Source organism: Caulobacter radicis (assembly GCF_003094615.1).
Classification (GTDB): Bacteria; Pseudomonadota; Alphaproteobacteria; order Caulobacterales; family Caulobacteraceae; genus Caulobacter; species Caulobacter radicis.
Genome location: NZ_QDKO01000010.1, coordinates 1 through 112,694 on the forward strand (window position 1 = coordinate 1; position 112,694 = coordinate 112,694).

Consider the following 112,694-nt stretch of genomic DNA (forward strand, 5'->3'; position numbering starts at 1 on the left):
GAGATCTTGCGCGGATCCTTGTCGATGCACGTCACCACGTGACCGAAGTCCGCAAAGCACGCCCCGGACACCAGGCCCACATAGCCCGTGCCAATCATCGCTACGCGCATGGATGTCCTCTTTCCACGGATGGGGCGGCCGGCGGATCCGAACCTTCCGCCCGCTAATCGGCCAATCGCGGGCGCGAGACAAGACTTCGGGTGCATGCGCCTTGGGCGCCGGCGCGAAAATGCTGGGCGACATCACGCGCGCGACCGATTTCAAACAAACAGTCACGTGCAGGTTGTAGGGTGGTCGCAGCCTGGAGTGGAAGCTTGCTGTTCGCCGCCGCCGTCATCGCCGTCCTGGTCGGTCTTCTGATCTGGCCCAGCCTCGAACGACCCCTGCGGCGAGAATTTCGACGACTGACGCGCCGTCGTCGTTGAATCCGCAAGCTGATCAAATGATCGCTCTAGTATAACCCACGGTTGAATAAACTTGTTTCACTGTCGAGCTTGCTAATGGTGAAGCTTGTCAGGTGATGAAGACGCCCGGTCATCGGCGCCTGAAATATTCGTGCGAGAGGATAGATCGTGCGCCAGGGAGGCGATCGCGGCCTATGTCATGCTCGTGTCGTAAGATTTGATCTGATCCCAAGCAGACGGTCACGAAACTGTGCCGCTTGTGTGCAAAGTCGCAAGTCTGAGCGCTTCGATTAACGCTTATAATAGTTTTAGGGCTGGAATACCCGGGATCGGGGGCTTATAGGGTGCTCGAATTCTTAACAGGGGGTAAGCCATGTCATCGCGTTTCGTAGGCGCAGTCGTCGCGGGCCTGGCCCTCGCCGTCGCGCCCTTCGTGTCGACCGCCGCCGCCGTCCAGGGCGGCGCCACGCCGGCCTCGACCGCGCCGCCCAGCGCGGCCTCGCTGCAGGCCGTGATCGCCGCCGCCGCCCGCTCGGCCGCCGCCGATCCCAGCTTCGCGGCCAAGACCCCGGACGCCAAGCTCGAGGCCGTCCAGGCCTCGGTCGCCGCGGCCCTGGCCGCCAGCGGCGCTTCGCCCGAGGTGATCGCCGCCGCCCTGATCCAGGCCGTGGCCTCCAACGTCATCAGCGCCGGCGTGGCCCTCAAGGTCGCCGCCGCCGTCGCGCCGGGCATGGCCGCCACCGTGGCCAACGCTCCCGCCGTCGTCGCCCAGCTGAAGGCCACCGGCCAAACCGCCACGGTCACCTCCTCGACCGCCGGCGGCTCGGTCAGCGTCCTGGTCAGCCTGTCGGGCTCGACCGGCGGCGGTGGCGACGGCGCCGCGCCGCCGGCGGCCTACGACCCGTGCGCGGGCGTGACCGCCGACTACTGCGGCACCTAAGACTCTACTACGCGTTAGACCTGCGCCGGGATGTCCGGCGCCGGATCCCTTTTTTGTTTGTGTCGGGTTTCCGAGGGCGATCGAAGTCGCCGAACTGGGGATAGACCATGAAGATACTCGCCTCGGCCGCGATCGCGGCTGTTCTCGTCGCGGCTGCGCCGCAGATCGCCTTTGCACAGAGCGACGCGTCCAGCTTCAAGCGCGACAAGCACACCAGCGTGCGTCAGCGGCCGCGCCCCGACTATGAAGCGGCCGGCGTGCGCCTGGGCGCCTTCATCGCCTATCCGCGCCTGACGGTGGACGTCGAGCGCGACGACAACATCTACGCCGTCGCCGCCGACGAGACCTCCGACACCATCTGGCGCGTGAAGCCGGAAATCGCCCTGCGCTCGGACTGGTCGCGCCACTCGCTCAGCGCCTTCGCCTCGAGCTCGATCAACCGCTATTCGGACAAGGGCACGGAAGACAACGAGGAATACACCCTCGGTCTCAACGGCAAGCTCGACGTCGTCCGCGGCGCGTTCATCTCCGGCGGCCTGCAGTACCAGAAGCTGACCGAGCCGCGCTCGGCCCCGACCGCGCCGACCGCCGCCCTGGCGCCGATCCAGTACGAACTGGTCACCGCCGCCCTGACCGGCGTGAAGGAATTCAACCGCCTGCGCCTGACCGGCGACCTCAGCAGCAAGTCCTACGACTACGAGGACGGCCGCAACATCGCCGGCGAGCTCGACCAGGACTTCCGCGACCGCGACCAGTACCGCTACGGCGTCAAGGCCGACTACGCCGTCAGCCCCGACACCGCCTTCTACGTCTCGGTGACCGGCGACTCGCGCCGCTACGACAACGACTCGGCCCGCGACTCCGACGGCTACATCCTGTCGGCGGGCGTCGACTTCGAACTGGCCCAGGCCGTGCGCGGCCAGGTCGACGCCGGCTACATGAAGCAGACCTACGACAACTTCGTCGTCAACGGCCGCCAGGTCAGCGACATCACCGGCTTCAGCACCAAGACCAAGGTCGAGTGGTTCCCCACCGAGCTGACCACGGTGACCTTCAACGCCACCCGCAACATCGACGAATCCGTCGTGGCCGGCTCGCAGGGCTTCGTGGCGACCACCGGTTCGGTGGCCGTCGACCACGAGCTTCTGCGTAATGTCCTGCTGTCGGGTCAAGCCAACCTGGGCAATGACAAGTACAAGGGCATCGATCGCGAAGACAAGCGCACCGGAGCCAAGGCTTCGGTCTCATATCTGATGAACCGTCGCGTCGGCGTCTTCCTGACCTACACCTATCTCAAGCAGAAGTCCGAGGGCATTCCGAGCGATCGTGGCCGCAGCTTCACCGACAATAAGCTGGCCGCTTCGCTCGCCCTGCAATTCTAGTCCAAAAAAGGTCGCGACCCTCCTCTAGCGGAGGGTCATCGACCACTGAGAGTGCGCATCATGGACGGCTCGACCTTCGAGACCCCGATCGCTGCGGCGTCCGACGCCGCGGCGCCCGCGTTTGACCTCAACGTCATCATCGCGATCTTCCGGCGGCGGCTGCGGCTGTTCGCGGCGGTGGCCCTGGCGATCTTCGTGGCCGTGGTGCTGTTCACCTTGCAGGAGACGCCGCGCTACTCGACCTCGGCCCAGGTCATGATCGACGTGCGCCAGGAGCAGGTGACGCCGGACATGAACGCCGTGCTGTCGGGCCTGCCCGCCGACAGCGCCGTGGTCGACACCGAGGTCGAGGTGTTGCGCTCGCGGTCGCTGGCCGGTCGCGTGGTCGACCAGCTCAAGCTCGACCAGGATCCGTACTACAATCCCAGCCTGGCCGGCGCGAAGGGCGTCAAGGCCTGGTTCCCCTTCCTGAAGAAGACGGTGGCCCCCGCCGCCGCCAACGACCCGGTCGTCGCCCAGCGCCTGCGCGAGCGCATCGTCGACCGCGTGCTCAGCGGCCTCAGCGTCCGCCGCGCGGGCGTCACCTACCTGATCACCGTGCAGTATACGCACGAGGACCCGGCCCAGGCAGCCCGCCTGGCCAACGCCTTCGCCGACCTCTACCTGACCGAACAGCTGGAGGCCAAGTTCGAGGCCACCAAGCAGGCCAACAGCTGGCTCGACACCCGCGTCGCCGACCTGCGCGGCCAGCTGCAGCAGGCCGAGGCCGACGTCCAGCAGTACAAGATCGCCAACAACCTGCTCAGCGCCCAGGGCGCGACCCTGACCGAGCAGGAGATCTCGGGCCTGAACCAGCAGCTGGCCACCGCCCGCGCCGAGCAGGCCGAGACCGACGCCCGCCTCAACATCGCCCGCAACCAGCTGGCCCGCGGCAGCAACGGCGAGGACCTGGGCGAGACCATGAGTTCGCCGGTCATCCAGCAACTGCGCAAGCAGCGCGCCGAAAAGAGCGCCCAGGTCAACTCGATGGCCGAGCGCTACGACGAGCGCTGGCCTGACCTGATCAAGGCCCGCCGCGAGCTGTCGGACATCGACGCCCAGATCCAGGCCGAGATCAAGCGCATCATCTCCAACCTCGAGGCCCAGGCCCAGATCTCGCGCCAGCGCACCGGTTCGGTCGCCGGCAGCGTCGGCACGGCCCGCGGGACCCTGGCCGGCAACAACCGCGCCGGCATCCGCCTGGCCGAGCTGGAGCGCAAGGCCGAGTCCGTCCGCACCCTCTATGAATCGCTGCTGGGCCGCTTCAAGCAGACCACGGCCCAGCAAGGCATCGAGCAGCCCGACGCCCGTGTCCTGTCGCGGGCCACGATCCCGAGCAAGCCCAGCGAGCCCAAGCCCTCGATCAACCTGATCCTGGGCCTGGTGGCCGCGCTCGGGGCCGGCGGCGCCGCCGTGGTGCTGGCCGAGATCCTGATGGCGGGCCTGTTCACCGAGGACGAGGTCGAGCGTCGCCTGGGCGTGCCCTATCTGGGCTCGGTGCCGCTGCTCAGCTCCACCCTGGACGACGCCCGCGCCGCTCGCGGCCTGGCCCCGCCCGACTACCTGCTGAACAAGCCGCTCTCCAGCTTCGCCGAGAGCCTGCGCAAGCTTAGGGCGGCGATCCTGTTCTCCAAGGTCGGCGAGACGGTGAAGGTGATCGCCGTCACCTCGTCGCTGCCGGGCGAGGGCAAGACCACCACGACCTTCTCGCTGGGCCGCACCCTGGCCGCCTCGGGCGCCAATGTCGTGGTCGTCGACTGCGACCTGCGCCAGGGCGCGATCAACCGCTTCCTGCCCACCGCGCCCACCGTGGGCCTGATCGAGGTGCTGAACGGCGCGGCCACGCTGGACGAGGCGCTGTACGCCGACGAAAGCGGGGCCCGGGTCCTGCCGCTGACCAAGTCGGCCTACACGCCGCGCGACGTCTTCGGCTCGGCCGCCTTCCAGCGCCTGCTGGCCGAGCTGCGCCAGCGCTTCGACGTGGTGCTGCTCGACACCGCCCCGCTGCTGGCCATCGCCGACACCCGCATCCTGGCGCCGCACGCCGACGCCGTCGTCATGCTGGCCCGCTGGAAGCGCACTCCGGTCAAGGCCATCACCTCGGCGCTGTCGCTGTTGCAGGGCCGTGGCGTGTTCCTGGCCGGCGTGGCCCTGACCCAGATGGATCTCAAGGCCCAGTCCCGCTACGGCTACGGCGACGCCGGCTACTACTACAAGAGCTACCGAAAGTATTATGCGGACTGACGGGCGTCGGACCCGGCGGCTCGCGGGGTCCGAAACCGCCGCCTGCGCGGGCCTGACGGCGCTGGTCTACGGCGCCGTCCTGGCCTTCGGCGCCAGCGACACGGCCGTGGCGGCCGTGTTCGCCGGGCTCTACGCCCTGTCCCTCGTCATCCTGCTGGCCGCCTGCGGCTGGGCCCGCCGCGACCTCGCGCGGCTGGGCGGCTGGACGGTTCCGGCCGTGCTGGCCGGCCTGCTTCTGGCCGCCGTCCTGGTTCCGCTGACGCCGTGGAGCCCCGACGGCCCGCATCCGGTCTGGACCTTCCTGCCCGACGGCCCGGCCGCCTCGACCCTCGACCGCTCGGCGGTGCTGCTCAACGTCCTGAACCTGCTGGGGCTCTTCTGCCTCTATGTCGCCGCCCGGGTGGTCGCCGCCTCGCAGACGCGCGGCCGCCGGTTGCTGGCCTTCATGCTGTGGGGGCTGGGGATCTACGCCGCCGGCGCGCTCGTCCATCATGTCGGCCTGCGCGGCGAGGGCCGCATGGCCGCCACCCTGCTGGGGCCCAACAGCGCCGCCACCGTGTTCGCCGCCGGCGTGGTGATGGCCGCCGCCGCCCTGGCCCAGCGCCTGCGCCGGGGCGGCTCGGCCGCGCTGAAGAAGGGCGATCCGCGCGCCGTCGCCCTGGCCGGGCTGGTGGCCCTGCTGGTCGTCTGCCTGCTGATGACCGCCTCGCGCGGCGGGCTGATCGCGGGCGCGATCGGGGCCGCGATGTTCACGGTCTGGCAGGTCTTCGCCGGCCGCCGGATGACGCGCGGCGGCGTCCTTTTCATCGGCGGCGCGGCCGTATTGCTGGCGGTCGCCCTGGGCCTCAACGGCGCGGGCCTGGTGGTCGAGCGCTTCGACCTGGCCCAGCAGGATCTCGACATCCGTCGACAGATCATCGTGCCGCACTGGCGGGCCTTCCTGTCCTCGCCGTGGTTCGGCTACGGCCTGGGCGCGTTTCCCTCGGTCAACCAGATGCTGATGACCGAGGCGGCCCTGCGCGAGCTGCACAACGTGCGCGCCGTGCACAATCTCTATGTCCAGTGGCTGGAAGAGGCCGGCGTCGTCGGAGCCGCGCTGATGGCCGCCCTGCTGGGCGAGCGCCTGGCCCCGGTGGTCCGCGCCGCGTTCGGTTCCGGCGGCGTCGGGATCTGGGCCCGGGGCGCGGTATGCGCGGCGGCGGTGTTCCTGATCCACGGCCTGTCGGACTTCGCCCTGCAGGTGCCGGCTATCCAGGCCCTCGTCACCCTGGGCCTGGGCGCGCTGGGCGGCCTGGTTTCGCTGCGGGGCGAGACGCGCGGCGCCAGGCCCGATCGCGCGCCCGCCCGGCTGGCCGTGGCCGGCGGCGGCGCCTGCGCGCTCGTCGCCGTGCTGATGGCCGCGCCGCTGCTGGCGGCCAAGGTCGGGGGCGACCTGTCGGCCTGGCCCACCGCGCCGGCCGACGCCCTGGCGGTGAGCATCGAGCGCGGCCTGGCGCGCAAGGATCTTTCGAAGACGGAGTTGGCGCGCCTGGACGGTCTCAGCCGCCGAGAGTTGGCGTCACGTCCAGGATCCGGATCGGCCTGGCTGCGCCTGGCGGCGGTCGACGCCGCGGCGGGTCTCGACGGGCCCTCGGCCCTGGCGCTGGAGCGCTCGTTCACGGTGGCGCCGCTGCAGACCAGCCTGTTCAGCGCCCGCACGCGGTTCGCCTACGAGCGCTGGGACCGGCTGACGCCGGCGGCGCGGGCGCAGACGATCGAGCAGCTCAGCGCCGAATGGCGCCGCGCGAACTGGAAGCGCAAGGAAATGGTGCGACTGGCCAACGACATCCGCAACCCGGCGGGCCGGGTGGGGCTGGCGCTGCAACTGACCGTGCTGCGGCTGCGGCAGCCCTGATCGTGCCGGCCGATCAGATGAGGGCGCGGAAAAGTTCCAGGGCGGCGACCCACAGGCCGGCCGAAACCAGGGCGGCCAGGCCCAGGCCGACGGCGCGCGGCAGGCGGCGCGTGGCGGCCGGAACGGCGTCGGCGACGTTGCTCATCGAGAGGTCGGCGTGCGGCATGAAACTCAAGGCCCCTTCAGCGCAGCTTCGTCATCTGCGCGAATATAAGCTTAGCTTTTCACCCCTAAGCCCTAGTGAAGGAACAGGGTTTACGCAAAATGACTGTATTTTATGGTTAAGTATCAGTTTCCGCGCGACGTCGTCGGAGAGTTGCATTAGGTAGTTAGAGACGAAGTGGGGTGGCTTCGTTCCTTTTTGTGTGTCGTGGGATAGGGGGTTACGCTGTGAGCGGAAGCTCGAACACCGAAACCATGAACGCCGTCGCGGGCGAGATTCTTGCTCGTGTCGCCGTGGATCCCGGCAAGCGCTTCATCGATGTCGTCGTTGCTGCCCTTGCCTTGGTCTTCTTCGCGCCCGTGCTTCTGCTCGCGGCGCTCTGGATCAAATTGGAGTCGCCCGGACCGGTGCTGTTCCGCCAGACGCGGGGCGGCCTGAACGGTCGAACCTTCACCATCTACAAGCTGCGCTCGATGCGATGCGAGGAGAACGGCGACAAGGTCACCCAGGCCCGTCGCGACGACGATCGCATCACCAAGTCGGGCAAGCTGTTGCGCACCACCAGCATCGACGAGCTGCCCCAGCTGCTCAACGTGCTGAAGGGCGACATGTCGCTGGTGGGCCCGCGCCCGCACGCCATGGCGCACGACGCCTATTACGGCGCGCTGATCTCGACCTACAACATGCGCTTCCAGGCCAAGCCCGGCCTTACGGGCCTGGCCCAGATCCGCGGCCTGCGCGGCGGCACGACCGACGTCGAGGACATGGCGGCCCGCATCAAGGCCGACATCGCCTATATCGACGGCTGGTCGCTGATGAGCGACATCCGCATCCTGTTGCTGACGGTGCCGCACCTGCTGATGGCGGAAAACGCTTACTAAGCAGGCAATACTGTCTGAATACGGAAAAGGCCTCGCTTCTGTTCGAAGCGAGGCCTTTTTACTTCCAGGGCGCGTGGTCAGCCGATCGTCACCCAGGCGGCCGAGCCGGGGGCCTGGCGCTCGATCCAGCGATAGTTCAGCTCGCTCCAAGGCGTGGCCCAGGGGGTCAGGTTGTCGAGCACCCAGTCGCCCTGTTCCATGGCCACCACCAGCACGGCGTGGCTTTCGCCGCGGGCGGTCACCGCCACGGCCATCGACAGGGCCGCGGCCGGCACGCCGGCCTCGATCAGCCGGCGGCGCTTCTCCAGCGCGTAGTCCTCGCAGTCGCCGTACATCTTGCCGTCGATGACGCGCGGCAGGCTCCAATACTCGATCATGCCGTACAGATCGAAGTCGTCGGCCTTCTGCACCTCGCGATTTACGCGGCGATTGATGTCGTTGAGCAGCTTCATCTGGTCGCGCGACAGGCGCGGAAGCTCGCCCTCGGCCGAGGCCAGGCCGACCGTCCGGGTCGTGTTCGGCGACAGGGCGGCGGCCATCGCCGCTTCCGGCGAGACCAGGGCGAAGGCGGTGTCCAGGCGCAGGGCTTGAAGGGTTTCCACTGTCAGGGCGGAGACCGCGTCTTCGTCTTCAGCGTCGGTTTCGGCGGCGATCGCCTGGGCCTGGGCGGCGAAGGTCAGGCGGCGACCGCCGGTCCAGGCGGTCGAGGTCGACGAGGTGGCGATGCCGGGAGCCGGTTGCGGCGCCTGGCCGGTCAGGGCGGCGATCTCGTGCGCGGCCGCGCCGCAGCTGTCGAGGTCGCGCTGGCAAAGGTCGGTGAACCCCGGCGGGGCGGCGGCGGGCGCGCCCATCGGCATGAACGCCGGCGCCGGCCCGGCCAGGGCCGGGGCGGCGGCCATCAGGCCAAGACTGGCGATGGCGGTTCCGAGAAAGGCGGTGATCTTCATGACGGGCTCGCGAAGTTCGTGAGCTCATCATCGGGATATCCATTGAATTCGAGGTCAAAATGCTTGGTGTTTTAACGTCTAATCAATCTGGTTTATTTGGAGTTATTGGTAATGGAGGGTGAATATTCAGGGTTAAATCGCTATCGAGAATCTCGGTTTATTTATCGTAAATGGGCGCGGTGCAGGTTGAAGGGGCCTTGCGCGTAAGGCATTTTGGCCATTGGTCCCGTTTCGTCCTCCTCCATCCTGTTCAGGTCCATGGTCTTCGGCTTCCTGCGTCCCAAGTCTCGATCCAAGTCGCAAACCGCCTCCGCCGACGGCCGAGTGGTTTACGGCGTCGGCGACATCCACGGCCGTCTCGACCTGCTCGACCAGCTGCTCGACGCCGTGGCGGCCGACTTCGCCGCGCTCGGCCGAACCGACCGGCCGGTGATCGTGTTCGTCGGCGACTATGTCGACCGTGGTCCGGAGTCGGCGGGGGTGATCGAGCGCATCGCCGCCCTGAAGGCCGCCTCGGGCGGGCCTTCGGGCTTCGAGGTCCGCGCCCTGATGGGCAATCACGAGCAGACCCTGCTGCAATTCCTCGACAGTCCCGAGGGCGGGCCGGTCTGGGCCGAGTTCGGCGGCGGCGAGACCCTGGCTTCCTACGGCGTGGCGCGGCCCGCGGGGCGCGACCCCGAGGCCTGGCGCGCGGCCCAGGAGCAGTTCCAGCGCAACCTGCCCCTGCGCCACCTGAACTTCCTGCGCCAGCTGGAGCTGACCGCCGCCTATGGCGACTACCTGTTCGTCCACGCCGGCGTGCGCCCGGGCCGGTCACTGGTCGAGCAGGACCCGCAGGACCTGCTGTGGATCCGCGGCGATTTCCTGCACCAGCCGCATGGCCTGGGCATGGTCGTCGTCCACGGCCACACCCCCGACGAGGAGCCGTTCCTGGGCCGTGACCGGATCAATGTCGACACCGGAGCCTATGCGACGGGCGTTCTGACCGCCGTCCGGGTGGGCGAGGGCGCGCCGGCCATGCTGCAAGCGCGAAAACGGCGTCCCGTTCCGGGGTGAAGCTTGTGACGCCCGGGTCTCCATGCGATGAGACCAGGGAGGGATGCAGCCGAGAGACGTGACGAGAATGATTACCGTTCGACGCCTTATTCGGGCGGCTTCGATCTGCCTGGCCCTCGCCGCGGCCACGCCGATCGCCCAGGCTCAGGACGCCCTTCCGCCGCCTCCCGCCGCCGCTGCTGCGGCGCCGCAAACCGCGCCCGTCGCGCCGTCGGCGGCCGCGCCCGCCGCCCCGGTCGATCCCGACTACCAGCTGGGTTCGGGCGACAAGGTCCGTGTCACCGTCTTCGGCGAGCCGACCCTGTCGGGCGAGTTCTATGTCACCGGCTCGGGCCTGGTGTCCCTGCCGCTGCTGGGCGAGGTCAAGGCCGCCGGCCTCAGCGTCCGCCAGTTCCAGGAGACGGTCGAGACCGCCCTGCGCAACGGCTATCTCAAGCAGCCGCGCGTCAGCGCCGAGGTGCTGAACTTCCGTCCGTTCTACATCCTGGGCGAGGTCAGCAAGCCGGGCACCTATCCCTATACCTCGGGCCTGACCGTCCAGAACGCCGTGGCCACCGCCGGCGGCTACACCTACCGGGCCGACAAGAACAAGGTCTACATCAAGCGTCTTGGCGAAGAGAAAGAGACCAAGATGAGCCTGACCCCGTCGACCCAGGTCGCGCCGGGCGACACCGTGCGTATCGGCGAGCGCTTCTTTTAAGAGCTCAAATGCAGACGAGGCGCCTTTCGGCGTCTCGCCGGCATTAAGATCCGATTCACCACGGCGCGCGGCGATAGGTCGCGCTTTCGACTACCTGGCCGCGTAATAGAAACCATTTTTTTGTATCTTTCCGCACAGAGTGGCGCCGTACCACTCTGGGGGAACGCCTTTGTTGAAGGTTCTGACCTGCCTGACGGGGCAGCATGACTTCAGGCTCGTGCTCGTCGCCGGCCTCGTCTGCTTCGCCGCCTGCTTCACGGCGTTCCGGCTCTTTTCACGCCTGCGCGGCGCGCGCGGCCTGGTCCGCGGGGCCTGGCTGCTGCTGACCGGCCTGGTCGCCGGCTCGGGCGTCTGGGCCACCCACTTCATCGCCATGGTCGCCTACGACCCGGGCCTGAAGACCGGCTACAGCCCGGCCGGCACCCTGCTGTCGCTGATGATCGCGGTGCTGTTCATGGCCGCCGGCTTCGCCGTGGCCTCGGCCGAGCGCACCCGCACCAACGACTGCGCCGGCGGCCTGCTGCTGGGCCTGGGCATCGGCGCGATGCACTACACCGGCATGTCGGCCTTCGTGACCCAGGGCTACGTGCTGTGGGAGCAGGCCACCGTCGCCGCCTCGGTCGTCATCGGCGTGTCCTTCTCGGCCATCGCCCTGGTCATCGCCGGTCGCGCCCGCTCGCTGACCAAGCAGCTGATCGGCGGCACGGTGCTGACGCTGGGCGTCTGCGGCCTGCACTTCACCGGCATGGGCGCGGTGACCATCATGCCCGACGTCAATGTCGTGGTGCCCGAGCAGCTGCTGTCGGGCGCCATGCTGACCCTGGCGGTGACCGCCATCACCGGCCTGATCATCCTGGGCGGCCTGGGCGCGGTGACCATCGAGTCCTCGACCAGCCGCTCGGCCCTCGACCGCATCCGCCGCCTGGCCAACGCCGCCTACGAAGGCATCGTCGTGGTCCAGGACGGCCGCATCAACGACGCCAACGCCGCCTTCTGCGAACTGGCCGGCGCCTCGCTGGGCGACCTGGTCGGCAAGCCGCTCTACACCGCCATGCTCACCTTCGACGGCAAGGAAGCCGCCCGCGAGGGCGTGCGCCGCGAAGGGCTTCTCCAGCCGCTCGAAGGCGGCCGCGCCATTCCGGTCGAGGTGTTCTCGCGCCTGATGGACGACGGCGCCCGCACCGAGACCTCGGGCCTGACCGTGCTGGCCATCCGCGACCTGCGCGAGCGCCGCTCGGCCGAGGAAAAGATCCGCTATCTGGCCGAGCACGACGGCCTTACCGGCCTGCCCAACCGCAACTCGCTGCAGGCCCGCCTGGCCGCCGCCCTCGAGCGCGTCGAGGCGTCCGGTGAAACGCTGTCGCTGGTCTGCATCGACCTGGATCACTTCAAGGAAGCCAACGACCTGCACGGCCACCTGGCCGGCGACGCCCTGCTGGTCGAGGCCGCCCGCCGCCTGCAGGACTCGGTCGTCGCCCCGTCCTTCGCCGCGCGTCTGGGCGGCGACGAATTCATCCTCGTGCAGATCGCCGCCGGCGACCAGCCCGCCGCCGCCGCCGAACTGGCCGGCCGCGTGCTCGAGCAGCTGTCGGTCCCGGCCGTCTACGAGGGCCAGGACCTGGCCATGGGCGCCAGCCTGGGCGTCTCGCTGTTTCCCGACGACGGCCGCACCGCCGAGGCCCTGCTGGCCAACGCCGACATGGCCCTCTATCGCGCCAAGGAAAGCGGCCGCGGCGTCTATCGCTTCTTCAAGCGCGAGATGGACGAGACCATCCGTGAACGCCGCACCATGGCCCGCGAGCTGCGTCAGGCGATCACCGACGAGGAGTTGGTGGTGTTCTACCAGCCGCTCGCCCGCGCCGCCGACGGCGAGGTCTGCGGCTTCGAGGCCCTGGTCCGCTGGAAGCACCCGGTGCGCGGCATGGTCCCGCCGCTGGAGTTCATCCCGGTGGCCGAGGAGAACGGCCTGATCACCCAGCTGGGCGAATGGGTCCTGCGCCGCGCCTGCGCCGACGCCGCCAGCTGGGACCGCCCGCTGCGCATCGCCGTCAACCTGTCGCCGCTGCAGCTGAACCAGCCCAACCTGCCGACCCTGGTGCACGAGGTGCTGATCGCCACGGGCCTGTCGCCCTCGCGGCTGGAGCTGGAGATCACCGAAAGCGCCCTGTTCAAGGACTACCAGCGCGCGCTCGACAACCTGCGCCGCCTGAAGGCCCTGGGCGTGCGCATCGCCATGGACGACTTCGGCACCGGCTTCTCGTCTCTGTCGACCCTGCAGTCGTTCCCGTTCGACAAGATCAAGATCGACAAGAGCTTCGTCGAGAACATCCACCGTCACGACCGCGCCACCGTCATCGTGCGCGCCGTGCTGGGCCTGGGCCGCAGCCTGGAGATCCCGGTCGTGGCCGAGGGCGTCGAGACCCAGGAGCAGATCGACTTCCTGCGCGGCGAGTCCTGCGCCGAGCTGCAAGGCTACGCCATCGGCCGTCCGGGCCCGATCGACAGTCTGTCGGCCTGGACCCTGGCCCGCGCCGCCGCCGCCAACGTCGAGACCAAGGCCCGCGGCGCGGCCTGATCGCACGCACGCCCAATGTCGCCTCTGTGGAACCTCTGCCGTGCGGCGACGTTTGCAAGGCGTCGCCGGCGGGGGTGCGCCTGGTGACGCGGGGCTAGCGTAATGGGCCAGTTTCTCAGTCGGGCGACGATCCGGTTCGCATCGTCGGTCGACCGCCCGGTTCTTCGGTTCTGCCTGGCCGGCGCGGCCGTGGGCCTGGCTGTCGCCGCCCGTTTCGGCGCGGCCAGCCTGACCGACCATCCCAGCAACTTCCCGCCGTTCTTCGTCGCCGTCATGCTGGCCGCCCTGGTCGGCGGGCTGTGGGCGGGCCTGGTGTCGGTGCTGGCCAGCGCCCTGATCGTCCGCCTGCTGTGGATGAGCGGGCCGCTCGACACCCCCCAGGCCGCGCAGCTGGCCACCTTCGCCCTGAGCAGCGGCCTGATCGTGCTGTTCGTCGCCGCCCTGCGGCTGGCCGTGCGCAGCGGTCTGGCCGCCGAGGAGCGGTTCCGCATCGCCCAGGACGCCTCGCTCGACGCCTTCGTGATCCTCGAGCCCGTGCGGCGCGGCGGCCAGGTCGCCGACTTCCGCTGGACCTACGCCAACCCCGCCGCCCAGGCCCTGCGGCCGCGCGGCGTCTCAACCCTGATCGGCCGCCGGGTGCGCGACGTGTTCCGCGACGAGACCGGCCAGCAGATGATCGAGCGCCTGACGCGGCTGCTCGACGAGGGCGGTCCCGACGACCTGGAGGTGCGGCGGGTGATCGACGACGAGGAGCACTGGGTGCGCTCCAGCGGCGTTCGCATCACCGAGGGCCTGGCGGTGACCTTTCGCGACGTGACCCGCGAGCGCCGCGCCCAGGCCGCCCTGCGCACCAGCGAGGAGCAGTTCCGCGGCGTGGCCAACGCCGCCCCGGTGATGATCTGGATCTCGGGCGTCGACGGGGCCTGCATCTGGTTCAACGACGCCTGGCTGAAGTTCACCGGCCGCAGCATGGACGAGGAGCTGGGGCGCGGCTGGGCCGCCGGCGTCCATCCCGATGACCTCGACGCCGCCGAGGCCGAAGCCGCCGCCGCCATCGCGGCCCGCCGCCCGTTCCGCGCCGCCTTCCGCCTGCGCCGGGCCGACGGCGCCTGGCGCTGGATCAGCAGCGCCGGCGCCCCGCGCCACGACGCCTACGGCCAGTTCCAGGGCTATATCGGCAGCTGCTTCGACAATACCGAGGTCGTGGAGACGACGCTCGAACTCGAAGACCGCGTCGCCGAGCGCACCGCCGCCCTGGAGGCCAGCATCGCCGAGCGGGCCAAGACCGAGGCGGCCCTGGCCCAGTCCCAGCGGCTGGAGACCGTCGGCCGGCTGACCGGCGGCGTCGCCCACGACTTCAACAACCTGCTGACGGTGATGGTCGGCGGGCTCGACATGATCCTCAAGCGGCCCGACGACGTGGCCCGCGTGCGGCGCCTGGGCGAGGCGGCCCTGGCCGCCGGCCAGCGCGGCGAGCGCCTGACCCGCCAGCTCCTGGCCTTCTCGCGCAGCCAGGAACTCAAGCTCGAAGTCGTCGACATCGCCGGCCTGATCCTGCAGGTCGAGCCCCTGGTCCGCCGCGCGGTCGGCGACGCCAAGAGCCTGGAGGTCCGCGCCGACCGCGAGGCCGGCTCCAGCCGCGTCGACGCCGCCCAGTTCGAGGCCGCCCTGCTCAATCTCGTCGTCAACGCCGTCGACGCCACGCCCGACCACGGGACCATCACCGTCGAGGTCACGGCCGAGCGGCTGGAGGACGGCCAGGCGGGCGAGGCCCCGGCCGGCGACTATGTCCGCGTCGCGGTGTCCGACACTGGCCATGGCATGTCGCCCGAGGTCCTGGGGCGGGTGTTCGAGCCGTTCTTCACCACCAAGGAGGTCGGCAAGGGCACGGGTCTTGGCCTGGCCCAGGTCTACGGCTTCGTGCGCCAGTGCGGCGGGGCGGTGACCATCGACAGCCAGGAGGACAGGGGCACGACGGTGTCGCTGCACCTGCCGGCCGCGGTTTCCGACGGCGTCGCGGTGGAACGGTCCGAAGGCGCCCCGATCGCCGACCTTTCCGGCGTGCGGGTGCTGCTGGTCGAGGACGACGCCAGCGTCCGGGCCATCACCGAGGGCGCGCTGACCGAACTGGGCTGCGTCGTCGTCACCGCCGAGCACGGCCGCGCGGCCCTGGTCCGGCTGGAGGCCGAGCCGGACTTCGACGTCCTGCTGTCGGATCTCGTCATGCCCGGCGGCGTCAGCGGCGTCGAGCTGGGCCGCATCGTCGCCGACCGCGCGCCCGGCACCGCCGTCCTGCTGACCACCGGCTACGCCGGCGACCGTCTCGCCGCCGCCCTGGAAGACCTGCCCTGGCCGGTGCTGCGCAAGCCGTTCCGCATCGAGCAACTGCATAGGGCGCTGGCCGAGGCGGTGCGGGGCGGACCAAGATGATCCCTCTCTCTTAGAGAGAGGGAGGGGCCCGCCGCGCAGCGGTGGGAGGGTGAGTGGTTTCGCCCTCCCAGGAAAATCCCGATTCCTCTGATTGAGAACGCAGGAACGCCATGCCCAGCTTTGCTGATGGACAGGACCGCCTACGCCCGCCGCCTACGCCAAAGCCAAACCCTGGCGGAAAAGACGCTTTGGACCCTTGTCCGCAACCGCCGCCTCTCAGGCTTCAAGTTCATGCGGCAGATTGCGATCGACCGCTATTTCGCGGACTTCGTCTGCGAGGCGGGCAAGCTGATCGTGGAGCTCGACGGCGCGGCTCATGACGGTCGCGAGGACTATGACGACCAGCGCACCGAAACCTTGGAGCAGCTTGGATACGTGGTGTTGAGGTTCCGCAACGAGCGGGTCCTGGCCGATCCCGGCGGGACCGCCGACGAGATCCTGTCCGCGCTCCGATCGGCCAGGTCGTAACCACTCACCCTCCCACGCCTTGCGGCGCGGGCCCCTCCCTCTCTCTAAGAGAGAGGGATTCCGGACGCCTACCGCCTCCGGCTCAATCCCCCCAGCAGCCCGCGCATGATCTCCCGCCCCGCCTGGCTGGCCACCGTCCGCAGCAGCGACTTGGCGAAGGTCTCGGCCATGCCCTGGCGGCTGGACGAGGCGCGGGGGCGGGAGGCGCGGGCGTCTTCGCGTTCCTCGCGGGCCCGTTCGCGTTCGCGCACCTTCTCCTCCGCCGCCCGCTGGCGCTCGGCCTCGGCGGCGGATGCGGCGGCGGCCGCGTCCTTCTGGGCCTGGGCGGCGCGGCCTTGCAGGGTCTCGTAGGCCGAGGCGCGGTCCTGGGCGGTGTCGTAGAGGCCGGCCACCGGGCTCCTGGCGATGGCGGCGGCGCGCTCTTCCGGCGTCAGCGGGCCCAGGCGCGAGGCCGGCGGCCGGATCAGGGTCTTCTGCACCACGCAGGGTGCGCCCTTGGCGTCGAGCACCGAGACCAGGGCCTCGCCCACGCCCAGGGCCTGGATCGTCTCGGCGGTGTCGAAGGCCGGATTGACCCGGAACGACTGGGCCGCCGCCTTCAGCCCTTTCTGGTCGGCCGGGGTGTAGGCGCGCAGGGCGTGCTGCACGCGCGCGCCCAGCTGGCCCAGCACCGCGTCGGGAATGTCGGCCGGGTTCTGGGTGACGAAATAGATGCCCACGCCCTTGGAGCGGATCAGGCGCACCACCTGCTCGATCTTCTCCAGCAGCGGTTTCGGCGCGTCGTTGAACAGCAGGTGCGCCTCGTCGAAGAAGAACACCAGCTTGGGCTTTTCCGGATCGCCCACCTCGGGCAGCTCTTCGAACAGCTCCGACAGCAGCCACAGCAGGAAGGTCGAATAGAGCTTGGGCGACTGGATCAGCCTGTCGGCCGCCAGCACGTTGACATAGCCGCGCCCCGCCGTGTCGGTGCGCATGATGTCGGCCAGGTTCAGGGCCGGCTCGCCGAAGAAGTGCTCGGCGCCCTGTGTCTGCAGCGTCAGCAGCTTGCGCTGGATCGTCCCGACGGTGGCGGCCGAGACGTTGCCGTATTGGGTGCCGATCTCGCCCGCGTTGTCGGCCACGTATTTCAGCGCCGCCTGAAGGTCCTTCAGGTCGAGCAGCAGCAGGCCGTCCTTGTCGGCGACGTGGAAGGTGATGGTCAGCACCCCTTCCTGCACGTCGTTCAGCTCAAGCAGGCGCGAGAGCAGCAGCGGGCCCATCTCCGAGATGGTCGTGCGGATCGGGTGGCCCTTCTCGCCGAACAGGTCCCAGAAGATGGTCGGCGGCGCGGCCGGGGTCAGGGTGATGTCCATCGACGCGGCGCGGGCCTGCATCTTCTCGTTCGGCGTCCCCAGCGCGGCGACGCCGGAGAGGTCGCCCTTCACGTCGGCGGCGAACACCGGCACGCCCGCGTCGGCGAAGGCCTGGGCCATGACCTGCAGCGTCACCGTCTTGCCGGTGCCGGTGGCGCCGGCCACCACGCCGTGACGATTGGAGCGGTCCAGCCGCTGGGTGACGGGCCCTTCACCGAGCCCGATCAGGATTTCACCTTCGCCGATCGCCAGGGTCATGCGCAACTTCCCTACATGATTGAGGCTTAAGCCTAGCTCTGGCCTTGTCCTTCGCCAATCGGGCTGAACAATGGTCCCCAAGACTTACGCGAACAGAGATTCCCGTCGATGACGACCTTCACGCCCTCGATCACCAGCCGCAACGCCGTCGTCTTCCTGGCGGTGGTCGCGGCGGGCGCGGCCCTCTACTACATGCGCGGCATCCTCACCCCGCTGGTCCTGGCCATCTTCCTGGCGGTGATGATCGACAGTTTCGCCCGCGTCTTGACGGTGCGGGTGCCCAGGTTCCCCGAGAAGCTGGCCCTGCCGACGGCCATCGTGCTGTCGCTGCTGCTGTTCGGCGGCTCGGTGTGGATCGTGGTCGAGAACGGCGCCGGGTTCGTGGGCCAGGCCAAGGCCTACGCCCCCCGCCTCAACGAGGTGATCGCCAAGATCGCCGGCCTGTTCGGGATCCGCGTCGCCCCCACGCTCGACGACCTGATCGCCCAGCTCAATCCGCAGCAATATGTCGGCGCCATCGCCGGCAGCCTGCAGAACTTCGCCTCCAACGCCGTCCTGGTGCTGATCTATCTGGGCTTCATCATCGCCTCGCGCCGGGGCTTCTCGCGCAAGATCGTCGCCCTGTTCCCGCACCACGCCGAGCGCGACCAGTCGGTGGCCCTGTTCCAGCGCATCCGCAACGGGGTCGAGCAGTACCTGTGGATCCAGACCGTCACCGGCCTGATGATCGCCGTGGCCGCCTGGGCGGTGATGGCCCTGGTCGGGCTCGACAACGCCTTCTTCTGGGCCTTCCTGATCTTCATCGCCGCCTACATCCCGATCATCGGCGGAGCCATCGGCTGCATCCTGCCGCCGCTGTTTGCTCTGGTGCAGTTCCCCCACAGCCTGCTGCCGGCCCTGATCCTGGCCGGCTCGCTGCAGGTGATCTTCTTCGTCGTGGGCAATGTCGTGCTGCCGCGCATGCAGGGCGACAGCCTGAACATGGACCCCACCGTCGTGCTGCTGTCGCTGGCCGTCTGGGGCGCGCTGTGGGGCGGCATCGGCATGTTCCTGTCCACGCCCCTGACCGTCGCCCTGATGCTGATCCTGGCCCAGTTCGACGGCACCCGCTGGATCGCCATCCTGCTGTCGGAAGACGGCGATCCGACCAGCGAGCGGGCCACCGGCCACGGGCCGGCCGGGGTCGCCAAACAGGGATCGGCGAGAAAAAAGCCAAGTTCGAAAAAAGGGACTTAAAATTCCTGGAAGCGCTCCTATCTAGGTCTGGTGCCGGGAGCCCCCCAATCCCGGTCCCGCGCGACGCCGGCCTGCTTTACCTGGCGCGTCGAACGCGGAAAACGCCCGCCGCTCCCCCCAAGGCGGGCCTGCGCCGCCGGTCTCCCCCCACCGGCGGCGCTTCCGTGTCCGGAGCAGCGTTTCCGAACAATCCTCGGCCAGGGCGTCCGGATAGAAATGTGGGTGGCGCTTCCTTCGGAATTCAGCAGTTTAGGCAAAATATTGTTCGGTTCTCGGGCGTGTCGGTTGAACGCGCACGGGAAAGGGCTAGGTTGTCGCCAAAAATTCGCGAGGAAATCCCATGGTCGGCGATAGTGACCGCAAGGCGAACCAACAGACGTCCAGCGCCCAGGGCACGGCTCTGAGCGCGGCTCTGGAAACGGCTTTCGGCGGTGCGCTCACCCCTGCCCAGGCCCAGTTCGCGGCGCTGGCCGCCGAAGACTGGTCGGCCGAAGAACTGCCCGCCGTCGAGGCCGGCGACGTGGCCGCCGAGCTGGCCGCCCTCTACCGTTTCGCCGAAGCTTCGGCCAACGAGGCCCTGGCCCTGCGCGTGCGCACCGCCAAGGGCGGCGACGTCCTCGAGATCGTCCAGCCCGACCGTCCCTTCCTCGTCGATTCGATCATGGGCGCCATCGCCGAGACCGGCTTCTCGGTGCGGGCCATGTTCCACCCGATGGTCGAGCTCGCCGGACAGCGCCGGTCGCTGATCCAGGTGTGGCTCGAGCCCGTCGGCCAGGACCGTGAAGAGGCCCTGCTGACCGCCGTCCGCGACGCCCTGGCCGACGCCCACCGCGCCGTCGACGACTTCGACGCCATGCGCGCCCTGATGCGCCGCACGATCGACGAGCTGCGCGGCGCCCAGGTCGACATCCCCGCCGAAGAGCGCGCCGAGGGCGTCGACTTCCTCGACTGGCTGGAAGGCGACCACTTCGTGTTCCTGGGCGCGCGGGTCTACGACTATCCGCGCACCGCCGACGGCGGCTATGCCGCCGAGGAGCCGCTCTATCAGCCCGAAGGCAGCCTGGGCGTCCTGCGCGACCAGACCCGCACCGTCCTGCGCCGCGAAAGCGAGCCGGCGATCCTGTCGCCGCAGGTGCGCGACCACCTGCTGCTGGGCGCCCCGCTGGTCGTGGCCAAGTCGAACCTGCGCTCCAAGGTCCACCGCCGCGGCTACATGGACTACGTCGGCGTGCGCCGCTACGGCGCCGACGGCAAGCCCTCGGGCGAGGTCCGCTTCGTGGGCCTGTTCACCGCCGAGGCCTATGAGACCCCCGCCCACGAGGTGCCGCTGATCCGCCGCAAGGTCGAGCACGTGCTGGACCGGGCCGGCAAGGATCCCGACAGCCACAACGGCAAGCGTCTGCGCAACATCCTCGAGACCTGGCCGCGCGACGAGCTGTTCCAGATCGAGGAGGGCGACCTGCTCTCCATGGCGCTGGGCGTGCTGCACCTCTACGACCGCCCGCGCGTGCGCCTGTTCACCCGCCGCGACCCGTTCGACCGCTTCATCTCGGCCCTGCTGTTCGTGCCGCGCGAGCGCTATGACTCGGGCGTGCGCCAGCGCGCCGGCGACCTGCTCAGCCAGGCCTTCGACGGCCGCGTCTCGGCCTATTATCCCAGCTTCTCCGACGCGCCCCTGGCCCGGGTGCACTACATCCTCGGCGTCAAGCCGGGCGCCCATCCCGAGCCGGACCTGGCCGCGCTGGAAGCGGCCATCGCCGAGACCACCCGCACCTGGGACGACCGCTTCGAGGCCATCGTCCGCGAGCGCGGCGCCACCCGCCCGGTGGTCGACACCCTGTCGCGCTGGGCCGGCGCCTTCCCGCCCGGCTACCGCGACCAGTACGACGCGCCCGAGGCCCTGGCCGACATCGCCGTCGTCGACGACCTGAAGGCCGGCGAGGCCGTGCGCGTGCGGGCCTTCCGCCGCGACGGCGACGACGCCATGACCTTCCGCTTCAAGCTGTATCGTCCGGGCGCGGCCGCGCCGCTGGCCGACGTGCTGCCGATCCTCGAGCACATGGGCCTGAAGGCCCTGATCGAGGACGGCTTCAAGCTGAAGCCCACCATCGACGCCCTCAAGGCCCCGACCTGGGTGCACGAATTCGTGCTGCGCGACGAGCAGGGCGAGCACCTGTCCTTCGCCGACATCAAGTCGGCCTTCGAGGCCGCCTTCGTCGCCATCTGGACCGGCCGCGCGGAAAGCGACGGCTTCAACCGCCTGGTGCTGGAGCTGGGCGTCGACTGGCGCGAGGCCGCCCTGGTGCGCGCCCTGGCCCGCTATCGCCAGCAGACGGGCCTCGACCCCTCGCAGGCCGTGCAGGAAGCCGCCCTGGCCGACAATCCGGGCGTCGCGCGCCTGATCCTGGATCTCTTCCGCATCAAGTTCGACCCGGCCATCGCCGCCGACCTGGCCGCCCGCAAGGCGCAGGCCGCCGCCGTCGCCGAGAAGATCACCGAGGCCCTGCAGGCGGTCGAAAGCCTGGACGCAGACCGGGCCCTGCGCCGCATCGCCGCCCTGGTCGGCGCCATCCAGCGCACCAACTTCTACCAGGCCGGCGAGGATGGGGCCGCCAAGCCGCACATCAGCTTCAAGATCGCCTCGCGCGAACTGGCCGACCTGCCCGCGCCCAAGCCCTACCGCGAGATCTTCGTCTCGGCCCCGCACGTCGAGGGCGTGCACCTGCGCTTTGGTCCCGTCGCCCGCGGCGGCCTGCGCTGGTCCGACCGCCGCGACGACTTCCGCACCGAAGTGCTCGGCCTGGTCAAAGCCCAGCAGGTCAAGAACGCGGTCATCGTGCCGGTCGGCTCGAAGGGCGGCTTCTATCCCAAGCAACTGCCGCGCGGCGGCGACCGCGACGCCATCCAGGCCGAGGCCATCCGCGCCTACAAGACCTTCCTGTCGGGCCTCTTGGACATCACCGACAATATCGACGCCGACAACCAGGTGATCGCCCCGCCGGCCGTGGTCGCCCACGACGGCGAGGATCCCTACCTGGTCGTCGCCGCCGACAAGGGCACGGCCACCTTCTCCGACATCGCCAACGGCCTGGCCGAGAGCTACGGCTTCTGGCTGGGCGACGCGTTCGCTTCAGGGGGATCGGTGGGCTACGACCACAAGGTCATGGGCATCACCGCCCGCGGCGCCTGGGAAGCGGTCAAGCGCCACTTCCGCGAGCTGGGCAAGGATATCCAGGCCGAGCCGTTCACCGTGGTCGGCGTCGGCGACATGTCGGGCGACGTGTTCGGCAACGGCATGCTGCTGTCCAAGCAGACCAAGCTCCTGGCCGCCTTCGACCACCGTCACATCTTCCTCGATCCCGATCCGGATCCGGCCGTCTCGTGGGCCGAACGCGACCGCATGTTCAAGCTGCCGCGCTCGTCCTGGGCCGACTATGACGCCAGCAAGCTCTCCAAGGGCGGCGCCATCGTGCCGCGGAACCAGAAGGAGATCCCGCTGTCGCCCGAGGTCCAGGCCATGCTCGATCTCAAGGCCGCCAGCGTCTCGCCGGCCGAGCTGATGACCGCGATCCTCAAGTCGCGCGCCGAGCTGCTCTATCTCGGCGGCATCGGCACCTATGTGAAGGCCAAGGGCGAGACCAACGCCGAGGCCGGCGACAAGGCCAACGACGCCATCCGCGTCAACGGCGCCGACCTGCGGGTCAAGGTCGTGGGCGAGGGCGCCAATCTGGGCCTGACCCAGGCCGGCCGCATCGAGTTCGCGCAGGCTGCTGGCCATCTCAACACCGACGCCATCGACAACAGCGCCGGCGTCGACAGCTCCGACCACGAGGTCAACATCAAGATCCTCACGGGCCTGCTGGAACGTTCGGGCGAGCTGACCCGCCCGGACCGCAACACGCTGCTGGCCTCGATGACCGACGACGTCGCCCATCACGTGCTGGAGCACAACTACGACCAGACCCTGGCGCTCACCTTGCTTGAAAGCGACAGCGTCGAGGAGCTGGAGGCCCATGCCCGCTTCATGAGCGAGCTGGAGGCCCGCGGGCGCCTGGACCGCAAGGTCGAGGGCCTGCCCGAGGCCGCCGTCCTGGCCGACCGCGCCCAGGCCAAGAAGGGCCTGACCCGTCCGGAACTGGCCGTGCTGCTGGCCTACGGCAAGCTCGACCTGTTCGACGACATCATCGCCTCGCGCGCGCCGGACGATCCCTGGTTCGAGACCACCCTGCGCGGCTACTTCCCGCAGGCGCTCGGCAAGTATGCCGACGCCATGCAGAAGCACCGCCTCAAGCGCGAGATCATCGCCACGGTGGTCGGCAACCAGATGGTCAACATGTGCGGCCCGACCTTCCCGAGCCGCCTGAAGGCCGCCGCCGGCTGCGACGTCGAGGCCCTGGTGGTCGGCTTCGCCGCCGCCCGCGAGATCCTGGGCGTCGACGCCCTGTGGGACCAGGTCTCGGCGCTGGACAACCAGGCCGAGGCCGAGGGCCAGACCGCCCTCTACAAGGCCCTGGCCTACGCCCTGCGCAGCCTGACCTTCTGGCTGGCCCGGCGGGCCTTCCGCGACAAGTCCAGCGTGCAGCAACTGGTCGAGGCCTATGGCCCGTCGGTGGCGGCTCTCAAGAGCAAGACCCCGGCCATCCTGTCGGCCTTCGAGCAGAAGACCACGGCCAAGCGCGCCAAGGCCTATGTCGCCGACGGCGCCCCGCAGGCCCTGGCCGAAGCGGTCGCGGCCCTGCAGCCGGTGACCACGGCCGCCGACCTCGTCGACCTGGGCAACGCGTCCAGCTGGTCGGTCGAGAATGTCGCGCGCCTCTATCACCAGGTCGGCGCGGCCCTGGGCTTCGACCGCCTGCGCTGGGCGGCCGGCCAGTTCGTCGGCGGCGACAGCTTCGAGCGCCTGGCGGTGCGTCGCCTGATCGAGGACCTGCTGCTCGAACAGGCCGCCATCACCCAGGCGGTGCTGAAGTTCTCGGCCAACGCCCAAGCCGGCGACGACGAGGCTTCGGCCAAGCAGGCTGTGGCCTCCTGGGCCGCCCTGCGCGCCGACCGCGTCAAGGCCGCCAAGCGCACGGTGGAAGACATCGAGCAGGCCGGCGGCGGCTGGACCTTCGCCAAGCTCACCATCGCCAACGCGGCGTTGCGCGAGCTGTCGGTGCAGGGCTGAGGCTCCACCCCTCCCCCTTGATGGGGGAGGGGCAGGGGCGGGGGTGAACACGGCGGCGGACGCCTGCGCCGTGGCCAACTCAGCAACCACCCCCATTCCCGACCCTTCCCCCATCAAGGGGGAAGGGAGAACGGGGACTACCCGCCGCCCGCGACGCAGGCCACCATCCCCCCGCCGAATCCCGGGGGATCCATGGCCGCTGACAAAGACCGCATCATCCTGCTCGACGCCCTGCGGGGGCTGGGCGTGCTGGGCATACTGCTGTGCAATGCGCCGGGCTTCGCCTTCCCGATGGCGCTCAGCGACAGCGTCCGCGCCTGGCCGTTCGGGACGGGACCCGAGACGATGTCGGTGTGGCTGGTCACCCAGTGGCTGTTCCAGCGCAAGTTCGTCACCCTGTTCTCGATGCTGTTCGGGATCTCGATGTTCCTGGTCGGCGGCGAGAAGGGCCCCGTTTCGCAAGGCGGGGCGGGGAAGGGCGGGATGCTCTACCGCCGTCTGGGCTGGCTTCTGGTGTTCGGGATCGTCCACGGCTTCGCCATCTGGTGGGGCGACGTGCTGCTGAGCTACGCCCTGGCCGGCTTCGCCGTGGCCCAGGCCCGCTCGTGGCCGGCCCGCAAGCTGCTGTCCTGGGGGATCGGCCTGTGGGTCGCCTTCTCGGCGATGATCATCCTGAGCCTTGGCCTGCTGGCCTTCGCCCCGTCGACCGTCGCCGCCGCCGAGGCCGCCGGGGGCGCGGCCGCCATCGCCGCCTATCGCGGCGACTTCATGCAGTCGCTGGCTATCAACGCCGGCGAGCGGCTGGAGAACCTGCCCTACGAGCCGATCATCTTCCTGCTGACGACCGCGCTGATGATGATCGGCCTGGGCGCCTACAAGAAGGGCGTGTTCACCGGGGCGGCCTCGGGGCGGACCTACGGCGTGCTGATCGCCGTCGGCCTGGCCGCCCTGGCCCTGGTCGGCTGGCCGCATTTCGCCTTCGTGCTGAACGGCATGCAGGAGCGCGACCTGCGCCTGGCCGAGGGGCTGCAGACGGTCACCGCGCCGCTGACCACCCTGGCCTATGTCGGGCTGATGGCGCTGGCGGCGCGCTCGACGGGTTTCTGGCGCAAGATCCCCGCCGTCCTGGCGCCGGTCGGCCAGATGGCCTTCACCAACTACATCGCCCAGTCGCTGGTGATGACCGCCATCTTCTACGGCGGCCGCGGCCTTGGCCTCTATGCCCGCCTCGACCGCCCGGCCCTGGCCCTGATCGTCGTCGCCCTCTGGATCGCCCAGGTGCTGTGGTCGCGCTGGTGGCTCGCGCGCTTCTCCATGGGACCGCTGGAGTGGGTCTGGCGGCGGCTGTATCGCGGGCCGACGCGGTTGCGGCGCTCATAAACTCCCGTCATTCCCCCCTTGTGGCGGGAACCCCTGGTTCAGCTGACACGTGAGACGTAAGCGGCGCGCCGAATTCCGCTAAGGGAGGGGCCGGACATCAAATCCCTCTCTCTAAGAGAGAGGGATTCTGGACGGCGCCAACTTCCGCATCGGGTCCAAGTCCGCGTCTGCTGGCAGCGGCGCATTCCCCGCCACATGCGCGGGAATGCCGGGGTGATCCTTGAGGCAATAACGCCAGCTTCCCCGAATAACCGCGTGCGTCATATGGTTGTCGCCGGGCGGGACTAACGCGACCACGAGACGTCGCGGGCGTCCAGTCGGGGAGTGCGTTGCATGAAGATCGATCGTCGCGGGCTTCTGGCCCTGCTCGGCTCCGGCGCGGCCACGCCGGTGGCGGCCGCCGCGTCCAAGACCTTCGACGGCGAGGTTCGCTTCGCCCACGGCCTGGCCTCGGGCGATCCGCTGGCCGACCGGGTGATCCTGTGGACCCGCGTCACCGCCGAGGGCGCCGCCGCGCCCGTCGCCCTGCGCTGGGAAGTCGCCACCGACGAAGACTTCAAGACCATCGTCGCCCAGGGCCAGACCCAGACGGACGCCGGCCGCGACTGGACGGTCAAGGTCGACGCCGCGGGCCTGAAGCCGGGCACGGACTATCACTTCCGCTTCCGTCCGCTGAAGGCCGGCAAGCCGGTCGGCGAGGGGATCACCGGCCGCACCCGCACCCTGCCGCAGGGGTCGGTGAAGGACGTGGTCCTGGCCGTGGCCTCGTGCTCGCTCTATCCGAACGGCTACTTCACCGCCTACGACGCCATCGCCAGGCTGCCGCGCGTCGACGCGGTGCTGCACCTGGGCGACTACATCTACGAGTACGGCGGCGGTCCCAAGGACTACGGCATGAACTCGCCGGTCGCCGCCCAGCGCCAGCCGGATCCGCCGCACGAGATCGTCAGCCTGTCGGACTATCGCCGCCGCCACGCGATCTACAAGACCGACCCGATGCTGCAGGCCGCCCACGCCCGCGCGCCGTGGATCGTGGTCTGGGACGACCACGAGACCGCCAACGACAGCTGGGTCGGCGGGGCCGAGAACCATGATCCTGAAAAGGGCGAAGGCGACTGGGCCGCGCGCAAGGCCGCCGCCCTGAAGGCCTATTACGAGTGGATGCCGATCCGCGAGCCTTCGGCCGGCGCCCTGCCGGAAGCCGCCTGGCGCCGCTTCCAGTTCGGCGACGTCGCCACCCTCCTGATGGTCGAGACCCGCCTCACCGCCCGCACCGAGCAGCTGGACTACGCCAGGGACCTGGCCTTCTCGGCCGACGGCAAGCCGCAGGTCGAGGCCTTCGTCGCCAAGTGGAAGGACCCCGCCCGCCGGATGATGGGCGAGGGCCAGGAGCAGTGGCTGGCCCGCGAGGTCGACGCCTCGGTCAAGGCCGGCACCGCCTGGCAGGTGCTGGGCAACCAGGTGGTGATGGCCCGCGTCGCCGCCCCCAACCTCAAGGCCACCATGGGCGCGGAGAAGTTCGACGCCATGGTCGCGGCCCTGCCCGACTACGCCAGGGGCCGGGTGGCCAAGGGCGTGGCCATGTCGGCCTTCGACATCCCGTCCAACCTCGACGCCTGGGACGGCTATCCGGTCGACCGCCAGCGGGTCTACGACATCTTCAAGGCCAGCAAGGCCGCCCCGATCGTGCTGGCCGGCGACAGCCACATGTTCTGGGCCAACGAGCTGTGGGACGACGCCGGCTCCACCCGCGTCGCCGCCGAGTTCGGCGCCACCTCGATCACCTCGCCCGGCTATGGCGACCTGATGCCCGGCGCCCCGATCGGCGAGGCCTTCGTCCAGCGGAACAAGGAAGTGAAGTACGCCCACCCCAGCGCCAAGGGCTTCGTCCTGCTGACCCTGGAAAAGGGCCGCGCGACCGGGCAGCTGGTGGCCGTCTCGACCATCCTGTCGACCGACTACACGACCAGCGTGCTGAAGACCTTCGTGGTCACTCCGGCCGATGGCGGCGGGGTCAAGGCGCTGGCGGAGGGGTGAGCGAGGACCCTCTCTCTTCGAGAGAGGGAGGGGCCCGCGCCGAAGGCGTGGGAGGGTGAGAGGTTACGCTCTCACCAGCAACGACACTCAATCATCGTCATCCCGGAAAGCCCGCAGGGCTTATCCGGGACCCAGGGGGACTGGGCTCAAAGCTTGGTTCAACATCCGGTGGTGGTCTCTGCATTGCGGTGGCCCCTGGGTCCCGGGTCTCCGCTTCGCTCCGCCCGGGATGACGGCATAGGGACGGAAGGAATCGAGATTTTCCGGCCAGGGGTGAAACCTCTCACCCTCCCACCGCTTCGCGGTGGGCCCCTCCCTCTCTCGAAGAGAGAGGGATCAGTTTCCTACCGCCGCTCCAGCGCCAGCCTCAGGCCAAACGCGATGAACACGCCGCCGCTGATGCGGTCGAGCCAGCGGACCACGGCCGCCTCGCGCAGCAGGCCGGCCAGCGGCGCGGTGGCGGCGATCAGCAGGCCCGCCCAGGCCAGGCCCAGCAGCACGTGGATCCCGGCCAGCATCGTGCCGAACGCCGCGGGACTCGCGCCGGCGGGCGTGAACTGCGGCAGGAACGAGATGTAGAACACCCCGACCTTGGGATTGAGCAGGTTGGTGAACAGCCCGCGCCGAAACGAGTCCGCCATGCCGCCGCCGGTGGGCGAGACCGCGCCCGGCTCGAAGCGGTCGCGGGGCTTCCACAGCATCCTGACGCCCATCCAGACCAGATAGGCCGCGCCGGCCCACTTCAGGGCCGTGTAGGCCAGCTCCGAGGCGGTCAGCAGCGCTCCGGCCCCGAAGGCCGCGGCCATGCCCCAGACCAGGCAGCCCATCCCGATGCCCATGGCCGCCGCCGCCGCCCGGCGCGGCCCTTCGGTGGCGGCGCTGCGCAGCACCAGCGCGGTGTCGAGGCCCGGCGTGATGGTCAGAAGGCTGGCGGCCAGGGTGAAGGCCAGCAGGGCCTCAGGCGTGGTCATGGACGTGCTCTTCTTCCCGCTCGACCAGCTGGCCGTTCTCCCAGACCCGATAGAAGCACGAGCGGAAGCCCACGTGGCAGGCCCCGCCGTCGCCCTGCGGCCGCACCTTGATGACCACGGCGTCCTGGTCGCAGTCGATGCGCACCTGCGTGACGATCTGCAGCTGGCCGCTGGTCTCGCCCTTCTTCCACAGGCCATTGCGCGAGCGGCTGAAATAGTGGGCCACGCCCGTGTCCAGCGTCAGCTTCAGGGCCTCGTCGTTCATCCAGGCCAGCATCAGGATCTCGCCGGTGTCGGCGTGCTGGGCCACCGCCGCCACCAGGCCGTTGGCGTCGAAGCGCGGGGCGATGACGACGCCCCGTTCCAGGGCCTGCTTGTCGGGGGCGGCGGGGAAGATCTGGCTGGTCATCAAAGACATATGGCGCAAAGGGGGCAGTTCAGGCTAGCCTCCGCGCACCGGCGGGGGACGGGAACGACAGGGACGATGGACCTAAAGTCCAGGATCAAGGATGGCGTGGCGGCGCTGGACCGCCGGGCGCGTCCGTGGGCGCAGCGCTCGAAGGCCAACGAATGGGCCTACGAGTTCCTGCTGTTCGGCCTCAAGCAAGCCTGGGCCTGCCTGTTCGGCGGCCTGATGCTGGCGCTGCTGGTCGGCACCTACCTGTTCTGGCCGCACGACGCGGCTCTCGCCCGCTACGACTTCCTCGTCATCGCCTCGGTCGCCATCCAGGCGATGCTGATCCTGCTCAAGCTCGAGCGCTGGGACGAGGCGGCGGTGATCGCCATCTTCCACCTGGTCGGCACGGCCATGGAGATCTTCAAGACCGCCCACGGCTCGTGGATCTATCCCGAGGCCAGCGTGCTGCGGATCGGCGAGGTGCCGCTGTTCACCGGCTTCATGTACGCCTGCGTGGGCAGCTACATCGCCCGTATCTGGCGGCTGTTCGACATCACCTTCATCCGCTACCCGCCGTTCTGGAGCGCCCACGTCCTGGCGGTGCTGATCTATCTGAATTTCTTCACCCACCACTATGTCACCGACATGCGGCTGGGGCTGTTCGCCCTGTCGGCCCTGCTGTTTGGCCGCACCTGGTTCGTGTTCACGCCCGACCGCGTGCAGCGCCGCATGCCGATGCTGCTGGGCCTGATGCTGGTGGCGCTGTTCATCTGGCTGGCCGAGAACCTCGGCACCGCCGCCGGCGCCTGGATCTATCCCAGCCAGCGCGAGGGCTGGCACATGGTGCCGATCGAGAAGCTGGGCGCCTGGTACCTCTTGATGACCATCAGCTTCGTGCTGGTCAGCCTCGTCCACCGCCCGCTCGACGCCTGCGTCGAACGCCTGCGCGAAGGCATCCGGGCGGCGGTCTGATCGCCGGAGAAACTTCGGCGGCGGCGCCCTGGACGTGCTATAAAGGGTCATGCGCCGGAGAGCGCTAGACGAGGTCCCGTTCGCGGCGCTCTCGACCTGCTCGGCGATTTGTCGATCCCATCCGTTTCTGTTCATCGCCGCCGGCGTCCGGCGCGAAACCCCCGTTATCGGGGGCGCGACGAGGCCTGCGGCGCGCCTGGAGGACGTTCATGTCCCACCCCAAGACGATCGACGAGCGCCCGCCGCGTCTGTCGCGCGACCTGCGCCTGCTGGCGCTCTCGGAGGCCTTGCGCCGCTACGCGGTCAGGCTCCAGCCCGACGTCAACGCGGCCGGCCTGCTGGTCCACCGCGCCTTCGCGGCGGCCTTCGCCAAGCCGGTGCGCCCCGGTGGCGGCGAGGCGGCCGGGACGATGGAGGCCGGGCTGCGCGACCATGTCGACCGCAATCTGGCCGACGACGGCGCCAAGGCCTCCTCCAGTTCGGCGGCGCCTCATGACCGATCGTGATCCTCCCCGTCGCCCGCCCTTCGGCCGTCATGACTACGAGCTGACCTACGGCTGGCGGGACGAGGCGCTGAACGTGACCATCGGCGGCAAGCTGGCGACCCCGCCCGTGATCGGCGACGTCTACACACTGGGTTCGCCGGGCGGCATCCAGGACTTCACCGTGGTGCATCTCAGTCGTGAGGGCGGTCGCGGCTGGCTGGCCCGCTGCACCGCCACGCCCTACGAGGGCCATGGAGGCGAGCGGTGAGCGACGATCTCGAGCAACTGCGACGCGAGAACGAGTACCTCAAGCGCCGGAACGCCCAGCTGCAGGCCGAGGCCTCGGACCTGGCCAGCGAGGTTCTGCGGCTGCAGCAGCATCTCGGCCGTCTTGCGGTGCGCGCCGCCACGGCGCCCAATCCCCTGTCGGGAGGACAATAGATGGATCTGCCGCCACAGCACGTCTCGGCCCTGCGCAACCTGGCGCGCAAGAAGCTCGGCCATGATGTCGACTGGATCAACATCTCCGACGCTCGGGCCCTGACCGACCAGGGCCTGGCCGAACGCGGCCGCACCGGCTGGGTGATCACCCGGGCCGGCGAGGCGGCGCTGTCGGCGCACGAGCGGGGTTAGGGCCAGATCCTCCCCCTCTGGGGGAGGTGGCCCAAAGGGCCGGAGGGGGGACGTTTTCAGCCGCCGTGGCGTTGGCCGATTTCGCGGCCACACCCCCCTCAGTCGCTTCGCGACAGCTCCCCCAGAGGGGGAGCATCTTTGCGGCCTACTTCCTCACCAGGTCCATGAACCGCTGCTGCAGGACCTTGTCGGTCTTGAACACGCCGCGGAACTGGGTGGTGATGGTCGAGACGTCGTGGTGGTGCACGCCGCGGGTCGACATGCACTGGTGCTCGGCGTCGATCAGCACGGCGACGCCGGCGGCCGAGAGGTGGTCCTCGATGGCGTCGGCGACCTGCATGGTCATGGTTTCCTGGGTCTGCAGGCGCTTGGCGTAGATTTCCACCAGGCGCGCCAGCTTCGACAGGCCCACGACCTTGCCGGTGGGCATGTAGGCCACCCAGGCCTTGCCCAGGAACGGCGCCATGTGGTGCTCGCAGTGGCTCTGCACGTCGATGCCGCGCAGCATGACCATGTCGTCATAGCCCTGCACGTCCTCGAAGGTGCGCGACAGCTCCTTGGCCGGGTCGCCGTGATAGCCGGCGAACCACTCGCCATAGGCGTCGACCACGCGCTGGGGCGTGTCGAGCAGGCCTTCGCGGTCGGGGTTGTCGCCCGCCCAGGCCAGCAGCGTGCGCACGGCGGCCATGGCTTCGTCGCGGGTGGGGCGCTGGGCGGGTTCAAGATCAAGAGCGGCGTCGTCGGAGCCGATCAGGGTTCGCTCGCGGGTCAGGGCGTCCATGTTTTCGCGGGGTTTCTTTCCACGGGCTGAGTTGCGCCAGGACGCCTGTCGTCCTGGAATTACGCGTGCCACCCGTTAAAGGGCGCGCCCCTCACGTCGTTAAAGACGTGGTTCGAAGGCGCGCACCTCGCTATATGGGTCCGGTTTTTCGTTCCGACAACACCCTTCCGCTGCGTCAAGGCGACCGACTTTTCATGACCATCAGGCTCTACGACACCATGGCGCGCGAGAAGCGCGACTTCGTTCCCGCCGATCGCGACCGGGTGACGATGTATGTCTGTGGACCGACGGTCTACGGCTACGCCCACATCGGCAACTTCCGTCCGGTGGTGGCCTTCGACGTGCTGTTCCGCCTGCTGCGCCACGAGTTCGGCGACGAGGCGGTGGTCTATGCGCGCAACGTCACCGACGTCGACGACAAGATCAACAAGAAGGCCGCCGACGAGGGCGTCGAGATCAAGGTCATCACCGACCGCTATCTCGAAGCCTATCACCAGGACGCCGATGCGCTCGGAGCCCTGCGCCCGACGCTGGAGCCCAAGGCCACCGACCACATCGGCGCCATCGTCGAGATGATCGGCAAGCTCGTGGACAACGGCTCGGCCTACGCCGCCGACGGCCACGTGCTGTTCGACACCCAGAGCTTCCCCGACTATGGCCAGCTTTCCGGCCGGCCGCTGGACGAGATGATCGCCGGCGCCCGCGTCGAGGTCGCGCCCTACAAGCGCCACCCGGCCGACTTCGTGCTGTGGAAGCCGTCCAAGGAGAACGAGCCGGAGTGGGAAAGCCCCTGGGGCGCGGGCCGTCCGGGCTGGCACATCGAGTGCTCGGCGATGATCGACAAGCAGCTGGGCCTGCCGATCGACATCCACGCCGGCGGCATCGACCTGCAGTTCCCCCACCATGAGAACGAGGTGGCGCAAGGCCGCTGCGCTCACGGCCTGCCGACCTACGCCCGCTACTGGATGCACAACGGCTTCCTCGACATGGCCGGCGAGAAGATGTCCAAGAGCCTGGGCAACGTCATCATCCCGCACGAGCTGGTGAAGACCGTGCCGGGCGAGGTGGTGCGCTGGGCCCTGCTGAGCGCCCACTACCGCCAGCCGCTGGACTGGACGCCCGAGCTGCTGGACCAGAGCCGCAAGTCGCTGGACCGCCTTTACGGCGCCCTGCGCCGCGCCAAGGACGTCGTTCCCGACCAGGCCGTCGAGGCTCCGCAGGAGGTGATGGACGCCCTGTGCGACGACCTCAACACCCCGGCCGCCGTGGCCAAGCTGTTCGAGGTCTCCAGCGCCATCGAGAAGGCCGTCACCGCCGGCGACCTGACCGAGGTGGCGATCCACAAGTCGCGCCTGCTCGAGGCCGGCGCCCTGATGGGCTTCCTGCAGGCCGATCCCGACAGCTGGTTCGAAGGCGACGCCTCCGACGAACTGAGGGCTCAGGTCGAGGACCTGCTGGCCCGCCGCGTCGCCGCCCGCGCCGCCAAGGACTGGACCGCTGCCGACGCCATCCGCGGCGAACTCGACGCCCTGGGCGTCGTGGTCATGGACAGCCCCACGGGCGCCACCTGGCGGATGAAGGACTGATCACGCAAAAGGCCCCCTCCAACGAGGGGGCCTTTTTCTTATCCGTAAAATCCCCGCGAAAACGGGGACCCAGGCTTTTTCTGAAACGCTTGGCGCTCGACGATAAAACACCTGGGCCCCCGCTTTCGCGGGGGTTTTACGGGTTTGGTGTTCCTCGCTCGCGAGCGCCTACCTAGCCGTCGATCCCGCATTCTCCGGATCCGGCGGCAGGCCGGTCTTCGGATCGCGCGGCACGGGCGCGAAGCCCTCGGCGATGAACAGGTCGGTGCGGCGGTTGCGCTTGGCGTCCAGGCGCACGCGGACGATCTCGTCGCCCGAGTGGGCCTTGAAGTCCTGCTCGATCTTCGACCGGTAGACCCCCTCCAGGCTGGCGACCAGCGCCCGGCGGCCGTACTCGGCGGTCAGCGGGGCCTCGGTCTCGGCCTGGTTCTGCGGATGGGCCTCGTGCACCCAGATGCGCAGCGGCGGGGCGCCGAACGTGCCCCAGTAGTCGCGGCCGTAATAGGCCGCCACGTTGAACAGGAAGCGGTCGTCGACGGCCACGGCGCTCACGCCGACGCCGGCCTGCTCCTCGCGGGCCCGGTCGATGATCGCCTGCACCGTCTGGTCCCAGCCGCGCACCCGCTTGAAGCTGTTGGACAGGCCGATGTTGTCGGCCAGGCGCGGGTTGGTCAGGCAGGCCAGGAACAGGCCCGCGAACGCGCCCTGCACGGCCAGGCCCGCGATCAGCCACTTGCGCGCGCCCCAGCGCATCATCCAGCCGGCCGCCAGCACCGAGCCGGCGACATAGGCGGCGGCGGCCCAGTTGGCGTTGGCGCGGCTGACGAAGGCCTGGCCGGCCACGGTCAGCAGCGGCGGCAAAGCAAAGCACAGCAGCAGCACGTCGGCGGGTTGCAGCTTGCGGCGCGCCGCCAGCACGATCCCGCCGCCCAGCAGCACGCCGAAGGGCAGGGGGCCGAACACCCCGAACTGCGAGCCGATGAACTCGACCAGCTCACGCGGGTTGAACAGCGAGTGCGAGCCCCAGTTGGCGTTGGCGGCGGTGTGCTCGACCGTGGCGAACTTGTGGGCGGCGTTCCAGATCACGTTCGGCGCGAAGACGGCGATCAGTACGCCGAAGAAGGCCAGGGCCATCGGCCAGGTCCACGTCTTGCGGGCCTCTCGCGAGAGGGCAAGGTGCGCGCCGATGCTGAAGAGCACGTAGACGGCCGCGTACTTCGACAGGAACGACAGCCCCAGCGCCGCGCCCAGGCCGGCGGCGACCAGCAGGCGCGGGCGACCGGCCTCCACGGCCGGCAGCGAGACATAGGCCCAGATCGTCAGGGCCAGGAAGAACAGCAGCGGCGCGTCGGTGCCGATCACCGCCGACGACAGGGCCACGCCCGGCATCAGGGCGTAGACCGCCGCGGCGGCCAGGCCCGTCCAGCCGCCGTAGAGCCGGCGGGCGATGCGATAGAGCACCAGGGCCGTGGCCCCGTGCAGCAGCGGCGCGCCGACCCGCAGCCAGGCCTCCTGGTCGCCGCCGATCTGGGTGGTCAGCCAGATCACCCAGGCCACCATCGGCGGCTTGGAGTAGTAGCCGAAGTCCAGGGTGCGCGACCAAAGCCAGTATTGGGCTTCGTCCGGGTACAACTCCAGCGGCGTCGAAAAAATCGCCAGAACCCGGACGATCGTCAAAAGGCCGACCGCGATCACGGTCAGGCGCCAGGCGCGGGCTTCGGAATCCAAGGCGGACAAGGCGGCAGCGGTCATGCCCTCTCCTTAGCCAAGTAAGTGAAATCTGACCAATCGTTCCGCAAACGACCGTCGTTGTGGCAGTTTCTGGGCGATCGTGGCGTTTCCGTCACCAAACCTTCGAAATGTTTCGCTAAACCCCCGGAACGATGCGGATTGATGCTCACCTTTAGGGCTCGCGTCAAAGAATGAGGGGATCCTTCGATATGAACACGAAAAAAATCGCCTGCCTGGCGTCGACCGCGCTGGTCGGCAGCCTGCTGGCGGCGACCGCCGCTTTCGCCCAGTCGACCGGCACCGACGCCGTCGAGGCCATCGTCGTCACCGCCACCACCACCCGCAACCAGAACGGCGCGATCGTCTCGCAGACCGTTCCGAAGTCGCGTTCGACCATCACGCAGGAGTTCATCTCCCGCCAGGTTCCCGGCCAGACCATCCTGGACTCGCTGAACCTGATGCCGGGCGTCAACTTCACCAACAACGACGCTTTCGGTTCGGCCGGCGGCGACATCAACATTCGCGGCTTCGACAGCCAGCGCGTCGCCCTGTTGCAAGACGGCATCCCGCTGAACGACAGCGGCAACTACGCCATCTATCCGAACCAGCAGATGGACTCGGAGCTGATCTCCAAGGTCGACGTGAACCTGGGCACGACCGACGTCGACAGCCCGACGGCCGCGGCCGCCGGCGGCACCATCAACTACGTGACCCGCAAGCCGTCGGAAGACTTCGGCGCCACGATCGAGCTGCAAGGCGGTCAAGAAAACTTCCGCCGCTTCTTCGGCGTGATCGACACCGGGGCCATCGGCCCGCTCGGCACCAGCGCCTGGATCAGCTACGCGGAGTCGAAGAACGACATCTTCAACGGCCCGGGCAAGATCCACAAGAAGCAGTTCAACGCCCGTATCTACCAGCCGATCGGCGACAACGGCGACTTCGTCAGCCTGATCGCCAACTACAACGAAAACCGCAACAACTTCATCAACCGCATGTCGCTGGCGGCCTTCCAGGCTGGCACCGGCGTCGGCTACAGCAGCGCGGTCTCGGGCACCACTGCGGCTGGCGCCTGTAACCGGGCCATGCCGGTCGTCGGCTCCGCCCAGGTCGATCTGAACACCGGCACCTGCTACAAGTACAACATCAACCCGTCGAACACGGGCAACATCCGCGGTCAGTCGCTGTTCCACATCGGCGAGAACCTGATCATCACGGCCGACCCGTACTTCCAGTACACCCTGGCCAACGGCGGCGGTCGCGCCCTGTTCCGTGAAGACGGCACCGGCACCGGCAACGGCTTCATCCGCGGCTCGGCCCTGACCGGCGGCCTGGACCTGAACGGCGACGGCGACACGCTCGACACCGTCCTGCTGTACGGCCCCAACATCACCAACACCCGCCGCTACGGCGTGACCTCGTCGGCGATCTGGAAGTTCTCGGACAGCCAGAGCATCCGTGCGGCCTACACCTTCGACACGGCCAACCACCGTCAGACCGGTCAGTACACGAACTTCGACCTGCAGATGAACCCGGAGAACGTGTTCGGCGGCAAGGACGGCTACGGCCAGCCGATCAAGCTCTCGGACGGCAGCATCCTGCGTCGTCGCGACCGCGTTTCGGTGGCGACCCTGAACCAGTTCTCGGTGGAATACCGCGGCAAGTTCATGGACGACGCCCTGCTGGTGAACGTCGGCCTGCGCGCCCCGTTCTTCAAGCGCGAGCTGAACAACTTCTGCTACCAGGTCGACACGTTCAACGCCTACTGCACCAACCAGGCCCCGACCGCCGTTGCGGGCACTGACGACGGCAACGGCCAGACCCTGGTCACCCTGCCGGGTCAAGGTACGACCCAGTACGGCCGTCCGCGGAAGTTCAACCGCAAGTATGACGACGTGCTGCCGAACTTCGGCGCCAGCTACAAGCTGACCGGCGCCCAGTCGGTCTACTTCAGCTACGCCCAGACCCTCTCGGCGCCGCGGACCGACGACCTGTACGACCGCAAGCTGACCGATCCGGATCCGGAAACCGCCAACGTCTACGACATCGGCTACCGCTACCAGAACTCGACGGTCCTGTTCGCGGCCTCGGCCTACTACAACGACTTCACCAACCGCATCGAACGCGCGTTCAACGAGCAGGACAACATCGCCTTCTCGGTCAACGTCGGCGACGTGGTGCTGAAGGGCTTCGACGCCCAGCTGGGCATTCGTCCGGCTGACTACATCGGCTTCTACGCTTCGTTCTCGTACGTCGACTCCGAGATCCAGTCGAACATCCCGGGCACCTCGGCCGGCACCACCCTGCCGACCAAGGGCAAGGAACTGTACGAAACCCCGAAGTACCAGGGCGGCCTCCGCGTCGACTGGGACATCACCGAGGCCTTCAGCGTCGGCGTCCAGGCCAAGTACGTCGGCGAGCGCTGGACCAACCTGACCAACACCGAAAAGGTGCCGAGCTACGCTCTGCTGGACCTGGACGCGCGCTACACGCTCGAACAGTTCGGCGCGAAGGGCTCGTACATCCAGCTGAACGTCAAGAACCTGTCGGACGAGAAGTACCTCGGCGACCTGTCGGTCAACCCGTCGGGCACCGGCACCGGTCAGCCGGGCTACCCGCGGACCGTCATGGTCACCCTGCACGCCAAGTTCTAATCGAACTTGGACGCGTAAGGACGGAAAGGGCGGCTCCTCGGAGCCGCCCTTTTTCTTTTGTCGCAGCAATTTGCTAGAAGGCGCGCTTGACCCCCGGGCCATCCGGGGCCATCTGCGCCCCTCGTTTTGACCAGGTTTCGAAAATGACCCTCACCGTTCCCGCCGAGTGGGCTCCGCACCGCGCCATGTGGCTGGGCTTCCCGAGCCATGGCGAGCATTGGAAGGAAGACCTCGAGCAGGCCCAGAAGGAGGTCGCCGACCTCGCCCGCGCCCTGGCCGGTCCTGGCGGCGAGCGCGTGCGCCTGATGGTCGTCGGCGACGAGGCCGAGGCCGCCGCCCAGGCCCTGCTGTCCGACACCAGCGTCGAGATCGTCCGCGGCCAGTTCGGCGACATCTGGCTGCGCGACACCGGCCCGATCTTCACCGAGACCGCCCAGGGCGCCTCGGCGGCCGGCTTCAAGTTCAACGGCTGGGGCGGCAAGTACGAACTGGAGGGCGACGAGATCGTCGCCGAGCAGATCGCCGCCGCCTCGGGCGCGCCGCTGGTCCGCAACGACTTCGTGCTCGAAGGCGGCTCGCTTGATCACGACGGCCTGGGCACGGTGCTGACCACCCGCCAGTGCGTGCTGAACGACAACCGCAACCCGGGCATGGACGAGGCCGCCATCACCGCCGCCTTCGCCGCCTCGATGGGGATCAAGAAGGTGCTGTGGCTGGGCGACGGCCTGCTCAACGACCACACCGACGGCCACGTCGACAACCTGGCCCGCTTCGTCGCGCCGGGCGTGGTGGCCTGCCCGATGGCCTTCGGCGCCGACGACCCCAACGCCGAGGTCTATGCCGAGACCGCCCGCCTGCTGGGGGCCATGACCGACAGCCGCGGCTCGCCGCTGCAGGTCGTGCGCATCCCCTCGCCGGGCCGCATCCTCGATGAGGACGGCGAGCCGATCCCGGCCTCGCACATGAACTTCCTGATCGCCAACGAGGCCGTGATCGTCCCGATCTACGCCGAGGAGTCGGGCGCCTTCGCCGTCGAGGTGATCAAGGGCCTGTTCCCCGAGCGCCAGGTCATCGGCCTGCCCTCGACCGCGATCCTCACCGGCGGTGGCTCGTTCCACTGCATCAGCCAGCAAGAACCCGGGGAGTAAGTCGACATGACCCGCACGCTCAGCGTCGCCGCCATCCAGACCTCCTACGGCCTCGACCTCGAGGCCAACATCAAGAAGACGGAAGCCTTCATCCGCGAGGCCGCCGCCGGCGGCGCGCAGGTGATCCTGCCTTCGGAGCTGTTCCAGGGGCCGTATTTCTGCGTCACCCAGGAAGAGCGGTGGTTTGCGCAAGCCCATCCGTGGCGCGAGCACCCGGTGGTCAAGGCCATCGCCCCCCTGGCCGGCGAGCTGGGCGTGGTCATCCCGATCTCGATCTTCGAGCGCGAGGGTCCGCACTACTTCAACAGCCTGGTGATGGCCGACGCCGACGGCTCGATGCTGGGCCTCTACCGCAAGAGCCACATTCCCGACGGCCCCGGCTATCAGGAGAAGTATTACTTCCGCCCCGGCGACACCGGCTTCAAGGTCTGGGACACGCGTTTTGGCCGCATCGGCGTCGGCATCTGCTGGGACCAGTGGTACCCCGAGGCCGCCCGCGCCATGGCCCTGATGGGCGCCGAGGCCCTGTTCTATCCCACCGCCATCGGCAGCGAGCCGCATGACCCGACCCTGATCACCACCAAGCCGTGGCAGCGGGCGATGCAGGGCCACGCGGTCAGCAACGTGATCCCGGTGATCGGCGCCAACCGCATCGGCTTCGAGCCGTGGGAGAACTATCCCACCGGCGGCCAGACCTTCTACGGCTCGTCCTTCGTGGCCGACCATCGCGGCGACCTGGTCAGCGAACTGGGCACCAGCGACGAGGGCCTCGTCACCGGGACCTTCGACCTCGACTACCTGACCACCCACCGCGCCGCCTGGGGCTTCTTCCGCGACCGCCGCCCGGACCTCTACACCAGCCTGGCGAGCCCGCGCCCGACGGCGTGAGATCCCTGTCGGGCGGCGCGCCTCAGGCCGCCGCCCGCTTGGCCAGAGCCAAGGCCAGGGACGGCCGATAGCGCCGGCTGGCGGTCACCCGCCCGCCGTCGCTGAGCACCAGCACCGCGTCGCCCGCCGGCAGGTTCTCCACCGCCGCCACGGCCGTCATGTTGACCAGCCGCGAGCGATGCACGCGCAGGAAGCCCGCCGCCTCCAGCCGCTGGGCCAGGTTCGCCAGCGTGGCCCGCATCAGCACCTTGCGCCCGCCCGCGACGTTCAGCTCCACATAGTTCCCCGCCGCCTCGGCCCACAGGATCTCGCCCACGGGCAGATACCGGGTCTGGGCGCCGTCGCGCACCTCCAGTACGTCGGGGGCGGGGGCCGGCGTTTCTCGCGCCTTGGCCCGCGCGGCCAGCAGCGCGCCCGCGCCCCAGCACACCAGTCCCAGCAGCAGATAGGTCAGGACGTCGCGATAGAGGTCGGCCAGATAGCCGTCCCACGACAGGTCGAGGCGCTGATCCAGCCCCATCGCCAGATAGGCGGGAATCCGCAGCAGCCGGGTCAGGCCGTAGTGGACCAGCGAGGCGATGCTGGCCAGGACCACGTGCAGGGCGATGGCGGCCGGCAGCGGCGCGCGGGGCGGGCGCAGGGCGGCGAAGGCTCGCGCGATCAGCGGGGCCAGGGCCAGCCAGACCAGGGCGCTGCTAATCTCGTCGACCAGAGGAACCTGCGGCGACACCGGCTCGCCGGCGCGCAGCTGCCGGTCCAGCGCCGCGGCCAGGTTGCCCGCCACGGCCACCGCCAGCAGTCCCGCCGCGATCGCGTAGGGCCCCCAGCGTCCCCGCCTGTCGCCGTCGTTCGTCACGCCCGCTCCACCGCTCGTCCCATCCCCTCGACCGCTCGTCCCGACGGCGCCCCGGCGCACCCCTTGGCGATGGCGCGCCGTCGGCCGGTGTCTATCTCGCGGCGCTGCGAAACAACAAGGGACGCAGCGCGATGTTCTTTCAACCCTTCCCCGACGCCCCTCCGGCCCAGGTCGTGACGGCTCAAGTCGCGCCAGCGGGCGTCGAGACCTACCCGGCCGCCTTCTTCGTCCCCTTCGCGCCGCAGACCGCGCTCGACATGGCCCGCCGCGTGCCTGGCTTCCGTCTGGACCTCGGCGACGAGGGCGTGCGCGGATTGGGCGAGGCCGGTGGCAACGTGCTTGTCGACGGACGGCCCCCGGCGGCCAAGACCGGCGGTCTGGCGGCGGTGCTCGCGGCCATCCCGGCCGGCCAGGTGGTCCGCATCGAGATCCTGCGCGGCGGGGCGGCGGGCGGCGATCCGCTGGGACGGGGCGTCGTGGCCAACATAGTTCGTGCGCCGCGCCCGGCCGGTCTTTCCGCCGAGGCGCGCGCCACGCTTGCCGACGGCGACTGGCTGGGCGGCGCCGTGCTCACTCTGTCGCGGTCGGCCGCCGGCCTGGACCTGTCCGCCACCACCACGCTGGACATGACCGGCGAGCGTTCGCACGGTGAGCGCGTTCAGGCCGATCTCGCCGGCGCCCGCGCCGGCCGCCAGGCCCTGGACTACCGCACCGACTATCCCGAGCTGTCTCAGCGCCTGGCGATCGACGGCGCCTTGGCCGGCGGGCGGCTTAAGGCCAGCGCCACCCTCGCTGGGGCCCGCCTGTCCGAAGCCTTCGCCTTCGCCGAACCTGGAGCGGCCAGCCGCTTTCCCAAGGACACCCGCCGCTGGCGCGGCGAGCTTGGCGGCGACTGGAGCCGGACCGTGGGGGAGGGACGGGCGCTGAAGCTGGCCGGCCTGGCCCGGTTCACCGACCTCGACGCGCGCTCCGACAGCCTGCTCGGGCCCGCCCCCCAGGCCCTGGCGGTGGCCGACCGGTTCGAGAGCCGCTCCCGCTCGCGCGAGGCCGTGCTGCGCGCCAGCCTGGCGGGCGAAGGCGCCTGGCGGCCGCAGGTTGGGCTCGAGGCGGCCTGGAACGATCTCGACAGCGATGCCGTCACCACCCTCTTCGGGGCCCGGCCGGGCCGTTCGGCGCGAGCGGTCGTGGTGTCCGAGCTGCGAGGCGAGGCGTTCGCCAGCCTCGACGGTCGCCTCTCGCCGCGTTGGACGGTGAGCCTGGGCGCGGCCTATGAGGCCTCGTCGGTTCGTGCGCGGGCCGAAGGGCTCGACCGTCGCGCCTTCGGCTTTCTCAAGCCGCGCCTGGTTCTCGCCTGGAAGCCCGACGCACGCGCCGACCTGCGGCTGTCCCTGCGCCGCAACGTGGGCCAGTTGTCGTTCGGTGACTTCGCCGCTTCGGCCAACCTCGCGGAGGGCACGGCCGCGTCCGGCAACACTCGCCTGGGTCCCGACCACCGGATCACCGTCGACCTGACCTACGAGCGGCGCTTCGGCGCGCGGGGCGCGTTCACCCTGTCGGCCGCGCACGACTGGCGAGGCGACGTGCTGGAGGACGCGGTGCTGCCGTCGGGCGACTTCGGGCTCGTCAATGTCGACAAGGCCCGCGCCTGGCGGCTGTCGGCCGATATCGATCTGCCGGTCGACGCCGTCCTGTCCGGCGGCCTGGTCAAGCTCGGCTATGTCCGGCGTGGCTCGGACCTGCGCGACCCGGTCACGGGCGAGCGGCGGCGTCTCGACGACGAGCAACCCGCGACCCTGACCGCCTCCCTGCGCCAGGACCTGCCCGGCGCGCGCCTGTCCTGGGGGATCGACTACGCCGATGGCTACCGGCTGCGGTCCTACTACGCCAACGAGGTCCGCCTGCAGCGCCACGCCGCCGACCTCGGGGCCTTCTTCGAGACCACCCGCCTGGCCGGAACCCGCCTGCGCCTGCGTGTCGACGGCCTGACCGGCGCCCGCAACACCTTCGTCCGCCGCCTGCACGCCGGCAGCCGCGCCGGCCCGGCCGCGTCGCGCGAAACCTGGGACATCCACACCCCGGCCACCGTCACTCTTTCCGCCAGCAGGGCGTTCTGAGCGCGCGAAGGAGCGCGGGGCGGCGTCGGCCCGTGCGGATTATCGATGTCTGGAAAAGTCCTTGGTGGAGCCGAGGGGAATCGAACCCCTGACCTCCTCATTGCGAACGAGGCGCTCTACCATCTGAGCTACGGCCCCAAGGAAGCGCGGAGATACGGTGGCCGGGAGCGTCCGTCAAGCGGCAGTTGCGAGGCCTCGCGAAAACAGCGCGGCCTTGCCAGGGCGGGCGGGGGCGGGCAAGAAGCGGGGAGCTGGAGCCCGCCTGGTCCCGACGGTTCGTCGAAACCGGGCTGGCGGCTTCAAATCCGACATCCGGAGCATGGCGGGCGGCGCAAAGCGCCCATACATTCGTATCGCCACGCTCTAGCCTGGAACCCACATGGCCCCGCTGATCAATTTCGTCTTCTTCATCCTCGGCTCGCTTCTGGAGCTGCTCAAGTGGGCGGTGATCATCAGCGCCATCATCAGCTGGCTGGTGGCCTTCGACGTCATCAACCTGCGCAACCAGGCGGTCTATTCGATCAGCCGCTTCCTCGACGCGGTGACCCGTCCGCTGCTGGCCCCGCTGCGCCGGGTGATCCCGCCGCTGGGCGGCGTCGACATCACTCCGATCGTGCTGATCCTGATCATCGTCGGCGTGCAGAGCTTCCTGCTCGACCCGCTGCACCGGACGATGCTGAACATCCTCGGCTGATCCCGTCGTGAGCTCCGCCGTCCTGGCCGTGCGCCTGACCCCGCGCGGCGGGCGCGACGCCATCGACGGCTGGGCGGCCGACGCCGACGGCCGGCCCTATCTGAAGGTGCGGGTCAGCGCCCCGCCGGTCGAGGGCGAGGCCAACGCCGCCCTCGTCGCCCTGATGGCCAAGCGCCTGGGCCTGTCGCGCTCGGCCGTGCGCGTGGCCGGCGGCGCGACCGCCCGCCTCAAGCGCCTGGAGATCGAGGGCCTGTCGCCCGGGGATCTCGACCGCCTGCTCGGCGTTCCCGGCTGACCGTTTCCCGGGCGGGGGTGCGACCAATCGCCCGGCAGCCCCTTACCGTCCTCGCCAAGCCCCGCTTCGGCGTGCCATTGAGAGAATGGCGTTCTTTCACGCCCTTTTAGCGTCTGTCGCCCATAGTGCGGGCAAGAAATTCCAGGTTTCGGGCCAGCGGGGGCCGCGCCATGAGCGCCAGGGCCATTAACGTCAAGGATCGGCAAGCGGCGATCGTGCACGCCGCCGCGGCGCGGCGGGGTAATGTCTATCTGCGCCTGGTCGCCACCTTCTCCATCGCCGCCATCCTGCATGTCTTCATCGGCATGCGGTGGGTCTGGGCCTGGGCGGCGATCTATACCGCGGCCCAGGTCTTCGAGCTTTGGCTGTTCCGGAAGCTGAAGGCCGCGCCCGAGCGGTTCCTGACCGGCTGGCGGGCCTGGTCGCTGGCGATCATGCCGGCGGTCACCTCGATCATCTTCGGGGCCCTGGCCCTGCCGCTGTTCGCCTCGCACCAGCGCTTCGCCCCCACCCTGGGCGGCATGCTGCTGGCCGGGGCGCTGCTCAACGTCATCGTCGTCAATGTCAGCCTGCGGTCGGCGACCCTGGCGGCGGCGGCGCCGCACGTCGTCTACCTGCTGATCGCGCCGTTCATCGGCCGGGCGGCCAATCCCGAGGCCCCGCTGGCCAACGCCCTGTGGTTCGGGGTGCTGCTGCTGATCGTCTCGGTCACGGTCGCCGCCCGCACCCTGGAGGCCGCGCTGAGGGCCGAGGAGGCCGCCAAGGCCGAGGCCGAACGCCGCCGCCACGAGGCGGAGGAAGCCGTGGCCGCCAAGAGCGCCTTCGTCGCCATGATCAGCCACGAGCTGCGCACCCCGATCAGCGCCATCCTGGCCGGCGCGGCGCGCCTGCACAGCGAGGTTCCCGAGGCCAGCGCGAAGGTTCACGCCCAGCTGATCGCCGACGCCGGCGACATGATGCGCACCCTGCTCAACGACCTGCTGGACTTCTCGCGGCTGGAGGCCGGCCGCATGGCGGTCGAGCGCGCGCCCTACGACCTGCGCCAGGCCCTGGCCGACACCCTGCGCCTGTGGCGGCCCGAGGTGCAGAAGAAGGGCCTGCGGCTGCGGATCGAAGGGGGCGCTGGCCTGCCGCGCTGGGTGTCGGGCGACGCCTTGCGGCTGCGCCAGGTGCTCAACAACCTCTTGTCCAATGCCATCAAGTTCACCGAGCGCGGCGAGATCGTCGTCAGTCTGGCCGCCCATCGCCAGGGCGAGGGCTGGACGCTGGAGATCGCCATCGCCGACACCGGCCGGGGCATCGAGCCGGAGGCCCTGCCGCGCCTGTTCACCCCCTTCGACCAGCTGTCCGCCGAGGTCGTGCGCCGGCACGGCGGCTCGGGCCTGGGCCTGGTGATCAGCCGCGAGCTGGCCCGGCTGATGGGCGGCGACATCACCGTGGCCAGCGAGGGCCTGGGCAAGGGCGCGACCCTGCGCCTGACCGTGCGGGTCGACGAGGCCCAGGCCCCGCCGGCCCAGGCCAGCGCCGCCTCGATCGCCGGGGCGCGGGTGCTGGTGGTCGACGACCACGTGGTCAACCGCCGCGCCGTCGAGCTCGTCCTGCAGACCTTCGGCGTCGCGCCGGTGCTGGCCGAGTCCGGCGAGCGGGCCCTGGAGCTGCTGGGCGCGGGCGGCTTCGACGTGGTGCTGATGGACGTCTACATGCCGGGCCTGGGCGGGCGCGAGACCACCCGCATCCTGCGCGGCGAGGCCGGCCCCAACCGCGAGGTGCCGGTGATCGCGGTGACCGCCTCCTCGACCTCCAAGGACTGGGACGCCTGCCGCGCCGCCGGCATGGACGCCCATGTGGCCAAGCCCATCGACCCGGCCCAGCTGCACGCGGCCCTGGTCGAGGTGCTGTCGAGCCCGCCGGCCCGCACGGCGGCCGCTTAGAGGCCCCTTTCCCGCCCTTGATCAACCTCTCCCAGAGGGAGAGGGAGGGGCCCATGCGCAGCATGGGAGGGTGAGGGGTTTCAGACTTTCCGGATGGGGCAGGGACGAGGGGCCGGACGGCCAACGGCGTACCCCCTCACCCTCCCGTCGCTATGCGCCGGGCCCCTCCCTCTCCCCATGGGAGAGGGTCAGCTTCAAGCGCTCCACCAGCGCGGCCTCGTCCTTCATCTGGCATTCCCAGATCGTCTCGACCCGCCAGCCGGCCTGGGCGAGCGCGGCCTCGTTGCGCTCGTCGCGGGCCTTGTTCCTGGCCACCTTGGCCAGCCAGTAGTCGCGGTTGGCCTTGGGCACGCGCGATCCGCGCGCGCAGTCGTGACCGTGCCAGAAGCAGCCGTGGACGAAGAACACCAGCTTTCGTCCCGGCATCACCAGGTCGGGCGAGCCGGGCAGGTCCTTCCGGTGCAGGCGATAGCGCGCGCCCAGGCCGGTGAGCAGCCGCCGCAGGGTCTTCTCCGGCGTGGTGCCGGTGCTCCTGACCCTGGCCATCACGGCCGAGCGCTTGGCGGGGTCGAAGACGTCGGTGGTCATGGCCTCGTAACGCGCGGGAAGCGGCCCAGGCGCAGCGTGCCGGTCAGCAGCCTCACGCCAACCTGCTTGAAGCCCGGCAGGCGCGAGGTCGGGGTGAAGGCGAAGGTGCGAACCGCCGGCCAGAACCAGCCGCGCGACTGGAACAGCGGGGTCAGGGCCTTGGAGGCCAGCTGGTAGAGGCCGGTATGGCGCCGCCGGTCGGCCTGCCAGCCCTTCAGCGCGGCGGGCGAGGGCGTCGCGGCCAGCCGATCGGCCAGCTCCACGGCGTCGACCAGGGCCAGGTTGCCGCCCTGGCCCAGCTGGGGACTGGTGCCGTGGGCCGCGTCGCCGATCAGGGCGCAGGCCCCGGCGTCCCAGCGCCCCACCGAGACGTCGCGATAGATCGCCCGGGAAAAGCCGCTCCAGTCGTCGTGCCCGGCGAAGGCCTGGGCCAGCTGCGGCCACAGCGGGGCCAGGCGCTGGTCGCGCCACTGGGCGAAGTCGCCGGCCAGGAAATCGTCGATGCCGGCCACCGGAACCGACCAGAACACCGCCGTGCAGTTCTCCTCGCCGTCGGGGCCCCGGCCCACCGGCAGGGCGCCGCACATCACCTCGGCCCGGTGATAGACCTGCCGCAGGGCGCCGGCGAAGCGGCCGTCGGGGTCGGCCAGGTTGGTCCACACCGCGCCCCACGGATAGACCGGGGCGCGAGCCCCGGGCCGCAGCGTCGCGCGCAAGGCCGAGGCCGAGCCGTCGGCGACCAGCACGATGTCGAAGGGGCCGAAGGCGCGTCCGGCCGCGTCGTGCAGCGCCGGCCGCGCCGTGTTCTCCAGCCGGGTGATCCGCGCGCCGGTGACGATCTCCACCCCGGCCGGGGCCAGGGGGGCGTGCAGGGCGTCGAACAGCGCCGCGCGGTGGATGCCCACCCCGTGCGCGCCGGGCCGCCAGTCGCCGTAGTCCAGCGCCATGACCCGCCGGCCCCGGCTGTCGTGGCCGATCAGCGCCTGGACGGCTGCGCCGGCGGCGCGGACGGCGTCTTCCAGGCCAAGCGCACGCAAGGCCGCCAGGCCGGTCGGCTGAAGCAGCAGGCCCGAGCCCACCGGCCGAGCCTGCTCGAACGCCTCCAGCAGCGTCACGGCATGGCCTTGGCGGGCGAGCGCGAGGGCGGCGGCCATGCCGCCGACCCCGCAGCCGACGATGCCGATCTTCAGGGTGGTCATGCTGGGACGATACGCGCCGCGAGAACCATCAAGTCCCCAAAGCTCTCGTCATCCCGGCCGCAGCGCGAAGCGCGGAGAGCCGGGACCCAGGAGCCGCCGCACCGCCGTCGCCCCTGGGTCCCGGATCGGCCTTCGGCCGTCCGGGATGACGATATTGAAATAGGCCTACAGCCCCTCGAACAGGGCGGTCGACAGGTAGCGTTCGGCGAAGCTGGGGATGATCGCCACGATCAGCTTGCCGGCGTATTCGTCGCGCAGGGCCAGGTCGAAGGCGGCGGTCAGGGCCGCGCCCGAGCTGATGCCCACCGGCAGGCCTTCGGTGGACGCCGCGCGGCGGGCCATGGCGAAGGCGTCGTCGTTGTTCACCTGGACGATGTCGTCGATGACGCCGCGATCCAGGATCCCCGGCACGAAGCCCGCGCCGATGCCCTGGATCTTGTGCGGACCCGGCTGGCCGCCCGACAGAACGGCGCTGGCTTCCGGCTCGACGGCCACCATCTTCAGGCCCGGCTTGCGGGCCTTCAGCACCTGGCCGACGCCGCTGATCGTGCCGCCGGTGCCCACGCCCGAGACCACGGCGTCGACGGCGCCGGCGGTGTCGTTCCAGATCTCTTCCGCGGTCGAGACGCGGTGGATCAGCGGGTTGGCGGTGTTCTCGAACTGCTGGGGCATCACCGCGCCGGGGGTGGCGTCGACGATCTCCTGGGCGCGGGCCACGGCGCCGCGCATGCCCTTCTCGGCCGGGGTCAGCTCAAGCTTGGCGCCGAGCAGCAGCAGCATCTTGCGGCGCTCGATCGACATGCTTTCCGGCATCACCAGGGTCAGCTTGTAGCCCTTGGCGGCGGCCACGAAGGCCAGGGCGATGCCGGTATTGCCGCTGGTCGGCTCGACGATCGAACCGCCCGGCTTCAGCAGGCCCTTGGCCTCGAGATACTCGATCATCGCCACGCCGATGCGGTCCTTGACCGAGGCCAGCGGGTTGAAGAACTCGAGCTTGGCCACGACCTCGCCCTTGGGCTTCAGCTCGGCCGACAGGCGCGGCAGACGGATCAGCGGGGTGTCGCCGACGGTGTCGATGATGGAGTCGTAGATCTTGCCCCGGCCGGCGCGCTTGAAGCGCGCGGCGTCGTACAGGCTGGAAGCGTCGTCCATGGTGATCTCTCGGGGATGAAAAGCAGGCCCTAGGTGATCTCCACCTTAAGCCGTGGGAATTGGGCTGTCAGCGACCTATTCGGCCGCCAGGGCCGCAGTTTTCCTGGCAGCGAGCGGAGTCAACAGATGCTCGGCCAGCCAGCGCACGGCCGGGGCGGCCACGCCGTCGCCGATCACGTGCAGGCCGGCCGTGGCGCTTTTGGGCAGGGCGTAGCTGTCGGGCAGGCCCATCAGCCGGGCGCCTTCGCGGGGGCTGACCAGGCGCGAGCGCACGGTTCCCTTGTCGATGACGAGAAGGGTCTGCCGCGAGGAGCCGCCGCGCGGGGTGCGCAGGCAGCCGGCCAGGCCGTCGAACCGCACCTCGGCGCGCTGTTCGCCGCCGCGCATGCGCCGGAAGACGCCGCCGACCGCGCGCTCTCCGCTGGCGATCCGGGCGTCCACCGAGGCGCGGTGGGCCGGGGCCATCAGCTCCAGCAGGGCCTGGGTGGCCTCGTCGCCGCGCCATTCGACGGCGTCGTCGGGCTCGAGCACGGTGGAAAGGTCGGTGTTGCGGGCCGGCGGGGCGGGCAGGGCCCACCACAGCCAGCGGTCCTTCAGCGCCTGGGGCAGGCGGGCGGCGGCCTCGCGCACGGCGCGGCTGTGGAACGGTCCCTGGCCGGTCAGGCCGTCGGTGAGCGCGCGGGTGGCGACCACGAAGACGCGCGGCCGCGACTGGGGCGTGAAGTTCGCCGCGTCGATTTCCAGAGCCCCGAACCGGTAGCCCTGGTCGGCCAGGGCCTGGCACAGGGCCGTGAAGTCCTCGCCGCGGTGCGAGGTGAGCAGGCCCACCACGTTCTCGATGACGATGGTGGTCGGGGCGCGGCCCTCGTCCTCCAGCGCCTCGATCAGCCGCCAGAAGCCGAAGAAGGCCGACGAGCGCCCGCCGTGCAGGCCCGCCCGGGCGCCGGCCAGGCTGAAGTCCTGGCAGGGGCTCGAGGCCCAGGCCAGGTCCGCCTGCCCCGGCAGGTCGGCCGCCTCCAGCTTGAAGACGTCGCCGGTGTGGAAGTGGTCGTCCGCGCCTTCGAAATTGGCGCGGTAGGTCTGCGCCTTCACCGGGTCGAAATCGTTGGCGAAGGCGCAGGTCCAGCCTTCGCCGAGGCCGATGCGGGCCATGCCGCCGCCGGCGAAGAATTCATAGAAGACGGGGCGGGCGTTGTGATTCATCGTGCTTGGCAGATTAGCTTGAGCCGCCGCTTCGAGGATAGCGCCCGCATGATCCGATCCACCGTCGTCGTCGTCGCCTGCGTGCTTCTGGCCGGATGCGGCGACGGTCCGCTGGGCGCCGCCGAGGGCGCGGCCTCCGCGCCCGCCGACGCCCCGGCCGGCGTCGCCGCCGGTCCCGACTACGCCGGCGACTTCGACCTGGTGGGAACCGAGCCTTTCTGGGCGGGCAAGGTGCGGGCCGAGACCATCACGCTCGACCGCATGGAGGGCGGCGCGGTCGCCCTGCCCAATCCCGGCGTGCGCATCGACGGCGAGCAGGGCGTCTGGGACGCCGAGCAGCCGGGCGAGGCGGGGGCAGAGGGTCATCGCCTGGTCTTCCGCCTGACCCCGCGGCCGTGCTCGGACGGCATGTCGGATCGCGTGTTCAGCCACGCGGCCGAGGTCTGGCTGGACGGAACCACCTTCAAGGGCTGCGCGGCGCGGACCGAAGACCTGGCCAGGCAGGGGCGGCCTTAGGAGGAGCGAAATCCTCGTCCTTCGACAGGCTCAGGATGAGGATTTCGACTGCGCGGCCTATGGTTTGGTCCTCACCCTGAGCTTGTCGAAGGGCGGGGACCACGCAGGGCGGCTCCTAGCCGCCCTTGATGTCGCCTGAGGGCGGCGTCAGCCGCCCTTGATGTCGATGGTCTCGATCTGCGACTGGGTCGCCTCGGCCTTGTGGGAGCGGCCCGGGATGGGCAGCAGCAGGCCGACGGCGATGGCCGCGACGATGGCGAGAGCGATGAGGGCCTTGGCCGCCATGGCGTGTTTCTGGTCCGTTTCGGGTCTGTAAATTCAGCGCCCGTGCCCGACATATGGTTCCGCCCGCGGAGCTTGCAAGGGCGCCGATGAACGGCGGTATCGCGACCCTCTCCCTGAAGGGAGAGGTGTCCGCGAAGCGGACGGAGAGGGAAGCGACCTCCGGGTCGGCCAGCGTCTCAGAAGCTGAAAACGACCCCCCTCCGGCCCTCCGGCCCTCCGGGCCACCTCCCCCAGGAGGGGGGAGGATCCTACAGCCGCCCGCGCGCCCCGCCTTTCAGGGCGTCGATCTTGCGTTCGGGTCGCGGCGCGGTTTCCGCCTCCAGCGTCGGGAGGGACCAGCCGCCGGCCGGCCGCGCCGCGCGCTCGGGCGGCAGGGCCTGGACGATCTTGCGCACCGTGCCGGCCATCTGGCCCAGCAGCCGCACCTTGTCGGACGCCTTGCGGAACGCCTCGCGGTCGAGGCCCTCCTCCATAGCGGCCCACAGCTCATCCATCGCCGCCATCAGCCGCTGCTGGATCTTCGCGCACCAGGCGCGGGAGGTTTCGCTGGTCATGCCTGGAAGCATGGGGCCGGTTTCAGGGTGTCGGATAAGAAACGTGTGTTTTCGTGTAGGGCGTTGAATTCGTTGAAGGTGAGGTGAAGATTAGCGGGGATAGACACCGCCCGCCCCCCCACCTCCCGTCATTCCCGCCCTTGTGGCGGGAACCCCTCTATCAGCCGCAAGGGCAGGAGGGGCGGATCGCTGGCGATCCGCTGGCGCTTCACCTGCGAACGGAACCTGGGGTTCCCGCCACGAGGGCGGGAATGACGAGCGAAAAGGAAGGTCCTGTGGATAACTTTCGCCCCTTCACCCCCTACCGCTTGCGCCCACTGTCCGCCACGTACGGCGTCCCGTCCCGGTGGCGATAGGTCTCCTCGCCCGGATGAATGACGAGATCGAGGTCGGGATAGTCGCAGCCGTCCTCGTCGGGCCGGCGCGAGCCCATCTCCAGCAGCACGGCCGGCTTGTCCGAGCGGTTCTGGATCTGGTGGCCGTTGGGCACGCCGGCCTTGAAGCCCGCGCAGTCGCCGGCCTTGAGGATCGTCTCGCCCCCATTCTCGACCAGCACCACCTCGCCCTCGACCACCCAGACGAACTCGTCTTCCGCCGTGTGCCAGTGGCGCTGGCTGGACCAGGTTCCGGGCTCCAGCCGCATCAGGTTGACCCCGAACTGGGTCAGGCCGACGGCGTCGCCCAGCTTCCAGCGCTTGCGCGCCCGGCAGGGCAGGTCGAAGGGCGCGGGATAGGCCGTGCCGTGACGGGTGGGCGCCTGGTCGATGTCGATCTTGGGCATGGTCGGCCTTGACAGAATTCAGAGAAGGATCGTGCTGGGTTTGCGTCCCGCCAATGGGAAGCCTAAAGCCTGCAACATGACCAGCCCCGCGCCCGTTTCCGTCAGCATCGACCCCGTCGAGCTCGCCCAGGCCCTGATCCGCCGCCCCTCCGTCACCCCCGCCGACGAGGGCGCGATGGACGTGCTGCAGCGACAGCTGGAAGGCCTTGGGTTCGACTGCCGCCGCATGAGGTTCGGCGAGATCGAGAACCTCTATGCCCGGCGCGGCGCGGCCCGGCCCAACCTCTGCTTCGCCGGCCACACCGACGTGGTGCCGGTGGGCGACGACGCGGCCTGGACCGCCGGGCCGTTCGAGGCCGAGATCAAGGACGGGGTGCTGTACGGCCGCGGCGCGGTCGACATGAAGTCGGCCATCGCCGCCTTCGTCTCGGCCGTGGCCCATACCGAGGAGGTCCCCGGTTCGATCAGCTTCCTGATCACCGGCGACGAGGAGGGCGTGGCCGAGGACGGCACGGTCAAGGTCGTCGAGGCCCTGGCCGCCGAGGGCGAGATCATCGACCACTGCATCGTCGGCGAGCCGACCAGCGCCAGCCTGCTGGGCGACATGGTCAAGATCGGCCGGCGGGGCAGCATCAACGCCTGGATCGCCGTCGACGGCCGTCAGGGCCACGTGGCCTATCCGCACCGCGCCGCCAACCCGATCCCGGTGATGGTCGACATCCTCTCGCGCCTGCAGAGCCGGGTGCTGGACGAGGGCTATACCGGCTTCCAGCCGTCGAACCTGGAGATCACCACGGTCGACGTCGGCAATCCGGCCACCAACGTCATTCCCGCCAGCGCCAAGGCCCGCATCAACATCCGCTTCAACCCGGCCCACAAGGGCAAGGACCTGGCCGCCTGGATCGAGCACGAGTGCCGCGAGGCCGCCGAGGGCTTCTCGGGCCGCGTCGAGGCCCTGTGCAAGATCAGCGGCGAGGCGTTCCTGACCGAGCCTGGCCCCTTCACCGACGTCATCGTCGGCGCGGTGGGCGACGCCACCGGCCGCGTGCCCGAGCTGTCGACCACCGGCGGCACCAGCGACGCGCGCTTCATCCGCGCCCTCTGCCCGGTGGTCGAGTTCGGCCTGGTGGGCTCGACCATGCACCAGGTCGACGAGCGCGTGCCCGTGGAAGAAGTCCGCCAGCTGGCCGGCGCCTATACCGCGCTGATCCGGCGCTATTTCGAGGCGTTTTCGGGGTAGGGCAAAATCCTCGTCCTTCGACAGGCTCAGGATGAGGATTTTGGCTGACCGACCCGCGCAATAGCCCTCATCCTGAGCTTGTCGAAGGACGAGGGCGGCCCCGCTGACGGAACCGAGCCATGAACGAGCTCTCCATCGACGAAGTCCTCGCCGAGGTCGCCGTGCTGGTGAAGCCGCACTTCGGCAAGGGCCGCGCGGCCGACTACATCCCCCAGCTGGCCGGCGTGCCGGGGACGAAGTTCGGCATGGCCGTGCGCACGGTCGACGGCGGCGAGCATGTGATCGGCGACGCCGACGAGGGCTTTTCCGTCCAGAGCATCACCAAGGTGCTGAGCCTGGGCCTGGCGCTCAACCGCATCGGCGACGAGGTCTGGACCCGGGTGGGCAAGGAGCCCTCGGGCACGCCGTTCAACCACCTGTCGCTGCTGGAGGCCGAGGGCGGCTTCCCGCGCAACCCCTTCATCAACGCCGGCGCCCTGGCGGTGACCGACATCCTGCTCGACAAGGTGCGCGACCCGGCCGCCCTGGTCAGCGGCTTCGCCGGTTTCCTCGCCGACGGCCCGGTGGAAATCGACGAGGCGGTGGCCGCCTCCGAGCTCGACAACGCCTGGCAGAACCGCGCCATCGCCAACCTGATGCGCGGCAAGGGCACGGTGCGCCACGATCCCGAGGCCGTGGTCGCCGCCTATTGCCGCCAGTGCGCCCTGACCATGAGCTGCCGCCAGCTGGCCCGCGCCTTCCTGCCGCTGGCGGCCGGCGGCTTCTCGCCGGTGGTCGAGGAGACCATCTTCCCCGAGCGCCTGACCCGGCGCCTCAACGCCTTGCTGCTGACCTGCGGGATCTATGACAGCGTCGGCAGCTTCGCCTACCGCGTCGGCCTGCCGGCCAAGAGCGGCGTCGGCGGCGGCATCGTCGCCGTCGTGCCGGGCAAGGCGACGGTGGCCGTCTGGTCGCCCGAGCTCGACCGCTTCGGCACCTCGGTGGTGGGGGCCAGCGCGCTGGAGGCGTTCGCCCAGCTGACCAACTGCTCGGTGCTGTAGAGCCCCCTCCTATTCTCCCGTCATTCCCGCCCTTGTGGCGGGAGCCCCTGGTTCCGCTGGTACGTGAGGCGCAAGCGGCGTGCTGAGCACGCCGCCCCTCCCGCCCTTGCGGCCGAAAGAGAGGTTCCCGCCACAAGGGCGGGAATGACGGGCGGATCAAGGGCCTTTGACACAGATCAAGGCGCCCCGTCGCCCGCCGACGCACCCTCCATCCGTTCCCCGATGGAGCCCGCCATGCCGATCGCCCAGCTCGCCTATCTCGGTTTCGTCCTCGCCGCCTTCGGCGTGTTCATGCTGGCGCTGGGATCGGTCTGGATCGCCGAGCGCGCTTCGGACGACTGACCGTTTCGAGAGTCCCGGTTCCCTCCACCCACGGGACTTTCACCCGGAGACCGATGTCGGTCGGCCTCCGGTTCCTCGCGGCCTTCGCCGGATGTCGAGCCGGCGAGGGCCGCGGGCCCTGGCCTTCAGTCCTCGTAACCCACGCCCACCAGGTAGAGCCCGTCGGCCGGGGCCACCGGTCCGCAGGCGCGGCGATCCTTCGCCTCCAGGGCTTTCCTGACGTCGCCGGGCTCCCAGCGGCCGGCGCCCACCTCGACCAGCGTGCCCGTCATCGAGCGCACCTGGCGGTGCAGGAACGAGCGCGCCTCGAAGTCGAGGTGGATCTCCTCGCCCACCCGCCGCACGCGGGCCACGTCGAGGGTCTTCATCGGGCTCTGGGCCTGGCAGTGCATGTCGCGGAAGGTGGTGAAGTCGTGCAGGCCGACCAGCGCCTGGGCCGCCGCATGCATGGCCTCGTGGTCGAGGTCCTTCTTCATGTGCCAGACCTTGCCCTTGTCGAGGGCCGGCGGGGCGCGGCGGTTGAGGATCCGGTAGAGGTAGCGCCGCTCGTTGGCCGAGAACCGCGCGTGCCAGCCCTCCGGCGCGACGGCCGCGTCCAGGATCGACACCGCCTCGCGGGTCAGGTGGGCGTTCAGGGCGTTCATCACCGTCTGGGCCGGCCAGTCGCGCTCGAGGTCGACATGCACCACCTGGCCCGTCGCATGCACGCCGGTGTCGGTGCGGCCGGCCGCGGCGATGCGCAGCTCCTGTCCTGAGAAGGCCTTCACCGCCGCCTCGATCGCCCCCTGCACGCTGGGCAGGGTCGCCTGGGCCTGGAAGCCCGAATAGGGACGGCCGTCGTATTCGACGAGGAGGCGGTAGCGAGGCATCAGGCCAGGACCGTCCCGGCCGCCAGCGGGAAGCCGCGCACGAAGACCTCGGCCTCCTGCACGCCCTTGCCCTCGCGCTGGGCCTTGAGCAGGCGGACGGAGCCTTCACCGCAGGCGATCAGCAGGGCGTCGTCGAGCACGGTTCCGGCCGCGCCCCCATCGTGATTGGCGGCGTCTTCCACCTTCGACAGCAGCGCCTTCACCCGCACCGGGCCCTTGTCCGACGGGGCCTCGAACCAGGCGCCGGGGAAGGGCGACAGGCCGCGGATGTGGCGGTCGACCTCGGCGGCGGTGCGGCTCCAGTCGATACGGGCCTCGGCCGGCTTGATCTTCTTGGCGTAGGTGACGCCGTCCTGGCTCTGCTGGGTCTCGACCGCGCCGCCGCGCTCGATGGCGGCCAGGGCCACGGGCAGCAGGCGCGCGCCCACGGCGGCCAGGCGGTCGTGTAGGCTGGCCACGGTGTCCAGCGCGTCGATGCGCACGCTCTCCGACAGCAGCACCGGGCCTTCGTCCAGGCCCTCGCTCATCCGCATCACCTGGACGCCCGTCACGGGATCCCCGGCCATGATCGCCCGCTGGATCGGCGCGGCGCCCCGCCAGCGGGGCAGCAGGCTGGCGTGCAGGTTGAAGCAGCCCAGCTTGGGCGCCTCCAGCACCTCCTTCACGAGGATCTGGCCGAAGGCGACGACGACGGCGGCGTCGAGGTCCAGGGCCTTGAAGGCCTCGATCTCCTCGGGGGTCTTCATCGACGCCGGCGTGCGCACCGGCAGCCCCAGGCCTTCGGCGAAGGCGTGGACCGGCGAGGGCTTCAGCTCCTGGCCGCGACCGCGCGGGGCCGGCGGCTGGGAATATACGGCGACGATCTCGTGGCCGCTGGCGACCAGCTCGGCCAGGCAGGCGACGGCGAAATCGGGAGTTCCGAGAAAGGCGATGCGCATGGCGGGGGTTTAGCGGTCGGAAGGCCCGGGGGAAAGCCGTGCGGGCGCCAGAGTCGGAACCTCGACCTTGGCCGCGCCGTTCTCTGCTCGACCTGTATCAACCAAGATCGTCGCCAAGTTCGTCGGAGGAACACCAGATGCGCACCCTCGCCCTGATCGCCGTCTCGGCCCTAGCCCTGTCGGCCGCCGCCTGCTCGGACCAGCACGCTCAGCAGATCAAGGAAGGCGCCAGCGCCGCCGGCCAGGACATCAAGGACGCCGCCAACGAGATCAAGAACGATCCGGACGTCAAGGAAGCCGGCACGGCGCTGAAGGAAAGCAGCAAGGAGACCGCCGCCGAGCTGAAGGCCGCCGCGGGCGACGCCGTCGACGCGGCCAAGGTGGCCGGAGCCAAGGCCGGCGACGCCGCCCAGGAAGCCGGCAAGGACATCACCCGCGAGAGCAAGGAAGCCGGCTCGGCCGCCAAGAAGGAAGTCCACGAGGCCACCCGCTAGGGGTGGCCTCAGCGCCGCGCGGGTTCGGCCCCATAGCGGTTGTCGCCCCGCGTGCCGCGCAGGAAGCCCAGCTCCACCCACGCCCAGATCGACAGGGCCAGGGCCGCCAGGGCCAGCAGCGGCGCGGCCAGGATCAGCACGGAGTCGCCCGCGTATAGCCCGCTGGCCAGGCCGCTGAGCGCATAGGGGCCGACGGCGAAGACGGCCATCCACCAGGCCGTCTTGCCCCGGTCATGCAGGCGGCGCACCGCCACGCAGACGCCGGCCGCCAGCACCGGCAGGAACAGCAGGCACGGAACCGCGCCCAGCCAGCCGCCGGCCTGGGTGGCCAGCACCGTCAGGGTCAGCACCAGGGCGGTGGCCAGGGCCAGTCCGGCCTGCGTGCGCCAGTAGTCCAGCCGCGAGGCGCGGCCGGAAAGGGCGAAGATCGGCTTCAGTCGGTGGAAAAGGCCCCGCATGCGGAGACTAGAGCCTGTGTCGGGCGATCAGGAAAGGGCCGCCAGGACCTCGGCCATCGACGGACGCGCCGCGCCGTCGGGCTGGACGCAGGTCGCCTCCAGCGCGCGCAGGGCCGCCGGAGCCTGGCCGTCGAGGCGGTCCAGCAGCTCGCCCAGCAGCAGGCCGAAGGCCCGCACGTCCAGCGGCGTCCAGCGGCCTTCCTCGCCGGCCGGCAGGAACGCTGCCGCGCCGAAATCGCTGAGCACGGCCGCGCCCATGTCGCCGTCCCACAGCACATTGTGTGCGTAGAGATCGCCATGCTGCAAACCTCGCCCATGCAGGTGGGCCGCGCCGGCGGCCACGTCGCGGGCGATGCGGCGGGCCGTGTCGAGCGGGAAGGCCTGGCCGGGCGCATAGACGTCGCGGCTACAGCTCTGCGCGCTGGGCGGACCGGCCAGGACGCGCCAGCTTTCCGGCAGCAGCGGCATCAGCAGGCCATCGGCGCCGTCGGGATGCCCCTCGATCCGCCCCAGGGCGCCCGTCAGGTTGGGGTGCTCGCCGGCGGCCAGGCAGGCGGCCATCTCGCGCTCGGGCAGGCCATCGCTGGTCATGGTCCCGCGAAACAGCTTCAGGGCCGCCGGGCGGCCGTTCCAGGCGGTCTCGAAGACGTCGCCCGAGGCGCCGCGCCCCAGCGGGCGGCCCAGCGACAGCGCGCTCCAGGCCACGGGCGGCGCGGCGGCTCCCGTCGCGGTGTCGAACGGATTGCCGGCCCAGGCCAGCCAGGCCAGCGCCGGCAGGTCGGCCAGCCAGCCGGGCAGGGCTTCGAAGCGGTTGGCGGCGATGCGCAGCAGTTCAAGGTTCGAGGCCTGACCCAGGCTTTCGGGCAGGGTCGACAGGCGGTTGCCGGCCAGCATCACCTTCTGAAGCGCCGGGCGTTCGCCCAGGGCGGCGGGCAGGGTCTCGATGCGGTTGTCGGTCAGGGTCAGCCAGCGCAGGGCCGGCGACAGCGCCTCGCCGGGGATCGTCTCGATCCCGCAGCCCCGGAAGCCGACCTGGCTGAGCGCCGGCAGGTCGCCCAGAACCTCCGGCAGCGCGCCAAACGGCGCGCCCGAGGCGAACAGCACCGTCAGGCGCCTGAGGCGGGAAAAGTCATGGGGCAGGGCCGAAATCCGGGTGCGGCCGATGTCCAGCACCTCCAGCGTGTCGGCAAGGGCGAAGACCTCCGGCGGGACCTGCGTGAGGTCCGCGCCGGAAAGGTCCAGCCTGGTCGCGCCGGCCAGGTCGCCGGCGCGCAGGGCGGCCAGTGTCTTGTCAACGGCCGCCCCCATCGCGCGATCAGTCGCGCAGCAGGTCGTTGATCGAGGTCTTCGAGCGGGTCTGGGCGTCGACCGTCTTGACGATCACGGCGCAGTAGAGGCTCGGACCGCCGTTCTTGTCGGGCAGGCTGCCCGGCACCACGACGCTGTAGGGCGGCACCTTGCCGACGTGGATCTCGCCGGTCTTGCGGTCGACGATCTTGGTCGAGGCCGACAGGTAGACGCCCATCGACAGGACCGAGCCCTCGCCGACGACCACGCCCTCGACCACTTCCGAGCGGGCGCCGATGAAGCAGTTGTCCTCGATGATGGTCGGGTTGGCCTGCAGCGGCTCCAGCACGCCGCCGATGCCGACGCCGCCCGACAGGTGGACGTGCTTGCCGATCTGGGCGCACGAACCGACCGTGACCCAGGTGTCGACCATGGTGCCCTCGTCGACGAAGGCGCCGATGTTCACGAACGACGGCATCAGGATGACGTTCTTGGCCACGTGCGAGCCGCGGCGGACGATGGCGCCCGGCACGGCGCGGAAGCCGGCGGCCTCGAACTGCGGGGCTTCCCAGCCGTCGAACTTGTTGGGAACCTTGTCCCACCACGGACCGACGCCGCCGCCGAGCGTGCCGGCGCGCATGACGCTGTTGGGGTTCAGGCGGAACGACAGCAGCACGGCCTTCTTCAGCCACTGGTGGGTGGTCCACGCGCCGTCGATCTTTTCCGAGACGCGGGCCTTGCCGCTGTCGAGCAGCAGCAGGGCTTCTTCCACGGCGGTGCGGACCGGGCCGGTGGTGGCGGTCGAGACGCCGTCGCGGGCTTCCCAGGCGGCTTCGATCTCGGTCTGCAGGTCGGCGAGGGTCAGGGCGGTCATTGGTCGGATCCCTTCAGGCGCGCCGAGCTCAGGAACCCGGCGAGGTCGTTGGTGCGATGATGGACGTGTTCGGAGGTCGAGGCGGCCGCGTGGGCGCCGACCAGGACGGTGGTCATGCCCAGCCGCGCGGCGGGGACGAGGTTCTTCTCGCTGTCCTCGAAGAAGGCCGTGGTCGGCGGATCGATGGCGTGCAGCTTGGTGATCTTGTCGAAGGTCGCCAGCGAGGGCTTGGGGATGTAGTCGGCCGTCTCGATCGCGAAGACGTCCTCGAACAGGTCCCGCAGCCCCAGGTGGCCCAGCACCCGTTCGGCATGGCCCAGCGAGCCGTTGGTGAACACCAGCCGGCGGCCGGGCAGGGCGTTGATGGCGTCATGCAGCGCCTGGTCGGGGACCAGGTTCTCCATCGACACGTCGTGCACCTCCTCCAGGAACTGGGCGGGGTCCATGCCGTGATAGGTCATCAGCCCGGCCAGGGTGGTGCCGTGCTCGAGGTAGTATTTCTTCTGCAACGCCCGGGCCTCCTCGCGGGGCAGGCCCGTGAAGCGCTCGACGAAGTCGGTCATCCGGCCCTCGATCAGGCCCATGAACTGGGTCTCGGCCGGATAGAGGGTGTTGTCGAGGTCGAACAGCCAGGTGTCGACGTGGGTGAGGTCGATGGTCATGGCTGGAACCTCCCCCTGTGGGGGAGGCGATCGCGGAGCGATCGGTGGGGGGAGGGACCTTGGCGCGGCGGAAGCTGAGAACGGCCCCCCTCCGGCCCTTCGGGCCACCTCCCCCAGAGGGGGAGGATCCTGTCGATCATTTCGAGATCAGCGTGCCCGCGCCGTGCTCGCTGAACAGCTCCACCAGCATGGCGTGCGGGCGGCGGCCGTCGAGGATGACCACGGCTTCGACGCCGCTCTCCACGGCGTGGATGGCGTTCTCGAGCTTGGGGATCATGCCGCCGGTGGCCACGCCGTCGGCGATCAGCTGGCGGGCCTGCTCGATGGTCATCTCGCGGATCAGCTCGCCGTCGGCGTCCAGCACGCCCTTGATGTCGGTCAGCATCAGCATCCGCTTGGCCTTCAGGGCGCCCGCCAGGGCGCCGGCGACCGTGTCGGCGTTGATGTTGAAGGTCTCGCCCTGCTCGGAGACGCCGATCGGGGCGATCACCGGGATGTAGTCGGTTTCCGAGGTCAGCAGCGCCTGGATCAGGTGCGGGTCGACCTTGGTCGGCTCGCCCACGAAGCCCAGGTCGACGGCCTGCTCGATGTTGCTGTCCGGATCCTTCTTGGTCCGGGTCACCTTCTCGGCGGTGATCAGGCGGGCGTCCTTGCCCGACAGGCCCACGCCGCGCACGTCGGCCTCGGCGCCGGCGAGCGTGATCCAGTTGGCGATTTCCTTGTTGATGGCCCCCGACAGGACCATCTCGGCCACTTCCATCGTGGCCTCGTCGGTGACGCGCAGGCCGTCGATGAAGGTCGACTTCACGCCGGCCTTGTCGAGCATGCGGCTGATCTGCGGACCGCCGCCGTGAACCACCACGGGATGCACGCCCAGCAGCTTCAGCAGCACGGCGTCGGCCGCGAACAGCTTGGCCACCTCTTCCTGGCCCATGGCGTGGCCGCCGTATTTGATCACGACCGTCTCGCGGTCGTAGATCTGGATATAGGGCAGGGCCTCGGCCAAAGTCTTGGCGGTGGCCCAGCCAGCTTCCTCGGCGACGTTGGTCAAAGGCGGTGGTCCTGGTGCGCGAAAATAGGCGCGCCTCGATAGCGGACCCCGCCCCCCCTGTCACCCTTTGACTAGGTTCACCCTTTGACTAGGTTCACCCTTTGACTAGGTTCACCCTTTGACTAGGTTCACCCTTTGACGTCGTTCCCGGATCGTCCGCGTCCGTAGCGCCATTTGAGCGCGAGCACCGCGGCCGACATCGCAAGGCAGGCGAGGTTCGAGGCCGCCACCGGCCAGGCCTTGATCATCAGGCCGTAGGCCAGCCAGCAGGCGAAGCCCGTCACGGTCACCACATAGGTCCGCAGCGACACCGACGAGGCGTCCTTCTCGCGCAGGATCTTGACGATCTGCGGGGCGAAGCTGGCGATGGAAAGCAGGGCCGCGGCCGTGCCGACGAAGACGGCGACCGGGTGGACGTCGGCCATCAGGCCGAGCGAGGCATTTCGGTCAGGCCCCAGAGCTGGGCATAGGCCGGCGCCAGCTCCAGCCCGACGGGCGGCAGGCCCGGCGCGCGGCCCTCTCTCAGGCAGACGGCCAGATAGGCCAGGGCGGTCTTCACGCCATGCTCGGAATAGGGCTTGCCGATTACCCCGCAGGCGCCGGCGAAGTCGTCCGGCAGGCGCTTGACGTTGGCGGTCATGAACAGGGCCACGCAGCCGCAGTCGTCGTGGATCCTGCGCACCACCTCCACGCCCGTGGGGCCGTCGCGCAGGTGGACGTCGACGAGGGCCAGATCGGGATGCAGCGACCTGGCCAGGTCGACCGCCTCGTCCGAGCTCATGGCGCAGCCCACGGAGTGGTAGCCGGCTTCCTGGACCAGGAACTCCAGCTCGGTGGCCAGGAGGACCTCGTCCTCGACGATCAACACATCCAACGCGCGCCCGGGCATGGGTTACTGGTTCCTAGTGATGCGCGCCGTTGACGGGCAGGTTGACGACGACGCGGGTTCCGGGCTCGGCCGCCGTGGTCTCGGACCGCGCCTTGAGCTGCTGGCAGAGCAACTGGACGATGGTCAGTCCGAAACCCGATGTCCGGGCCCCTTCAGCCATTCCAACGCCGTCATCGGCGATTTCGATCCGAAACTCGCCATTTGTGCGAGTGATCGATACCGAGACGTGGCCCGCGCGCCTCTCCGGGAAGGCGTGGCGCAGGGCGTTGGAGAACAGCTCGCTGATCACCAGGGCCAGGGGCGCGGCCTTCGAGGCCGGCACGTCCACCCGCTCCAGGTCCAGGCTGACGCGCACCTCGTCGCGGGCCGCGGTCCCAGCCATGTCCGACACCAGGTCGCGCACGAAGGCCGAGACGTCGAAGCGCTCGACGTCCTCGCTCTGGAACAGGCGGCGGTGGACGGTGGCGATGGCGTTCACCCGCTCCAGCATGCCGCGCAGGCTGTGCTTGACCGCCGGCTCCTTCTCGCGCCGGTTCTGCAGCAGCAGCAGGGACGAGATGAGCTGCAGGTTGTTCTTCACCCGGTGGTCGACCTCGTGCAGCAGGGCGGTCTTCTGCTCCAGGGCCAGGGACAGCTCGCGGGTGCGCGCCTCGACGGCGTCCTCCAGGTCGCTGCGGGTCTCGCGCAGGTGCTGCTCGGTCTGCTTCTTCTCGCTGACGTCCAGCTGCGAGCCGAAGAAGTAGATGATCTGCCCCAGCTTGTTACGCACGGGCGAGAGGTACAGCGCGTTCCAGAACGTGCTGCCGTCCTTGCGGTAGTTGAGGATGTCGATGGCGATGTCGTCGCCGTCGGCGATCGCGCCGCGCAGTTCGCCGATGGCGACCGGGCTGGTGTCGGGCCCTTGCAGGAAGCGGCAGTTGCGGCCGATCACCTCCGAACGGGCATAGCCGGTCAGCCGCAGGAAGGCGTCGTTGGCGAAGATGATCGGATTGTCGGCCTGGGTGGCGTCGGTGACGATCATCGCCATGCGGGTGGCGCGGATGGCGGCCGCGAAGGGGTCGTCGATGCCGTGCTCGGCCGCGAGCTGATCGCTCGCCCGCTGAGACTTCAGATAATCCGTCATTCCTGAGCCCGACCCCGGCTTTGTTCTATGGACGCCCCGTCAACGGCTGAACGCCTCGTCTTGGGTCGGGTTCCCGACCAAGCTTCGGCGTGGGAACGCAAAACGCGGCGGCCCCATGGGGACCGCCGCGCCTGCAATGGTCAAGTTTTGAAAGGGCGGGCCCTATTTCGGACGGTAGATGCGGTCGAAGACGCCGCCGTCGGCGAAGTGCGTGGCCTGGGCCTTCTTCCAGCCGCCGAAGGTGTCGTCGATGGTCGACAGCGGGATCTGCTTGAACTTGCCGGCGTACTTCTTGGCTACGGCCGCATTGCGCGGGCGGTAGTGGTGCTTGGCGATCAGGTCCTGGGCCAGCGGGCTGTAGAGGAAGTTGAGGTACCCCGTGGCGGCCAGGCGGGTCTTGTGGCGGTCGACGTTCTTGTCGACAAGGGCCACCGGCGGTTCGGCCAGGATCGAACGCGAGGGCACGACGATCTCGAATTGGCCCGGCAGTTCCTCCAGCGCCAGGAACGCCTCGTTCTCCCAGGCCAGCAGCACGTCGCCGATGCCGCGCTGGGTGAAGGTGGTGGTGGCGCCGCGCGCGCCCGTGTCGAGCACCGGCACGTGGGCGAACAGGTCCTTCAGATAGGCCTCGGCCTTGGCCGGATTGCCGCCCGGCTGCTTCAGCGCCCAGGCCCAGGCGGCCAGATAGTTCCAGCGCGCCCCGCCCGAGGTCTTCGGGTTGGGGGTGATGACGCCGACGCCCGGCTTCACCAGGTCGGCCCAGTCGGCGATCTTCTTGGGGTTGCCCTTGCGGACCAGGAACACGATCGTCGAGGTGTAGGGCGTCGAGTTCTGCGGCAGGCGCGACTGCCAGTTGGCCGGCAGGAGCTTGGCCTTGTCGGCGATCTCGTCGATGTCGTAGGCCAGCGCCAGGGTGACGACGTCGGCCTGCAGGCCGTCGATCACCGAGCGGGCCTGCTTGCCCGAACCGCCATGGCTCTGGTTGATGGTCAGGGTCTGGCCGACCTTGTCCTTCCAGTACTTGGCGTAGGCGGTGTTGATGTCCTTGTAGAGCTCGCGGGTCGGGTCGTAGCTGACGTTCAGCAGGGTCACCGACCCGGCGGCCTGGGCTTGGCCGGCCAGCAGGGCGGGGGCGCCCAGAGCGGCGGCGCCGGCGCCGGCCGCGCCGAGCAGGCCGCGCCGGGTGGGAGACTTGAAGGCGTTGGTCATGGCGATGTCGCTATGGCTCCGGTGGGGTCGTGCGGGATAACGCGCGAAACTGACCCGAGCCTCATACTCTATTGTCTAGGTAGGTTTCACGCCCAAGAAGACTCTCACGGTCGGTAGATTTGATCGAAGACGCCGCCGTCGGCGAAATGGCGGGCTTGGGCCTTCTTCCAGCCGCCGAACTGGCCGTCGATGGTGGCCAGCGGGATCTTCGGGAACTTGGCGGCGTACTTGGCCGCGGCCTGCGGATTGCGCGGCCGGTAGTGGTGCTTGCCGATCAGGTCCTGGGCCAGCGGGCTGTAGAGGAAGTTCAGGTAGCCCTCGGCGATCAGCTTCGTGCCGCGCCGCTTGACCACGCTGTCGATCACCGCCACCGACGGCTCGGCCAGGATCGAGCGCGACGGATAGACGATCTCCAGCCCGTCGGCGGCGAACTCCTGGCGGGCCAGGTGCGCCTCGTTCTCCCAGGTCAGCAGCACGTCGCCGACGCCCCGCTGGGCGAAGGTGGTCATCGAGCCGCGGGCGCCGCTGTCGAGCACCGGCACCTGCTTGTAGAGCTGGCGCACGAAGGCTTGGGCGGAGGCGTCATTGCCGCCCGGCTGTTTCAGCGCCCAGGCCCAGGCGGCCAGATAGGCCCAGCGCGGCGCGCCGCCGGTCTTGGGATTGGGGGTGATGATCTGGACGCCGGGCTTTACGATGTCGCCCCAGTCCTTGATCCGCTTGGGATTGCCCTTCCTGACCAGGAACACGATCGTCGAGGTGTAGGGGGCCGAGTTCTGCGGCAGGCGCGACTGCCAGTTGGCCGCCGTCAGGCCGCGGGCGGCGATCTGGTCGATGTCGTCTGCGAGCGCCAGGGTGACGACGTCGGCCTGCAACCCGTCGATCACCGAGCGGGCCTGCTTGCCCGAGCCGCCGTGGCTCTGGCGGATCTCCAGCGTCTGGCCGACCCGGCGCTTCCAGTAGGCGGCGAAGGCCGGGTTGATGTCCTGGTAGAGCTCTCGCGTGGGGTCGTAGCTGACGTTCAGCAGGGTGACGACCTTGGGCGCCTTCTGGGCCAGCGCGCTGCCGGGAACCGCCGCCAGGGCGCCGGCGCCGAGGGCGAGGTCCCGACGGGTGGGAAGACGGAGCAGGGTCATCGGGCGTCCTTGTGGAGGTGACCCCGTAACCTTGGCCGATGCGCGGTCCCGACGCGCGCGAGTGTTTCTGATGGGGGGATCAGAAAGGGGGCTGCCGTCTCCCGTCATTCCCCTCCCCCTTGATGGGGGAGGGGCAGGGGTGGGGGTGGTGCGGCGTCAAACACCGCGCCGCCGCCGGCTCGGCAGTCACCCCCATCCCCGACCCTTCCCCCATCAAGGGGGAAGGGAGGAGAGTGTTAGAACGCGAACTGGCTGCGCAGGTTGACCGCCTGGTAGCCCTGGCTGAGCGGGGTCGCGCCGCCGGCCGGGTCCAGCCGGTCGATGTCGACGTCCAGGTAGTCGAGCGAGACCCTGGTCACCGAGTTGGGGAACCAGTTGATCCCGGCGCTCCAGATCGTCTGCTCGCCGCCGCGCACCCGGTCGGCCGCCAGGGCGGCCAGCTCGTGGTGGTTGAGGTCCAGCACCGAATAGCGCGCCGCCAGCTCCCAGGCGCCCCACTGGCCGGCCTTCGGGTCGAAGGGGTGGGCGATCGAAGGGGCGTCAAAGGCGAAGGTGGCGGCGTTGTAGCGGCGGCTCTCGCCGGTCAGCACCAGGCCGCCCTCGACGTACCAGCCGCCGAACTTCGGGTCGCTGACCCCGGCGGCGGCGTTGCGGCGCTCCAGCGCGATGTCGAACACCTCGCTCTGGATCAGCAGGCTCTTGTGCTGCACGGCCAGCTCGGCGCCCAGGTGGCGCAGGTTCTTCGCATCGAGGGCGCCGGTCGAGACCAGGGTGGTCCCGTCGACGCGCAGTTCGGGCCGCTCGGTCAGGGTCAGGGCGTAGCCGCCGCCCACCGCCGTCTGGGCCGGGGTGGCGATGTAGCCGCCGTTGACGCCCAGGTGCAGCAGCCAGTCCTTGCTCTTGACCGGGGCGAAGGCGGCGCGGCCGACATAGGCCTGCTGCTCGTCGAAGGTCTGGGCGTCGCCGCTCTTGCCGCCGGTGGCCGCGGCCGACAGCAGCCAGTTCTCGCCCGAGGTCTGCACCTGCAGTCCGTAGCGGCGGTCGGCGGCGGCCAGGCCCCGCACCATCTCGGCGACGGCCGCGCGCTCGGGGAACAGCGAACCGTTCTGCGACGCCGCGTCGCTGAGGCCCACGCTCGGCGCGAAGGCGCCGGCCCGCACCTTGAATGGCGCGTAGTTGTATTGGACGAACAGCTCCTGGAGCATGCCGGGGCCGTCGGTCCCGTTGCCGCCGAAGTCGAGCAGGATCGAGTAGTCGAAGTTCTTGAAGAACCGGCCGTCGACGCCCAGGCGGGCCCGGCGGAAGTTGCTGCCGCTGTTGAGGTCGCGGCCGTTGCCGATCACCGCCGGCAGGCCCTTGTCCTGGAAGTAGTGGGCGGTGTCGAGCTGCATCACCGCGTGCAGGGTGGCGGTGAAGGCGCCGTCGGTCGAGGCGATGGTCGGGCGGCCGGCGGCGATGCTGACGGTGGCGGCCGGCAGCGGCGAGGCGGCCTTCGGCGCCGGCGCGGCGGCGGCGACCTGGGTCTGGGCCGGAGCCGCCTGGGTTGCGGCGGGGGCCGTGGCGACAGGACGGCTGACCGCGGTGGTCGCCTTCAATTCGTTGATCTGCTGTTGCAGCAGCTTCAGCTGCGCTTCCAGGGCCTCGATGCGGGCCTGCTGGTCCCCCGGCGTCTGAGGCGCGGGTGTCTGGGCGCTGGCGCCGCCCGCGATCGCCAGCGTCGAGGCGCAGGCGATCAGGGCCATGCGCGAGGCAAGGCGGTTGATGGTCACGGTCTTCCCCTCGCGGCGGCTTTGCGGCCACCGTCCTATTGCTCAGGAGAAGATGACTAACGGGCAGGCTCTAAACGGAGTTTTGACGACCCAAGTCATTGGTTTTCCTGGCCGCTGCGGCCAAGTGTCGCTCCGAAGGCGGACGATCGAACGAAAAAGGCCCCGCACGTTGTGCGGGGCCTTCAACTCTACTCAGCCAGGGCGGTCGACGGTCAGAACATCGTCCGGCCGGTGAGCTTCACGTTGTAGCGCTTCTGGCGCTTGGTGCTTTCCGCGCCGCCTTCCAGGGCGACGTAGGACATGGCCGTGCCGGCCCGCAGGGCGAAGCCCAGGGTCAGGGCGCCGTCGCGGTTGTCGAAGGCTTCCAGCACGTACTTGCCGTTCTTCTTGGTCACGACGGTGTCGGCCAGGCTGCCGGCGATGGTCTTGCGGTAGCCGACGCGCACTTCCGGACGCAGCCACACCTCGCGGCCGAAGTCGGCGCCCATGACCAGGCCCAGGTCGCCCGACAGGTTGCTCCACTTGCGCGAGCCGATGGCGCCGTCCAGCACGTCGCCGCCGCCGACTTCGTCGTGGCTCGACTCGTTGAGGTAGGTGTAGTCCATGCGCGTTTCGGGACGCAGGAAGTAGCGGCCCAGCTTGGCCTCGTAGGCCGCGCCGGCGAAGGCGTTGGCGGTCACCGCGCCCCAGTCGGCCTTGGTCACGCGGTCTTCGTCGGTGACGCCGTCGCCGTTGAGGTCGAGGAACAGCACGCGGTTGCTCTCGAACCAGCCGTAGCCGGCGCCGCCGCCGAGGTTGAAGCGCCAGGGGCCGACCGAACGACGCCAGTAGACGCCGGTCTGCACGATCGAGGCGGTGGTCTGCTCGCCGACCTGGGCGACCGTGTCGTGTTCTTCCAGCGCGGTGTAGGCCAGGGTCACGCCCAGCGCGCCGCCCGCGTCGCCCATGGCTTCATAGCCGGCGACGAAGCCGAAGGCCTGGGTGTCGGTGCCCAGGGTCTCGCCGTCCTCGCGGCGGACCAGGCCGTTGATCTCCTGCACCCAGATGCTGTCGGGGCCGTAGCGGTCGCCCGGATCGGGACGGATGGCGGTGGCGGCCGAGATCTGCTGGTTGATGTTCTGCAGGGTGGCGAACATGCCTTCGCCCTGGTCGGGCAGCAGCTGGTTGTAGTTGTGGACGAAGGTGGCCTTGTCGTTGATGCCCAGGAACAGGTTGGCCACGTCCTTGTCGCCGGCCAGCGAGCCGAACAGGGCGTCGTAGGCCGAGGCGCCCGAGCGGGCCAGGCCGATTTCCGAGGCGGTGCGGCGGCGCACGTCCAGATAGACGTCGTTGCCCTGGGCCTTGGCGGTGGCGACGTACATGTACGGCGCGTTGTCCAGCAGGCCCTGGCCGAAGCTTCCGGCGGTCAGCGAGCCGGCCGAGATCACCTTGTACGAGGTCTCTTCGGTCAGCAGGCTGGTCAGGCGCAGGCCAAGCTGCGCGCCGCTGGCGATGTTGGCCGCGCCGGTGACCGCCAGCTGGGTGTGGGTGCCGGCCGTCGGGTCGGCGGTGAACACCAGCTTGCTCTCGGCGCCCAGGTTCAGGTTCGAGATGGTGAGGGTTTGGGCGTTGGTCAGGCCCAGCGAGCCCTTGCCGATGTTGATGTCCAGCCGGCCGTCGCTGTCGCTGATCGCGCCGATCACGGCCGCGCCGCCGTCGATGCGGAAGGTGTCGGCCCCGTCGCCGAACGAGATGTCGCCGACCACGGCGCCGTTCAGAACGTTGAAGGTGTCGGCGCCCGAGCCGAAGCGGATGGCGCCGATGATCGACGGCTCGTCGGCGTCGTCCACGCCGTCGCCGTCGGCGTCCGAGTCGGCGATGCCGTCCTTGCCGTCGTCGCCGTCGGCGAGGCCGTTCTGGGTCAGGGTGACGCCGGTGGTGTTGCGGCTGACGTCGATGGCCACGGCCTTGCCGGTGATCGTCTCGTTCGAGGGATCGGTGTCGGCGTCGTCCTTGTCGTCGGCGTCGTCGGTGGGCGAGATCGCCGCGATGATCGAGCCGGTGTTCTCGATCGAGGTCAGGCCGCCCGAATAGTCGATGACGCCGTAGGCCGAGCCCTTCTCGCCGAAGAGGTTGGAATTGATCACGCCGCCGTTGCGCAGGCTGGGGACGTTGGCGCCGGCCTCGATGACGATGCCGCGGGCGTCGAACGCGCCTTCCGAGACGCTGTAGGTGGTGATCGAGCCCTTGTTGTAGATCACCGGCACGTTGGCGCCGGCGGTCACCCGCACGCCGTTGGCGTTGGCCTCGTAGGCCTGCGAGGTCATGGTGGTCTCGAGCAGGGCGCCATTGGCGATGTTGGTCGCCTGGCCCGTGTTGCCGCCCAGCTGGATGGCGGTCGAGGTGACGCCGTCATAGACGCCGTTGGCGACGATCGCGCCGCGGGCGCGCAGGCCGTAGGCGTTGTCGCCCGTGCCGATGACGCCGATGTTGATCGCGCCGGTGTCCGAACCGATCAGCAGGGCCGGAGCCGCGCCGTAGACGGCCAGGGCGGCGTTGCCTTCGTTGGCGTCCTCGACGCCGTCGCCGTCTTCGTCGGTCTTGGTGCTGTCGTTGTCGGCCGGGCGGATGTCGAGCAGCACGCCGCCGGTGACGCTGCCGGCCACGCGGACGGCCGGGCCGCCCTGCAGCAGGTCGTCGGCGTCGAGCTTGTCGCGCACGGCCTTGTCGGCCGGGCGACCGGTGTAGCGGTAGCCGGTGGCCGTGACCGCGCCCTGGATGACGAAGGCGCCGTTGATGTTGTTGTCGATCGCAACGCCGGTCGAGTTCTGGCCCAGCACCGAGACGCTGCCGTTGACGGTGACCTTGCCGGTCACCGGCGCGTTGACGTGGACGCCGTAGCTGTTGTTGCCGGTCACGGCGATCGCGCCGCCGCTGGTCAGGTTGCCGTTCAGCGCGCTGTCCAGCTTGATGCCGGCCGAGTTGTTGCCCTCGATGGTGATCGTGCCGCCGGTGGCCAGGATGTCGCCGGTGAAGGCGCCGGGGCCGGCCAGGCGGATGCCGTAGCGGTTGGAGCCCAGCGCGAAGGCGCCGTCGACGTCGCCGTCCGAGTCGGTGTCGGTCGGGGTGTAGTCCTCGTCCAGCGTGATCGTGCCGGTGTTGGTGACCGTGCCGCTCGTGCCGCCGTTGATCAGGATGCCGGTCGAGTCGTTGACGCCCTGGGTGCTGAGCGTGCCGCCGTTGGCGACCTTATTGTTGCTGTTCAGCGTCACCAGCGCGCCGCTGGCGGTCAGCTTGATCGAGCCGGCCGTGTCGATCTTGACATCGTCGGCCGCGCCGTTCGTCCCGGCCGAGCCGGTGGCGATAGGCGTGGTCCGCGCGGTGTTCACCACCGTCTCGGCCTGCGCGGCCAAGGCCATGGCCATAAGAGGAGCGGCCGCGACCGTCGCGACCAGGACCTTGCGCTGCATACGAACAGACCACCCTAAGGAGAATTCCCTCGATCCCCAGATTGCGTCAGGTTGCGGCGAAATTGCGGTGACTTCCGCAACCGACACGCATCCGGGGGTTCCCCGTCTATCCCATGCTCAACGGCGGCGCCATATCTGGATCGTCGAATCATCGCATCGTCACAAAACTGGCCTAGGAGCCTTGGCCCCCGCCCCGCCCTACGTCGGAGGCCATCGCCCTTTCCAAGGAGCCCGGACGCTCGCCATGCCCAGCCTTACTCCCCTCTCGCCGGTCGCGCCGGAGCGCTGGGGCGGCGGCTTGGCCGGAGCCTGGGTCGGGGCGTGGACCGCCGTGGCCGCCGGGCCAACCGCGCTGGTGGCCATGACCGCCCTGGGCGCGGCCAGGCCGGGCGTGGCCCTGCCGGCGGCGATCCTGCTGGGCGTCGGCGGCGTGATCCTGCTGCGGCGCCTGCGCCGCCGACTCGACGACTCGGTGCTCAGCCTGGCGCCCGCCGCCGCCTCGGCCGACCGCGCGCCGCCCTTCGCCGTGATCACCGAGAACCTGCCCGATCCGTTGATGGTCATCGCCGCCGAGGAGGCCGACGACCTGACCGGCCGGCGCTTCGTGTTCGCCAACGCCGCCGCCCGCGAGCGCTTCCGCATCCGGGAGGGGGCCCTGCTGGTCACCGCCGTGCGCAGCCCGCAGGTGCTGGAGGCGGTGGACGAGGCGCTGTTCGGCGGCGTCGAGCGCACGGTCGAATGGACCGGCGTCGGCTCGCAGGGGCGCGACTGGACCGCCCAGGCCCGGCCGCTGGGGCGCGACGAGGCCGGCTCGCACCTGGCTCTGCTGGTGCTGCGCGACGAGACCGACGTGCGCCGCACCGAACGCACCCGCGCCGACTTCCTGGCCAACGCCAGCCACGAGCTGCGCACGCCGCTGGCCTCGCTGTCGGGCTTCATCGAGACCCTGCGCGGCCACGCCAAGGAGGATCCGGGCGCCCGCGACAAGTTCCTGGCCATCATGCAGGCCCAGGCCGAGCGGATGTCGCGGCTGATCGACGACCTGATGAGCCTGTCGCGCATCGAGCTCAACGAGCACATCGCCCCGGCCGGCCGGGTCGACCTGGCCATGGCCGCCCAGGACGTCATCGACGCCCTGGCCCCGCAGGCCCGCGACAAGCAGGTCGCCTTCGACGCCATCCTGCCGCCGCGCGGCGCGGCCGTGGTCGAGGGCGACCGCGACCAGATCGTCCAGGTGATCCAGAACCTGGTGGACAACGCCATCAAGTATACGCCCAAGGACGGGACGGTGCGGGTCGAGATCTTCCCCGGCCTGACCCCGGCCACGGCCGTCGCCGCGCGCGACCCGGCCGCCGCCCGCCTGGCGCTGCTGACCCCCGACCATTCCGCCGTCGAGGAATTCTATGCCGGCCTGCGGGTCAGCGACCGGGGTCCGGGCATCGCCCGCGAACACCTGCCGCGCCTGACCGAGCGCTTCTACCGCGTCGAGGGCCAGAAGAGCGGCGAGCGCCAGGGCACGGGCCTTGGCCTGGCCATCGTCAAGCACATCGTCAACCGCCACCGGGGCGGGCTGCACGTGGAATCCGTCCGGGGCGAGGGCGCCACCTTCGGGGTCTATCTGCCGATGGCCAAGGCCTTGCAGGGCAAGGATCCAGGGGTCTCGGAAGAGCCCGCGCCGGCCGGTGTCGTAAAACTGTCGTAGAAACGTCGCATAAGGTCGTCGCCCGGCCGGCATAGATCGGTTGACGGGCGGGGCGGTGCAACGGGCGCCGTCTTCGCATCCAGCGCAAGACCGCTTCACGCATGCTGACCTGGCTCTCGCTCCTGTTCCTGGCGCTGTTCGCGCTGGCGGCGTTCCTGCTCGGCCGCGGCCGGGCGCTCAAGGCCGCCGGCGGCGCTTCGGTGCGCCTGCACTCGCTGCCCAACTATTACGGCGCCTACGCCGCCCTGTGGGCCGGCGCCCCCGCCGCCCTGCTCCTCCTGCTCGGCGCCGTGTTCGGCGGCCGCATCGAGGAGGCGGTGCTGCAGGCCGAGCGCCCGGCCGCCATCGCCTCGCTGACCCCCGACCGCCAGGACGTGTTCTTCAGCGACGCCCGCGCCATCGCGGCCAAGGAATCGCCGTCGGAAGTCGTCTACGAGGGCGAACTGAAGACCGCGCTCGACGCCAAGGTCGCCGAGTCCGCCAAGATCACCGCCACCGTGCGCTACACCACGATCGGCCTGGCCGCCCTGGTCGCGCTGATCGGCGTGCTTATGGCCCTGCCGCGCGTGGGTCTGGAGTTCCGCGCCCGCAACCGCGTGGAAGGCTGGATCAACGGCCTGCTGATCGCCTGCTCGGTCGCCGCCGTGCTGACCACCCTGGGCATCGTGCTGTCGCTGGTCTGGGAAAGCTGGCGCTTCTTCCAGAGCGTCAATCCGCTGGCCTTCCTGTTCGGCACCGAGTGGAGCCCGCAGATCGCGATGCGCGCCGACCAGGTGGCCTCGTCGGGCGCCTTCGGGGCCGTGCCGCTGTTCGCCGGCACCTTCCTGATCATGCTGATCGCCATGCTGGTGGCCGCGCCCGTCGGCCTCTACTCGGCGATCTATCTCTCGGAATACGCCGACCGCCGCGTACGCTCGGTGGTCAAGCCGCTGCTCGAGGTGCTGGCCGGCGTGCCGACCGTGGTCTACGGCTTCTTCGCCGCCCTGACCGTTGGTCCGCTGTTCCGGGCCTTCTTCAACGCCATCGGCGAGGGCATGGCCGGCGGCCCGCTGGACGGGATCGCCCAGTACCTGATGCAGGTGCAGAACCAGATGGCCCTGGTGGCCGGCGTGGTGATGGGGATCATGCTGATCCCGTTCGTCTCGTCGCTGTCGGACGACATCATCAACGCCGTGCCGCAGTCCCTGCGCGACGGCAGCTACGCCATGGGCGCCACCAAGTCCGAGACGGTCAAGAAGGTCATCCTTCCCGCCGCCCTGCCGGGCATCATGGCCGCCATGCTGCTGGCCGTCTCCCGCGCCGTCGGCGAGACCATGATCGTGACCATGGCCGCGGGCCTGCAAGCCAAGCTGACCGCCAACCCGCTGGACACGGTCACCACCGTCACGGTGCAGATCGTCACCCTGCTGACCGGCGACCAGGAGTTCGACAGCCCCAAGACCCTCTCGGCCTTCGGCCTGGGCCTGACGCTGTTCGTCGTGACCCTGGCGCTGAACATCATCGCCCTGCGCATCGTCCAGAAGTATCGGGAACAATATGACTGACGCCGCCATCAACGCCGGCGCCGCCCCGCGCGAGCAGGGTCCCCGCCCGCAGCTCTCGGCCGCCGAGGCGCGCCTGAAGAAGCGCTACCGCTCGGAGATGTGGTTCAAGGCCCAGGGCATCGCCGCCATCGTCGTGGCGATGATCTTCCTGGTCGTGCTGGTCGGCCGCATCGTCGCCCAGGGCTACACCACCTTCGAGACCCACTCGATCAGCGTGCCGGTCTACCTGAACCCGGACCGCATCGACCGCACCGCGCTGGACGGGGTCAACTACGACTACATCGTCGCCGAGGCGGTGATGAAGAAGCTGAACATCCAGGACGACGACCTGGGCACGACGTCGGGCAAGGTCATGGACCTGGTCTCGCGCGATCTCGGCTTCCAGCTGCTCGACAAGATCAAGGCCGACCCGTCGGTGATCGGCAAGACCATCGAGGTCACCGGTCCGGTGAAGGCCGACGCCGACCTCTACTTCAAGGGCGAGATCAAGCGCTCGACCGCCGAGGAAGACCGCAAGCTCGACAACCAGCAGCTGGCCTGGCTGGACCAGCTGGAGAAGGACGGCACCGTCAAGGGCGGCTTCAATGTCGGCTTCTTCACCAAGTCCGACTCGACCGAGCCCGAACAGGCCGGCGTGCTGGGCGCGGTGGTCGGCTCGGCCCTGATGCTGGTCATCACCGCCCTGATCGCGGTGCCGGTCGGCGTGCTGGCCGCGGTCTACCTGGAAGAGTTCGCGCCCAAGAACCGCTGGACCGACGTCATCGAGGTCAACATCAACAACCTCGCGGCCGTGCCTTCGATCGTCTACGGCCTGCTGGGCCTGGCGCTCTTCATCAACTGGCTGCACGTGCCGCGCAGCTCGCCGCTGGTCGGCGGCCTGGTGCTGGCCCTGATGGCGCTGCCCACGGTGATCATCGCCACCCGCTCGGCCCTCAAGGCCGTGCCGCCCTCGATCCGCGAAGCCGCCCTCGGCGTCGGCGCCTCCCGCGCCCAGACCGTGTTCCACCACGTGCTGCCGCTAGCCATGCCCGGCGTGATGACCGGCGCCATCCTGTCCCTGGCGCATGCGCTGGGCGAGACGGCTCCGCTGCTGATGATCGGCATGGTCTCGTTCGTGCCCGGCGTGCCGGAAGGCTTCACCGGCGCCTCGACGGTGCTGCCCGTTCAGGTGTTCATCTGGGAGAACGCCTCGGAGCGGGCCTTCCACGAGCGCACCGCCGCGGCCATCCTCGTGCTTCTCGTCTTCATGATCGTCATGAACGCCGCGGCCGTCATCCTGCGCCGCCGCTTCGAACGCCGGTGGTAGGATCAAGATGACCGTCACCAACCCCAACGCTCTCGCCCTCGTCCAGGGACACGCCATGCCCACCCAGAACCGCGACGCCTCCGTCGCCGCGCCCGTGATCCACACCGCCGTGCCGCAGGGCCACGGGACGGTCGAGACCCGCGAGTTCAAGATCCGCGCCCGCGACGTCAACGTCTTCTACGGCGAGAAGCAGGCGCTGTTCGACGTCGCCCTCGACATCCCGGCCAAGTCGGTCACCGCCTTCATCGGCCCGTCGGGCTGCGGCAAGTCGACCTTCCTGCGCTGCATCAACCGGATGAACGACACCATCCCGTCGGCCCGCGTGCAGGGCTCGATCGAGATCGACGGCGCCGACGTCAACGCCAAGAGCGTCGATCCGGTGGTGCTGCGCTCGCGCGTCGGCATGGTGTTCCAGAAGCCGAACCCGTTCCCCAAGACCATCTTCGAGAACGTCGCCTACGGTCCGAAGATCCACGGCCTGGCCACCCGCAAGGACGAGCTGGAAAGCATCGTCGAGAGCAGCCTCAAGAAGGCCGGCCTGTGGAACGAGGTCGCTGACCGCCTGCACCAGCCCGGCACCGGCCTGTCGGGCGGCCAGCAGCAGCGCCTGGTCATCGCCCGCGCCATCGCCGTCTCGCCCGAAGTGATCCTGATGGACGAGCCCTGCTCGGCGCTGGACCCGATCGCCACGGCCAAGATCGAGGAGCTGATCGACGAGCTGCGCAGCCAGTTCTGCATCGTCATCGTCACCCACTCGATGGCCCAGGCCGCCCGCGTGTCGCAGAAGACCGCCTTCTTCCACCTGGGCAAGCTGGTCGAGAGCGGACCGACCGAGGAGATGTTCACCAATCCTCGCGACAGCCGCACCCAGGACTACATCACCGGCCGCTTCGGCTAAGCCAGAGGGGACGAGGCACATGACCGAACATACCGTCAAATCCTACGGCGAAGAGCTGAACCACCTGACCGCCGAGGTCACCCGCATGGGCGGCCTCGCCGAGGCCCAGGTCGCCGACGCCGTCGACTGCATCGCCCGCCGCGACGCCCCGCTGGCCCAGCTGGTGGTCGGCCGCGACGAGCGTCTCGACAGCCTGCAGGTCGAGATCGAGCGCAAGGCCTTCCGCCTGATCGCCCTGCGCCAGCCGATGGCCGTGGACCTGCGCCACGCCGTCGCCGCCCTGAAGATCTCGATGAGCCTCGAGCGCTGCGGCGACATGGCCAAGAACATCGGCAAGCGCGCCATCATCCTGACCGAGGCCGAGCCTATGAGCGCCCTGACCCGCTCGATCGAGCGCATGGGCCGCTTGGTGCAGAGCCGCCTGAAGGACGTGCTGGACGCCTACACCGCCTCGGACGTGCAGCGCGCCATCAACGTCTGGAGCAGCGACGAGGAAGTCGACGAGCACTACAACTCGATCTTCCGCGAACTGCTGACCTACATGATGGGCGATCCGCGCACGATCAACGCGTGCACGCACCTGCTGTTCGTCGCCAAGAACCTTGAGCGGATCGGCGACCACGCCACCAACATCGCCGAGATCATCCATTTCGAGCTGACGGGCGAGGAGATCATCTCCCAGCGTCCCAAGCTCGACGTCGTCGCTCAGTAAGCTTTCGGGAGGCCTTTAGAAGTGACTCCGTACGTTCTGGTGGTCGAGGACGAGGACGCCCTGGCCACCTTGCTTCACTACAATCTCGACAAGGAAGGCTACCAGGTCGCGGTGGCCGCCGACGGCGAGGAAGCCCTGACCCTGGCCAGCGAACGCGCGCCGGACCTCGTCATCCTCGACTGGATGCTGCCCAAGGTCTCGGGCATCGAGGTCTGCCGCCGCCTGCGCGGCCGCACCGACACCCGCAACGTGCCGATCATCATGCTGACGGCGCGCGGCGAGGAAAGCGACCGCATCCGCGGCCTCGACACCGGCGCCGACGACTATGTGGTCAAGCCGTTCTCGATGGTCGAGCTGACCGCCCGGGTCCGCGCCGTGATGCGCCGCATCCGCCCGGCCCTGGCCGATGACCGCATCACGGTCGGCGACATCGTCATCGACCGGGTCGCCCACCGCGTGAAGCGCCAGGGCAAGGAAGTGCACCTTGGCCCGACCGAGTTCCGCCTGCTCGACTACCTGATGCAGCATCCGGGCCGGGTGTTCAGCCGCGAACAGCTGCTGGACGCCGTCTGGGGCTCGGACGTCTATGTCGAGGCCCGCACGGTCGACGTCCACATCGGCCGCCTGCGCAAGGCCCTGAACGGCTCGACCGAAGCCGACCCGATCCGCACCGTCCGCTCGGCGGGCTACTCGCTGGACGTCGAGGCGGCGTAAGGATTCCCTCTCTCTGAGAGAGAGGGAGGGGCCCACGCCAAGGGCGTGGGAGGGTGAGAGGTTACAGTCTCACCGGACAAGGCGCCGTTCCCCAAACCACCCGTCATCCCGGAAAGCCCGAAGGGCTTATCCGGGACCCAGGGGCCGACGCAGTGCGGCGACCCCGGCTCTCCGGTACGCGGCGCCCGGATGACGATGGAGAGAACGGTAAGAGGTTTCCCGGTAAGCGGTGAAACCTCTCACCCTCCCACCGCTGCGCGGCGGGCCCCTCCCTCTCTCAAAGAGAGAGGGTCGATCATTTCCCCCGCAGCCGCCCGATGATCTCGCAGTCGGCCACCGTGTCGGCGCGGCAGTGGCCCAGCATGTCCTGCAGTTCGGCGCGCATGGCCGTGAGGTCGGCGATCTTGCGCTCGACCTCGGCCAGCTGGTCGCGGGCCAGGGCGTCGACCTCGCCGCAGGGGCGGTCGGCGCCGTCGGCGAGATCCAGCAGCGCCCGGATGGCGTCCAGCCCGAACCCCAGGTCGCGCGAGCGCTTGACGAAGGCCAGCCGCCGCTCGTGGCCGGTCTCGTAGGCGCGGTAGTTGCCTTCCGTGCGCGGCGGCTTGGGCAGGAGGCCCATGCGCTCGTAATAGCGGATCGTCTCGACCGGCACGCCGGTGCGGCGGGCGAGGTCTCCGATGGATAGTGCAGGCATGCTCTTGACCCTGTAGCGACTACAGGGTGCAGAGATGGGGCCTTCTCGATGGAGGTCCAGATGTCCGGTTGCTGCGGCGACGATCTTTGCAAGCCCCAGAGCGCTCCGCCGTCGGGGCGCTGGCGCCTGGCGCTGTGGATCGCGCTGGTGGTCAACGGCGGCATGTTCCTCGTCGAGGGGACGGCGGGCCTGTTGTCGGGCTCGGCGGCGCTGCAGGCCGACAGCCTCGATTTTTTCGGTGATGCGGCCAACTACGCCATCAGCCTGGGCGTGGCCGGCATGGCCTTGGCCTGGCGGGCCCGGGCGGCGATGCTGAAGGGCGCGACCATGCTGGCGTTCGGGGCCTGGGTCAGCGGCGCCACGCTGTGGGGCGTGTTCGAGGGCCGCACCCCCGAGGCGCCGGTGATGGGCGCCCTGGGCCTGGCCGCCCTGATCGCCAACGTCGCCGTGGCGATCATGCTCTATGGCTTCCGCACCGGCGACGCCAACATGCGCTCGGTGTGGATCTGCTCGCGCAACGACGCCATCGGCAATGTGGCGGTGATGCTGGCGGCGCTGGGCGTGTTCGGCACGAACTCGCGCTGGCCCGACCTGCTGGTGGCCGGTGTGATGGCGCTGCTGGCCCTGCAAGGCGGCTGGGAGATCGTCCGCCAGGCGCGCGGCGAACTGCGCCAGGCCAAGGCTCCGCCGGCCCCCGCCCGCTTCAGCGTGGCGGCGCGGAAGCGCTGACGTCGTGCGTGGTCCTCGCCCTTCGACGGGCTCAGGGTGAGGACCAATTTAGGCGCGGTACCCGAAAACCTCATCCTGAGCTTGTCGAAGGACGAGGTTTTCGCTCCGCAAGGCGGGCTTAGGGCTGGCCCAGCGCCGCCGTCACCGCCTCGGCCGTCAGTATGGCGTGGGCGTAGGTCGGGGCGTTGATGGCGTGGGCCGCGTGCAGGGCCTCGTCGGTGAAGGCGGCCGTGGCGTCGGTGACCAGGGTGACGTGATAGCCCAGCTCCGAGGCGAAGCGGCCGGTGCCCTCGATGCAGGTGTTGGCCACCAGGCCGATCAGGATCACGTGGGTGATCTCGCGCTGCTTGAGGCGATAGTCGAGGTCGGTGTTGGCGAAGCCGCTGGAGCCCCAGTGCTCGGTGACGATCACGTCGCCGGGCAGGGGCGCGAAGTCGGGGTGCCACTGGCCGCCCCAGCCGTCCTTTTCGAACACCATCGCCCGGGCGCTGCCTTGCAGATAGGGCGAGGGATGCTTCCAGCCGTCCAGGTCGCCCAGGGCGAAGCGATGGTGGGGCACGATGAACACCGGCAGGCCCGCCGCCCGCGCCGCCGCCGTCACGGCCGCCAGCCGCGCGTGCAGGCCTTCGGCGCCTTGGGTCGCCGCCACGCGCGGCCACAGCTTGCCGCCGTCGGCCAGGAAGTCGTTGTAGGGATCCACGAACAACAGGGCGGTGCGGTCCGTGGGATAGGCGTCCGGCATGGCGGCCTCCTGGCGGCTGAGGTCGCCAGGAGGGGCGCGATCGGCGTGGAAGGCTTGGATGTTCCGGTCGTGGCGGGGCCTCTCCCAAATTCCCGTCATTCTCGCCCTTGCGGCTGACGGAGGGGCCTGCCAAGAGGGCGGGCGTTGGCGCCGTCCTGAATCCCTCTCTCTTAGAGAGAGGGAGGGGCCCATGCGAAGCATGGGAGGGTGAGTGGTTACACCCTCTGCCGGCGTGCCGGCGCATCGCCCGCAACGCCAAGATTTCCCAAGGGCTTCGCCTACCCACTCACCCTCCCACGCCTTGCGGCGCGGGCCCCTCCCTGTCTCCATGAGAGAGGGTTTTGGTGATCGCAAACCACCCTTTGCGGAGACGCCCACCGGGGCTGGGTCGCTAGCGGTGGAGGTCCCCGGTTCCAGGCGGGAATGACGGGATGAAAAAGGGCGCTGCCGCCTAAACCCGCTCCGTCGCCAGTTCGCAGGCCTGCGCTATGGCGTCGAACAGGGCCGAGACCGTGACCGGCTTGGCCAGGTGCAGGTCGGCGCCGGCCGAAAGGCAGGCTTCCACCTGGTGGGGCATGGCGTTGGCGGTCAGCGAGATGATCGGGATGCGCAGGCGGCCGGCGGCCCGCTCGCGCTGGCGGATCTCCTGGATGGCCGTCAGCCCGTCCATCACCGGCATCTGGGTGTCCATCAGAACGAGGTCGAAGTCCTGCGCCTGGTAGGCGCGCAGGGCCGCCTCGCCATCCTCGGTGACGACCACGTCGGCGACGCCGTCGAGCATCAGCTCGACCACCCGCTGGTTGGTCGGATGGTCCTCGGCCAGCAGCACCCGCAGGCGCTCGGGCGCGGCGGCCTTCGGCGCGCGCCGGGCCGGCGCCGGGGCTTCCGGGGCGGCCGGGGCGAGGCGGGCGGTCAGGGTGAAACGGGCGCCTTCGCCGGGCGTGGAGACGCAGGCGATGTCGCCGCCCATCAGCTTGGCGAACCGCTGGGCGATCGACAGGCCAAGGCCCGAGCCGCCGAACCGGCGGGTGATCGAGCCGTCGCCCTGCACGAAGCGCTCGAACAGGCTGGCCTGCACCTCGGGCGTGAAGCCCTCGCCGGTGTCCTCGACGGTGAGGGTCAGCAGCACCTCGTCGCCATCGGCCCCTTCGACGGTCCTGGCGCTGGCGTGGACGCTGACCGAGCCCTCGCAGGTGAACTTCACCGCGTTGCTGATCAGGTTGTTGACGATCTGGCCGAACTTCAGCGCGTCGCCGGTGACCCGCTGCGGGAAGGGCTCGTCGAACTTCAGCGAGAAGGACAGGCCCTTCTGGTGAGCCAGGCCCTCGAAGGTGGCCGCGCAGGCGGTGACCGCCGCGCGCAGGTCGAAGGGCGCGGCCTCCAGCTCGATCTCGCCGGCCTCGATCTTGGCCAGATCCAGGATGCCGCTGAGCAGGGCGTTCAGGGTGCGGCCGGAGCTGAGGATCACGTCCATCATCTCGCGCTGGCGCGGGGTCAGCTCGGTCTGGGCCAGCACCTGGGCCATGCCCAGCACGCCGTTCAGGGGCGTGCGGATCTCGTGGCTCATATTGGCCAGGAACTCGGACTTGGCGACGCTGGCGGCGCGGGCCCGCTCAAGCGCGGCCTCCAGCGCGATCGCCGACTTCTTCCGCTCGGTGATGTCCTCGCTGATGATCAGCAGCAGCTTTTCGTCGCCCTCGCCGGGGATGGCGATCTTCTTGGTCTGCAGCCAGCGGTCGCCGTTGTGCGGCGTCTTCAGCGGCTCCTCGTCGATCACCCACAGCCGGTCGCTGGCCAGCACCTTGGCGTCCATCTCGGCGAAGAAGGCGGCCTGCTCGGGCGGGAAGAAATCGGCGTCGTTGCGGCCGATCAGGTCCTCGCGCGGCACGCCCAGCAGTTCCTCGCCGGTGCGGTTGACCAGCACGAAGCGGCCGTCGCGGCCGTTCTTGACCACCAGCATGGCCGGCACGCTCTCGACCACGGCGTCGAGGAAGGCCCAGGAGTGCAGGGCCTTGGCCGGGTGGGAAGCGGCGTCCGTCGCGGCCGCCGGGTCGCGCGGAAGGTGATGGTCGTCCTTGGCCATGTGTCTTTAAGATAGCCCCGTGGCGCGCGTCCTGCCCTGGACGTGCGAATTTGCACAGAAAGAAGCCCGCGCGCGGGGCGCCTGGCAATCGGGCCAAGCGTCGCAGGATGGGGTGATGGACGATCGGACGCAGCGGGCGCTTGACCCGCGCCCCCGCGCGCGCGACATCCCCGGCTCATGGAAAAGCTGACCATCCTCCTCGTCGGGTCCGGCGGGCGCGAGCACGCCCTGGCCTGGAAGATCGCGCAATCGCCGCTGTGCGGCCGCCTCGTCGCCGCCCCGGGCAACCCGGGGATCGCGACCGTGGCCGAGCTGAGGCCCGTCAAGGCGACCGACGCCGACGGCCTGGTGGCGCTGGCCCAGGAGATCGGCGCCGACCTGGTGGTGGTCGGCCCGGAGTCGGCGCTCGAAGTGGGTCTCGCCGACAAGCTGGCCGAGATCGGCATCCCCTGCTTTGGCGGATCGCAGCGCGCCGCCCAGCTAGAAACCTCCAAGGCCTTCACCAAGGACTTCTGCAAGCGCCACGACCTGCCGACCGCCGCCTACGGCGTGTTCGAGGACGCGGCTTCGGCGAGCGAATTCCTCGACACCCTGGAAGCGCCGTTCGTGATCAAGGCCGACGGCCTGGCCGCCGGCAAGGGCGTGGTCATCGCTCCTGACCGCGCGGCGGCCGACGCCGCGGTGGTCGACATGCTGGGCGGCCGCTTCGGCTCGGCCGGCGCCCGGGTGGTCATCGAGGAGTTCATGCACGGCGAGGAGGCCTCGCTCTTCGCGGTGTGCGATGGCGAGACTGCGATCTTCTTCGGCGCGGCCCAGGACCACAAGCGCGCCTATGACGGCGACGAGGGTCCCAACACCGGCGGCATGGGCACCTATTCGCCGCCGCCCGTGCTGACCCAGGCCTTGGTCGAGCAGGCCTGGCGCGAACTGATCGTGCCGACCGTCGAGGGCATGGCGGCTGAGGGCAATCCCTATGTGGGCGTGCTCTATGCCGGCCTGATGCTGACGCCCACGGGCCCCAAGCTCGTCGAATACAACGCCCGCTTCGGCGATCCGGAATGCCAGGTGCTGATGCTGCGCCTGGAAAGCGACATCGTCCCGACCCTGCTGGCCGCGGCGCTAGGTCAGCTGGCGAGCGCCGAGCCGCCCAAGTGGCGCGACGAGGCGGCGATCTGCGTGGTGCTGGCCGCCGAAGGCTATCCCGACGCCCCCAAGACCGGCGGCCTGATCCAGGGCGCCGAGGCCGACTACGGCCACGAGGCCGAGATCTTCCACGCCGGCACGACCCGCGACGCCGACGGCCGTCTCGTGGCGTCCGGCGGCCGCGTGCTCAACGTCTGCGCCCTGGGCGCGACCCTGCACGAGGCCCGCGACGTGGCCTATGCCGCGCTGGGCACGGTGTCGCTGGAAGGCGGCTTCTACCGCAGCGACATCGGCTGGCGGGCGCTGAGCCAGCATTGAGCTGATCCCTGGAAGAACCCTTCCCCCTTGATGGGGGAAGGGCAGGGTTGGGGGGGACCTGCTGAACTGGCCGCCCGCGCCAGCCGCCGACGCCGTGACCACCCCCATCCCCGACCCTTCCCCCATCAAGGGGGAAGGGGGTTTTGTATTGCGTCCGACGTCGCCGTCTCTAAACTCCCATTCAAACAAATGTTGGGAGTGAAGCGCCGTGGCCGAGCCGTCCGCTCAGGAGCTGAATTCGGGCACCAAGCCGGTCGATCCGCGCCATGCGATCGACGAGGCCGCCCTGGCCGCCTGGCTGGAGGCGAACGTCGAGGGCTATGCCGGCCCGCTGGAGGTGCGCCAGTTCAAGGGCGGGCAGAGCAATCCCACCTACCAGCTCGTGACGCCCGCCAAGCGCTACGTCCTGCGCCGCAAGCCGCCTGGCAAGCTCTTGCCCAGCGCCCACGCCGTCGACCGCGAGTTCAAGGTGATCTCGGGCCTGCACCAGGCGAAGTTCCCCGTCGCCCGGCCCTACGCCCTGTGCATGGACGAGGGCGTGATCGGCACGATCTTCTACGTGATGGACAACGTGGAGGGCCGCATCCTGTGGGACGGGACGCTTCCGGACTATGCTCCACCTGAGCGGCGGGCGATCTACGAGGCCCAGATCGACACCCTGGCGGCCCTGCACACCGTCGACTACGCCGCCGTGGGCCTGGCCGACTACGGCAAGCCGGGCAACTACTTCACCCGCCAGATCGACCGCTGGACCAAGCAGTACCGCGCCAGCGAGACGACGAAGATCGACGAGATGGACCGGCTGATCGACTGGCTGCCGGCCAGCGCGCCGGCCGATGACCAGACCTCGATCGTCCATGGCGACTACCGCCTCGACAACATGATCCTGCATCCCACCGAACCGCGCGTGATCGCGGTGCTGGACTGGGAGCTGTCGACCCTGGGCAATCCGCTGGCCGACTTCACCTATTTCCTGATGAACTGGGTGATGCCGTCCGACCAGCGCGGCGGCCTGGCCGAGATCACCGACCTGACCGCCTACGGAATCCCCACCATCGAGGAAGCCGTGGCCCGCTACTGCGCCGCGACGGGGCGCCAAGGCCTGCCGCAGCTGGACTGGTACTTCAGCTACAACCTCTTCCGCCTGGCCGGCATCTGCCAGGGCATCGTCGGCCGCGTGCGCGACGGCACGGCGGCCAGCGCCCACGCTCAGCTGATGGAGGCCCGGGTGCCGGTGCTGGCCAAGGGGGCGTGGATGTTCGCGCGGAAGGCGGGGGCGTAACTCAAGATGCTCCCCCTGGAGGGGGAGCTGTCGCGAAGCGACTGAGGGGGAAGGGATTGCGGAGGCTGCGGTCGTTGCTGAGTCATCAGACACTTCCCCCTCCGGCCCTTCGGGCCACCTCCCCCTTCAGGGGGAGGATAAAATGGCGTGACAGCCTTGGCCTGACCCCGCCATCCTGCCGCAAACGCCCCTGGGGAGGGGCGAGATCGTTCAGAGGGGCTCTCTTCATGCGTATCCGTTTCCTGGCCGCCGCCGCGCTCGGCGTCGCGGCCGCCGCCCTGTCTTTCGCCGCGGCTCAAGCCGCCAATGGGGCTGCGGGCCCGCTGACCTTCGTCCAGGCCGGCAAGCTGCTGGCCGACCCGGCCGCCGGCAAGGTCGAGACCGCCAAGACGGTGGTGCTGCAGGACGGCAAGGTGTTGCGGATCGCCGACGGCTACGTGTCCGAGCCCGGCGGGGTGGTGGTCGACCTCAAGGACCGCTTCGTGCTGCCCGGCTTCATCGACAGCCACGTGCACCTGACCGGCCAGCAGGGGCCGACCTCGCGCCTGGACGAGGTGACCCAGTCGTCTGCCGACCAGGCGATGGTCGGGGCCGGCTACGCCCGCAAGACCCTGATGGCGGGCTTCACCACCGTCGCCGACCTGGGGGCCGACAACGCCGCCATCTTCGCCCTGCGCGCCGGCGTCAAGCGCGGCGACGTGGTGGGCCCGCGGATCATCGCCGCCGGCTCGGCCGTGTCGATCCACGGCGGCCACGGCGACGTCAACGGCTACAGCGAGGAGGTCATGCACGTGCTGCGGCCGGAATCGGTGTGCTCGGGCCCCGACGACTGCCGCCGCGCGGTGCGCGAGCAGGTCTGGCGCGGCGCCGACATCATCAAGATCACCGCCACCGGCGGGGTGCTGTCCAACACCGCCGCGGGCCTGTCGCAGCAGTTTTCCGACAACGAACTGGCCGCCATCGTCGAGAGCGCCCACCGCATGGGCCGCCGGGTCACCGCGCATGCTCACGGCGTCGACGGCATCAACGCCTTCCTCAAGGCCGGCGGCGACTCTATCGAGCACGGCACCTATCTCGACAACGACAGCATCGCCCTCTTCAAGAAGAACGGCGCCTATCTGGTGCCGACCCTGATGGCCGGCGACTACGTGGCCCGCATCGCCGCCAGCCCGGGCAACTTCTTCACGCCCGCCCAGACGGCAAAGGCCCTGGAAGCCGGCCCCAAGATGCTGGACATGGCCCGCCGCGCCAACGCCGGCGGCGTCAAGATCGCCTTCGGCACCGATAGCGGCGTCAGCGCCCATGGCGACAACGCCTACGAGTTCGTGCTGCTGAACCGCGCGGGCCTGTCGCCGCTGGACGCCATCCGCGCCGCCACCGTCAACGCCGCCGACCACCTGGGGATCTCGGCCGAGGTCGGCTCGCTGGCGCCGGGCAAGGCGGCCGACCTGGTGGCCGTGTCGGGCGACCCGCTGGCCGACGTGTCCGTGCTCCAGAAAGTGGAGACGGTGATCAAGGGCGGGGTGGTTGTGAAATAAAGATCCTCCCCCTGTGGGGGAGGTGGCCCGGAGGGCCGGAGGGGGGACGTTTTCAGCTGCCGCGATGGTTGGAAGTCCGCAACGACCTCCCCCTCCGTCGGCTTCGCCGCCACCTTCCCCTTCAGGGGGAGGTTTCTTAGGCTACCCCCGCCAGCACCCGCGCCAGCGCCTCTTCATCCTCGAACCGCGCCCGCACGGGCCAGGCGGCGACGCGTTCGCGCCAAGCCGGCGGCAGGCGGATCCAGTCCTTTTCGGTGGTGATCAGGCTGGCGCCGAGATCCCGCGCCCGTTCGGCCAGGCTCCGCAGGGTGTCTTCGCTATAGGTCCCGTGGTCGGGGAAGGGGGCGAAGTCGACGAGGTCGCAGCCGGCGGCCTGCAGGGCGCGCTCGACCTTCCACGGCTTGCCGACGCCGGCGAAGCCGACCTGCGGCCCGCCCGGCGGCGGGGCGGCCGGCTCCAGCCGGGCGATCAGCACGGGCTTGGAGGCCAGGAGGGCCAGCAGGGCCGGATCGGCCTGCGGCAAGTCGGCCGGCAGCAGCACGATCACCGCGTCGGCGCGCGCCAGGCCAACGGCCAGCGGCTCGCGCATCGGCCCGGCGGGGAACACCCGGCCGTCGCCGAACGGCCACTCGTCGTCGCGGGTCTCGCCGTCGACCACCACCAGCGACAGGGTCTTGGCCAGGTCCGGGTTCTGGTGACCGTCGTCCATGACGATGACCTGGGCCCCGGCCGCCGCCGCGGCGGTCGCGCCGGCCACGCGGTCGCGCGAGATCCAGATCGGGAAGTCCTGGGCCAGCATCAGCGGCTCGTCGCCGACCTCGCCGGCCTTGTGGCGGGTCGGATCGACGCGCAGCGGCCCTTTCAGCGAGCCGCCATAGCCGCGCGACAGGCCATGGGCCGCCACGCCGCCGTTGTTCAGCACCAGCAGCAGCTCGCGCACGATCGGCGTCTTGCCGACGCCCCCGGCGGTGAGGTTGCCGACGCAGATCACCGGCGCGCCCGGATCGGCCGGGGTCGCCCTGGCGATGCGGCGGGCGGTGGCGCCGGCCCAGATCCACGACAGCGGGGTCAGCAGGGCGCGGGTCAGCGGCGCGGGGCCGCCCTCGCGGCGATACCACCAGCGGGGGGTCGAGAGCTTCATGCGGAAACCCCTTGCTCAAGATCGGGCGGCGCGAGTTCGAGGATGCGCGACAGGCCCGCCTGCGCGGCGGCGTCGCGGGCCTCGACGAAGGTCCGGGCGCGGGCGGCCTGGGCCTTGAGCGGCTCGGGCGTCTCCAGCATGGCCGACAGCCGCTGGCCCAGCACCGGGCCATCGGCATAGGTCACGCCCTCGACGGCGGCCAGGTCGGCATAGGCGGTCAGCCAGTTCTCGACATGGGGGCCCGAGACGATCGGGCAGTCCAGCCGCGCGGGCTCCAGCGGATTGTGGCCGCCGATGCCGGGAACCAGGCTGCCGCAGACCAGGGCCAGGTCGGCGAGGCGATACCACAGGCCCATCTCGCCCAGGGTGTCGGCGACAATGACCTCGGACACGGCGCCCGGCGCCTGGCTGCGGCGCACGGCCTCGAGGCCGCGGGCCTTGGCCATCTCCAGGATCGCCTCGCCGCGCGCGGGGTGGCGCGGAACGATCACCAGGCGCGGGGCCAGGTGGAAGCCGGCCACGGCGTCGAGCACGATCTCGTCCTCGCCGGGGTGGGTGCTGGCGGCCAGCAGCAGCGGCCGGTCGTCCAGCTGGAAGCGCAGGCGGACGTACTCGGCCTCGTCGACCGGCAGGGACGGCGAGCCGAACTTGAGGTCGGCCTCGCCCGCGACGGTCCCGCCCAGGCTTTCGAAGCGGTCGGCGGCGCGGCCGTCCTGGGCCAGGATCAGGTCGAAGCCCGCGAACAGCCAGGCGGCCGCCAGGGGGCGCGCCTGCCAGCTGCGATAGCTCTTGTCCGACAGCTTGGCCGAGACCAGGGCCAGCTTGGTTCCCCGCGCCTTGGCCCCGAGCAGCAGGTTGGGCCACAGCTCGCTCTCGACGAAGACGGCCAGGTCCGGCCGCCAGTGGTCGAGGAAGCGGGCCGCGCCGCTGGGCGTGTCGACCGGCAGGTACTGGTGGATGGCGCCCGGCGGCAGGCGCTTGGCCAGAAGCTCGGCGGAGGTGACCGTGCCCGAGGTGACCAGCACGGTCGCGTTGGGTCGTTCGGCGCGCAGGCGCTCGACCAGCGGCAGGATCGACAGGCTCTCGCCGACGCTGGCGCCGTGCAGCCAAACGAGCGCGCCGGGCGGGCGCGGCATCGCGGGCCGGCCCAGGCGCTCGTTCAGGCGGGTGGGGTCCTCCTTGCCCTTGCCGGCGCGCCCGCGCAGCAGGGCCGGCGCGATCGGCGTCAGGGCCGTGGTCGCGGCGCGGTACAGCGCCAGGGTGAAGGGCAGGCTCACACGCTGCCTTCGGCGGCCAGGGCGCAGGGGTGGGCGTGGCCGCCGCGTTCGATCTGGATGGTCGAGTGGCCGATGTTGAAGCGCTTGGACAACTGCCCGCAGACATCGTGCAGGAACTGGTCGTGGTCGGCCTCGTCGGGGCGCACCAGGTGGGCGGTCATCGCCGTCTCGGTGGTGCTCATGGCCCAGATGTGCAGGTCGTGCACCTCGGCCACGCCCGGCTGGGCGGCCAGCCAGTCGGCCACGGCCCTGGGATCGATGCCGCGCGGGGCGGCGTCCAGCGCCAGGTCGAGGGAGTCGCGCAGCAGGCCCCAGGTGCCCAGCACGATGACCACGACGATGGCCAGGCTGACGACGGGGTCCAGCCACAGCCAGCCGGTGGCCCACATGAGGAGGGCCGCGACCACCACGCCGGCCGAGACGGCGGCGTCGGCGGCCATGTGCAGGAAGGCGCCCCGGACGTTGAGGTCGTCCTTGCTGCCCTTCATGAACATCAGGGCCGTGGCGGTGTTGATGGCGATGCCGATGGCCGCGACGATCATCACCGGCCCGGTCTGCACCGGCTGCGGATCGGCGAAGCGGCGCACGGCCTCCCAGGCGATGGCGCCGACGGCCACCAGCAGCAGGGCCGCGTTGGTCAGCGAGGCCAGGATGGTGCCCTTGCGCAGGCCGTAGGTGCGTCGGCCCGTGGGCGCGCGCTTGGCCAGCACCGAAGCCCCCCAGGCCAGCAGCAGGCCCAGCACGTCGGAAAGATTGTGGCCGGCGTCGGCCAGCAGGGCCAGCGAGCCGGTGAAGAAGCCCGCGGCGGCCTCGGCCGCCACGAAGGCCAGGTTCAGCGCCGTGCCGATGGCGAAGGCGCGCCCGAAGTCCGCCGGGGCGTGGCTGTGGCCGTGATGTCCGTGGCCGTGGCCATGCGAATGACCGTGGGCGTGCCCATGGTGATGCTCATGACCGTGGTCATGGTCATGATGATCGTGGTCGTGATCGTGGCCCGGATGGTCGTGCGGCATGGGGTCTACATCCCACCAAGGCGGGCGGGGATCAATCGTCGAGAACCTCCCCCTGTGGGGGAGGCGATCGCGAAGCGATCGGCGGGGGGAGAAATCGGCCGGCTTCGCGGAAGCTGAAAACGGCCCCCCTCCGTCGGCTTCGCCGACACCTCCCCCACAGGGGGAGGATCTTTAGTCCTCCAGCCCCACGATCTCTTCGGCCCGCCTCGTCACCGCCGAAAGCCGGTCGGCCCAGTCCTCGGCCAGGGTGTCGGGATCGTCGCCGCGGCCCGCGCCGGTGGGGCCGTCCCAGACCATGGCGGCCTTGGCGAAGGGCAGGGGGATCAGCGTGCGGTCCCACGAGCCCAGGCGGATGCAGGGCTTGGCGGCCAGGCCGACGAAGATCACCGGCGCGCCGGTGACGCGGGCCAGGGACGGGGTGCCCTTCTCCATGTGCTCGGCCGGGCCGCGCGGGCCGTCGGGGGTGATGGCGATGCCGCCGCCGTCCTTGACCCACTTGACCATGTCGCGGAAGGCCTGCTCGCCGTGCTTGTTCTTGGCCAGATCCGTCTTCTTGGCCGACGAGCCGCGGATCGACGGAAAGCCGAGCTTTTCCACCGTGCGGGCGATGAACTCGCCGTCGTTTGACAGCGAGATCAGGGCGCGCATGTCCTGGCGGGCCGGGCTCTGCGGCCAGGAGAGCGGCGACATCGGGATCCGCGAGTGCCAGAAGCACAGGATCGCGCCCGCGCCCTTGGTGCGCCCTTGCGCCCAGACGGCCTCGGCCTTGTCCTGGCCCTCGACGGTCATGCGCAGGGTCATGAAGACGAGCTTGGAATAGCCGGCGAAGATCGAGGACAGGATCTTGATGACCAGGGGGGAACGCAGAGGCCTCAAGAGGCGGTCTCCTCGGAGCCGGGAATGGAGGGGCCGGGAATGGGATCGGGGGCGTGGTCGAGATCCTGCGCCCTGGCGAGGCGCGAATACAGGCCCTTGGCGCGCACGAGGCCCGCGTGGGTTCCGGTCTCGACGACGCGGCCCTTGTCGATGACGTAGATGCGGTCGGCGTGCTTCACGGTCGACAGGCGGTGGGCGATCAGGATGGTGGCGCGGCCGGCCATCAGCCGCTCCAGCGCCGCCTGGACCAGGGCCTCGCTCTCGGTGTCCAGCGCGCTGGTGGCCTCGTCGAGCAGCAGGATCGGGGCGTTCTTGAGGAAAGCCCGCGCGATGGCGATGCGCTGGCGCTGGCCGCCCGACAGCCGCGTCCCGGCCTCGCCGACGCGGGTCTCGTAGCTTTCGGGCAGGGCGCTGACGAAGTCGTGGGCGGCGGCCTGGCGGGCGGCGGCCTCGATCTCTTCGTCGCTGGCGTCCGGCTTGGCGTAGGCGATGTTGGCGCGGATGGTGTCGTCGAACAGGAACGGCTCCTGCGTCACCAGGGCGATGCGGTCGCGCAGGGAGGCCAGGGTCACCGCGCGCACGTCATGGCCGTCGACCCTGACCGTTCCGCCGGTCACGTCGTAGAAGCGCGGGATCAGGTTGAGGATCGAACTCTTGCCGCCGCCCGAGGGGCCGACCAGGGCCACGGTCTCGCCCTTGCGCACGGCCAGCGACACGTCCGACAGGGCCGGCGCGCCTTCCCCGTAGGCGAAGTCGACATGCTCGAGGCTCACGCTGCCGTCGCCGGGCGGCAGTGGCGCGGCGCCGGCCGGTTCGACGATGAGGGGCGCGACGTCGAGGGCGGCGAACAGGCGGCGGGCGGCGGTGAAGCCCTCGGCCATCACCGTCTGCAGGTTGGTCACTTGGCGCAGCGACTGGCCCGCGGCCATCAGCGCGGCCAGGAAGGCGGTGAAGTCGCCGGCGGTGATGCCGCCGGTCATGGCGCGCCAGCCGGTGTAGAGCAGCACCAGGGCGACGATGATCGTCGTGAAGGCCTCGGTGGCGGGGGCGGCCATCGACTTGGCGTTGCTGCCCTTGACCAGGTGCTTCTGGCGGCGGGCGATGACCTCGCCGACCCTCGCTTCCTCGTCGGCCTCGCGGTTCTCGATCTTGACGATCTTGATGCCGTCCAGGCTTTCCATGATCGCCGTCGACAGGTTCGAGGTCTCGCCCATCGCGCCCTTGGCGGCCTTGGTGGTCTTCCTGGAGAAGCGGCGGGTGATCATGCTGACCACCGGCGCGATCAGCAGCACCGCGCCGGTCAGGATAGGGTCGTACCAGAACATCGTGCCGATGGCGCCGATGACCACCAGGCTCTCGCGCACGTAGTTGACCACGCCGGTGGTCGAGGCCTCGCGGATCAGGCCGGCGTCATAGAGCACCGAGGCGACGTAGGAGCCCGAGTGGGCGCCGCGCAGCCGCGCCAGGTCGGCGCGGATCAGACGGCTGAACAGCCCGACCTGGACGTCTCCGACGATGCCGTTGCCGATGCCGTTGATGATCCGGGCCTGCAGCACCTGGAAGACGGCGCGGAAGACGGCGATGCAGGCGATCGCCAGCGGGATGGACCAGATCGCCTCGCGCGTCGGATGGGTGATCAGCTTGTCCACCGCCGGGCCGACCAGCCACAGCAAGAGCGCGGTCAGGCTGGCGACGATGGCGGCGCAGGCCACCGACACCGCGAACCCCTTCCAGCGCGGCCGCAGGTAGTCGCGCCAGACCCGCGCGGCCAGGGCGCGGTTGGAAAGCTCGGTCGCGGGGGTTTCGGTCATGGGCGAGGGGTCGGATTTCAGAGGGGGGCTGTCAAGGACGCCGGCGCCGCACTGCGGCAGCAAAACGACGCGGGGTTTTGCAAATGAGCTCGGCCAGACGTATCTAGGCGCGTTTTCAGAGGATCGCCACTTGGCCGGTTTCGACCTTTCCACGCGCTGGGGGCGCTTCAAGACCTATCTCCACTTCCTGTGGAACGACCACGCCTATCTGCGCGTGGGCTTCACCAACGCCCACTGGATCAGCCCCGAACTGGTGCGCACCAACCAGCCCTGGCCGTTCCAGCTGGCCTGGTGGAAGAAGCAGGGGATCAAGACGGTCGTGAACCTGCGCGGCGGCTTCGACGGCAGCTTCTACGCGCTGGAGAAGGACGCCTGCGAGCGCCTTGGCATCAAGATGGTCGACTTCGTGATCACCTCGCGCGAGGTGCCGATCCGCCAGCGGGTGCACGGCGCCAAGGAACTGTTCGAGACGATCGAGTATCCGGCCCTGATCCATTGCAAGTCGGGGGCCGACCGGGCGGGCATCATGAGCGTGCTCTACGCCCACTATCGCCTGGGCCTGCCGATCGAGGAGGCCAAGAAGCAGCTGTCGGGCCGCTACCTCCACATCAAGGAGGGTAACACCGGCGTGCTCGACTACACCTTCGACCAGTACCTGGAGAGGGGCGCGCCCAAGGGCCTGACCTTCACCCAGTGGGTCGACAGCGACGACTACGATCCGGTGGCGATGAAGAAGACCTTCCGCGCCGGCATGCTGGGCAAGGTGCTGACCGACAAGCTGCTGCGGCGGGAGTAGGGCTTTAGGAACCTCCCCCTGTGGGGGAGGTGTCGGCGAAGCCGACGGAGGGGGGAGGATCCGCTGAGGTCGCGGCCTCTCCCCCCACCGGCCCTTCGGGCCGCCTCCCCCACGGGGGGAGGTTTTCGAGAATTAAGCCGCGCTCGGGTCCAGCAGCTTGTGGGCGTGGATGATGAAGTAGCGGGCGTGGGCGTTGTCGACGGTGGCCTGGGCCTTGGCCTTCCAGGCGGCGTGGGCGTCGTTGTAGGTCGGGTAGGCGCCGACGAATTCGACCTTCGAGAGGTCGCGGAATTCGGTGCCGGCGACATCCTTCAGTTCGCCGCCGATCACGATATGAAGAAGCTGCTTGTCGGACATGGGGGAGCAAGATCCTGCGGAGTTTTTGATTATGGCAGGTCGATATGCCCGACGCGTGACAGGATCAACGGGTGAAGCGCCCTATTCGCGCAAACCAGGCTCGGAACCGTCGGATTCGGCCGATTATAGGCGAATTTTCTGCCGAGGTGATCGGTAAGCAACGCTCCGGCCTCGCCGCAGATCAGGTCGGCGGCGGCCAGGTCCCACTCGCTCTTGGGGGTCAGGGCGATGGCCGCGTCGAAGGCGCCGGCCGCCACCAGGCAGATGCGATAGGCGATCGAGTTGCGGGCCTCGACCCGCATGGCCGGCCAGGGCGTCGGCCAGGCCGGGTGGGCGAACATCCTGGCGTCGCCCAGCATGGCCGCGCCGTCCAGCGTGGTGGACAGGCTGGGGGCCAGGGCCGCGCCGTTCAGGGTGGCGCCGCCGCCAACCGTGGCCGCATAGGTCTCGTCCAGGGCGGGCGCATGGACGACGCCGGCGATCGGCCGGCCGTTCTCGACCACCGCCACCGAGACGGCGAACCAGGGCTTGTCCTTCATGAAGGCGACGGTGCCGTCGATCGGGTCGACCACGAACTGCCGGGCGGTGGCCAGGCGGGCCGGGTCGTCGACCGTCTCCTCCGACAGCCAGCCGTAGTCGGGCCGCGCCGCGCCCAGCCGTTCCTTCAAGAGGGCGTCGACCGCCAGGTCGGCGTCGGTGACCGGCGAGCCGCCGGCCTTCGACCAGATCTTCACGCCCCTGGCCCGAGCCGCCAGGGCCAGGGCGCCCGCCTCGCGGGCCGCGTCGAGGATCAGGTCGAGGTCGCTCATCATTTGCCCGCGATCGCCAGGGCGTCGACCAGCAGCGACGGGCTGTTGCTGGCGCCGCGCAGCTCCAGGTCCGAGCCCACGACCAGTCGGCCGTAGATGTCGATCAGGTTGCCGGCCACGGTGATCTCGGTGACCGGATAGGCGATCTGGCCGTTCTCGAACCAGAAGCCCGAGCAGCCCACCGACCAGTCGCCGGTGTTGCCGTTCAGCGACGGGCCGAACATCGAGGTGATCAGGAGGCCGTCCTTGGCCTGGCCCATCAGGCCGGCCAGGTCGAGCTCGCCGGGCTCCAGGGTCAGGTTGTGGGTCGAGACGCCCGGCGCCCCGGCCGAGCCGCGCGAGGCGTGGCCCGTGGTCTCCAGGCCCAGCTGGCGGGCGCTGGCGCTGTTGAGCAGCCAGGTGGTCAGCACGCCGTCGTCGATCAGGGCGCGGCGCACGGTGGTCACGCCCTCGTCGTCGAACGGGGCCGAGCCCAGGCCGCGCACGCGGTGCGGGTCGTCGGTCAGCTGCACGCCGGCGGCGAAGATCTGCTTGTGCAGCTTGTCCTTCAGGAACGAGGTGCCGCGGGCGATGGCCGGGCCCGAGATGGCGCCGATCAACGGGCTGATCAGCGACATGGCCAGGCGGTTCTCGAAGATCACCGGGGCGGTGGTCGAGCCGATCTTGCGCGCGCCCAGGCGGGAGACGGCCTGCTGGCCGGCCTTGGCGCCGATGGCCTCGGGGGAGGGCAGATCCTCGGCGTGACGAACCGAACGGCCCTCGCCGCCGCGTTCCATGCCCGCGCCCTCGCCGGCGATGGCGGAAGCGGAGATGCCGAAACCCGTGGCCGCGTGCTGGCCAAAGAAGCCGTCGCTGGTGACCAGGCGCCAGACGGTCGAGCTCCAGCTGGACGAGCCGCCGTCGGAATTGGTCACGCCCTCGATGCCGCGGGCGCCGGCCTCGGCGGCGCGGGCCTGGTCTTCCAGGGTCTCGGCCGAGGGCTCGTAGGCGTCGATCAGGTCGAGATCGGGGAACGGACCCTTGGCCAGGCGGTCCTTCGGCGCGAAGCCGGCGTAGGGGTCCTCGGGGGCCAGGCGGGCCATGGCGACGGCGCGCTCGACCAGCTTGGCGCGGGCCTCGGGACTGACGTCCGAGCCGGAGACGGTGGCGCTGCGGCGGCCGACGAAGACACGCAGGCCAAGATCCTTGGCCTCCTCGCGCTCGACTTCTTCCAGCTCGCCCAGGCGCACGCCCACCGAGAGGGACTGGCGCTCGGCGAACACGGCCTCGGCGGCGTCGGCCCCGGCCTTGCGCGCGGCGGCGACGACGTCATGCAACAGGTTTTCGTCCATGGCGTCTTATGGCGAGGCGGGAAGGGCGGGGCAAGCACCGCCCTCCGGATTGTCAGGGAATGGCGTAGAACAGCAGGATCACGCCGCCGAAGACGTAGGCCAGCCAGGTGCAGATCATGCCGATGGCGCGCGGCACCGAGGCGCCGCCGCTGCGCGACAGGCCCACGGCGTGGATCAGGCGGCCGGCGAACAGCACCACGCCCACCCCGTGGATGGCGATGGCCGGCGCGCCGACCACGGCCAGCACCGCCAGGACGCCCAGGCCGGTGGGGATGTATTCGCTGGCGTTGCCGAAAGCCCGCACGGCCTGGGCCAGCTCGGGCACGCCGCCGTCGCCCAGGGCCACCTTGTGCTTCTGGCGGCCGCGCACGACCAGCAGCGACAGCACCAGCAGCAGGAAGACATGCAGGCCGGCCCACAGGGCGGCGGCATGACCGGAAGCGGAAACGTCCATCGACGGACCCTTCGTACAGAAAGCGGGGCCGCATAAGGCCCTGGCTTGTACGTCGATGGCAACTGGTGACGTGACGGAAGCTTGAGCTTGGGTGGGGCGTCTGCCTACGACCTTGCCCCATACTCCCGTCATTCCCGCCCCCCGGGATCAGCCGAAGGCTGGCCCGAGGGCAAGCCAAGTGGCGGGAACCCCGCTCTCCGCCGCAAGGGCACATGGGGGCGGATCGCCAGCGATCCGCTTGACGTCTCACGTGCAGGCGGAACCAGAGGTTCCCGCCACAAGGGCGAGTGTCGACCAATGCAGACACTCGCTTGCGACACCGATCTGACCGTCCAGAACAGGCGGTGAGCCAACTTCGGTTCACGACCCATTGCAGACCTTGAAAGAGGCAGTGGCTTGAGCAACCTAGGCCGATGAGCACATCATGGGTTTGTCCTGTCTGCGGCTTTCAGAAGCTACAATCCGCTCCGTACGCATCAATGCCTGAGGGGACGCTGCCGGATGGGCTGGAGCCGCCCTATAGTCAGCACTTCGGCACACCTTCGTATGAGGTTTGTGACTGTTGTGGCTTCGAGTTCGGGAACGATGATGAACCGGGCACCGGTGCGCCAGTCTCGTTCTCGCAATACCGCCACGAGTGGATTTCCGAGGGCGCGGCGTGGTTCTCGCCTCAGAGCTGTCCTATAGGCTGGTCCCTTGCTGACCAGCTTACGAAGGCAGGGCTTAGCAAATAGCCACGTTTGTCAAGAAGGTCCGCTTCCCACCCTTCGCGGCCGCTTTACGTCCGCTAACAGGCGAGTGTCGGTAGCGGTGGAAGTCCAGGGTTCCAGGGCGGGAATGACGGGAGTTTAGAGGGTCAGCGCAAACTGTAGCCGCCATCGGCGAACAGCGTCGTCCCGGTGGTGAAGCCGTTGGTCAGCAGAAACAGCACCGCCTGGGCGATCTCGGCCTCGGTTCCGGGGCGGCCGACCAGGGAGCCGGCGGCCTGGCCGGCGAAGGCGGCGCCACGGACCTGCGCCGGGCGCCGCGCCCAGAGGTCGCCGTCGATCGTGCCTGGCGCGACGACATTGACCCGGACGGGGGCCAGGTCCACCGCCAGGCCGCGCCCGAAGGCCTCGATCGCGCCGTTGGCGGCGGCGTACAGGGCCGCGCCCTTCGGCGGCCGGGCGCTGGCCGCGCCCGACATCAGCACCACCGAGCCGTCGGGCGCGAGCTTGGGCGCCGCGGCGCGCACGCAGCGGACCTGGCCCCAGAACTTGCCGTCGAAAGGCGAGGCCAGCGCCGCCTCGTCGGGGTGGTCGAACGGCGAGATCGTGTAGGTGGCGGCCGGGGTGAACAGGTGGTCGATGCGGTCGACCAAGGCGAAGAAGCGGGCGACCGAGGCGGTATCGAACAGGTCGACCGCCGCCGCCCGGGCGTTGGGACCGAGGCGCTCGCGCGCGGCCTCCAGGCGATCGAGGGAGCGGCCGCCGATCACCACCTGTCCGCCGCCTTCGACGAAGGCCTTCGCCGTGGCCAGCCCGATCCCCGAGCCGCCGCCGATCACCACCAGGGTCTTGTCATCGTATCGCATGGCCCAAGGCTTAGGCGGCGGCGCGCGGCGACGGAAACGACTTGAATTCCGATCATTACGGATCTCAATTCGGGAATGGCCTCGATCCCCTCCCTCGACGGATATAGCGGCGTGCGCGCTTTCGTGGCCGTGGCCGAGCACGGCGGTTTCGCGGCCGCGGCGCCGGCCCTGGGCCTGTCGCCCTCGGCGGTGGGCAAGGCGGTGCAGCGGTTGGAGGCCAGGCTGGGCGTGCGCCTGCTGGCCCGCACCACCCGCAGTGTGACCCTGACGCAGGACGGCCGCCTCTATCACGCCCGCTGCGTGGCCGCCCTGGCGGGTCTGGCCCAGGCCGAGGCCGAGCTGAGGCAGGGCCGGGGCGAGCCGTCGGGCCTGCTGCGCGTGGCCCTGCCGCCGCTGCTGGGCCGGGCCTTCGTGATGCCGGTGCTGCTCGAGCTTCTGGCCCGCTGGCCGGCCCTGCGGCTGGAGGCGAGCTTCGAGGCGCGCCCCGTGGACCTGACCGGCGAGGGCGTCGACCTGGCGGTGCGGATCGGCGCTATGGACGATCGCGCCAGCCTCGTGGCCCGGTCGCTGGGCGCGCAGCGGCGGGTGGTCTGCGCGACCCCGGCCTATCTCGACGCGCGCGGACGCCCCGACACCGTCGATGACCTCGCCGCCCACGACCGCCTGGTCGAGGCCCGCGACGGCCGTCCCACGCCCTGGCCCTATGTCGACGCGGACGGCGCGGCGCGCAGCCTGGCGGTCGACGGCCGGGTGCGGCTGGGCGATGCGCAGATGCTGGCGCAGGCCGCGCTGGCCGGCGCGGGGATCGCCATGGTTCCGCGCTGGCTGGTCGCCGCAGACCTTGCGGCCGGACGGCTGGCGACGGTGCTGGACGGCGTGTTCGACAGCCCCCTGCCGGTCAACCTCGTCTGGCCCCGCACGCCGTATCCAAGCGCCCGGTTGCGGGCGGCGGTGGACGCGCTGGTCGAGCGGTATGGGACGGAGCGGCCCTGGGAGGGGTGATTTTGTCTGGGGGAAACCCTCTCTCTCCCTATGGAAGAGGGGACGAAAGGAGGGCCTCGACCTTTGCCGCCTACTTCTCCCGGGCGATCGGGTAGAGCAGGTGGCGGTCGTCGTAGAAGGGCGTGCGCTTGTAGAACCAGGCCAGGCGCGCGTCGGGATCGGCGGCGAACTTGGGCTCGGCGGCCAGCTTGGCCTCGAACTCGGCTTTGAGCGCCGGATCGGCGGCCATCATCTTCTCGGCCAGCGGGGCGATGGCGTAGGGCTCGATATACTCCACGCGGCTCAGCACCTCGGGGACCATGCCCCAGGCGAAGACGCTCTCGCTGGACTGCGGCTCGAGCAGCAGCACGACGAGGTCGCCCAGCGGCTGGTCGGTCGACACCCGCACCGAGCCCTTCGGGAAGGTCCAGTCACGCGTTTGCGTCGTCACCTGCTCGACGCTCATCTGCACGTGACCCTCGTTGGCGCGCGGGGCGAGCTTGGGCTCGACGAGGCGCAGCATCTCGACGGACACGACCTTGGGCGCATCCAGCGTCTCGACCTTCACCCCGTGCAGCTTCAGCCGTTCGATGATGTCGGCGCGGTAGCTGGGCACCCAATAGGCCTTGGGCCGCGCCAGCTGCAGCGTCGGATGCGAGCTGTAGAACGGCAGCCGCCACAGTTCGGGGTCGGCCTCGCCCAGCCAGCGGATCTCGGTCTTGCCCGAGGCGACGCTCTCGTAGGTCTCGTAGCGGATGCCCTTGAAGGGGCGGGTCACGCTCGGCTTGTCGTCGGCCACGAAGTTGGCCGGGATGGTCGCCGGGCGCAGGGCGCTGTCGGCGGCGATCGCGGCGCGCAGGGTGTCGCCCTTCTGCGCCAGCAGCTCCAGCGCCGTCTCGATGAAGACGTAGGTCCCGAGCACGCGCTGGGCGTGGGGTTTCAGGCTGTGGTTCTCGATCAGGATGGTCGGCACGTGGGCGGCGCTGCCCCAGCCGTTGGAGAAGCGCTCGCCTAGGCCCCCGTCCGACAGGCCGGCCTTGGGGTCGCGCTCGTCGATGCCGAACACCAGCTCGCCCGGGATGTGGCCCTCGGCCTCCAGGCTCTGGTTCATGGCCGGCTTGAAGGCGTCGTCCAGCCACTTGGCGGTGGCCGGCGAGCGCGACCAGACGCCGTCCTCGCCGTTGTAGCCGTAGGTGACGTCGTACTGGTAATCCATGCCGTCGGTGACGTGGACGTCGACGTAAAGGTCGGCCCGGTACTTGGCTTGAAGCCGCTTCAGCGCCTGCATCTCGGGCTGGTCGAGCTTCATGAAGTCGCGATTGAGGTTCTGGTTGGTGGCCGTGTTGCGCCAGCCCTGGGTGCGCGGCCCGCGCTGGTTGGGGCGCGAATAGGGGCCCGAGCGCTCGTGCCCGTCGACCGACAGGATCGGGATCAAGACGAGATTGACCTTGTCGAGCAGGCCGTCCTTGCCGTGGAACGCCATGTCGCGCAGCAGCATCATGCCCGCGTCCTTGCCGTCGATCTCGCCCGGGTGGATGCCGCATTGGACCAGCAGCAGCGGCTTCTTCGGATCCAGCTTGTCGCCGTCCTTGCTGGCGATGACGGCGAAGATCGGCCGCCCTTCCGGCGAGACGCCGAAGTCCTCGACGCGGACCAGCTTGCTGGCCTTGTCGAGCCTGTCGAACCAGGCGCGGGTGTCGACGTAGTTGGGCGAGAAGTCGTGCGCCGGGTCGGCCTCGAAGGCGGTGACCCAGGGATCGGAAGCGTCGCGGATCAGCGCCTGGCTGGCGCCCTGCCAATGCGGGGCCGGGGGCAGGAAGGCCTGGTCCCAGGGCTTGTTGGAGGAGGGGGTCTGCGCCATCGCCGTGCTCGCCATCAGTGCGGCGGCCAGGACCGCCAGGGTTAGAGTTCGCATTCGATCCCCCTCCGTGGAAGGGCCCCCTCAGTCGCTCCGGGCCGGAGGGGGCTTCTCCCGCCTACTTCGTCTTCCAGATCGGCTTGCCCTCGCCCGGCAGGCCCAGGCGCGACCACTTCTCGCTGACCGCGTCGACCACGGCCTGGTCCATGCGGATCTCCTCGCCCCACTCGCGATTGGTCTCGGGCTCCCACTTGTCGGTGGCGTCCAGGCCGATCTTCGAGCCCAGGCCGCTGACCGGGCTGGCGAAGTCGAGATAGTCGATCGGGGTGTGCTCGATCACCGTGATGTCCCGGGCGGGATCCATCTTGGTGCTGATCGCCCACATCACGTCCTTCCAGTCGCGGGCGTTGATGTCGTGGTCCACGACGATCACCCACTTGGTGTACATGAACTGGCGCAGGTAGCTCCACACGCCCAGCATCACCCGCTTGGCGTGGCCCGGATAGGCCTTCTTCATCGACACCACGGCGATGCGGTAGGAGCAGCCCTCGGGCGGCAGCCAGAAGTCGACGATCTCGGGGAACTGCTGGCGGATCAGCGGGATGAACACCTCGTTGAGCGCCTCGCCCAGCACGCTGGGCTCGTCCGGCGGCCGGCCGGTGAAGGTGGTGAGATAGATCGGGTCCTTGCGCATGGTGATCGCGGTCACCTGGAAGACCGGGAACTTCTCGACGCTGTTGTAGTAGCCGGTGTGGTCGCCGTAGGGGCCCTCGTCCTCGTACTCGTCGAGCAGGACGTGGCCCTCCAGCACGATCTCGGCCTGGGCCGGGACCATCAGCGGCACGGTCTTGCAGGGAACGAGGTCCAGCTTGGCGCCGCGCATCAGGCCGGCGAACTGGTATTCCGACAGGGTGTCGGGCACCGGCGTCACGGCTGCCAGGATCGTGCCGGGATCCGCGCCCAGCACGACGGCGCAGGGCAGGGGCTCCTTCTTGCCGGCCTTCTTGTGGCGGGCGTAGTGCTGGGCCCCGCCGCGGTGGGCCAGCCAGCGCATGATCGCCTTGTCCTTGCCCAGCACCTGCATGCGGTAGATGCCGAGGTTGAAGTCGTCCTCGCGGTCGTCGCTGGGACCCTTGGTGACCACCAGGCCCCAGGTGATCAGCGGCGCGGGCTCGCCCGGCCAGCAGGTCTGCACCGGCAGCTTGGAAAGATCGATCTGGTCGCCGGTCAGCACGACGTCCTGCACGGGGGCCTTCTTGACCGTGCCTGGGCGCATCGACAGCACCGTCTTGGCCAGCGGCAGCATGTCGATGGCGTCCTTCAGGCCCTTGGGCGGCTGGGGCTGGCGCAGGAAGGCCAGAAGCTCGCCCACCTCGCGCAGCTCGCCGGCGGTGGTGCGCGGCTCGCCGCCCAGCGTCACGCCCATGGCCACGCGCTTGACGGTGCCGAACAGGTTGGCCAGGGCCGGCATCGGCGAGCGCGACCCGTCGGGCAGCAGCACGTGCTCGAACAATACCGCCGGGCCGCCGGTGGCCAGGAGGCGGGTCTGGATCTCGGTCATCTCGAGCACGGACGAGACCGGCTCCTTGACCCGCACCAGCTCGCCCTGGGCCTCCAGCACGTCGATGAATTCGCGAAGCGAGCGATAGGCCATGGGCGGGAAACTCCTGGAACGCGGCGGAACCTAGGGGTGGGCGTGCGTCGGGGCAAGGCGTCGGAAGGGGCCAAGCGGCAAGCTTCGCCCTAGTCGCGCCTTGATGGGTGTGCTCCCTTGCGGGCGCCTTCCAGAGTTGAGCGAAACGACGCCATGACCGATCCCGCGCCCGAGACCGCCGATCCCAAGGCCGTGCGCCGCGTGGCGATGCTGCGCCTGGTCACGGGCCTGGCCCAGGGCCTGCTGCTGTTTTGCCTGGACCACGCGCTGAAGGCCAAGGTCTGGCCGGCCACCCAGCCCATGGTCTTCGCGGCCATCGCGGCGGTGGTGATCTTCGTGCCGTTCGTGGTGCTGGCCGGCCTGTCGACCATGCGCCTGAGCCGGCTGGCGGCCTGGAAGCTGGTCGCGGTGCTGGTCGCCGCCGGACTGGCCGCCTACGCCGTCCACAGCGGGCAGGCCGAGATCCGGCCCCGGTCGGTGATCCCGGAGGGCGTGGCGATGCTGGCGATCGCCGCCCTGCTGTTCATCGGCCATCACCTGGTGCAGCCGGCCGAGATGGAGCGCCGGCCGATCGCGCGCTTCACCACCTATTTCGACGAGACCTGGAAGCACGGCGTGCAGCTGGCGCTGTCGGCCCTGTTCACCGGCGCGTTCTGGCTGCTGCTGCACCTGGCCTCGGCCCTGTTCTCGATGATCGGCGTCGAGGCGATCGACAAGCTGATCGACCAGCCGTGGTTCTCCTGGCCGGCCACGGCGGTGATGTTCGCCGCCGCCGTCCAGCTGACCGACGTGCGCGCCGGCCTGGTGCGCGGGGTGCGGACGGTGTCGCTGACCCTGCTGGCCTGGCTGCTGCCGCTGATGGTGCTGATCGCCGCCGGCTTCCTGGCGACCCTGCCCTTCAAGGGGCTGGACCTGCTGTGGGCCACCAAGAAGGCCGCGGCCCTGCTGCTGACGGCGGCGGCGTTCCTGATCGTGCTGACCAACGCCGCCTATCAGGACGGGACCGAGCGGCCGCCGACCGTGCTGGCCTGGGCGGCGCGGATCGCCGGCCTGCTGCTGGCCCCGATCACGGTGCTGGCCGGCTACGCCATCTGGCTGCGGGTGAACCAGTACGGCCTGACTCCCGAGCGGGTGTACGGCGGCGCCTGTGTCGTGGTCGCGGCGGGCTATGCGATCGGCTACGCGATCGCGGCCCTCAAGCCCGGCGCCTGGATGAAGCCGCTGGAGGCGACCAACATCGCCCTGGCCTTCGTGGCCATCGCCGTGCTGCTGGTCCTGTTCACCCCGATCGCCGATCCGGTGCGGCTGTCGGTGGACAGCCAGCTGGCCCGTCTGGGGTCGGGCAAGGTCAAGCCCGAGGCCTTCGACTACGACTTCCTGCGCTTCGACGCCGGCAAGCGCGGGGAAGCGGCGCTGGACCGGCTGGCCGGCGATCCCGACGCGGCGGTCGCCCGCGAAGCCAAGGCGGCGCGCAAGCGGACGGAGCGCCGCTACAGGTTGGACGCCTCTCGCGTCGATCTGCGCCGGCTGCCGGTCTATCCGGCGGGACGCTCGCTGCCGGAGAGCTTCGTCACGGGCCTGGAGACCTCGGAGCTGTTCGGATGCGCCCGGGAACCGGGCCAGTGTCCCGCCGGGCTGCTGGACATCGACGGCGACGGTGTCGAGGAGGTGCTGGTCCGGGTGTTCAACCAGGTCCAGATCTTCAGGCTCCATGACGGGACGTGGAAGTCGTTCGGCGTGGCGACGCCCGAATGCGGTCCGATCAAGCTGGAAGAGCTGATGAAGACCGGCCGGTTCGGCGTGGCGCCCAGCGCGCCCCGACAGGACCTGCTGGTCGGCGGCGCGCGCCTGTCGATCACGCCGGAAGACAAGGCCTGTCCGCCCGCCGGTGCGCGGACGGACGAGGCGCCGGTCTCGCGCGCCCGCTGAACCCTATGCGCCCTCGCTGACCGCGTTCAGCCGGGCATAGACCCCGCCGGCCGCCTTGAGGTCGGCGTGGCGGCCCTCCTCGACGACGCGGCCGTTCTGGAACACCAGGATGCGGTCGGCGCCGCGCACGGTCGACAGGCGGTGGGCGATGACGATCGTGGTGCGGCCCTGCATCAGGGCCTCGGCCGCCTCCTGCACCAGGGCCTCGGTCTCGACGTCGAGCGACGAGGTTGCTTCGTCCAAAACCAGGATCGGAGCGTCGGTCAGGAAGGCGCGGGCGATGGCCACGCGCTGGCGCTCGCCGCCCGACAGCTTGATGCCGCGCTCGCCGACCAGGGTGTCGTAGCCGTGCGGCAGCTTTAGGATGAAGTCGTGGGCCCGGGCCTTCTTGGCCGCCTCCACCACCTGGTCGAAGGTGGCGTCGGGGCGGCCGTAGGCGATGTTGTCGAGCAGGGAGCGGTGGAACAGCGCCGGATCCTGCGGCACCACGGCGATGGCGCGGCGCAAGCTGCCTTGCGTCACGCGGGCCACGTCCTGGCCGTCGATCAGGATCCGTCCGCCTTGCAGGTCGTGCAGGCGCTGGATCAGCTTGACGAAGGTCGACTTGCCCGAACCCGTCGGGCCGACCAGGGCCACCTTCTCGCCCGGCGCGATGTCCAGCGAGAAGCGGTCGTACAGCGGCGCGCCGGCGTTACGATAGGCGAAGGTCACGCCCTGGAAGGCGATCTCGCCGGGGCCGGGCACGAAGTCGGGCGCGCCCGCCTGGTCGGCGATCTGCGGCGTCAGGGTGGCCCAGGCGGCGGCGTCCTCGCTGTCGTCCAGACCCTTCTGCAGCATGCGGATGTTCTCGCCCATGTTGCGCAGGTAGCCGCTCATCAGGAGGAAGGCGGTGATGGCGAAGGCGACGTCGCCGGGGCCGGCCTTGCCTTGCAGCCAGCTCCAGACCATCGCGCCCGACAGCCCCGCCTGCAGCAGCACCAGGAGCAGGTTCTGGCCCAGCCAGACGTCGGTGAAGCGGTTCCAGGTGACCATCACCGCGTCGCGCCAGGCGGCGGTGACCTGGGCCAGGCGCTCGGTCTCGCGGGTCTCGGCGCCGAACGCCTTGACGGTGGGGTTGGAGGTCACCGCGTCGGCCAGGGCCCCGCCGATGGCGGAGTCCAGGGCGTTGGATTTCAGGTTCGACGGGCGGACATAGCGCTCGGTGATCCACAGGTTCACCGCCAGGTACAGCACCACCACGACCAGCGAGATGGCGCCGGCCAGGGGCTGGCGCACCAGCATCATCACCGACAGGCCGACCAGCACGATCAGGCTGGGCACGAGCCAGATGGTGAAGGCGTCGGTGACGCTGTCATAGCCCCACATGGCGCGGGTCAGCTTGCGCACCGTGGCGCCGGCGAAGCTGTCGGCGTGCCAGTCGGACGAGAAGGCCTGCACGCGGGCGAAGCCCTCGTTGGTCATCTCTTCCATGTTGCGGGCGGCCAGCGGAATCCAGAAGCGGTGCGCGACGTTGCGGATCAGCGAAAAGGCCAGGTAGACGCCGACGAAGGCCGCCCAGGCGCCCCAGGCCTGGTCCTTGTGGCCGGCGGCGACCACGTCGATCAGCTTGCCCGAGGCCCAGGGCAGGGCCAGGTCGAAGGCCACCGCCACCAGGGTCAGGATCACGCCGGCGGCGAAGATCGTCTTCCGGCGCAGCCAGAACCGCGCCAGGAAGCCCAGAACCTGGCCGTTGGACAGCGCCCGGCGCTTGCCCTCGTTGTCGTCTTCGTCCTCGAAATCGCTCATGGCCGGCTAGATAGGCCGGATGAGGCCGGCTGGGAACGTCCTGCCGACAGGCTGCTGCCAGGTTTCGGTCTCATAGCTATCTCGGGCGCCTTCCTGGGCCCTGCGGCCAGGATCCATCTTTCCGCGGTCCTCACCCCTCCGCGTCGCTCAGCACCATGGCGAAGGGAACCTGCGCCCCGTCGCGGGTGACATAGCCGCTGACCAGCTTGTGGCCGGGATCGAGCACGCCCAGGTCCACGTCCTGGCTGGGGAAGACGACGGTGCGGCGGTCGCCGACGCAGACCACCAGTGCGTAGCCGTCATAGGCGCGCTGCGACATGGCCTTGATGCGCTCGTAGTAGGGCGAGCGTTTCCAGGCCGTGGGCCTGCCGGGATCGACCACGACATTGAGCCGCTTGCCGTCGCGGTCGGGGTACATGACGAAGCCGGCCTTGTCGGGTCGCCAGGCCTCGTCGAGCTTTTCCGAGGTCAGCCACAGGCAGTGGAAGCCCCGGCAGGCGTCGGGCCGGGTCTTGTAGGACCCGCAGCCGCCGCCCTTCCTGAAATGGCCGCACCAGACGCCGTCCGGCTTGGCCAGGGCCTCGATGGCCAGCACCTTGCAGCACAGGCCGCAGGAACCGCACGTCCGCTCGCCCATGTCGCTTCCCCCAAGCCCGGCCGATCGTCAGGCGTCTGAGTTTGAAAGCGATGTGTGACGGTTTTAGCGGGGGCGGCGGGCTCGAGATGCTCCCCCTGGAGGGGGAGCTGTCGCGGAGCGACTGAGGGGGAAGCGGCCGCGTAATCGGTCAGGTTCGCGAAAGCTGAAAACGGCCCCCCTCCGGCCCTCCGGGCCACCTCCCCCAGAGGGGGAGGATCTTTTATTCGAAGCCGGTGGCGCTCCAGACGGCCAGTTCGTTGCCGGCCGGGTCGATGAAGTGGAAGCGGCGGCCGCCGGGGAACTCGAAGATCGGCTTGACGATCACGCCGCCGGCGGCCGTGACCTTGGCCTCCATGGCTTCGAGGTCGTTGGCGTAGAGGATGACCAGCGGCTTGGCCGGCTCCTCGGTGATGTCGCCCACGAAGCCGCCGTCGGCGCCCTGGCCCTCGAAGGCGGTGTAGCCGGGACCGTAGTCGGTGAAGCTCCAGCCGAAGGCGGCGGCGTAGAAGGCCTTGGTCGCCGGCAGCTCGCCGCCCGCCCATTCGATGTAGTCGATCTTGCCGTCTTCGCGCATGGGCGTGCTCCTCGGTATGTTCTCTTTATGTTCTAGCTTCCGCTCAGGGCAGAGTCCAGACGCTGGTGCGTTTGATCGCCAGGTCTTCCAGCTCGCGGGTGGTGGGCACCTGGTACTCGGCCAGCTTTTCCAGGCCGTCCTTGGGGAAGTAGGTGCGGCCCGGATCGCCGACCAGCACCGTGGCCCCGGCCGCGCGGCCCTTCCCCAGCCAGGCCATGACGGCGGCCGCCATCGGCCCCTCGTAGCAGATGTCGCCGGCCAGCAGCACGTCGGCCGGCGGCGGCGGGGCGTCGAGCAGGTTGGCGTCGGTGAAGGCGATCTCGACGCCGTTGGCCGCCGCGTTCAATCCCACGGCCGCCTCGCAGAAGACGTCGATGTCGGCCGCCAGCACGCTCTTCGCGCCGGCCTTCATGGCCGCCACCGCGACGATGCCCGAGCCGGTGGCGAAGTCGATCACGGTCTTGCCGCGCACGATCTCCGGGTGGTCCAGCACATAGCGCGCCAGGGCCTGGCCGCCCGCCCAGGCGAAGGCCCAGAACGGCGGCGGCAGGCCGATCTCCTCCAGCGCCTCTTCCGTCAGCTTCCACAGCGGCGTGATCTCGTCGGCCAGGTGCAGCACCAATTCCGGCGCGTGCGGCGTGGGGAGCAGGCGGGTGTTGTCGCGGATGAAGGCCCGGCGGCCTTCCAGGGTCTGGACGATCATGGGGGCGGTTAGAGCATCGGCGCGACGGCGAGACCAGTAGCCTGCCAACCTATCCGCCCGTCATTCCCACCCTTGTGGCGGGAACCCCTGGTTACGCTCGCACGCGAGGCGCCAGCGGATCGCCAGCGATCCGCCACATCTGCCCTTGCGGCTTATGGAGGGGTTCCCGCCACAAGGGCGGGAATGACGGGAAAGTATAGGGTCAGGCAACTTTCCCCGATGCCGCCTTCAGCACCGTCAGATACCCCGGCGCGGTCAGCATGCCGTCCGTCAGCCCCTTCTGCCGCAGCAGCTTGTGCGCACGCGGCAGGTTCCAGCACGGCACGTGCATGAACAGGTGATGCTCGGCGTGGAAGTTGACGTGGTAGGGCGCCACCAGGGCCCGCTCGAGCCAGTTGGCGCGGGTGGTGCGGGCGTGGCGGAACGGGTCGGGCTCGTCCTTGGCGACCAGGGCGTGCTCGGCGATGTTGCGCAGGCGGGTGACCAGCGGGAACCAGGTCGCCATCGGCACGAGCCACAGGGCGAACCACGCCCACCACAGGCCCGCTGCGCTCAAGACGACCAGCATGGCCAGGTTGATCAGCAGGAACCGCGCCTGGCTCGCCGCCGCGCGGGCGAAGATCGCGCCCGGGGCCTGGCCGTGGCCGCGCTGCTTCAGGCCGGCGATGATTGGTCCCAGCCGCTGCTTGAAGAAGGTCTGGCCCGTCAGGTCGCGGACGATCTTGCGGCGCAGCGAGGCCCGGGTGGTCGGGAAGGGCGCCGACAGCACCAGATCCGGGTCCTCGGCCTGCTGGGCGAACTTGTGATGGGTCAGGTGATAGGGGCGATAGCTGTTGAGCGAGGCGCCCAGCGGCGCGGCGCAAAGCCACTCGCCCAGCCAGTCGTTGAGCTTGAGATTGGGGTGCAGGCCCCCGTGCGCGGCCTCGTGCATCAGGATCGCCAGGCCCAGCTGCCGCGCGCCGATCAGCATGACGGCGACGAGGTAGGTCAGCGGATTGGGCCATACGACGAAGAGCGCGCCGGCCAGCAGGATCACGCCCCAGGCGTGGGCGACCATGGCGATCCCGCGCCAGGACGAGCGCGCCGACAGGCGGGCCCATTCCTCGGGCGCGAACAGCTCCTGCGGCTTGATGCGGGCGGCGACGGCCATGGAACGGATCATCGCACATTCAGGTTCTGGCCGACAGAATGCCGTTAGGTCAGGCCTGTTTCCGGAGAGTTTTCATGCGCTTGCTCGTCGCCGCCGCCCTTGTCTCGCTTGGTCTCGCCGGAGGCGCCCACGCGGCCAGCTTCGACTGCGCCAAGGCCAGGCGGGCCGACGAGCGGGCGATCTGCGCGGACCGGGGGCTCGACAACAAGGACGTGCGGATGAGCGTGCTCTACGACATCAACAAGCGCACCATGGGCATGGGCGCGCGCGGAGCGCTGATGGACAGCCAGCAGGCCTGGCTGAACGATCGCGCGGGCTGCAAGGCCAACCGCGCCTGCCTGAACCGGGCCTACGATAGGCGGCTGGGCGAGCTGGAGCGGTCTATGGGGCGGATCTACCGGGCGGGGCCGTTCTAGGAGCCTCCCCCTGTGGGGGAGGCGATCGCGCAGCGATCGGTGGGGGGAGTGGCTGCGAAGTCGGCCGACGCCTCGAAAGCTGAGAACGCCCCCTCTCCGGCCCTCCGGGCCACCTCCCCCAGAGGGGGAGGATTTCTTGGCGCCGGCGCTCCTTGAAGATGCTCCCCCTCTGGGGGAGCTGTCGGCAAAGCCGACTGAGGGGCCTTCCCTCAGAACCCCGCCGGCGTCCACAGTCCGGCCACCAGGGCCAGGACCAGGATCGCGCCGGCCTGGGCGTTGGACTTGAAGATCTTCAGCGCGCCGGGGCCGTCGTCGACGCGCACGGCCACGGCCTGGCGCGACAGGTGCAGGCCGAAGAGGCCCAGCAGCGGCAGGAACAGCGGCCCCAGGCCCCCGACCCAGGCGGCCGCCAGGGCCAGCACGAAGGCCAGGACGTAGAACACCGCCACGCCCTCGCGGACCTTGGCGCCCAGGCGCCGGGTCGACGACTTCACCCCGGCCAGGGCGTCGTCCTCGATGTCCTGGATGGCGTAGATCGTGTCGTAGCCCAGGGTCCAGAAGATGCCCGAGGCGTAGAGCAGGGCGGCCGACCACGACAGGGTGTGGGTGGCTGCGGCGTAGCCCAGCAGGGCGCCCCAGTTGAAGGTCAGGCCCAGCCACGCCTGCGGCCACCAGGTGATCCGCTTCATGAACGGATAGCCGGCCACCAGCAGCAGCGAGGCCACGCCGAGTCCAATGGCGACCCAGCCCAGGCAGATCAGAATGAGGAAACTCGTCAGGCTGCAGCCGACCAGGAACAGCCAGGCCTGCTTGACGGTGATCAGGCCGGCCGGGATCGGGCGCAGGGCGGTGCGGGCCACCTGGGCGTCGAAGTCGCGGTCGACGATGTCGTTGAAGGCGCAGCCGGCCGCCCGCATCAGCGCCGCCCCGACGAAGAAGGCGATCAGCAGCCAGGGATTGGGCAACTGGCCCTTCTCGGCGGCGGCCAGGGCGATACCCTGCCAGCCGGGCAGCATGAGCAGCCAGATGCCGGCCGGACGGTCGAACCGCCCCAGCTTCAGCCAGGGACGCAAGGACACGGGCGCGTAGCGGTCGACCCAGTTGGCGGCGGCGGCGTCGGGCAGGATGGCGGTCATGCGGCTTGGCTTAAACCGCCGCGCCCGCCGGGTCGAGCCGATGCGTCCTTCCAAGAACCGCGTGATCGCCCGGGTTACTGTTCGATAGGATTTTCCGATCCTGCCGAGAAAAACGATCAGTTGGATTTATCGAACGCCGCCCGCGACAGTGGCGCTACGAAATTCGACGAGGGCGACATGACCAAGACCATCCTGACCACCACGGCCGGCGCGCCCGTCGCGGACAACCAGAACAGCCTGTCGGCCGGCCCGCGCGGCCCGCTGTTGATGCAGGACTACCAGCTGATCGAGAAGCTGGCGCACCAGAACCGCGAGCGCATCCCCGAGCGTGTCGTGCACGCCAAGGGCTCGGCGGCCTACGGCACGCTGACCATCACCCACGACATCAGCCGCTACACCAAGGCCAAGGCCCTGCAGCCGGGCGCGACGTCCGAAGTGTTGCTGCGCTTTTCCACCGTGGCCGGCGAGCGCGGCGCGGCCGACGCCGAGCGCGACGTGCGCGGCTTTGCCCTGAAGGTCTATACCGACGAGGGCAACTGGGACCTGGTGGGCAACAACACCCCGGTGTTCTTCATCCGCGACCCGCTGAAGTTCCCCGACTTCATCCGCACCCAGAAGCGCCACCCGGTGTCGAACCTGCGCTCGCCGACGGCGATGTGGGACTTCTGGAGTCTCTCTCCCGAAAGCCTGCACCAGGTGACGATCCTGTTCTCGGATCGCGGCCTGCCGCAGGGCTATCGCCACATGCACGGCTTCGGCAGCCACACCTACAGCTTCATCAACGCCGCCAATGAGCGGGTGTGGGTGAAGTTCCACTTCAAGTCCCAGCAGGGCGTCCGCACCTGGACCAACGAAGAGGGCGATGCGGTGATCGCGGGCGACCGCGAGAGCGCGCAGCGCGACCTGTTCGAGGCCATCGAGGGCGGCGACTACCCGCGCTGGACCCTGAAGGTGCAGATCATGACCGAGGCGCAGGCCCGCGAGACGGCCTTTGATCCGTTCGACCTGACCAAGGTGTGGCCGCATGCCGACTTCCCGCTGATCGAGGTCGGCGTGCTGGAGCTGAACCGCAATCCGGACAACTATTTCGCCGAGGTCGAGCAGAGCTCGTTCTCGCCGTCGAACATCGTGCCCGGGATCGGCTTCTCGCCCGACAAGGTGCTGCAAGGCCGGCTGTTCGCCTATGCCGACGCGCACCGCTACCGGGTGGGCACGCACTACGAGGCGCTGCCGGTCAATCGTCCGCGCTGCCCGGTGAACCACTACCACGCCGACGGCGCCATGCGCTTCGATGCGCCGGGGCGGACGCAGGCCTGGTACGAGCCGAGCAGCTTCGGCGGACCGGTGCAGGAGCCGTCCGCGGCCGAGCCGCCGCTGCCGCTGTACGGCGACGCCGACCGGTTCGATCACCGAGCGGGCAATGACGACTACGCCCAGCCGGGCGCGCTGTTCCGGCTGATGAGCCCGGCCCAGCAAGCCCAGCTGTTCGGCAACATCGCCGCCGCCATGCAGGGCGTGCCCGAGGCGATCGTGCGTCGCCAGCTGGTCCACTTCCACCGCGCCGACCCGGCCTATGCCGCCGGCGTCGCTTCGAGACTGGGGATCGTGTTCGACGCGGCCCCCATCGCCGCCGAGTAGACGCTCGCTCGGCGGCCCGAGGAGGACCGCCACCCGCCCAGCCCCCGGCTGTCCTCCTCCACCCCATGAAAGGAGACATCCGATGACCCGTCCCGACCCGATCTCTAACCGCATCGCTGGTTTCAGCCTGCTGGCCCTGGGCGCCGCCGCCGGCGTCGTGCTGCCGCATCCGGTCACCACGGCCCTGTGGTCGGCCTCGGCCCGGGCGTTCCGCCGGGCCGGCGACGAGGCGATGGTCTCGCGCCTGCTGTCGGCGACGAAGTTCGGGCCGCGGATCCGTCGGGGCCTGAAGCGGCCGACGGCGGGCATGCTGTATTATGGAAGGGCGGGGTTGGCTTGAAGATCCTCCCCCTGTGGGGGAGGCGATCGCGTAGCGATCGGTGGGGGGAGTGACCGCGTAACCAGCCATCGCCTCGAAAGCTGAAAACGGCCCCCCTCCGGCCTTCGGCCGCCTCCCCCACGGGGGGAGGTTCCTTTTGCCTAGAACCGCGGCCGGAAATCCCGCGGCGCCCATCCGAAATCCCTGACCGCGTCGGACGAGTCGAACACCAGGTCCTGGCTCATGCGCGCCCCCATGGCCGCCGTGGCGCCAGGGAAGAACG

Annotated in this window: 99 protein-coding genes, 1 tRNA gene and 2 pseudogenes (1 of these 102 running past the window's edge); 49 read left to right on the top strand and 53 right to left on the bottom strand. The window is 69.8% G+C overall.

Features of this window, described 5'->3' with window-relative positions; all coding sequences use genetic code 11:
- Window positions 1-110, bottom strand: a 110-nt coding sequence (locus DDF62_RS05745) for a hypothetical protein (RefSeq protein ID WP_133149190.1), incomplete at its 3' end; no start/stop codon positions are given.
- A 667-nt stretch (window positions 111-777) separates the two neighbouring features.
- Here DDF62_RS05745 and DDF62_RS05750 point away from each other — a divergent pair.
- The 4 genes from DDF62_RS05750 (at window position 778) to DDF62_RS05765 (ending at window position 6,903) form a co-directional block, all read left to right on the top strand.
- Window positions 778-1,344, top strand: a complete 567-nt coding sequence (locus DDF62_RS05750) for a hypothetical protein (RefSeq protein WP_116488246.1) — start codon at window positions 778-780, stop codon at window positions 1,342-1,344.
- Between the two features lie 107 nt (window positions 1,345-1,451).
- Entirely contained in the window at window positions 1,452-2,726 is a 1,275-nt protein-coding gene (locus DDF62_RS05755; protein ID WP_116488247.1) for an outer membrane beta-barrel protein, read from the top strand.
- A gap of 60 nt (window positions 2,727-2,786) precedes the next feature.
- Window positions 2,787-5,009 carry a GumC family protein gene (locus DDF62_RS05760; RefSeq protein WP_116488248.1) on the top strand — a complete coding sequence of 741 codons (2,223 nt, stop codon included), beginning with the start codon at window positions 2,787-2,789 and terminating at the stop codon, window positions 5,007-5,009.
- Entirely contained in the window at window positions 4,999-6,903 is a 1,905-nt protein-coding gene (locus DDF62_RS05765; RefSeq protein WP_116488249.1) for an O-antigen ligase family protein, read from the top strand. The genes DDF62_RS05760 and DDF62_RS05765 overlap by 11 nt, the downstream gene beginning before the upstream one ends.
- A gap of 13 nt (window positions 6,904-6,916) precedes the next feature.
- On the opposite strand, the gene DDF62_RS25525 is transcribed toward DDF62_RS05765, so the two are convergent.
- Window positions 6,917-7,069, bottom strand: coding sequence for a hypothetical protein (locus DDF62_RS25525; RefSeq protein WP_165832185.1), 153 nt, complete (start codon window positions 7,067-7,069; stop codon window positions 6,917-6,919).
- 251 nt (window positions 7,070-7,320) lie between these two features.
- On the opposite strand from DDF62_RS25525, the gene pssZ reads away from it, so the two are divergent.
- Window positions 7,321-7,947 (top strand): exopolysaccharide biosynthesis protein PssZ, encoded by a 627-nt coding sequence (gene pssZ, locus DDF62_RS05770; protein ID WP_116488250.1) that lies wholly within the window; start codon window positions 7,321-7,323, stop codon window positions 7,945-7,947.
- Window positions 7,948-8,024: 77 nt separating this feature from the next.
- On the opposite strand, the gene DDF62_RS05775 is transcribed toward pssZ, so the two are convergent.
- Window positions 8,025-8,894 carry a transglutaminase-like cysteine peptidase gene (locus DDF62_RS05775; protein WP_116488251.1) on the bottom strand — a complete coding sequence of 290 codons (870 nt, stop codon included), beginning with the start codon at window positions 8,892-8,894 and terminating at the stop codon, window positions 8,025-8,027.
- Between the two features lie 324 nt (window positions 8,895-9,218).
- On the opposite strand from DDF62_RS05775, the gene DDF62_RS05780 reads away from it, so the two are divergent.
- The 5 genes from DDF62_RS05780 (at window position 9,219) to DDF62_RS05800 (ending at window position 16,123) form a co-directional block, all read left to right on the top strand.
- Entirely contained in the window at window positions 9,219-9,950 is a 732-nt protein-coding gene (locus DDF62_RS05780; RefSeq protein WP_341871560.1) for a metallophosphoesterase family protein, read from the top strand.
- Between the two features lie 67 nt (window positions 9,951-10,017).
- Window positions 10,018-10,650: a polysaccharide biosynthesis/export family protein gene (locus tag DDF62_RS05785; protein WP_116488252.1), complete on the top strand. Its 633-nt coding sequence runs from the start codon at window positions 10,018-10,020 to the stop codon at window positions 10,648-10,650.
- 169 nt (window positions 10,651-10,819) lie between these two features.
- Window positions 10,820-13,225: an EAL domain-containing protein gene (locus tag DDF62_RS05790; RefSeq protein ID WP_116488253.1), complete on the top strand. Its 2,406-nt coding sequence runs from the start codon at window positions 10,820-10,822 to the stop codon at window positions 13,223-13,225.
- A gap of 102 nt (window positions 13,226-13,327) precedes the next feature.
- Window positions 13,328-15,655 carry an ATP-binding protein gene (locus DDF62_RS05795; protein ID WP_116488254.1) on the top strand — a complete coding sequence of 776 codons (2,328 nt, stop codon included), beginning with the start codon at window positions 13,328-13,330 and terminating at the stop codon, window positions 15,653-15,655.
- A 126-nt stretch (window positions 15,656-15,781) separates the two neighbouring features.
- A complete protein-coding gene (locus DDF62_RS05800) occupies window positions 15,782-16,123 on the top strand; it encodes an endonuclease domain-containing protein (RefSeq protein WP_116488255.1) in 342 nt (113 codons plus the stop codon).
- A 68-nt stretch (window positions 16,124-16,191) separates the two neighbouring features.
- On the opposite strand, the gene DDF62_RS05805 is transcribed toward DDF62_RS05800, so the two are convergent.
- The gene (locus DDF62_RS05805) at window positions 16,192-17,733 is read right to left on the bottom strand and encodes a helicase HerA-like domain-containing protein (RefSeq protein WP_116488256.1); all 1,542 of its coding nucleotides are present in this window, start codon (window positions 17,731-17,733) and stop codon (window positions 16,192-16,194) included.
- Window positions 17,734-17,841: 108 nt separating this feature from the next.
- On the opposite strand from DDF62_RS05805, the gene DDF62_RS05810 reads away from it, so the two are divergent.
- The 4 genes from DDF62_RS05810 (at window position 17,842) to DDF62_RS05825 (ending at window position 27,553) form a co-directional block, all read left to right on the top strand.
- Window positions 17,842-18,969 carry an AI-2E family transporter gene (locus DDF62_RS05810; RefSeq protein WP_116488257.1) on the top strand — a complete coding sequence of 376 codons (1,128 nt, stop codon included), beginning with the start codon at window positions 17,842-17,844 and terminating at the stop codon, window positions 18,967-18,969.
- 340 nt (window positions 18,970-19,309) lie between these two features.
- On the top strand, window positions 19,310-24,136 hold the full coding sequence (locus tag DDF62_RS05815) for an NAD-glutamate dehydrogenase (RefSeq protein ID WP_116488258.1): 4,827 nt from the start codon (window positions 19,310-19,312) through the stop codon (window positions 24,134-24,136).
- Between the two features lie 192 nt (window positions 24,137-24,328).
- Window positions 24,329-25,516, top strand: coding sequence for a DUF418 domain-containing protein (locus DDF62_RS05820; protein ID WP_116488259.1), 1,188 nt, complete (start codon window positions 24,329-24,331; stop codon window positions 25,514-25,516).
- 333 nt (window positions 25,517-25,849) lie between these two features.
- Complete coding sequence (locus tag DDF62_RS05825) at window positions 25,850-27,553, top strand: alkaline phosphatase D family protein (protein ID WP_116488260.1); 1,704 nt, start codon at window positions 25,850-25,852, stop codon at window positions 27,551-27,553.
- Window positions 27,554-27,897: 344 nt separating this feature from the next.
- On the opposite strand, the gene DDF62_RS05830 is transcribed toward DDF62_RS05825, so the two are convergent.
- Both DDF62_RS05830 and hisI read right to left on the bottom strand, forming a co-directional pair.
- The gene (locus DDF62_RS05830) at window positions 27,898-28,524 is read right to left on the bottom strand and encodes a LysE family translocator (RefSeq protein WP_116488261.1); all 627 of its coding nucleotides are present in this window, start codon (window positions 28,522-28,524) and stop codon (window positions 27,898-27,900) included.
- Window positions 28,511-28,933: a phosphoribosyl-AMP cyclohydrolase gene (gene hisI / locus DDF62_RS05835; protein WP_116488462.1), complete on the bottom strand. Its 423-nt coding sequence runs from the start codon at window positions 28,931-28,933 to the stop codon at window positions 28,511-28,513. Before hisI ends, DDF62_RS05830 begins: the two co-directional genes overlap by 14 nt.
- A gap of 75 nt (window positions 28,934-29,008) precedes the next feature.
- On the opposite strand from hisI, the gene DDF62_RS05840 reads away from it, so the two are divergent.
- The 5 genes from DDF62_RS05840 (at window position 29,009) to DDF62_RS05855 (ending at window position 31,011) form a co-directional block, all read left to right on the top strand.
- Window positions 29,009-29,893, top strand: a complete 885-nt coding sequence (locus tag DDF62_RS05840; protein ID WP_116488262.1) for a DUF817 domain-containing protein — start codon at window positions 29,009-29,011, stop codon at window positions 29,891-29,893.
- A gap of 209 nt (window positions 29,894-30,102) precedes the next feature.
- Window positions 30,103-30,399 carry a hypothetical protein gene (locus DDF62_RS05845; RefSeq protein WP_116488263.1) on the top strand — a complete coding sequence of 99 codons (297 nt, stop codon included), beginning with the start codon at window positions 30,103-30,105 and terminating at the stop codon, window positions 30,397-30,399.
- Window positions 30,386-30,646 carry a hypothetical protein gene (locus DDF62_RS05850; protein WP_116488264.1) on the top strand — a complete coding sequence of 87 codons (261 nt, stop codon included), beginning with the start codon at window positions 30,386-30,388 and terminating at the stop codon, window positions 30,644-30,646. The genes DDF62_RS05845 and DDF62_RS05850 overlap by 14 nt, the downstream gene beginning before the upstream one ends.
- The gene (locus DDF62_RS25530; protein WP_165832186.1) at window positions 30,643-30,819 is read left to right on the top strand and encodes a coiled-coil domain-containing protein; all 177 of its coding nucleotides are present in this window, start codon (window positions 30,643-30,645) and stop codon (window positions 30,817-30,819) included. Before DDF62_RS05850 ends, DDF62_RS25530 begins: the two co-directional genes overlap by 4 nt.
- Window positions 30,820-31,011 carry a hypothetical protein gene (locus tag DDF62_RS05855; protein ID WP_116488265.1) on the top strand — a complete coding sequence of 64 codons (192 nt, stop codon included), beginning with the start codon at window positions 30,820-30,822 and terminating at the stop codon, window positions 31,009-31,011.
- Between the two features lie 145 nt (window positions 31,012-31,156).
- Here DDF62_RS05855 and folE read toward each other — a convergent pair whose 3' ends face one another.
- Complete coding sequence (folE, locus tag DDF62_RS05860) at window positions 31,157-31,792, bottom strand: GTP cyclohydrolase I FolE (RefSeq protein ID WP_116488266.1); 636 nt, start codon at window positions 31,790-31,792, stop codon at window positions 31,157-31,159.
- Window positions 31,793-31,986: 194 nt separating this feature from the next.
- Between folE and cysS the strand changes: the two genes are divergently transcribed.
- A complete protein-coding gene (gene cysS, locus DDF62_RS05865) occupies window positions 31,987-33,378 on the top strand; it encodes a cysteine--tRNA ligase (protein ID WP_116488463.1) in 1,392 nt (463 codons plus the stop codon).
- A gap of 168 nt (window positions 33,379-33,546) precedes the next feature.
- Here the strand turns inward: cysS and DDF62_RS05870 are convergent, their stop codons facing one another.
- Window positions 33,547-35,130 carry an ArnT family glycosyltransferase gene (locus DDF62_RS05870; protein WP_116488267.1) on the bottom strand — a complete coding sequence of 528 codons (1,584 nt, stop codon included), beginning with the start codon at window positions 35,128-35,130 and terminating at the stop codon, window positions 33,547-33,549.
- Window positions 35,131-35,318: 188 nt separating this feature from the next.
- On the opposite strand from DDF62_RS05870, the gene DDF62_RS05875 reads away from it, so the two are divergent.
- From DDF62_RS05875 to aguB, 3 genes are all read left to right on the top strand, one after another.
- Window positions 35,319-37,760: a TonB-dependent receptor gene (locus DDF62_RS05875; RefSeq protein WP_116488268.1), complete on the top strand. Its 2,442-nt coding sequence runs from the start codon at window positions 35,319-35,321 to the stop codon at window positions 37,758-37,760.
- A 143-nt stretch (window positions 37,761-37,903) separates the two neighbouring features.
- Window positions 37,904-38,908: an agmatine deiminase family protein gene (locus DDF62_RS05880; RefSeq protein ID WP_116488269.1), complete on the top strand. Its 1,005-nt coding sequence runs from the start codon at window positions 37,904-37,906 to the stop codon at window positions 38,906-38,908.
- 6 nt (window positions 38,909-38,914) lie between these two features.
- Entirely contained in the window at window positions 38,915-39,796 is an 882-nt protein-coding gene (gene aguB, locus DDF62_RS05885; RefSeq protein ID WP_116488270.1) for an N-carbamoylputrescine amidase, read from the top strand.
- 22 nt (window positions 39,797-39,818) lie between these two features.
- Here the strand turns inward: aguB and DDF62_RS05890 are convergent, their stop codons facing one another.
- Complete coding sequence (locus DDF62_RS05890; protein ID WP_116488271.1) at window positions 39,819-40,652, bottom strand: LytTR family DNA-binding domain-containing protein; 834 nt, start codon at window positions 40,650-40,652, stop codon at window positions 39,819-39,821.
- Window positions 40,653-40,783: 131 nt separating this feature from the next.
- Between DDF62_RS05890 and DDF62_RS05895 the strand changes: the two genes are divergently transcribed.
- Entirely contained in the window at window positions 40,784-42,766 is a 1,983-nt protein-coding gene (locus DDF62_RS05895) for a TonB-dependent receptor plug domain-containing protein (protein ID WP_116488272.1), read from the top strand.
- A gap of 62 nt (window positions 42,767-42,828) precedes the next feature.
- Here DDF62_RS05895 and DDF62_RS05900 read toward each other — a convergent pair.
- Window positions 42,829-42,904: transfer RNA gene (locus tag DDF62_RS05900), tRNA-Ala, on the bottom strand.
- A 241-nt stretch (window positions 42,905-43,145) separates the two neighbouring features.
- On the opposite strand from DDF62_RS05900, the gene DDF62_RS05905 reads away from it, so the two are divergent.
- The 3 genes from DDF62_RS05905 (at window position 43,146) to DDF62_RS05915 (ending at window position 45,686) form a co-directional block, all read left to right on the top strand.
- Window positions 43,146-43,460, top strand: a complete 315-nt coding sequence (locus DDF62_RS05905; protein ID WP_101716912.1) for a YggT family protein — start codon at window positions 43,146-43,148, stop codon at window positions 43,458-43,460.
- 7 nt (window positions 43,461-43,467) lie between these two features.
- Window positions 43,468-43,755 carry a DUF167 family protein gene (locus DDF62_RS05910; RefSeq protein ID WP_116488273.1) on the top strand — a complete coding sequence of 96 codons (288 nt, stop codon included), beginning with the start codon at window positions 43,468-43,470 and terminating at the stop codon, window positions 43,753-43,755.
- A 170-nt stretch (window positions 43,756-43,925) separates the two neighbouring features.
- Window positions 43,926-45,686: an ATP-binding protein gene (locus DDF62_RS05915; protein WP_116488274.1), complete on the top strand. Its 1,761-nt coding sequence runs from the start codon at window positions 43,926-43,928 to the stop codon at window positions 45,684-45,686.
- A 150-nt stretch (window positions 45,687-45,836) separates the two neighbouring features.
- On the opposite strand, the gene DDF62_RS05920 is transcribed toward DDF62_RS05915, so the two are convergent.
- From DDF62_RS05920 to DDF62_RS05935, 4 genes are all read right to left on the bottom strand, one after another.
- The gene (locus DDF62_RS05920) at window positions 45,837-46,274 is read right to left on the bottom strand and encodes a very short patch repair endonuclease (protein WP_116488275.1); all 438 of its coding nucleotides are present in this window, start codon (window positions 46,272-46,274) and stop codon (window positions 45,837-45,839) included.
- A complete protein-coding gene (locus tag DDF62_RS05925) occupies window positions 46,271-47,473 on the bottom strand; it encodes an FAD-dependent oxidoreductase (RefSeq protein WP_116488276.1) in 1,203 nt (400 codons plus the stop codon). Before DDF62_RS05925 ends, DDF62_RS05920 begins: the two co-directional genes overlap by 4 nt.
- Window positions 47,474-47,638: 165 nt before the next feature.
- Window positions 47,639-48,625 (bottom strand): cysteine synthase A, encoded by a 987-nt coding sequence (cysK, locus tag DDF62_RS05930; protein ID WP_116488277.1) that lies wholly within the window; start codon window positions 48,623-48,625, stop codon window positions 47,639-47,641.
- A 75-nt stretch (window positions 48,626-48,700) separates the two neighbouring features.
- The gene (locus tag DDF62_RS05935) at window positions 48,701-49,828 is read right to left on the bottom strand and encodes a DNA cytosine methyltransferase (protein ID WP_116488278.1); all 1,128 of its coding nucleotides are present in this window, start codon (window positions 49,826-49,828) and stop codon (window positions 48,701-48,703) included.
- Between the two features lie 48 nt (window positions 49,829-49,876).
- On the opposite strand from DDF62_RS05935, the gene DDF62_RS05940 reads away from it, so the two are divergent.
- Complete coding sequence (locus DDF62_RS05940) at window positions 49,877-50,344, top strand: COG3650 family protein (RefSeq protein ID WP_244286725.1); 468 nt, start codon at window positions 49,877-49,879, stop codon at window positions 50,342-50,344.
- Window positions 50,345-50,491: 147 nt separating this feature from the next.
- Here DDF62_RS05940 and DDF62_RS25535 read toward each other — a convergent pair whose 3' ends face one another.
- The 3 genes from DDF62_RS25535 to DDF62_RS05950 all read right to left on the bottom strand — a co-directional run bounded on the left by DDF62_RS25535 (window position 50,492) and on the right by DDF62_RS05950 (window position 51,964).
- Window positions 50,492-50,629 (bottom strand): hypothetical protein, encoded by a 138-nt coding sequence (locus DDF62_RS25535; RefSeq protein WP_162839360.1) that lies wholly within the window; start codon window positions 50,627-50,629, stop codon window positions 50,492-50,494.
- A 248-nt stretch (window positions 50,630-50,877) separates the two neighbouring features.
- The gene (locus DDF62_RS05945) at window positions 50,878-51,183 is read right to left on the bottom strand and encodes a hypothetical protein (protein ID WP_133244894.1); all 306 of its coding nucleotides are present in this window, start codon (window positions 51,181-51,183) and stop codon (window positions 50,878-50,880) included.
- 301 nt (window positions 51,184-51,484) lie between these two features.
- Window positions 51,485-51,964 (bottom strand): cupin domain-containing protein, encoded by a 480-nt coding sequence (locus DDF62_RS05950; protein ID WP_116488280.1) that lies wholly within the window; start codon window positions 51,962-51,964, stop codon window positions 51,485-51,487.
- Window positions 51,965-52,040: 76 nt separating this feature from the next.
- On the opposite strand from DDF62_RS05950, the gene dapE reads away from it, so the two are divergent.
- The 3 genes and pseudogenes from dapE (at window position 52,041) to DDF62_RS05960 (ending at window position 54,244) form a co-directional block, all read left to right on the top strand.
- On the top strand, window positions 52,041-53,204 hold the full coding sequence (dapE, locus tag DDF62_RS05955) for a succinyl-diaminopimelate desuccinylase (protein WP_116488281.1): 1,164 nt from the start codon (window positions 52,041-52,043) through the stop codon (window positions 53,202-53,204).
- 6 nt (window positions 53,205-53,210) lie between these two features.
- A pseudogene (locus DDF62_RS26065) lies at window positions 53,211-53,302 on the top strand (hypothetical protein); the annotation flags it as partial.
- 21 nt (window positions 53,303-53,323) lie between these two features.
- The gene (locus DDF62_RS05960) at window positions 53,324-54,244 is read left to right on the top strand and encodes a glutaminase (RefSeq protein WP_116488282.1); all 921 of its coding nucleotides are present in this window, start codon (window positions 53,324-53,326) and stop codon (window positions 54,242-54,244) included.
- Window positions 54,245-54,711: 467 nt separating this feature from the next.
- On the opposite strand, the gene truA is transcribed toward DDF62_RS05960, so the two are convergent.
- Together truA and fmt are read right to left on the bottom strand one after the other, a co-directional pair.
- Entirely contained in the window at window positions 54,712-55,455 is a 744-nt protein-coding gene (gene truA, locus DDF62_RS05965; RefSeq protein WP_058349649.1) for a tRNA pseudouridine(38-40) synthase TruA, read from the bottom strand.
- A complete protein-coding gene (fmt, locus tag DDF62_RS05970) occupies window positions 55,455-56,393 on the bottom strand; it encodes a methionyl-tRNA formyltransferase (RefSeq protein WP_116488283.1) in 939 nt (312 codons plus the stop codon). The genes truA and fmt overlap by 1 nt, the downstream gene beginning before the upstream one ends.
- Window positions 56,394-56,530: 137 nt before the next feature.
- Here fmt and DDF62_RS05975 point away from each other — a divergent pair, with 137 nt between their 5' ends.
- Window positions 56,531-56,887, top strand: a complete 357-nt coding sequence (locus DDF62_RS05975; RefSeq protein ID WP_101716925.1) for a cell surface protein — start codon at window positions 56,531-56,533, stop codon at window positions 56,885-56,887.
- 8 nt (window positions 56,888-56,895) lie between these two features.
- Here the strand turns inward: DDF62_RS05975 and DDF62_RS05980 are convergent, their stop codons facing one another.
- The 12 genes from DDF62_RS05980 to DDF62_RS06035 form a co-directional block, all read right to left on the bottom strand.
- On the bottom strand, window positions 56,896-57,345 hold the full coding sequence (locus DDF62_RS05980) for a DUF805 domain-containing protein (protein WP_116488284.1): 450 nt from the start codon (window positions 57,343-57,345) through the stop codon (window positions 56,896-56,898).
- A gap of 27 nt (window positions 57,346-57,372) precedes the next feature.
- The gene (locus DDF62_RS05985) at window positions 57,373-58,653 is read right to left on the bottom strand and encodes a leucine-rich repeat-containing protein kinase family protein (RefSeq protein WP_116488285.1); all 1,281 of its coding nucleotides are present in this window, start codon (window positions 58,651-58,653) and stop codon (window positions 57,373-57,375) included.
- 7 nt (window positions 58,654-58,660) lie between these two features.
- Window positions 58,661-59,506, bottom strand: coding sequence for a 2,3,4,5-tetrahydropyridine-2,6-dicarboxylate N-succinyltransferase (gene dapD / locus DDF62_RS05990; protein WP_116488286.1), 846 nt, complete (start codon window positions 59,504-59,506; stop codon window positions 58,661-58,663).
- A complete protein-coding gene (locus tag DDF62_RS05995) occupies window positions 59,503-60,168 on the bottom strand; it encodes a pyrimidine 5'-nucleotidase (RefSeq protein WP_116488287.1) in 666 nt (221 codons plus the stop codon). The genes dapD and DDF62_RS05995 overlap by 4 nt, the downstream gene beginning before the upstream one ends.
- Window positions 60,169-60,304: 136 nt before the next feature.
- A complete protein-coding gene (gene argB, locus DDF62_RS06000; RefSeq protein WP_116488288.1) occupies window positions 60,305-61,219 on the bottom strand; it encodes an acetylglutamate kinase in 915 nt (304 codons plus the stop codon).
- A gap of 128 nt (window positions 61,220-61,347) precedes the next feature.
- A complete protein-coding gene (locus tag DDF62_RS06005) occupies window positions 61,348-61,644 on the bottom strand; it encodes a SemiSWEET family sugar transporter (RefSeq protein WP_116488289.1) in 297 nt (98 codons plus the stop codon).
- A complete protein-coding gene (locus tag DDF62_RS06010; protein WP_116488290.1) occupies window positions 61,644-62,108 on the bottom strand; it encodes a response regulator in 465 nt (154 codons plus the stop codon). Before DDF62_RS06010 ends, DDF62_RS06005 begins: the two co-directional genes overlap by 1 nt.
- Window positions 62,109-62,121: 13 nt before the next feature.
- Window positions 62,122-63,231, bottom strand: coding sequence for a photosensory histidine protein kinase LovK (lovK, locus tag DDF62_RS06015; protein WP_116488291.1), 1,110 nt, complete (start codon window positions 63,229-63,231; stop codon window positions 62,122-62,124).
- Window positions 63,232-63,393: 162 nt separating this feature from the next.
- Entirely contained in the window at window positions 63,394-64,440 is a 1,047-nt protein-coding gene (locus DDF62_RS06020) for a sulfate ABC transporter substrate-binding protein (protein ID WP_116488292.1), read from the bottom strand.
- 104 nt (window positions 64,441-64,544) lie between these two features.
- Complete coding sequence (locus DDF62_RS06025) at window positions 64,545-65,573, bottom strand: sulfate ABC transporter substrate-binding protein (protein ID WP_116488293.1); 1,029 nt, start codon at window positions 65,571-65,573, stop codon at window positions 64,545-64,547.
- Between the two features lie 236 nt (window positions 65,574-65,809).
- A complete protein-coding gene (locus DDF62_RS06030; protein ID WP_244286726.1) occupies window positions 65,810-67,342 on the bottom strand; it encodes an OprO/OprP family phosphate-selective porin in 1,533 nt (510 codons plus the stop codon).
- Window positions 67,343-67,554: 212 nt separating this feature from the next.
- Window positions 67,555-70,791 (bottom strand): autotransporter outer membrane beta-barrel domain-containing protein, encoded by a 3,237-nt coding sequence (locus DDF62_RS06035; protein WP_116488294.1) that lies wholly within the window; start codon window positions 70,789-70,791, stop codon window positions 67,555-67,557.
- Between the two features lie 244 nt (window positions 70,792-71,035).
- Between DDF62_RS06035 and DDF62_RS06040 the strand changes: the two genes are divergently transcribed.
- The 6 genes from DDF62_RS06040 to phoB all read left to right on the top strand — a co-directional run bounded on the left by DDF62_RS06040 (window position 71,036) and on the right by phoB (window position 77,667).
- Window positions 71,036-72,493, top strand: coding sequence for a sensor histidine kinase (locus DDF62_RS06040; protein ID WP_116488295.1), 1,458 nt, complete (start codon window positions 71,036-71,038; stop codon window positions 72,491-72,493).
- Window positions 72,494-72,594: 101 nt separating this feature from the next.
- Window positions 72,595-74,037: a phosphate ABC transporter permease subunit PstC gene (gene pstC, locus DDF62_RS06045; RefSeq protein WP_116488296.1), complete on the top strand. Its 1,443-nt coding sequence runs from the start codon at window positions 72,595-72,597 to the stop codon at window positions 74,035-74,037.
- Window positions 74,030-75,343 (top strand): phosphate ABC transporter permease PstA, encoded by a 1,314-nt coding sequence (gene pstA, locus DDF62_RS06050; RefSeq protein ID WP_116488297.1) that lies wholly within the window; start codon window positions 74,030-74,032, stop codon window positions 75,341-75,343. The genes pstC and pstA overlap by 8 nt, the downstream gene beginning before the upstream one ends.
- A gap of 55 nt (window positions 75,344-75,398) precedes the next feature.
- Window positions 75,399-76,241 carry a phosphate ABC transporter ATP-binding protein PstB gene (gene pstB / locus DDF62_RS06055; RefSeq protein ID WP_425267026.1) on the top strand — a complete coding sequence of 281 codons (843 nt, stop codon included), beginning with the start codon at window positions 75,399-75,401 and terminating at the stop codon, window positions 76,239-76,241.
- 19 nt (window positions 76,242-76,260) lie between these two features.
- A complete protein-coding gene (phoU, locus tag DDF62_RS06060; RefSeq protein ID WP_116488299.1) occupies window positions 76,261-76,953 on the top strand; it encodes a phosphate signaling complex protein PhoU in 693 nt (230 codons plus the stop codon).
- Between the two features lie 21 nt (window positions 76,954-76,974).
- Window positions 76,975-77,667: a phosphate regulon transcriptional regulator PhoB gene (gene phoB / locus DDF62_RS06065; protein ID WP_058349669.1), complete on the top strand. Its 693-nt coding sequence runs from the start codon at window positions 76,975-76,977 to the stop codon at window positions 77,665-77,667.
- A gap of 295 nt (window positions 77,668-77,962) precedes the next feature.
- On the opposite strand, the gene DDF62_RS06070 is transcribed toward phoB, so the two are convergent.
- Window positions 77,963-78,361: a MerR family transcriptional regulator gene (locus tag DDF62_RS06070; RefSeq protein WP_116488300.1), complete on the bottom strand. Its 399-nt coding sequence runs from the start codon at window positions 78,359-78,361 to the stop codon at window positions 77,963-77,965.
- Window positions 78,362-78,421: 60 nt separating this feature from the next.
- Here DDF62_RS06070 and DDF62_RS06075 point away from each other — a divergent pair, with 60 nt between their 5' ends.
- Both DDF62_RS06075 and DDF62_RS26070 read left to right on the top strand, forming a co-directional pair.
- A complete protein-coding gene (locus tag DDF62_RS06075; RefSeq protein WP_116488466.1) occupies window positions 78,422-79,090 on the top strand; it encodes a cation efflux transmembrane domain-containing protein in 669 nt (222 codons plus the stop codon).
- Window positions 79,087-79,191: pseudogene (locus tag DDF62_RS26070) on the top strand (hypothetical protein); the annotation flags it as partial. The gene DDF62_RS06075 and the pseudogene DDF62_RS26070, both read left to right, overlap by 4 nt.
- Before the next feature lie 17 nt (window positions 79,192-79,208).
- Here the strand turns inward: DDF62_RS26070 and DDF62_RS06080 are convergent.
- Both DDF62_RS06080 and DDF62_RS06085 read right to left on the bottom strand, forming a co-directional pair.
- Window positions 79,209-79,832 carry a cysteine hydrolase family protein gene (locus DDF62_RS06080; RefSeq protein WP_116488301.1) on the bottom strand — a complete coding sequence of 208 codons (624 nt, stop codon included), beginning with the start codon at window positions 79,830-79,832 and terminating at the stop codon, window positions 79,209-79,211.
- Between the two features lie 451 nt (window positions 79,833-80,283).
- The gene (locus tag DDF62_RS06085; RefSeq protein WP_116488302.1) at window positions 80,284-81,915 is read right to left on the bottom strand and encodes a PAS domain-containing sensor histidine kinase; all 1,632 of its coding nucleotides are present in this window, start codon (window positions 81,913-81,915) and stop codon (window positions 80,284-80,286) included.
- A 177-nt stretch (window positions 81,916-82,092) separates the two neighbouring features.
- Between DDF62_RS06085 and purD the strand changes: the two genes are divergently transcribed.
- The 3 genes from purD to DDF62_RS06100 all read left to right on the top strand — a co-directional run bounded on the left by purD (window position 82,093) and on the right by DDF62_RS06100 (window position 86,196).
- Window positions 82,093-83,376 (top strand): phosphoribosylamine--glycine ligase, encoded by a 1,284-nt coding sequence (purD, locus tag DDF62_RS06090; protein WP_116488303.1) that lies wholly within the window; start codon window positions 82,093-82,095, stop codon window positions 83,374-83,376.
- Window positions 83,377-83,584: 208 nt separating this feature from the next.
- Window positions 83,585-84,658, top strand: a complete 1,074-nt coding sequence (locus tag DDF62_RS06095; protein WP_116488304.1) for a phosphotransferase family protein — start codon at window positions 83,585-83,587, stop codon at window positions 84,656-84,658.
- A gap of 227 nt (window positions 84,659-84,885) precedes the next feature.
- Window positions 84,886-86,196, top strand: a complete 1,311-nt coding sequence (locus DDF62_RS06100) for a metal-dependent hydrolase family protein (protein ID WP_116488305.1) — start codon at window positions 84,886-84,888, stop codon at window positions 86,194-86,196.
- 136 nt (window positions 86,197-86,332) lie between these two features.
- Here DDF62_RS06100 and lpxK read toward each other — a convergent pair whose 3' ends face one another.
- From lpxK to DDF62_RS06125, 5 genes are all read right to left on the bottom strand, one after another.
- Window positions 86,333-87,337, bottom strand: a complete 1,005-nt coding sequence (gene lpxK, locus DDF62_RS06105; RefSeq protein WP_116488306.1) for a tetraacyldisaccharide 4'-kinase — start codon at window positions 87,335-87,337, stop codon at window positions 86,333-86,335.
- A complete protein-coding gene (locus DDF62_RS06110; protein ID WP_341871561.1) occupies window positions 87,334-88,614 on the bottom strand; it encodes a 3-deoxy-D-manno-octulosonic acid transferase in 1,281 nt (426 codons plus the stop codon). Before DDF62_RS06110 ends, lpxK begins: the two co-directional genes overlap by 4 nt.
- Window positions 88,611-89,624, bottom strand: coding sequence for a cation diffusion facilitator family transporter (locus tag DDF62_RS06115; RefSeq protein ID WP_116488307.1), 1,014 nt, complete (start codon window positions 89,622-89,624; stop codon window positions 88,611-88,613). Before DDF62_RS06115 ends, DDF62_RS06110 begins: the two co-directional genes overlap by 4 nt.
- A gap of 171 nt (window positions 89,625-89,795) precedes the next feature.
- Window positions 89,796-90,500, bottom strand: coding sequence for a lysophospholipid acyltransferase family protein (locus DDF62_RS06120; protein ID WP_116488308.1), 705 nt, complete (start codon window positions 90,498-90,500; stop codon window positions 89,796-89,798).
- The gene (locus tag DDF62_RS06125) at window positions 90,497-92,311 is read right to left on the bottom strand and encodes an ABC transporter ATP-binding protein (protein ID WP_116488309.1); all 1,815 of its coding nucleotides are present in this window, start codon (window positions 92,309-92,311) and stop codon (window positions 90,497-90,499) included. Before DDF62_RS06125 ends, DDF62_RS06120 begins: the two co-directional genes overlap by 4 nt.
- 130 nt (window positions 92,312-92,441) lie before the next feature.
- On the opposite strand from DDF62_RS06125, the gene DDF62_RS06130 reads away from it, so the two are divergent.
- On the top strand, window positions 92,442-93,107 hold the full coding sequence (locus tag DDF62_RS06130; RefSeq protein WP_116488310.1) for a fused DSP-PTPase phosphatase/NAD kinase-like protein: 666 nt from the start codon (window positions 92,442-92,444) through the stop codon (window positions 93,105-93,107).
- A 132-nt stretch (window positions 93,108-93,239) separates the two neighbouring features.
- Here DDF62_RS06130 and DDF62_RS06135 read toward each other — a convergent pair whose 3' ends face one another.
- The 5 genes from DDF62_RS06135 to DDF62_RS06160 form a co-directional block, all read right to left on the bottom strand.
- A complete protein-coding gene (locus tag DDF62_RS06135) occupies window positions 93,240-93,464 on the bottom strand; it encodes a DUF4170 domain-containing protein (protein WP_101716954.1) in 225 nt (74 codons plus the stop codon).
- Window positions 93,465-93,493: 29 nt separating this feature from the next.
- Window positions 93,494-94,273: a 3'(2'),5'-bisphosphate nucleotidase CysQ gene (locus DDF62_RS06140; protein ID WP_116488468.1), complete on the bottom strand. Its 780-nt coding sequence runs from the start codon at window positions 94,271-94,273 to the stop codon at window positions 93,494-93,496.
- Window positions 94,273-95,604: a TldD/PmbA family protein gene (locus tag DDF62_RS06145; RefSeq protein ID WP_116488311.1), complete on the bottom strand. Its 1,332-nt coding sequence runs from the start codon at window positions 95,602-95,604 to the stop codon at window positions 94,273-94,275. The genes DDF62_RS06140 and DDF62_RS06145 overlap by 1 nt, the downstream gene beginning before the upstream one ends.
- A gap of 52 nt (window positions 95,605-95,656) precedes the next feature.
- Window positions 95,657-96,058 (bottom strand): MAPEG family protein, encoded by a 402-nt coding sequence (locus DDF62_RS06150; protein ID WP_116488312.1) that lies wholly within the window; start codon window positions 96,056-96,058, stop codon window positions 95,657-95,659.
- Between the two features lie 856 nt (window positions 96,059-96,914).
- Window positions 96,915-97,631 (bottom strand): SDR family oxidoreductase, encoded by a 717-nt coding sequence (locus DDF62_RS06160; protein WP_116488313.1) that lies wholly within the window; start codon window positions 97,629-97,631, stop codon window positions 96,915-96,917.
- A 111-nt stretch (window positions 97,632-97,742) separates the two neighbouring features.
- On the opposite strand from DDF62_RS06160, the gene DDF62_RS06165 reads away from it, so the two are divergent.
- Window positions 97,743-98,633 (top strand): LysR family transcriptional regulator, encoded by an 891-nt coding sequence (locus tag DDF62_RS06165; protein ID WP_244286727.1) that lies wholly within the window; start codon window positions 97,743-97,745, stop codon window positions 98,631-98,633.
- A 70-nt stretch (window positions 98,634-98,703) separates the two neighbouring features.
- Here DDF62_RS06165 and DDF62_RS06170 read toward each other — a convergent pair whose 3' ends face one another.
- Complete coding sequence (locus tag DDF62_RS06170; RefSeq protein WP_116488315.1) at window positions 98,704-100,527, bottom strand: M14 family metallopeptidase; 1,824 nt, start codon at window positions 100,525-100,527, stop codon at window positions 98,704-98,706.
- Between the two features lie 61 nt (window positions 100,528-100,588).
- Window positions 100,589-102,124, bottom strand: coding sequence for a UbiD family decarboxylase (locus DDF62_RS06175; protein WP_116488316.1), 1,536 nt, complete (start codon window positions 102,122-102,124; stop codon window positions 100,589-100,591).
- 153 nt (window positions 102,125-102,277) lie between these two features.
- Here DDF62_RS06175 and DDF62_RS06180 point away from each other — a divergent pair, with 153 nt between their 5' ends.
- Window positions 102,278-104,053 carry a DUF4153 domain-containing protein gene (locus tag DDF62_RS06180; protein WP_116488317.1) on the top strand — a complete coding sequence of 592 codons (1,776 nt, stop codon included), beginning with the start codon at window positions 102,278-102,280 and terminating at the stop codon, window positions 104,051-104,053.
- Between the two features lie 3 nt (window positions 104,054-104,056).
- Here the strand turns inward: DDF62_RS06180 and DDF62_RS06185 are convergent, their stop codons facing one another.
- The 5 genes from DDF62_RS06185 to DDF62_RS06205 all read right to left on the bottom strand — a co-directional run bounded on the left by DDF62_RS06185 (window position 104,057) and on the right by DDF62_RS06205 (window position 108,902).
- A complete protein-coding gene (locus DDF62_RS06185) occupies window positions 104,057-105,838 on the bottom strand; it encodes an ABC transporter ATP-binding protein (RefSeq protein WP_116488318.1) in 1,782 nt (593 codons plus the stop codon).
- Between the two features lie 130 nt (window positions 105,839-105,968).
- Window positions 105,969-106,475, bottom strand: a complete 507-nt coding sequence (locus tag DDF62_RS06190; RefSeq protein WP_116488319.1) for a YkgJ family cysteine cluster protein — start codon at window positions 106,473-106,475, stop codon at window positions 105,969-105,971.
- 220 nt (window positions 106,476-106,695) lie between these two features.
- The gene (locus DDF62_RS06195) at window positions 106,696-107,049 is read right to left on the bottom strand and encodes a VOC family protein (protein WP_116488320.1); all 354 of its coding nucleotides are present in this window, start codon (window positions 107,047-107,049) and stop codon (window positions 106,696-106,698) included.
- A 43-nt stretch (window positions 107,050-107,092) separates the two neighbouring features.
- On the bottom strand, window positions 107,093-107,752 hold the full coding sequence (locus tag DDF62_RS06200) for a class I SAM-dependent methyltransferase (protein WP_116488321.1): 660 nt from the start codon (window positions 107,750-107,752) through the stop codon (window positions 107,093-107,095).
- Between the two features lie 202 nt (window positions 107,753-107,954).
- A complete protein-coding gene (locus tag DDF62_RS06205) occupies window positions 107,955-108,902 on the bottom strand; it encodes a fatty acid desaturase family protein (RefSeq protein ID WP_116488469.1) in 948 nt (315 codons plus the stop codon).
- Between the two features lie 74 nt (window positions 108,903-108,976).
- On the opposite strand from DDF62_RS06205, the gene DDF62_RS06210 reads away from it, so the two are divergent.
- Window positions 108,977-109,318, top strand: a complete 342-nt coding sequence (locus tag DDF62_RS06210; protein ID WP_116488322.1) for a lysozyme inhibitor LprI family protein — start codon at window positions 108,977-108,979, stop codon at window positions 109,316-109,318.
- A 209-nt stretch (window positions 109,319-109,527) separates the two neighbouring features.
- Here DDF62_RS06210 and ubiA read toward each other — a convergent pair whose 3' ends face one another.
- Entirely contained in the window at window positions 109,528-110,454 is a 927-nt protein-coding gene (gene ubiA / locus DDF62_RS06220; protein WP_116488324.1) for a 4-hydroxybenzoate octaprenyltransferase, read from the bottom strand.
- A 177-nt stretch (window positions 110,455-110,631) separates the two neighbouring features.
- On the opposite strand from ubiA, the gene DDF62_RS06225 reads away from it, so the two are divergent.
- Complete coding sequence (locus DDF62_RS06225; RefSeq protein WP_116488325.1) at window positions 110,632-112,092, top strand: catalase; 1,461 nt, start codon at window positions 110,632-110,634, stop codon at window positions 112,090-112,092.
- 82 nt (window positions 112,093-112,174) lie between these two features.
- Window positions 112,175-112,432, top strand: coding sequence for a hypothetical protein (locus DDF62_RS06230; RefSeq protein WP_116488326.1), 258 nt, complete (start codon window positions 112,175-112,177; stop codon window positions 112,430-112,432).
- A gap of 140 nt (window positions 112,433-112,572) precedes the next feature.
- Here the strand turns inward: DDF62_RS06230 and DDF62_RS06235 are convergent, their stop codons facing one another.
- Window positions 112,573-112,694, bottom strand: the end of a protein-coding gene (locus DDF62_RS06235) for an NAD-dependent epimerase/dehydratase family protein (protein ID WP_116488327.1). It continues 739 nt past the right edge of the window; the window shows 122 of its 861 coding nt (coding positions 740-861); its start codon lies beyond the right edge, outside the window; the stop codon is at window positions 112,573-112,575.

Coding starts and splice junctions, on each gene's coding strand:
- DDF62_RS06195 (WP_116488320.1), bottom strand. CDS start 107,049: ATGCGCGAAGACGGCAAGATCGACTACATCGAATGGGCGGGCGGCGAG.
- lpxK (WP_116488306.1), bottom strand. CDS start 87,337: ATGAAGCTCTCGACCCCCCGCTGGTGGTATCGCCGCGAGGGCGGCCCC.
- DDF62_RS05935 (WP_116488278.1), bottom strand. CDS start 49,828: ATGAATCACAACGCCCGCCCCGTCTTCTATGAATTCTTCGCCGGCGGC.
- DDF62_RS05920 (WP_116488275.1), bottom strand. CDS start 46,274: ATGACCACCGACGTCTTCGACCCCGCCAAGCGCTCGGCCGTGATGGCC.
- DDF62_RS05905 (WP_101716912.1), top strand. CDS start 43,146: ATGGCCCCGCTGATCAATTTCGTCTTCTTCATCCTCGGCTCGCTTCTG.
- DDF62_RS06075 (WP_116488466.1), top strand. CDS start 78,422: ATGTCCGGTTGCTGCGGCGACGATCTTTGCAAGCCCCAGAGCGCTCCG.
- DDF62_RS05985 (WP_116488285.1), bottom strand. CDS start 58,653: ATGGGGGCGGCCGTTGACAAGACACTGGCCGCCCTGCGCGCCGGCGAC.
- DDF62_RS06115 (WP_116488307.1), bottom strand. CDS start 89,624: ATGCCGCACGACCATCCGGGCCACGATCACGACCACGATCATCATGAC.
- dapE (WP_116488281.1), top strand. CDS start 52,041: ATGACCAGCCCCGCGCCCGTTTCCGTCAGCATCGACCCCGTCGAGCTC.
- DDF62_RS05895 (WP_116488272.1), top strand. CDS start 40,784: ATGTTCTTTCAACCCTTCCCCGACGCCCCTCCGGCCCAGGTCGTGACG.
- cysK (WP_116488277.1), bottom strand. CDS start 48,625: ATGGACGACGCTTCCAGCCTGTACGACGCCGCGCGCTTCAAGCGCGCC.
- DDF62_RS06005 (WP_116488289.1), bottom strand. CDS start 61,644: ATGGCCGACGTCCACCCGGTCGCCGTCTTCGTCGGCACGGCCGCGGCC.
- DDF62_RS05750 (WP_116488246.1), top strand. CDS start 778: ATGTCATCGCGTTTCGTAGGCGCAGTCGTCGCGGGCCTGGCCCTCGCC.
- DDF62_RS05945 (WP_133244894.1), bottom strand. CDS start 51,183: ATGACCAGCGAAACCTCCCGCGCCTGGTGCGCGAAGATCCAGCAGCGG.
- DDF62_RS25535 (WP_162839360.1), bottom strand. CDS start 50,629: ATGGCGGCCAAGGCCCTCATCGCTCTCGCCATCGTCGCGGCCATCGCC.
- DDF62_RS06230 (WP_116488326.1), top strand. CDS start 112,175: ATGACCCGTCCCGACCCGATCTCTAACCGCATCGCTGGTTTCAGCCTG.
- DDF62_RS06225 (WP_116488325.1), top strand. CDS start 110,632: ATGACCAAGACCATCCTGACCACCACGGCCGGCGCGCCCGTCGCGGAC.
- DDF62_RS05800 (WP_116488255.1), top strand. CDS start 15,782: ATGGACAGGACCGCCTACGCCCGCCGCCTACGCCAAAGCCAAACCCTG.
- DDF62_RS06125 (WP_116488309.1), bottom strand. CDS start 92,311: ATGACCGAAACCCCCGCGACCGAGCTTTCCAACCGCGCCCTGGCCGCG.
- DDF62_RS06145 (WP_116488311.1), bottom strand. CDS start 95,604: ATGGACGAAAACCTGTTGCATGACGTCGTCGCCGCCGCGCGCAAGGCC.
- folE (WP_116488266.1), bottom strand. CDS start 31,792: ATGGACGCCCTGACCCGCGAGCGAACCCTGATCGGCTCCGACGACGCC.
- cysS (WP_116488463.1), top strand. CDS start 31,987: ATGACCATCAGGCTCTACGACACCATGGCGCGCGAGAAGCGCGACTTC.
- fmt (WP_116488283.1), bottom strand. CDS start 56,393: ATGCGCATCGCCTTTCTCGGAACTCCCGATTTCGCCGTCGCCTGCCTG.
- DDF62_RS06170 (WP_116488315.1), bottom strand. CDS start 100,527: ATGCGAACTCTAACCCTGGCGGTCCTGGCCGCCGCACTGATGGCGAGC.
- DDF62_RS05765 (WP_116488249.1), top strand. CDS start 4,999: ATGCGGACTGACGGGCGTCGGACCCGGCGGCTCGCGGGGTCCGAAACC.
- DDF62_RS05825 (WP_116488260.1), top strand. CDS start 25,850: ATGAAGATCGATCGTCGCGGGCTTCTGGCCCTGCTCGGCTCCGGCGCG.
- lovK (WP_116488291.1), bottom strand. CDS start 63,231: ATGACGGATTATCTGAAGTCTCAGCGGGCGAGCGATCAGCTCGCGGCC.
- DDF62_RS05810 (WP_116488257.1), top strand. CDS start 17,842: ATGACGACCTTCACGCCCTCGATCACCAGCCGCAACGCCGTCGTCTTC.
- DDF62_RS05880 (WP_116488269.1), top strand. CDS start 37,904: ATGACCCTCACCGTTCCCGCCGAGTGGGCTCCGCACCGCGCCATGTGG.
- DDF62_RS05950 (WP_116488280.1), bottom strand. CDS start 51,964: ATGCCCAAGATCGACATCGACCAGGCGCCCACCCGTCACGGCACGGCC.
- pstC (WP_116488296.1), top strand. CDS start 72,595: ATGCTGACCTGGCTCTCGCTCCTGTTCCTGGCGCTGTTCGCGCTGGCG.
- hisI (WP_116488462.1), bottom strand. CDS start 28,933: ATGACCAGCCAGATCTTCCCCGCCGCCCCCGACAAGCAGGCCCTGGAA.
- dapD (WP_116488286.1), bottom strand. CDS start 59,506: ATGACCGCCCTGACCCTCGCCGACCTGCAGACCGAGATCGAAGCCGCC.
- DDF62_RS06160 (WP_116488313.1), bottom strand. CDS start 97,631: ATGCGATACGATGACAAGACCCTGGTGGTGATCGGCGGCGGCTCGGGG.
- DDF62_RS06175 (WP_116488316.1), bottom strand. CDS start 102,124: ATGGCCTATCGCTCGCTTCGCGAATTCATCGACGTGCTGGAGGCCCAG.
- DDF62_RS06205 (WP_116488469.1), bottom strand. CDS start 108,902: ATGGCCGTCGCCGCCCGCATCAAGCCGCAGGAGCTGTTCGCGCCCGAG.
- DDF62_RS05940 (WP_244286725.1), top strand. CDS start 49,877: ATGATCCGATCCACCGTCGTCGTCGTCGCCTGCGTGCTTCTGGCCGGA.
- DDF62_RS06080 (WP_116488301.1), bottom strand. CDS start 79,832: ATGCCGGACGCCTATCCCACGGACCGCACCGCCCTGTTGTTCGTGGAT.
- DDF62_RS05795 (WP_116488254.1), top strand. CDS start 13,328: ATGGGCCAGTTTCTCAGTCGGGCGACGATCCGGTTCGCATCGTCGGTC.
- pstB (WP_425267026.1), top strand. CDS start 75,399: ATGCCCACCCAGAACCGCGACGCCTCCGTCGCCGCGCCCGTGATCCAC.
- DDF62_RS05775 (WP_116488251.1), bottom strand. CDS start 8,894: ATGAAGATCACCGCCTTTCTCGGAACCGCCATCGCCAGTCTTGGCCTG.
- DDF62_RS05850 (WP_116488264.1), top strand. CDS start 30,386: ATGACCGATCGTGATCCTCCCCGTCGCCCGCCCTTCGGCCGTCATGAC.
- DDF62_RS05870 (WP_116488267.1), bottom strand. CDS start 35,130: ATGACCGCTGCCGCCTTGTCCGCCTTGGATTCCGAAGCCCGCGCCTGG.
- DDF62_RS06010 (WP_116488290.1), bottom strand. CDS start 62,108: ATGCCCGGGCGCGCGTTGGATGTGTTGATCGTCGAGGACGAGGTCCTC.
- DDF62_RS05980 (WP_116488284.1), bottom strand. CDS start 57,345: ATGCGGGGCCTTTTCCACCGACTGAAGCCGATCTTCGCCCTTTCCGGC.
- DDF62_RS06100 (WP_116488305.1), top strand. CDS start 84,886: ATGCGTATCCGTTTCCTGGCCGCCGCCGCGCTCGGCGTCGCGGCCGCC.
- DDF62_RS06040 (WP_116488295.1), top strand. CDS start 71,036: ATGCCCAGCCTTACTCCCCTCTCGCCGGTCGCGCCGGAGCGCTGGGGC.
- aguB (WP_116488270.1), top strand. CDS start 38,915: ATGACCCGCACGCTCAGCGTCGCCGCCATCCAGACCTCCTACGGCCTC.
- DDF62_RS06020 (WP_116488292.1), bottom strand. CDS start 64,440: ATGACCAACGCCTTCAAGTCTCCCACCCGGCGCGGCCTGCTCGGCGCG.
- DDF62_RS06135 (WP_101716954.1), bottom strand. CDS start 93,464: ATGTCCGACAAGCAGCTTCTTCATATCGTGATCGGCGGCGAACTGAAG.
- pssZ (WP_116488250.1), top strand. CDS start 7,321: ATGAACGCCGTCGCGGGCGAGATTCTTGCTCGTGTCGCCGTGGATCCC.
- DDF62_RS05915 (WP_116488274.1), top strand. CDS start 43,926: ATGAGCGCCAGGGCCATTAACGTCAAGGATCGGCAAGCGGCGATCGTG.
- DDF62_RS05995 (WP_116488287.1), bottom strand. CDS start 60,168: ATGACCATCGACCTCACCCACGTCGACACCTGGCTGTTCGACCTCGAC.
- DDF62_RS06085 (WP_116488302.1), bottom strand. CDS start 81,915: ATGGCCAAGGACGACCATCACCTTCCGCGCGACCCGGCGGCCGCGACG.
- DDF62_RS05820 (WP_116488259.1), top strand. CDS start 24,329: ATGGCCGCTGACAAAGACCGCATCATCCTGCTCGACGCCCTGCGGGGG.
- DDF62_RS05760 (WP_116488248.1), top strand. CDS start 2,787: ATGGACGGCTCGACCTTCGAGACCCCGATCGCTGCGGCGTCCGACGCC.
- DDF62_RS25525 (WP_165832185.1), bottom strand. CDS start 7,069: ATGCCGCACGCCGACCTCTCGATGAGCAACGTCGCCGACGCCGTTCCG.
- DDF62_RS05855 (WP_116488265.1), top strand. CDS start 30,820: ATGGATCTGCCGCCACAGCACGTCTCGGCCCTGCGCAACCTGGCGCGC.
- pstA (WP_116488297.1), top strand. CDS start 74,030: ATGACTGACGCCGCCATCAACGCCGGCGCCGCCCCGCGCGAGCAGGGT.
- DDF62_RS06180 (WP_116488317.1), top strand. CDS start 102,278: ATGACCGATCCCGCGCCCGAGACCGCCGATCCCAAGGCCGTGCGCCGC.
- DDF62_RS05840 (WP_116488262.1), top strand. CDS start 29,009: ATGGACCTAAAGTCCAGGATCAAGGATGGCGTGGCGGCGCTGGACCGC.
- DDF62_RS06190 (WP_116488319.1), bottom strand. CDS start 106,475: ATGGGCGAGCGGACGTGCGGTTCCTGCGGCCTGTGCTGCAAGGTGCTG.
- ubiA (WP_116488324.1), bottom strand. CDS start 110,454: ATGACCGCCATCCTGCCCGACGCCGCCGCCGCCAACTGGGTCGACCGC.
- DDF62_RS06025 (WP_116488293.1), bottom strand. CDS start 65,573: ATGACCCTGCTCCGTCTTCCCACCCGTCGGGACCTCGCCCTCGGCGCC.
- DDF62_RS05845 (WP_116488263.1), top strand. CDS start 30,103: ATGTCCCACCCCAAGACGATCGACGAGCGCCCGCCGCGTCTGTCGCGC.
- DDF62_RS05960 (WP_116488282.1), top strand. CDS start 53,324: ATGAACGAGCTCTCCATCGACGAAGTCCTCGCCGAGGTCGCCGTGCTG.
- DDF62_RS06150 (WP_116488312.1), bottom strand. CDS start 96,058: ATGGACGTTTCCGCTTCCGGTCATGCCGCCGCCCTGTGGGCCGGCCTG.
- DDF62_RS06200 (WP_116488321.1), bottom strand. CDS start 107,752: ATGATCGTCCAGACCCTGGAAGGCCGCCGGGCCTTCATCCGCGACAAC.
- DDF62_RS05975 (WP_101716925.1), top strand. CDS start 56,531: ATGCGCACCCTCGCCCTGATCGCCGTCTCGGCCCTAGCCCTGTCGGCC.
- phoU (WP_116488299.1), top strand. CDS start 76,261: ATGACCGAACATACCGTCAAATCCTACGGCGAAGAGCTGAACCACCTG.
- DDF62_RS06140 (WP_116488468.1), bottom strand. CDS start 94,273: ATGAGCGACCTCGACCTGATCCTCGACGCGGCCCGCGAGGCGGGCGCC.
- DDF62_RS05755 (WP_116488247.1), top strand. CDS start 1,452: ATGAAGATACTCGCCTCGGCCGCGATCGCGGCTGTTCTCGTCGCGGCT.
- purD (WP_116488303.1), top strand. CDS start 82,093: ATGGAAAAGCTGACCATCCTCCTCGTCGGGTCCGGCGGGCGCGAGCAC.
- DDF62_RS06035 (WP_116488294.1), bottom strand. CDS start 70,791: ATGCAGCGCAAGGTCCTGGTCGCGACGGTCGCGGCCGCTCCTCTTATG.
- DDF62_RS06070 (WP_116488300.1), bottom strand. CDS start 78,361: ATGCCTGCACTATCCATCGGAGACCTCGCCCGCCGCACCGGCGTGCCG.
- DDF62_RS05925 (WP_116488276.1), bottom strand. CDS start 47,473: ATGACCACCCTGAAGATCGGCATCGTCGGCTGCGGGGTCGGCGGCATG.
- DDF62_RS05875 (WP_116488268.1), top strand. CDS start 35,319: ATGAACACGAAAAAAATCGCCTGCCTGGCGTCGACCGCGCTGGTCGGC.
- truA (WP_058349649.1), bottom strand. CDS start 55,455: ATGCCTCGCTACCGCCTCCTCGTCGAATACGACGGCCGTCCCTATTCG.
- DDF62_RS05805 (WP_116488256.1), bottom strand. CDS start 17,733: ATGACCCTGGCGATCGGCGAAGGTGAAATCCTGATCGGGCTCGGTGAA.
- DDF62_RS06210 (WP_116488322.1), top strand. CDS start 108,977: ATGCGCTTGCTCGTCGCCGCCGCCCTTGTCTCGCTTGGTCTCGCCGGA.
- DDF62_RS05785 (WP_116488252.1), top strand. CDS start 10,018: ATGATTACCGTTCGACGCCTTATTCGGGCGGCTTCGATCTGCCTGGCC.
- DDF62_RS05830 (WP_116488261.1), bottom strand. CDS start 28,524: ATGACCACGCCTGAGGCCCTGCTGGCCTTCACCCTGGCCGCCAGCCTT.
- DDF62_RS06185 (WP_116488318.1), bottom strand. CDS start 105,838: ATGAGCGATTTCGAGGACGAAGACGACAACGAGGGCAAGCGCCGGGCG.
- DDF62_RS05815 (WP_116488258.1), top strand. CDS start 19,310: ATGGTCGGCGATAGTGACCGCAAGGCGAACCAACAGACGTCCAGCGCC.